Annotated in this window: 90 protein-coding genes, 1 tRNA gene and 4 pseudogenes; 59 read left to right on the top strand and 36 right to left on the bottom strand. The window is 60.2% G+C overall.

Annotated features, from left to right (window positions below; all coding sequences use genetic code 11):
* Nucleotides 1-114: 114 nt before the first annotated feature.
* On the top strand, nt 115-1461 hold the full coding sequence (gene glmM / locus ABIB48_RS09035; protein WP_110105582.1) for a phosphoglucosamine mutase: 1347 nt from the start codon (nt 115-117) through the stop codon (nt 1459-1461).
* Between the two features lie 124 nt (nt 1462-1585).
* Here the strand turns inward: glmM and mscL are convergent, their stop codons facing one another.
* From mscL to coaA, 3 genes are all read right to left on the bottom strand, one after another.
* The gene (gene mscL, locus ABIB48_RS09030) at nt 1586-1993 is read right to left on the bottom strand and encodes a large conductance mechanosensitive channel protein MscL (RefSeq protein ID WP_110105583.1); all 408 of its coding nucleotides are present in this window, start codon (nt 1991-1993) and stop codon (nt 1586-1588) included.
* A 63-nt stretch (nt 1994-2056) separates the two neighbouring features.
* Complete coding sequence (locus ABIB48_RS09025; RefSeq protein ID WP_245932096.1) at nt 2057-3091, bottom strand: M15 family metallopeptidase; 1035 nt, start codon at nt 3089-3091, stop codon at nt 2057-2059.
* Nucleotides 3091-4059, bottom strand: coding sequence for a type I pantothenate kinase (gene coaA, locus ABIB48_RS09020; protein WP_110105584.1), 969 nt, complete (start codon nt 4057-4059; stop codon nt 3091-3093). The genes ABIB48_RS09025 and coaA overlap by 1 nt, the downstream gene beginning before the upstream one ends.
* Before the next feature lie 141 nt (nt 4060-4200).
* On the opposite strand from coaA, the gene glmS reads away from it, so the two are divergent.
* The 6 genes and pseudogenes from glmS to ABIB48_RS08990 all read left to right on the top strand — a co-directional run bounded on the left by glmS (nt 4201) and on the right by ABIB48_RS08990 (nt 12665).
* Nucleotides 4201-6123, top strand: a complete 1923-nt coding sequence (glmS, locus tag ABIB48_RS09015) for a glutamine--fructose-6-phosphate transaminase (isomerizing) (RefSeq protein WP_354212806.1) — start codon at nt 4201-4203, stop codon at nt 6121-6123.
* A gap of 79 nt (nt 6124-6202) precedes the next feature.
* Complete coding sequence (locus tag ABIB48_RS09010; RefSeq protein WP_110105586.1) at nt 6203-6550, top strand: holo-ACP synthase; 348 nt, start codon at nt 6203-6205, stop codon at nt 6548-6550.
* Nucleotide 6551: 1 nt separating this feature from the next.
* A complete protein-coding gene (locus tag ABIB48_RS09005; protein ID WP_354212805.1) occupies nt 6552-8117 on the top strand; it encodes an NAD(P)H-hydrate dehydratase in 1566 nt (521 codons plus the stop codon).
* A gap of 27 nt (nt 8118-8144) precedes the next feature.
* Nucleotides 8145-10266 (top strand): annotated as a pseudogene (glgX, locus tag ABIB48_RS09000) (glycogen debranching protein GlgX).
* Nucleotides 10267-10303: 37 nt separating this feature from the next.
* Nucleotides 10304-11341: an L-glyceraldehyde 3-phosphate reductase gene (gene mgrA, locus ABIB48_RS08995; protein WP_354212804.1), complete on the top strand. Its 1038-nt coding sequence runs from the start codon at nt 10304-10306 to the stop codon at nt 11339-11341.
* 244 nt (nt 11342-11585) lie between these two features.
* Nucleotides 11586-12665, top strand: coding sequence for an inositol-3-phosphate synthase (locus ABIB48_RS08990; RefSeq protein WP_110105589.1), 1080 nt, complete (start codon nt 11586-11588; stop codon nt 12663-12665).
* A 141-nt stretch (nt 12666-12806) separates the two neighbouring features.
* Here ABIB48_RS08990 and ABIB48_RS08985 read toward each other — a convergent pair whose 3' ends face one another.
* The 3 genes from ABIB48_RS08985 to mshA form a co-directional block, all read right to left on the bottom strand.
* Complete coding sequence (locus tag ABIB48_RS08985) at nt 12807-13766, bottom strand: DUF559 domain-containing protein (protein WP_315915459.1); 960 nt, start codon at nt 13764-13766, stop codon at nt 12807-12809.
* Nucleotides 13767-13950: 184 nt separating this feature from the next.
* Complete coding sequence (locus ABIB48_RS08980; protein ID WP_354212803.1) at nt 13951-15681, bottom strand: glycoside hydrolase family 13 protein; 1731 nt, start codon at nt 15679-15681, stop codon at nt 13951-13953.
* Between the two features lie 163 nt (nt 15682-15844).
* Nucleotides 15845-17095 carry a D-inositol-3-phosphate glycosyltransferase gene (gene mshA / locus ABIB48_RS08975; protein WP_110105591.1) on the bottom strand — a complete coding sequence of 417 codons (1251 nt, stop codon included), beginning with the start codon at nt 17093-17095 and terminating at the stop codon, nt 15845-15847.
* Between the two features lie 255 nt (nt 17096-17350).
* Between mshA and ABIB48_RS08970 the strand changes: the two genes are divergently transcribed.
* From ABIB48_RS08970 to tsaD, 6 genes are all read left to right on the top strand, one after another.
* Entirely contained in the window at nt 17351-17878 is a 528-nt protein-coding gene (locus tag ABIB48_RS08970; protein WP_502914119.1) for a DUF427 domain-containing protein, read from the top strand.
* Between the two features lie 95 nt (nt 17879-17973).
* Nucleotides 17974-19224 carry an alanine racemase gene (alr, locus tag ABIB48_RS08965; protein WP_354212801.1) on the top strand — a complete coding sequence of 417 codons (1251 nt, stop codon included), beginning with the start codon at nt 17974-17976 and terminating at the stop codon, nt 19222-19224.
* Nucleotides 19221-19835 (top strand): tRNA (adenosine(37)-N6)-threonylcarbamoyltransferase complex ATPase subunit type 1 TsaE, encoded by a 615-nt coding sequence (gene tsaE, locus ABIB48_RS08960; protein ID WP_315915464.1) that lies wholly within the window; start codon nt 19221-19223, stop codon nt 19833-19835. The genes alr and tsaE overlap by 4 nt, the downstream gene beginning before the upstream one ends.
* An 11-nt stretch (nt 19836-19846) precedes the next feature.
* Entirely contained in the window at nt 19847-20584 is a 738-nt protein-coding gene (gene tsaB / locus ABIB48_RS08955) for a tRNA (adenosine(37)-N6)-threonylcarbamoyltransferase complex dimerization subunit type 1 TsaB (RefSeq protein WP_315915465.1), read from the top strand.
* Nucleotides 20584-21126: a ribosomal protein S18-alanine N-acetyltransferase gene (gene rimI, locus ABIB48_RS08950; protein WP_110105596.1), complete on the top strand. Its 543-nt coding sequence runs from the start codon at nt 20584-20586 to the stop codon at nt 21124-21126. Before tsaB ends, rimI begins: the two co-directional genes overlap by 1 nt.
* Nucleotides 21123-22214 (top strand): tRNA (adenosine(37)-N6)-threonylcarbamoyltransferase complex transferase subunit TsaD, encoded by a 1092-nt coding sequence (tsaD, locus tag ABIB48_RS08945; protein ID WP_354212800.1) that lies wholly within the window; start codon nt 21123-21125, stop codon nt 22212-22214. The genes rimI and tsaD overlap by 4 nt, the downstream gene beginning before the upstream one ends.
* On the opposite strand, the gene ABIB48_RS08940 is transcribed toward tsaD, so the two are convergent.
* The 6 genes from ABIB48_RS08940 to ABIB48_RS08915 all read right to left on the bottom strand — a co-directional run bounded on the left by ABIB48_RS08940 (nt 22211) and on the right by ABIB48_RS08915 (nt 30387).
* Entirely contained in the window at nt 22211-23503 is a 1293-nt protein-coding gene (locus ABIB48_RS08940) for an APC family permease (protein WP_354212799.1), read from the bottom strand. The two genes, tsaD and ABIB48_RS08940, sit on opposite strands and share 4 nt — an antisense overlap.
* 181 nt (nt 23504-23684) lie before the next feature.
* Nucleotides 23685-24752, bottom strand: coding sequence for a sensor histidine kinase (locus ABIB48_RS08935; protein WP_354212798.1), 1068 nt, complete (start codon nt 24750-24752; stop codon nt 23685-23687).
* On the bottom strand, nt 24749-25414 hold the full coding sequence (locus tag ABIB48_RS08930; RefSeq protein WP_245932097.1) for a response regulator transcription factor: 666 nt from the start codon (nt 25412-25414) through the stop codon (nt 24749-24751). Before ABIB48_RS08930 ends, ABIB48_RS08935 begins: the two co-directional genes overlap by 4 nt.
* Before the next feature lie 14 nt (nt 25415-25428).
* Nucleotides 25429-26100, bottom strand: a complete 672-nt coding sequence (locus ABIB48_RS08925; protein ID WP_354212797.1) for a DedA family protein — start codon at nt 26098-26100, stop codon at nt 25429-25431.
* A gap of 94 nt (nt 26101-26194) precedes the next feature.
* A complete protein-coding gene (locus tag ABIB48_RS08920; RefSeq protein ID WP_354212796.1) occupies nt 26195-26953 on the bottom strand; it encodes a phosphatase PAP2 family protein in 759 nt (252 codons plus the stop codon).
* Nucleotides 26954-27243: 290 nt separating this feature from the next.
* Nucleotides 27244-30387, bottom strand: a complete 3144-nt coding sequence (locus ABIB48_RS08915; protein ID WP_354212795.1) for a glycoside hydrolase family 2 TIM barrel-domain containing protein — start codon at nt 30385-30387, stop codon at nt 27244-27246.
* A 174-nt stretch (nt 30388-30561) separates the two neighbouring features.
* Between ABIB48_RS08915 and ABIB48_RS08910 the strand changes: the two genes are divergently transcribed.
* Nucleotides 30562-31227 (top strand): TetR/AcrR family transcriptional regulator, encoded by a 666-nt coding sequence (locus ABIB48_RS08910; protein ID WP_354212794.1) that lies wholly within the window; start codon nt 30562-30564, stop codon nt 31225-31227.
* Between the two features lie 147 nt (nt 31228-31374).
* Here ABIB48_RS08910 and ABIB48_RS08905 read toward each other — a convergent pair whose 3' ends face one another.
* Nucleotides 31375-32517, bottom strand: a complete 1143-nt coding sequence (locus ABIB48_RS08905) for a glutamate--cysteine ligase (RefSeq protein ID WP_110105604.1) — start codon at nt 32515-32517, stop codon at nt 31375-31377.
* A 98-nt stretch (nt 32518-32615) separates the two neighbouring features.
* On the opposite strand from ABIB48_RS08905, the gene ABIB48_RS08900 reads away from it, so the two are divergent.
* Nucleotides 32616-33428: a shikimate 5-dehydrogenase gene (locus ABIB48_RS08900; protein WP_354212793.1), complete on the top strand. Its 813-nt coding sequence runs from the start codon at nt 32616-32618 to the stop codon at nt 33426-33428.
* 89 nt (nt 33429-33517) lie between these two features.
* Here ABIB48_RS08900 and ABIB48_RS08895 read toward each other — a convergent pair whose 3' ends face one another.
* Entirely contained in the window at nt 33518-34738 is a 1221-nt protein-coding gene (locus ABIB48_RS08895; protein ID WP_354212792.1) for a THUMP-like domain-containing protein, read from the bottom strand.
* 298 nt (nt 34739-35036) lie between these two features.
* Between ABIB48_RS08895 and ABIB48_RS08890 the strand changes: the two genes are divergently transcribed.
* The 4 genes from ABIB48_RS08890 to ABIB48_RS08875 all read left to right on the top strand — a co-directional run bounded on the left by ABIB48_RS08890 (nt 35037) and on the right by ABIB48_RS08875 (nt 38928).
* Nucleotides 35037-36017 (top strand): siderophore ABC transporter substrate-binding protein, encoded by a 981-nt coding sequence (locus tag ABIB48_RS08890; protein ID WP_354212791.1) that lies wholly within the window; start codon nt 35037-35039, stop codon nt 36015-36017.
* 100 nt (nt 36018-36117) lie between these two features.
* Nucleotides 36118-37095, top strand: a complete 978-nt coding sequence (locus tag ABIB48_RS08885; protein WP_354212790.1) for an ABC transporter permease — start codon at nt 36118-36120, stop codon at nt 37093-37095.
* Nucleotides 37088-38176: an iron chelate uptake ABC transporter family permease subunit gene (locus ABIB48_RS08880; protein WP_502914118.1), complete on the top strand. Its 1089-nt coding sequence runs from the start codon at nt 37088-37090 to the stop codon at nt 38174-38176. Before ABIB48_RS08885 ends, ABIB48_RS08880 begins: the two co-directional genes overlap by 8 nt.
* Nucleotides 38173-38928, top strand: coding sequence for an iron ABC transporter ATP-binding protein (locus ABIB48_RS08875; RefSeq protein ID WP_354212789.1), 756 nt, complete (start codon nt 38173-38175; stop codon nt 38926-38928). The genes ABIB48_RS08880 and ABIB48_RS08875 overlap by 4 nt, the downstream gene beginning before the upstream one ends.
* A gap of 182 nt (nt 38929-39110) precedes the next feature.
* Here ABIB48_RS08875 and ABIB48_RS08870 read toward each other — a convergent pair whose 3' ends face one another.
* Together ABIB48_RS08870 and ABIB48_RS08865 are read right to left on the bottom strand one after the other, a co-directional pair.
* Nucleotides 39111-39923 carry an ABC transporter permease gene (locus ABIB48_RS08870; RefSeq protein ID WP_110105610.1) on the bottom strand — a complete coding sequence of 271 codons (813 nt, stop codon included), beginning with the start codon at nt 39921-39923 and terminating at the stop codon, nt 39111-39113.
* Nucleotides 39920-40792, bottom strand: a complete 873-nt coding sequence (locus tag ABIB48_RS08865; RefSeq protein ID WP_110105611.1) for an ABC transporter ATP-binding protein — start codon at nt 40790-40792, stop codon at nt 39920-39922. Before ABIB48_RS08865 ends, ABIB48_RS08870 begins: the two co-directional genes overlap by 4 nt.
* Nucleotides 40793-41113: 321 nt before the next feature.
* On the opposite strand from ABIB48_RS08865, the gene groES reads away from it, so the two are divergent.
* Together groES and groL are read left to right on the top strand one after the other, a co-directional pair.
* Nucleotides 41114-41410, top strand: a complete 297-nt coding sequence (gene groES / locus ABIB48_RS08860) for a co-chaperone GroES (protein WP_038464523.1) — start codon at nt 41114-41116, stop codon at nt 41408-41410.
* Between the two features lie 110 nt (nt 41411-41520).
* The gene (groL, locus tag ABIB48_RS08855; RefSeq protein WP_315915484.1) at nt 41521-43128 is read left to right on the top strand and encodes a chaperonin GroEL; all 1608 of its coding nucleotides are present in this window, start codon (nt 41521-41523) and stop codon (nt 43126-43128) included.
* Between the two features lie 70 nt (nt 43129-43198).
* On the opposite strand, the gene ABIB48_RS08850 is transcribed toward groL, so the two are convergent.
* Together ABIB48_RS08850 and ABIB48_RS08845 are read right to left on the bottom strand one after the other, a co-directional pair.
* Complete coding sequence (locus tag ABIB48_RS08850; protein WP_354212788.1) at nt 43199-45115, bottom strand: heavy metal translocating P-type ATPase; 1917 nt, start codon at nt 45113-45115, stop codon at nt 43199-43201.
* Between the two features lie 110 nt (nt 45116-45225).
* Nucleotides 45226-46224, bottom strand: a complete 999-nt coding sequence (locus tag ABIB48_RS08845; protein ID WP_354212787.1) for a DUF389 domain-containing protein — start codon at nt 46222-46224, stop codon at nt 45226-45228.
* Nucleotides 46225-46424: 200 nt separating this feature from the next.
* Here ABIB48_RS08845 and guaB point away from each other — a divergent pair, with 200 nt between their 5' ends.
* Nucleotides 46425-47939, top strand: a complete 1515-nt coding sequence (gene guaB, locus ABIB48_RS08840) for an IMP dehydrogenase (protein WP_110105615.1) — start codon at nt 46425-46427, stop codon at nt 47937-47939.
* A 178-nt stretch (nt 47940-48117) separates the two neighbouring features.
* Here the strand turns inward: guaB and ABIB48_RS08835 are convergent, their stop codons facing one another.
* Nucleotides 48118-48735, bottom strand: a complete 618-nt coding sequence (locus ABIB48_RS08835; RefSeq protein WP_110105616.1) for a hypothetical protein — start codon at nt 48733-48735, stop codon at nt 48118-48120.
* Between the two features lie 177 nt (nt 48736-48912).
* Here ABIB48_RS08835 and ABIB48_RS08830 point away from each other — a divergent pair, with 177 nt between their 5' ends.
* The 8 genes from ABIB48_RS08830 (at nt 48913) to ABIB48_RS08795 (ending at nt 59857) form a co-directional block, all read left to right on the top strand.
* Nucleotides 48913-50016 carry a BtrH N-terminal domain-containing protein gene (locus tag ABIB48_RS08830; RefSeq protein ID WP_354212786.1) on the top strand — a complete coding sequence of 368 codons (1104 nt, stop codon included), beginning with the start codon at nt 48913-48915 and terminating at the stop codon, nt 50014-50016.
* 33 nt (nt 50017-50049) lie between these two features.
* Entirely contained in the window at nt 50050-51177 is a 1128-nt protein-coding gene (locus tag ABIB48_RS08825; protein WP_110105618.1) for a GuaB3 family IMP dehydrogenase-related protein, read from the top strand.
* A gap of 184 nt (nt 51178-51361) precedes the next feature.
* Nucleotides 51362-51853: a PTS sugar transporter subunit IIA gene (locus ABIB48_RS08820; RefSeq protein ID WP_218868038.1), complete on the top strand. Its 492-nt coding sequence runs from the start codon at nt 51362-51364 to the stop codon at nt 51851-51853.
* An 88-nt stretch (nt 51854-51941) separates the two neighbouring features.
* Entirely contained in the window at nt 51942-52811 is an 870-nt protein-coding gene (locus ABIB48_RS08815) for an SURF1 family protein (RefSeq protein WP_354212785.1), read from the top strand.
* 11 nt (nt 52812-52822) lie between these two features.
* Nucleotides 52823-53347 (top strand): DUF3817 domain-containing protein, encoded by a 525-nt coding sequence (locus tag ABIB48_RS08810; protein ID WP_110105677.1) that lies wholly within the window; start codon nt 52823-52825, stop codon nt 53345-53347.
* A gap of 123 nt (nt 53348-53470) precedes the next feature.
* Entirely contained in the window at nt 53471-55060 is a 1590-nt protein-coding gene (guaA, locus tag ABIB48_RS08805) for a glutamine-hydrolyzing GMP synthase (protein WP_110105620.1), read from the top strand.
* Nucleotides 55061-55169: 109 nt separating this feature from the next.
* Complete coding sequence (locus ABIB48_RS08800; protein WP_110105621.1) at nt 55170-59327, top strand: DUF4011 domain-containing protein; 4158 nt, start codon at nt 55170-55172, stop codon at nt 59325-59327.
* Nucleotides 59328-59344: 17 nt separating this feature from the next.
* Nucleotides 59345-59857, top strand: a complete 513-nt coding sequence (locus tag ABIB48_RS08795) for a hypothetical protein (RefSeq protein ID WP_110105622.1) — start codon at nt 59345-59347, stop codon at nt 59855-59857.
* On the opposite strand, the gene ABIB48_RS08790 is transcribed toward ABIB48_RS08795, so the two are convergent.
* On the bottom strand, nt 59854-60744 hold the full coding sequence (locus tag ABIB48_RS08790; protein ID WP_354212784.1) for a CpaB family protein: 891 nt from the start codon (nt 60742-60744) through the stop codon (nt 59854-59856). The genes ABIB48_RS08795 and ABIB48_RS08790 overlap by 4 nt on opposite strands.
* A 104-nt stretch (nt 60745-60848) precedes the next feature.
* On the opposite strand from ABIB48_RS08790, the gene ABIB48_RS08785 reads away from it, so the two are divergent.
* Nucleotides 60849-61118, top strand: a complete 270-nt coding sequence (locus tag ABIB48_RS08785) for a hypothetical protein (RefSeq protein ID WP_354212871.1) — start codon at nt 60849-60851, stop codon at nt 61116-61118.
* A 14-nt stretch (nt 61119-61132) separates the two neighbouring features.
* Here ABIB48_RS08785 and ABIB48_RS08780 read toward each other — a convergent pair.
* Nucleotides 61133-61294, bottom strand: a pseudogene (locus ABIB48_RS08780) (FmdB family zinc ribbon protein); the annotation flags it as partial.
* Nucleotides 61295-61476: 182 nt separating this feature from the next.
* Entirely contained in the window at nt 61477-62169 is a 693-nt protein-coding gene (locus ABIB48_RS08775) for a 5-formyltetrahydrofolate cyclo-ligase (RefSeq protein WP_440148747.1), read from the bottom strand.
* A gap of 81 nt (nt 62170-62250) precedes the next feature.
* Here ABIB48_RS08775 and galU point away from each other — a divergent pair, with 81 nt between their 5' ends.
* The 5 genes from galU (at nt 62251) to ABIB48_RS08750 (ending at nt 65945) form a co-directional block, all read left to right on the top strand.
* Complete coding sequence (gene galU / locus ABIB48_RS08770) at nt 62251-63153, top strand: UTP--glucose-1-phosphate uridylyltransferase GalU (RefSeq protein WP_354212782.1); 903 nt, start codon at nt 62251-62253, stop codon at nt 63151-63153.
* A gap of 4 nt (nt 63154-63157) precedes the next feature.
* Nucleotides 63158-63775, top strand: coding sequence for a GNAT family N-acetyltransferase (locus ABIB48_RS08765; protein ID WP_354212781.1), 618 nt, complete (start codon nt 63158-63160; stop codon nt 63773-63775).
* Between the two features lie 232 nt (nt 63776-64007).
* Entirely contained in the window at nt 64008-64811 is an 804-nt protein-coding gene (locus ABIB48_RS08760) for a hypothetical protein (RefSeq protein ID WP_354212780.1), read from the top strand.
* Between the two features lie 99 nt (nt 64812-64910).
* Nucleotides 64911-65696 carry an SDR family oxidoreductase gene (locus tag ABIB48_RS08755; protein ID WP_354212779.1) on the top strand — a complete coding sequence of 262 codons (786 nt, stop codon included), beginning with the start codon at nt 64911-64913 and terminating at the stop codon, nt 65694-65696.
* Nucleotides 65697-65872: 176 nt separating this feature from the next.
* Nucleotides 65873-65945, top strand: a tRNA-Ala gene (locus ABIB48_RS08750).
* A gap of 167 nt (nt 65946-66112) precedes the next feature.
* Here ABIB48_RS08750 and ABIB48_RS08745 read toward each other — a convergent pair.
* Both ABIB48_RS08745 and ABIB48_RS08740 read right to left on the bottom strand, forming a co-directional pair.
* The gene (locus ABIB48_RS08745; protein WP_354212778.1) at nt 66113-66712 is read right to left on the bottom strand and encodes a dihydrofolate reductase family protein; all 600 of its coding nucleotides are present in this window, start codon (nt 66710-66712) and stop codon (nt 66113-66115) included.
* A 57-nt stretch (nt 66713-66769) separates the two neighbouring features.
* Nucleotides 66770-67597 carry a hypothetical protein gene (locus tag ABIB48_RS08740; RefSeq protein ID WP_354212777.1) on the bottom strand — a complete coding sequence of 276 codons (828 nt, stop codon included), beginning with the start codon at nt 67595-67597 and terminating at the stop codon, nt 66770-66772.
* A gap of 116 nt (nt 67598-67713) precedes the next feature.
* On the opposite strand from ABIB48_RS08740, the gene ABIB48_RS08735 reads away from it, so the two are divergent.
* The 8 genes and pseudogenes from ABIB48_RS08735 to ABIB48_RS08700 all read left to right on the top strand — a co-directional run bounded on the left by ABIB48_RS08735 (nt 67714) and on the right by ABIB48_RS08700 (nt 74641).
* Nucleotides 67714-68184, top strand: a complete 471-nt coding sequence (locus ABIB48_RS08735; RefSeq protein WP_354212776.1) for a hypothetical protein — start codon at nt 67714-67716, stop codon at nt 68182-68184.
* A 56-nt stretch (nt 68185-68240) separates the two neighbouring features.
* On the top strand, nt 68241-68858 hold the full coding sequence (locus ABIB48_RS08730; RefSeq protein ID WP_110105631.1) for a CueP family metal-binding protein: 618 nt from the start codon (nt 68241-68243) through the stop codon (nt 68856-68858).
* 54 nt (nt 68859-68912) lie between these two features.
* Nucleotides 68913-69306, top strand: a pseudogene (locus ABIB48_RS08725) (VOC family protein).
* Nucleotides 69307-69686: 380 nt separating this feature from the next.
* On the top strand, nt 69687-71231 hold the full coding sequence (locus tag ABIB48_RS08720) for a PTS transporter subunit EIIC (protein WP_110105632.1): 1545 nt from the start codon (nt 69687-69689) through the stop codon (nt 71229-71231).
* Nucleotides 71232-71267: 36 nt separating this feature from the next.
* Entirely contained in the window at nt 71268-71741 is a 474-nt protein-coding gene (locus tag ABIB48_RS08715) for a PTS sugar transporter subunit IIA (RefSeq protein WP_110105633.1), read from the top strand.
* A gap of 57 nt (nt 71742-71798) precedes the next feature.
* Nucleotides 71799-72680: a PRD domain-containing protein gene (locus ABIB48_RS08710; RefSeq protein WP_110105634.1), complete on the top strand. Its 882-nt coding sequence runs from the start codon at nt 71799-71801 to the stop codon at nt 72678-72680.
* Nucleotides 72677-74377 (top strand): phosphoenolpyruvate--protein phosphotransferase, encoded by a 1701-nt coding sequence (gene ptsP / locus ABIB48_RS08705; RefSeq protein WP_354212775.1) that lies wholly within the window; start codon nt 72677-72679, stop codon nt 74375-74377. The genes ABIB48_RS08710 and ptsP overlap by 4 nt, the downstream gene beginning before the upstream one ends.
* Nucleotides 74378-74383: 6 nt before the next feature.
* Nucleotides 74384-74641: an HPr family phosphocarrier protein gene (locus ABIB48_RS08700; RefSeq protein ID WP_354212774.1), complete on the top strand. Its 258-nt coding sequence runs from the start codon at nt 74384-74386 to the stop codon at nt 74639-74641.
* A gap of 595 nt (nt 74642-75236) precedes the next feature.
* Here ABIB48_RS08700 and ABIB48_RS08695 read toward each other — a convergent pair.
* On the bottom strand, nt 75237-76010 hold the full coding sequence (locus ABIB48_RS08695; protein ID WP_354212773.1) for an ABC transporter substrate-binding protein: 774 nt from the start codon (nt 76008-76010) through the stop codon (nt 75237-75239).
* Between the two features lie 247 nt (nt 76011-76257).
* On the opposite strand from ABIB48_RS08695, the gene ABIB48_RS08690 reads away from it, so the two are divergent.
* From ABIB48_RS08690 to ABIB48_RS08680, 3 genes are all read left to right on the top strand, one after another.
* On the top strand, nt 76258-79824 hold the full coding sequence (locus ABIB48_RS08690) for a DEAD/DEAH box helicase (RefSeq protein ID WP_354212772.1): 3567 nt from the start codon (nt 76258-76260) through the stop codon (nt 79822-79824).
* A 106-nt stretch (nt 79825-79930) separates the two neighbouring features.
* Entirely contained in the window at nt 79931-81379 is a 1449-nt protein-coding gene (locus ABIB48_RS08685) for a C2 family cysteine protease (RefSeq protein WP_354212771.1), read from the top strand.
* A 113-nt stretch (nt 81380-81492) separates the two neighbouring features.
* A complete protein-coding gene (locus ABIB48_RS08680) occupies nt 81493-81822 on the top strand; it encodes a hypothetical protein (RefSeq protein ID WP_110105640.1) in 330 nt (109 codons plus the stop codon).
* Nucleotides 81823-81905: 83 nt separating this feature from the next.
* Here ABIB48_RS08680 and ABIB48_RS08675 read toward each other — a convergent pair whose 3' ends face one another.
* Both ABIB48_RS08675 and ABIB48_RS08670 read right to left on the bottom strand, forming a co-directional pair.
* On the bottom strand, nt 81906-82892 hold the full coding sequence (locus ABIB48_RS08675) for a diaminopimelate dehydrogenase (protein ID WP_110105641.1): 987 nt from the start codon (nt 82890-82892) through the stop codon (nt 81906-81908).
* 198 nt (nt 82893-83090) lie between these two features.
* Nucleotides 83091-83837 carry a dienelactone hydrolase family protein gene (locus ABIB48_RS08670; protein ID WP_354212770.1) on the bottom strand — a complete coding sequence of 249 codons (747 nt, stop codon included), beginning with the start codon at nt 83835-83837 and terminating at the stop codon, nt 83091-83093.
* A 177-nt stretch (nt 83838-84014) separates the two neighbouring features.
* On the opposite strand from ABIB48_RS08670, the gene ABIB48_RS08665 reads away from it, so the two are divergent.
* Together ABIB48_RS08665 and ABIB48_RS08660 are read left to right on the top strand one after the other, a co-directional pair.
* Nucleotides 84015-85601: an ABC-F family ATP-binding cassette domain-containing protein gene (locus tag ABIB48_RS08665; RefSeq protein WP_354212769.1), complete on the top strand. Its 1587-nt coding sequence runs from the start codon at nt 84015-84017 to the stop codon at nt 85599-85601.
* Between the two features lie 211 nt (nt 85602-85812).
* Nucleotides 85813-86471, top strand: a pseudogene (locus ABIB48_RS08660) (DDE-type integrase/transposase/recombinase); the annotation flags it as partial.
* A 474-nt stretch (nt 86472-86945) separates the two neighbouring features.
* Here the strand turns inward: ABIB48_RS08660 and ABIB48_RS08655 are convergent.
* The 3 genes from ABIB48_RS08655 to ABIB48_RS08645 all read right to left on the bottom strand — a co-directional run bounded on the left by ABIB48_RS08655 (nt 86946) and on the right by ABIB48_RS08645 (nt 90937).
* On the bottom strand, nt 86946-89312 hold the full coding sequence (locus tag ABIB48_RS08655) for an Ig-like domain-containing protein (protein ID WP_354212768.1): 2367 nt from the start codon (nt 89310-89312) through the stop codon (nt 86946-86948).
* A 210-nt stretch (nt 89313-89522) separates the two neighbouring features.
* Nucleotides 89523-90113 (bottom strand): hypothetical protein, encoded by a 591-nt coding sequence (locus ABIB48_RS08650; RefSeq protein WP_354212767.1) that lies wholly within the window; start codon nt 90111-90113, stop codon nt 89523-89525.
* A 398-nt stretch (nt 90114-90511) separates the two neighbouring features.
* Nucleotides 90512-90937: a hypothetical protein gene (locus ABIB48_RS08645; RefSeq protein WP_354212766.1), complete on the bottom strand. Its 426-nt coding sequence runs from the start codon at nt 90935-90937 to the stop codon at nt 90512-90514.
* A gap of 105 nt (nt 90938-91042) precedes the next feature.
* On the opposite strand from ABIB48_RS08645, the gene ABIB48_RS08640 reads away from it, so the two are divergent.
* The 3 genes from ABIB48_RS08640 to ABIB48_RS08630 all read left to right on the top strand — a co-directional run bounded on the left by ABIB48_RS08640 (nt 91043) and on the right by ABIB48_RS08630 (nt 95318).
* Complete coding sequence (locus tag ABIB48_RS08640; RefSeq protein WP_354212765.1) at nt 91043-92992, top strand: penicillin-binding transpeptidase domain-containing protein; 1950 nt, start codon at nt 91043-91045, stop codon at nt 92990-92992.
* Nucleotides 92993-93048: 56 nt separating this feature from the next.
* On the top strand, nt 93049-93327 hold the full coding sequence (locus ABIB48_RS08635; RefSeq protein ID WP_354212764.1) for a DivIVA domain-containing protein: 279 nt from the start codon (nt 93049-93051) through the stop codon (nt 93325-93327).
* A gap of 110 nt (nt 93328-93437) precedes the next feature.
* Nucleotides 93438-95318: a DUF2264 domain-containing protein gene (locus tag ABIB48_RS08630; RefSeq protein WP_354212763.1), complete on the top strand. Its 1881-nt coding sequence runs from the start codon at nt 93438-93440 to the stop codon at nt 95316-95318.
* A gap of 66 nt (nt 95319-95384) precedes the next feature.
* Here the strand turns inward: ABIB48_RS08630 and ABIB48_RS08625 are convergent, their stop codons facing one another.
* The 4 genes from ABIB48_RS08625 to ABIB48_RS08610 all read right to left on the bottom strand — a co-directional run bounded on the left by ABIB48_RS08625 (nt 95385) and on the right by ABIB48_RS08610 (nt 99255).
* Nucleotides 95385-95855: a hemerythrin domain-containing protein gene (locus tag ABIB48_RS08625; RefSeq protein WP_354212762.1), complete on the bottom strand. Its 471-nt coding sequence runs from the start codon at nt 95853-95855 to the stop codon at nt 95385-95387.
* Between the two features lie 106 nt (nt 95856-95961).
* On the bottom strand, nt 95962-97602 hold the full coding sequence (locus ABIB48_RS08620; protein ID WP_354212761.1) for an ABC transporter permease: 1641 nt from the start codon (nt 97600-97602) through the stop codon (nt 95962-95964).
* An 8-nt stretch (nt 97603-97610) separates the two neighbouring features.
* The gene (locus ABIB48_RS08615) at nt 97611-98564 is read right to left on the bottom strand and encodes an ABC transporter ATP-binding protein (protein ID WP_110107271.1); all 954 of its coding nucleotides are present in this window, start codon (nt 98562-98564) and stop codon (nt 97611-97613) included.
* 10 nt (nt 98565-98574) lie between these two features.
* Complete coding sequence (locus ABIB48_RS08610) at nt 98575-99255, bottom strand: TetR/AcrR family transcriptional regulator (protein WP_354212760.1); 681 nt, start codon at nt 99253-99255, stop codon at nt 98575-98577.
* 82 nt (nt 99256-99337) lie between these two features.
* Between ABIB48_RS08610 and ABIB48_RS08605 the strand changes: the two genes are divergently transcribed.
* Together ABIB48_RS08605 and ABIB48_RS08600 are read left to right on the top strand one after the other, a co-directional pair.
* Nucleotides 99338-100048 (top strand): NUDIX hydrolase, encoded by a 711-nt coding sequence (locus tag ABIB48_RS08605; protein ID WP_110107269.1) that lies wholly within the window; start codon nt 99338-99340, stop codon nt 100046-100048.
* A gap of 51 nt (nt 100049-100099) precedes the next feature.
* Nucleotides 100100-100309, top strand: a complete 210-nt coding sequence (locus tag ABIB48_RS08600; protein ID WP_354212759.1) for a PLDc N-terminal domain-containing protein — start codon at nt 100100-100102, stop codon at nt 100307-100309.
* 647 nt (nt 100310-100956) lie between these two features.
* Here ABIB48_RS08600 and ABIB48_RS08595 read toward each other — a convergent pair.
* Nucleotides 100957-101952, bottom strand: coding sequence for a malate dehydrogenase (locus ABIB48_RS08595; protein WP_354212758.1), 996 nt, complete (start codon nt 101950-101952; stop codon nt 100957-100959).
* 135 nt (nt 101953-102087) lie between these two features.
* Between ABIB48_RS08595 and ABIB48_RS08590 the strand changes: the two genes are divergently transcribed.
* Together ABIB48_RS08590 and ABIB48_RS08585 are read left to right on the top strand one after the other, a co-directional pair.
* Nucleotides 102088-102309, top strand: coding sequence for a hypothetical protein (locus tag ABIB48_RS08590; RefSeq protein ID WP_354212757.1), 222 nt, complete (start codon nt 102088-102090; stop codon nt 102307-102309).
* On the top strand, nt 102281-102658 hold the full coding sequence (locus tag ABIB48_RS08585; protein ID WP_354212756.1) for a hypothetical protein: 378 nt from the start codon (nt 102281-102283) through the stop codon (nt 102656-102658). The genes ABIB48_RS08590 and ABIB48_RS08585 overlap by 29 nt, the downstream gene beginning before the upstream one ends.
* Nucleotides 102659-102751: 93 nt before the next feature.
* Here the strand turns inward: ABIB48_RS08585 and ABIB48_RS08580 are convergent, their stop codons facing one another.
* Nucleotides 102752-104890 carry a beta-galactosidase gene (locus ABIB48_RS08580; RefSeq protein ID WP_354212755.1) on the bottom strand — a complete coding sequence of 713 codons (2139 nt, stop codon included), beginning with the start codon at nt 104888-104890 and terminating at the stop codon, nt 102752-102754.
* Nucleotides 104891-105121: 231 nt separating this feature from the next.
* On the opposite strand from ABIB48_RS08580, the gene ABIB48_RS08575 reads away from it, so the two are divergent.
* The 3 genes from ABIB48_RS08575 to ABIB48_RS08565 all read left to right on the top strand — a co-directional run bounded on the left by ABIB48_RS08575 (nt 105122) and on the right by ABIB48_RS08565 (nt 114588).
* On the top strand, nt 105122-106153 hold the full coding sequence (locus ABIB48_RS08575) for a LacI family DNA-binding transcriptional regulator (protein WP_110107263.1): 1032 nt from the start codon (nt 105122-105124) through the stop codon (nt 106151-106153).
* Between the two features lie 215 nt (nt 106154-106368).
* A complete protein-coding gene (locus tag ABIB48_RS08570) occupies nt 106369-109620 on the top strand; it encodes a right-handed parallel beta-helix repeat-containing protein (RefSeq protein ID WP_354212754.1) in 3252 nt (1083 codons plus the stop codon).
* 384 nt (nt 109621-110004) lie between these two features.
* Entirely contained in the window at nt 110005-114588 is a 4584-nt protein-coding gene (locus ABIB48_RS08565; protein ID WP_354212753.1) for an endo-alpha-N-acetylgalactosaminidase family protein, read from the top strand.
* Nucleotides 114589-115343 lie beyond the last annotated feature (755 nt).

Genomic DNA, 115343 nt, shown 5'->3' with positions numbered 1-115343 from the left:
GCGTGCTGGCATGAACCGTTGCCATCGGCATGCCCTTATCCAATGGAACATTGTGAGCGGGCGCATGGGTGGGGTGCGGTGGTTTTCTCAGTTCCATGATTTAGACTGAAGAAGATGTCAAGATTATTTGGAACAGACGGTGTCCGCGGTTTGGCCAATGGCCTACTGACGGCTGAATTGGCCTTATCCCTCGCACAAGCCGCAGCTGTTGTGCTCGGTCATGAGCAGATGAGCGAGGGCAAGCGCCCCCGAGCGGTGCTTGCCCGTGATCCCAGAGCCAGCGGTGAGTTCATTGGTGCTGCCGTGGTGGCTGGGCTGGCAAGTGCCGGCGTGGACGTCTATGACGCAGGTGTACTGCCTACTCCCGCGGCGGCGTTTCTGATTGCCGACCTCGGCGCAGACTTTGGCGTGATGATCTCCGCCTCCCACAACCCGGCGCCAGATAATGGCATTAAGTTCTTTGCGCGGGGTGGCACAAAGCTCGCTGACGATGTTGAAGACGCCATTGAGTCTCAGCTCCAGCACGATGCTGTGCGGCCCATAGGTGTTGACGTGGGGCGTATTCAACGCTTTGCTGATGCCGAGGATCGCTACATTGTGCACTTGCTGGGCACACTGCCAAACCGTTTGGACGGGCTGAAGATTGTCCTTGACTGTGCCCATGGCGCAGCCAGCGGATGCTCCCCCCAGGTCTTCACGGACGCGGGTGCGCAGATTACTGTCATTGGTGCCGAACCTGACGGGCTGAACATCAACGAAGGTGTTGGGTCCACGCACTTGGAACTGCTGCAGGAAACCGTTCTGGCAACTGGTTCTGACTTGGGGATCGCTCATGACGGCGATGCTGATCGTTGCCTGGCAGTGGACCACGAGGGCAACGTCATAGATGGCGACCAGATCATGGCTGTCCTCGCCCTGGCTCAAAAGGCTTCTGGAGAGCTCAAAGATGATGTCCTTGTGGCCACCATTATGAGCAATCTGGGCTTGAAGATTGCCTTGCGTAATGCTGGCATCACGGTCCGTGAAACCGGTGTGGGGGATCGCTACGTGCTCGAAGAGATGCGGCGGGGCAGCTACACCCTCGGCGGCGAGCAGTCCGGGCACGTGATCTTCTCCAAGTACGCCACCACAGGAGACGGGTTGTTGACCGGGCTGCAGCTCGCGGCTCAGGTGGCCAAAACAGGCAAGAGCCTGAAGGAATTGGCTGCTGTCATGACCAAGCTCCCGCAAATCATGATCAACGTCAAGAACGTGGACAAGAACCGGGCTTCCTCCACTCCTGCCATCAATGCCGCGGTGGCCAAAGCCGAAAGCGAACTCGGCGATACCGGGCGCGTCCTGTTACGCCCCTCGGGCACCGAAGCGCTGGTGCGTGTCATGGTTGAAGCCGGAGACATTGAAACGGCAGAACGTATTTGTAACGATTTGGTGAGCGTAGTCAAAGCAGAGCTTTCGCTCTAAGAAGCCTGTTTCTAGGGTGTCTGGGGTGCCTTCAGGGGCAAGGTAAAGCGTCACAGACAAGATAAAGGGCGGCAACCGTGGGGTTGCCGCCCTTTATTGTTGGGGGAATGCTAGCTCGGGTTAATTAGTGCTGCCCGCCGCTGGGCGTGGCCTTGAGAGCATCGCGGATTTCGGTGAGCAGAGCGAGTTGCGGATCAACCTCGGCCTCCGGTTCCTTGATGCCGAGCTTGGCGTTGCGCTTGGCGATGATGTGGTTCATGGGGATAACCACGGCGAAGTAAATAGCCGCGGCAACTAACAAGAAGTTAACCACTGCGGTAAGGAATACTCCGAAGAGGATATCAACGCCGCCAATGGTGACAACGGCGAAACTATCGAAGTTTGGTGACTGGAATATTGCGGCGATAAGCGGCATCAGGATGTTCTTTACGAGGGAGTTTATGACTGCCCCGAAAGCTGCACCGATGACGACAGCGACGGCAAGGTCAACGACATTGCCCTTCATAATGAAATCTCTGAATCCCTTTAGCATGCCCTTAAGCTACCGCATTAGCGGGCATTCTGTATGGATTCGGCGAGAAATATATTTGTAGCGCTATTTGTAGCCGGGTGAGCCGGGAAGCCCAAGATATTCCTCATAGCTTGCGATGCCCCGAACCTTCATGTCTTGGGCAGCTCCAACGCCGAGGTAGCGCAGATGCCATGGTTCAGCCAAGTAGCCAGTCTTCAGTTCCGCGCCGGGGACATAGCGGACCACGAAGCCATGGTCATGAGCGTGCGCGGCAACCCACTGCGCTGCTGGATTTCCAGCGAAACATGAGGTGAAATCACATGCTGACCCTGCAGCGGCGTCGCCTATGTCAATGGCCAACCCGGTTTGGTGCTCCGAGAAGCCGGGGCGGGCCGAGGTGGTATCAGCGGCTGCGGCTCCTTTTTTGGCCACATAGCTGTTGTAGAGGTTGAACTGTGTGTCATAGGAGCGGTAGCTGCTCATCAGGGTCAAGTTCACGCCTTGAGCGGCTGCTGCGGTGAACATCCGTTCTGCAGCAGCGGCGGCCTCCGCCCGGAGTGCGCCGGGCTCTTGTGAGCCTGTGGCTACGGCCGGGGCTCTCAGATCTTTTGGTGCATACTTCAGCGGGCTGAGCTGGTGCGTTTTATTGACGAGCACCAAAGAACTGTTGGGATTGAATATATCCAACAGTTTCTTATCTGATGGAACCTCAGATCCGGTGGCGAACAACTTTTGGATGGGCGAGCCTGATGCTGCGCCTTTGACAAGAGTCTGCGCTGGGGTAGTAGCTGGGGCTATGGGGGACGCGGAGCTTCCTGATGCGGATAGCGGTTTCTGCTTTGCCGATGGAGCAGGATCATGGGTGGGAGTGGCCGAAGCTGTGGGTGAGGAAAGCACCTGTGAGGCGTCGGTGCCCGAACGTGCGGATGCTGGAGCGGCGCCGGAGGGCCCGGCTGAGTCTGTGGAGGCGTCCAGGGCCAGCGCACCGACCAGGACCAGGGTGGCCCCAACCAGGGAGAGGAGCACGCCACCAGGGCGCGGCCAGGACAATTCACGGTGCAGACGCGCACCTAGAGTTTGCCGAGGGTGCCGTGTCTGGTGGAATCCCACAACCGGCACTAGACCTTCCTCAAAAGCATGCGGCGGATGGAGTGATCGGAGTCCTTGGTGAGTACTAACTGGGCGCGGCCGCGTGTGGGCAGCACATTCTGCAGTAGGTTCGGTTCGTTGATGCTCTTCCAGATGCGCGATGCCGTGGCTGTCGCCTCAACATCGGAAAGGGCTGCATAGCGGCGGAAGTAGGAATCAGGATCGGCGAATGCGCCGCTGCGCAGGGAACGGAAACGGTCAATGTACCACTGCTCAATGTGGCTGGTCTTGGCGTCCACATAGATCGAAAAGTCGAAAAAATCGCTTACGGCCAGACCGGAGCGTCCATCGCTGCGGGGGCGGGCAGCGGCGAGCACATTTAGCCCTTCCACAATGAGCACATCAGGGCGCCGGACCACTACTTCTTTGCCGGGGATAATGTCATAGCTGAGGTGGGAGTACATGGGAGCGCGGACTTCCTCGGCGCCGCTCTTGACGGCGCTGACGAATCGCAGCAGTGCCCGGCGGTCATAGGACTCAGGGAAGCCTTTGCGGCCCATGAGCCCGCGGCGTTCCAATTCGGAGTTGGGATAGAGGAAGCCGTCTGTTGTGACAAGTTCCACATTGGGGGTATCCGGCCAGCGGCGCAGCATTTCACGAAGTACCCGTGCCGTGGTGGATTTGCCCACAGCCACGGAACCGGCCACACCAATGACAAAGGGGGTACGGGAGCCGTGTTCACCCAGGAATGTAGTGGTGGCGTTGTGCAAGTGACCTGCAGCGCCCACGTAGAGGTTCAACAGGCGCGAGAGCGGCAAATACACATCGTGGATCTCGCGCAGGTTTAGCTGGTCGCCGAGCCCACGCAGGCGCTGGATGTCGGATTCATCCAGAGGTTGCTCAATCTTGTTGGCAAGACGGGACCACGTCTGGCGGTCCAGTTCCACGAAAGGGGAGGCGCTGACGCTATTGCTCGGCTCGGTTCTCTGCGCTGTCACACCTGCAATTCTGCCTTGTTTGCTGTGAGGTGGGAAACGAGAGTGGTAGAACACTTCTGGGTTGGTGATGGTTTTTCATGACACTTATGCCAGAGGACGTAGAACGTCCTCTAAATTCCGAGGGGTTTATGATTGATTTTCATGTGTGGAATTGTGGGATACGCCGGTACCGCCCCGGCTCAAAGTACTGCAGCATCAGCTGGGCAACGCGCTCTTGAGGTAATTGTGGAGGGACTAAGGCGGCTTGAATACCGGGGTTACGACTCCGCTGGTATTGCGGTGGTTGGCGCTGATGGCATCGCCATGCGCAAGAAGAGCGGAAAACTTGTCAAACTCTTGGAAGAGCTGGCACTGCACCCGCTCCCCGCCGCAACGGCCGGGATCGGGCATACCCGCTGGGCTACACACGGCGGTCCCACCGATGCCAATGCCCATCCCCATGTGGTTGGCGGCGGCAGCTTGGCCGTGGTGCACAACGGGATTATTGAAAACTACTCAGGACTCAAAGCTGACTTACTGGAACGCGGGCACAGTTTCGCTTCCGAGACCGACAGCGAAGTTGCCGCCACCTTGCTGGGCGAAATCTACGCCAGCCTGGGCGCGGATGGCGGCGCCGCGGATGGTCCAGTGGCCGGCGGTGGCAGGCTCGCCTCGGCCATGCGGCTTGTGGGGCAGCAACTCGACGGCGCTTTCACCTTGGTGGCCACGCATGTGGCGGAACCTGGCGTAGTGGTGGCCGCCCGCCGCAACTCTCCTTTGGTAGTGGGGTTGGGTGATGGGGAGAACTTCCTGGGCTCGGACGTTTCGGGATTCATTGACTACACCCGGCGGGCTGTTGAGCTGGGACAAAACCAGGTTGTCAGCATCACCGGCACGTCCGTGGAGATCACTGATTTTTACGGTACCCCGGCGCAGGGCCGTGAATACTTGGTGGACTGGGATTCGGCAGCTGCTGAAAAGGGCGGGTATCCCTCCTTTATGGAGAAGGAAATCAATGACCAGCCCGACGCCGTCGCCCAAACCCTGCTGGGCCGGACCAACGGCGAGGGTGTCCTAACACTCGATGAATTGCGGGTTGACCCGTCAGTTCTCAAGTCCATCAACCGAATCATTGTGCTTGCTTGCGGCACCTCCGCCTATGCCGGACAGGTAGCCCGGTACGCCATTGAGCACTGGTGCAGGATCCCCACCGAGGTGGAGCTCTCTCACGAATTCAGGTACCGGGATCCCATTGTGGATGAACGCACCCTTGTGGTCTCTATTTCCCAATCCGGGGAAACCATGGACACCTTGATGGCTGTTCGCTATGCCAAGGAGCAAGGCGCCGTTACGGTCTCGATCTGTAACACCAATGGTTCCACGATTCCCCGCGAATCAGACGCGGTGCTATACACGCATGCGGGGCCGGAGATTGCCGTGGCCTCCACCAAGGCGTTCCTGGCCCAAATTACGGCCACCTATCTGCTGGGACTTTATTTGGCACAGCTGCGCGGAAACTTGTTCCAAGGCCAAATCAAGGACATTCTGGCCGAACTGGCCAAGACCCCCGCAAAGATAGCGCGCGTTCTGGAGAACGCAGAGCAGGTCAAGGAACTTGCCCGCAGCATGGCCGAGACCCGCACCGTGCTCTTCCTGGGCAGGCACGTGGGCTATCCGGTAGCCATGGAAGGGGCCTTAAAGCTCAAGGAGCTGGCCTACATCCATGCTGAAGGTTTTGCCGCGGGGGAGTTGAAGCACGGGCCCATCGCACTCATTGAAGAAGGCCAGCCCGTCATTGTGGTGGTTCCTTCGCCGCGGGGGCGTGATTCGCTCCACGCCAAAGTGGTCTCCAACATCCAAGAGGTACGGGCGCGCGGCGCCAAGACCATTGTGATCGCCGAAGAAGGCGATGAATCCGTGCGGGAGCACGCAGAGCATGTGTTCTACATTCCCGAGACAAGCACGCTCCTAGCCCCTCTTCTGGCAACGGTACCGCTGCAGATCTTTGCGCTGGAACTGGCCACGGCCAAGGGCTATGACGTGGATCAGCCCCGCAACCTGGCCAAGTCCGTCACCGTGGAATAATGTGACCCGCCGCTCGCCGCGGCCCGCGAGCTGCGGTGAGATTACTGACCGCGGCAGCTACTGGAGATAAGGTGGAGCCATGATTATTGGCATTGGTGTGGATGTTGTTGACATTGAACGATTCGGCCGCCAGCTGGAGCGGACTCCCGGGCTCCGAGAGCGCCTCTTTGTGCCGGCCGAGCGCGGTCTGAACACGCGTTCGCTGGCTGCGCGGTTTGCCGCCAAGGAGTCCGTTGCCAAGGCCTTGGGCGCGCCCGCGGGTATGAACTGGCAGGATTGCTGGATTGGGTTGGATGAGCACGGGCCCACCATCAATGTCAAGGGCACCGTGGCTGCCGTGGCCAAATCCAAGGGCATCAAGCACTGGCACCTTTCCATGAGCCACGACGGCGGGATTTCCACTGCCCTGGTGATTGCCGAAAGCTGACATGCTCAGCGCCCACACAGCCGCCTCCGTCCGCGCCGCCGAGCAGCCGTTTCTAGAGGCAGGGTGCGGAGCTTCGCTGATGCGCCAGGCAGCGCATGGGCTGGCCATGGGCGTGGTGGCAATGCTGCGGGCACGCGGACGCGGTGTTTATGGGGCCCGGGCCGTATTGCTGATTGGCTCGGGTAACAATGGCGGCGACGCCCTCTACGCGGGTGCCTTGCTGGCGGCCCGCGGTGTACGCACGGCGGCGTTGCTCGCCGGTGCGCGGACCCATCCGGAGGCACTAACTGCTTTTCTCGGCGCAGGAGGACGTTGTATTGCGGAAGTGGACGCGGCCCAACCGGCACTGTGGGCCGAAGTCAGTGCGGCCGATGTGGTGGTTGACGGGTTGCTGGGCACCGGTGGGAGAGGTGGGCTCCGTGGTGCAGCAGCCGGGATTGTGGCAAGACTGCAAGAGTTGGAAGGCTCCGCCCGGCCTGCAGTGGTGGCCTGCGATCTGCCCAGCGGCGTGGACGCCACCACAGGGGCCGTTCATGGGCCCGTGCTGCGGGCGGACCTGACCATTACTTTTGGCGCCCACAAGGCCGGGCTGCTAAGTGCCCCGGGTGAACAATTCGCCGGCACCGTAAAGCTCATTGACCTAGGGATCACGGAGGCGCTGGCAGACGCGGCACTGTTCCGGCTAGAGATTTCAGAGCTGGCCGCCATGCTGCCACAGCCCAAGAGTGCCGATCACAAATACACCCGAGGTGTGGCCGGGATTGTGGCCGGATCAAGCCAATATCCCGGGGCCGGATTGCTGGCGGTGGCGGCGGCTTCGGCCTGTGGGCCCGGCATGGTGCGTTATCTGGGACCGGCCGCGGTTGCCGCCGCCGTCCATCTGCGTAATCCCGAAGTGGTATGTTCGGATGCTTCGCCGGGGGAAGCACGGGTGCAGGCCTGGCTGGTGGGGCCAGGGATCAACGGCGATGACGCACAGCGTGAGCGGGCGCTCAGCGCCATCGCCTCGGGGCTGCCCACTGTGGTGGACGCCGGCGCGCTGGCGCTGGTGAACCCCGCGCAGGGAACTGAGAACGCGCACTTGATACTCACCCCGCATGCGGGTGAACTGGCAGAAATCCTGGCCCGGGCCAATCTGGACCTGGACCGCACCCAGATAGAGGCGGAGCCGCTCACTGCGGCACGCCGGGCAGCTGAAGTGTTCGGCGCTGTGGTCTTGTTGAAAGGGCCCACCACGCTCATCGCAGCGCCTGACGGGCTGGTGTTCACTGCGGCCAACGGTTCGGCCCGGCTTGCTACGGCCGGTAGCGGAGACACCCTTGCCGGGATCATCGTGGCACTGCTGGCCATGCTGGTTCAGGCCCCAGCTATTCGAACCTTGGACATTCCTGCCCCAGAAGGCCCGCGCAGTGCGGCGGAGCCCCGTGAACTTGCCCGTATTGCGGCGCTCGCAGCCGCGCTTCACGGCGAGCTGGCAAGCCTGAACCCCACTGCTCCGCTCAATGCCGGAGAGCTGGCGCAGCGAATCCCCTCCGTTTGGGCACAGTTGTGCCATAAAGGCTCTTAGTTGACCCCCGCGTTTGGAAGGAGAACCATGGAAATTTGGCCGGGCCTGGTTCACCCGTTGGGTGCCCATGCGGACGCGGAAGGCACAAACTTTGCCTTGTACAGCGAGGGTGCACAGGCGGTGACACTGTGCTTATTCAACTCGGACGGCACACGGACCACGCTGGAACTGACGGAAACAGACGGGTATGTGTGGCATGGCTACGTGCCCGGCGTAGTCTCCGGCCAGCACTATGGCTACCGTGTTGACGGCCCCTGGGGCCCGGCTAACGGCTTGCGTTTCAACGCCGCCAAACTCCTGTTGGACCCCTACGCCCGGGGGATAGCCGGCGGCATTGATTGGGGTCAAGAAGTCTTCGGCTATCAACTCGGGGAACCGCAAAGACGAAATGATGAGGATTCGGCAGCCCACACGTTATGCAGCGTGGTGGTGGACGATTCTTTTGACTGGAGCTACCCGGACGGCAGCACTGATAGGAGCCCGGGAACCCCGTACCACGAGACGGTCATTTACGAGGCCCACGTCAAGGGACTCACCGCGCTGCACCCCGATGTTCCTGAGCACCAGCGTGGACGTTACGCGGGGGTGGCTCACCCCCTCCGTGGTGGCCCACCTGAAAAGGGTGGGTGTGAGTGCCGTCGAACTCATGCCGGTGCACCAATTTGCGCAGGATGAGCGGCTGCTGGGCCAAGGCTTGCGCAACTATTGGGGCTACAACACGATTGGTTTCTTCGCCCCACACAACGAATACGCCACCAGTGCCGACCCGTGCGAACAAGTGCGCGAGTTCAAGTCCATGGTCAAGGAACTGCACCGCAACGGCCTGGAAGTCATCCTCGATGTTGTGTACAACCACACTGCGGAGGGTAACCATCTGGGCCCCACATTGTCCTTCCGTGGCATTGACAATGATGCTTACTACCGGTTGATGGAAGGGGACAAGGAGCATTACCTGGACTACACGGGCACGGGAAATTCGCTCAATGTCCGCTCTCCCCACTCACTCCAACTCATCATGGATTCGTTGCGGTATTGGGTTACCGAAATGCATGTTGACGGGTTCCGTTTTGACCTTGCCGCCACCTTGGCCCGGGAATTTTATGATGTAGACAAACTCTCCTCATTCTTTGAGATGGTCCAGCAGGATCCTGTCATTTCGCGTGTGAAACTCATTGCTGAGCCGTGGGATCTTGGCCCCGGCGGGTACCAGGTGGGCAACTTCCCGCCACAATGGAGTGAGTGGAACGGCAAATTCCGGGATACGGTCCGGGACTTTTGGCGCGGCGAGCCATCAACTCTGGGCGAGTTTGCTTCCCGGCTGACGGGCTCCTCAGATCTGTATGGACATTCCGGGCGCAGCCCCGTGGCCTCCATCAACTTCGTCACGGCCCATGACGGCTTCACCCTGGCCGATCTGGTCAGCTACAACGACAAACACAACGACGCCAACGGAGAAGAGAACCGTGACGGCGAATCCGATAACCGTTCCTGGAACCACGGGGTGGAGGGCCCCACCAGCGATACCGCCGTGCTGGCGCTCCGGGCACGGACACAGAGGAACTTTCTGACCACGTTGCTGCTCTCCCAAGGCGTGTCCATGATCGCGCACGGCGATGAGCTGGGCCGGACCCAGAACGGGAACAACAACGCCTACGCCCAGGACTCGGCGCTTTCTTGGATCAATTGGGACCAGGCCGATGCCGAGTTGATTGACTTTGTCTCCCGGCTGGCAAGGATACGGCAAGCGCACCCCGTGTTCCGGCGTCGCCGGTTCTTTGATGGGCGCCCTGTGGAACGTGGGGACGACGGCGCACTGCCGGACATTGTGTGGTTGCGCCCCGACGCAGCAGCCATGGCGCCTGCGGATTGGGACAGCGGATTCGGCCACAGCATTGGGGTTTTCCTCAACGGGGGCGGCATCCCGGACTGCGGTGCCCGGGGCCAACCCGTAGTTGATGACTGTTTCTTGATGCTGTTCAACGGCGGTGATGACGCGGTGGAGTTCACCCTCCCGGATCAGGGCTACGCCATGCACTGGATAGTGGAAATCCATACGGATGGGGTGGTGGGGCACCAACTTTCGGCGGGCGCCGTCGTTCTTGTCACCGGTCGCTCGGTGCTGGTACTGCGCGCCCCGGATCGGGACTAGCTGCAGATCACATCCAAGGCGTGGCAAGATTGCTGGTATGACTTATCACGCCGAGGAAAACCGTTATGAATCCATGCCCTACCGCCGAGTTGGGCGCAGTGGGCTGAAATTGCCCGCCATCTCCTTGGGCCTGTGGCACAATTTTGGCGACGACAAGCCGTTCCAGGAGCAGCGCGATATCCTGCGCCGCGCCTTTGACCTGGGTGTCAACCACTTTGACCTGGCCAACAACTATGGTCCGCCGGCGGGCAGTGCCGAGACGAACTTTGGCCGCCACCTGAAGGAGGGTCTGGGCGCGTACCGCGACGAATTGGTCATCTCCACCAAGGCCGGCTATCTCATGTGGCCGGGCCCGTACGGGGAATGGGGCTCACGCAAGTCCCTGCTCTCCAGCCTGGATCAGTCGCTCTCGCGGATGGGCCTTGACTACGTGGACATCTTCTACAGCCACCGCCCCGACCCGGACACCCCCATGGAAGAAACCATGGGCGCCCTTGATTACGCCGTGCGTTCGGGCAAGGCACTGTATGCAGGCATTTCGTCTTACACCCCGGCGCAGACTCTCGAAGCTGCCCGGATCCTGAAGGAAATGGGCACCCCGCTGCTCATTCACCAGCCCTCCTACTCGATGCTGAACCGTTGGACGGAGAACGGCGAGCCGAACCTCTATGAAGCGCTCGAGTCCGTGGGGGCCGGCTCCATTGCCTTCTCGCCTCTGGCCCAGGGCATGTTGACGGATAGATACCTCCTGGGTGTGCCGGCAGATTCACGCGCCGCCAAGGAGCACTTCCTCTCTCACAATGACCTGACGGAAGAAAAAATGGCCAGAGTGCGCGGACTCAATGATATTGCTGCCGGGCGGGATCAGTCGCTGGCGCAGATGGCCATTGCCTGGATTCTGCGCGAACAAAGCAAGGGCAGTTCGGTCACCTCGGCGCTGGTGGGCGCTTCCAGTGTCAAGCAGTTGGAAAACACCGTTGCCGCCGTTAACAACCTTGACTTCACTGACGAGGAGCTGGCAGCGATCGATGAGTTCGCCGTCGAATCTGATATCAACAGGTGGGCGCAGAAGTAGCAAAATCAGCACGCTTTCCTGGCGAAGGCATGCTTGTGTGACAAATCAACGAGACATTGTTGCCCCGAGGGAACAAAATCGGGGCAACAAGTGTTGACTAGTATGGTTAAGGGCGCCGTTGGGGCGCCAGGTCCGGTCGAAACAGCCGTGCGTCGTGTCTTTATGTCAACCGTGAAGACGTGCGTCGACCCCTCACCGCAAGAAGTGACAGCCGGGCCCGTTTGAGTTTTTATGAAGGAGTTCCGTGTCCAATCATCCTATTCGGGTTGCCATCGTAGGCGTCGGCAACTGTGCCGCGTCCTTGGTGCAGGGTGTCCAGTACTACCAGAACGCTGATGCCAGTGTGAAGGTTCCGGGCCTGATGCACGTTGAGTTCGGCCAGTACCACGTCAATGACGTGCATTTCGTGGCAGCATTTGACGTTGACAGCAAAAAAGTCGGTCTGGATCTCTCTGAGGCCATTGGTGCCAGTGAGAACAACACCATCAAGATTGCCGATGTCCCCCACCTGGACGTTCCTGTCCTGCGCGGGACCACTCTTGATGGTCTGGGTAAGTACTACCGCGAAACGATCGTTGAATCTGACGCCGAAGCGGTTGACGTGGTGGCCGAGCTGAAGGCCTCCAAGGTTGACGTTTTGGTTTGCTACTTGCCGGTTGGCTCTGATGCTGCCGCCAAATTTTATGCACAGTGCGCCATTGACGCTGGCGTAGCTTTTGTCAATGCCCTGCCCGTGTTCATTGCAGGTACCAAGGAGTGGGCCGACAAGTTCACTGCAGCCGGTGTGCCGATTGTTGGCGATGACATCAAGTCCCAGATTGGTGCAACCATCACGCACCGTGTCATGGCTAAGCTCTTCGAAGACCGCGGCGTGGTTCTGGACCGCACCTACCAGCTCAACGTTGGCGGCAACATGGACTTCAAGAACATGCTTGAGCGTGAGCGCCTTGAGTCCAAGAAGATCTCCAAGACCCAAGCTGTCACCTCCAACACCTCGGCTGTGCTCAGTGAAGACGACGTCCACATTGGGCCGTCGGACTACGTAGCGTGGCTCGATGACCGCAAGTGGGCTTTTGTCCGTCTCGAAGGCCGCAACTTCGGTGACGCCCCGGTTTCCTTGGAGTACAAGCTTGAAGTGTGGGACTCTCCCAACTCGGCCGGTGTCATCATCGACGCTATCCGTGCAGCCAAGATCGCTCTGGACCGCGGCATTGGCGGACCGATCCTCTCGGCTTCGAGCTACTTCATGAAGTCCCCGCCGGAGCAGTACGCCGACGACATCGCCCACGAAAAGGTAGAAGCCTTCATCCGAGGCGAAATCTAGCCCCACTACCGACGCTATCTCACCTTTGGTGTTTTTTTTCTAGACGCTATCCCACCAATAGTTGGATAAAACAGAACGCTCTCTCATTGTGAGGGGGCGTTCTGTTTTGGGATCAGCTCAGGGTGTCTGTATGCCGCGTAGCTAGGCTTTGCGCTGGCCCGAGGAAAATCCGGATTCGATGGAGGGGTCAGTCCAAGCGGTCCGCAAAGCACGCTTGATAAGGACCGTTGCGGATTCAAACCCATCGGCCACATCCTCCTGTGTGAACACCAGGACTGTCCAACCAGCGTCTCTGAAAGCTCTGTCCCGCCGCCTGTCGCTGTGGCGCTGGACCTCATCAAGGTGATGGGCGCCGTCATACTGTAAGGCAATGCGACGATCACGATAGCCGGCATCGGCAGAGGGTGCGTCATCGCGGTCCCAGAGCTTGATCTGCAGATCGGGTTCGGGCAGTCCGGCGTTGATCATGGCCAACCGCAAAAGTGTTTCAGGGCCGGAATCGGAGCCCACCCGCACCAGCTCGAGTGCATCCCTTGCGCGGACAATTCCTTGCAAGTTTCGGTGCCTATCAAGTATGGCCCGCAAGGATGCAAGGGTGGCGTAGGGCTCCTCACGGTCCTCAAATATGGCTCGGGGAATGCGCACGAGCTGGTCGCCCATGCACACTAAATCCGCTAGCGAGAGCACCCGCGCCATGTCCAGCCAAGTGCGGGCTCGGGTGCTAAGGCGCAGTTCTCCGTCGAGCTCGGTTTCGTCAGGAAATGCCGTCATCTTGTGCGCATGGATGCCCCTGCGCCGAACCCCTGAAGTATGCCGTGGGCGGCTGATGTGCAGGTCGTTGGAGTCGCCAAGCCAGGGCGGCAAGATGAGCTGATGCAACCGTGCCGCCGTCGAATGGGAGATCCACGCGCCTGGCGAGGCTGCGCACAGGGCCCGTGCCGCTTCCTTCAACTCGAAATTCCAGCCAGCTGGACGGTAGATGCCGTAACTGACGCCTTCCACTTCCTTGCCGCGCAGCCGCTGCCGGGGCAGACCTCGGGACTGCGCCTCACCAACAGTGAATGGGCGCTCAGGGATGAGGGGTGCTGGTTGAGGCTCCATGAATATATTGTGGTCTTGAAACGGAACCTGCGTGCAAAGTTATCCACAGGCGCTCTCCCACTTCTGGTTGGCGAGTAAAAGATGCCAAACAGAAGTGGGAGAGCGTCCCGCTAAAACCACCCATTGGTGGGAGAGCGTCCAGGAGAAATGCACCATTGGTGGGATAGCGTCGGTGGGTGGAGGGTTAGGGGGCGAGCCATAGGGTGGTTTCTGCCGGGATTATTCCCGCCGAAATTCCCGCGCCAGTAGCACCTTCATCCGCTACTACCGACTCGCCGGAACTGATCGCAACCCTGGCAGGCTCGACGCCGGGCGGCAACACTGCGGGCACCGAGGCAAAGTTGGTGAGCACCTCCCAGCCGTTGGGCCGGCGGTAGTGCACCACCTCTGACTCGGGTGCGCTGAGCCATTCCAGGATCTCCTCGCACTGCAGCTCGCGCCGCAACTTCAGCGCGGCACGGTACATTTCCAGCGTGGAACCCGGCACACCGTCTTGGACGCTGGCTGCTAGCGCGCCGAACCCGGCCGGCTGTGGCAGCCACGGCGTGCCGCCGAAACCGAAGTTTTCCCCGGTGGGCGTCCACGGCAGCGGCACACGGCAACCGTCGCGACCCTTGACCTGGTGGCCCGTACGGAACCAAGTGGGGTCTTGCAACGAGTCATGCGGCAGGTCTGCCACCTCGAACAGTCCCAGTTCCTCACCCTGATACAGGTAGGCGGAGCCGGGCAGCCCCAGCATGAACAGCGTCGCGGCCCTGGCCCGGCGCAAACCGCGCGCCTGATCAGTAACGGGAGTGACGCCGTCGGCCATCAACCACGATTCCAGATCCGCCAGCGTGCTCTCATCCGGCAGGGCGTAGCGGGAAGCATGGCGGATGACGTCGTGGTTGGAGAACACCCAGGTGGAGGAGGCGCCGGAGGCCGCAGCCTCAACGAGGCACTTCTGCGCAATGGCACGGAATTCAACACCGTCGAAGTGCGCCTGCAGAAGGTCAAAGTTGAACGCCTGGCCCAACTCGGTAGGGCGCGCATACTTCAGGCGACGCTCCGTGAACGGGACCCAGGCCTCGGCCACGGCGGCCTTGGGCGGAGTGTATTCGTTGAGTACTGTGCGCCAGCCTTCGAAGATTTCATGCACGGCGTCGCGGTCAAAGAGCGGATCAGAGCCGTCACTGACAAGGATTTCCAGCTCCGGTTTGGACCGTAACGGCAGTGACATATCCTTCGCCAGCCCGTGCGCCACGTCCACACGGAAGCCGTCCACGCCCCGGTCCGCCCAGAAACGCAAGGTGGTGTGGAAGTCCTCACGCACCTCCGGGTGGTCCCAGTTGAAATCGGGCTGCTCGGTGGCGAACAAGTGCAGGTACCACTGGCCCAGTTGGCCGGCATTGGGGCCGGCGGCCTCCACCACCCGTGTCCAGGCGGGCCCGCCAAAGTGGGAAGGCCAGTCTGACGGCGGCAACTCACCGTTTTCTCCCAACCCGTCAAAGAATTGGTAGCGGGCGCGCTCTGGCGAGCCCGGCGCTGCGGCGAGGGCGGCTTTGAACCATTCGTGATGGTTGGAGGAATGGTTGGGGACCACATCTACTATGACCTTAATATTCGCGGCATGGGCCGCTGAGACCATGGCATCAAAGTCATCCAAGGAGCCGAGCCGGGGATCGACGTTGCGGTAATCATCAACGTCGTAGCCGCCATCGGCCAAGGCGGAGGGATAGAACGGGCTGAGCCAGATCGCGTCAATGCCCAATGCCGAAAGGTAGCCCATACGGGCGGTGACACCGGGCAGATCGCCCATGCCGTCACCGTTGGCATCAGCGAAGCTGCGCGGATAAATTTGGTACACCGCGGCTTGGCGCCACCAGTTGGCATCGGGGCTGAAGGGGGCGGCATCGGGTGAATTGGGAAAAGTCATTATTTGATGGATCCTCTCATGACGGACGGAGATGTCCCAGCGCTGGGAGAAAACGCAGATCAACAGCAACGGTGCCATATCCATGAGGGAGGAGGCAAAGGCTGGTGTGCTCCAAACCCCGAAGCTGCGGGAGGGTTGGGATGAGAGAGGTGTGAGGGGGAAGCTAGCAGCCTGGCGGGGTGAGGTATTGGTACGTTAGTGCTAAATCGTAGCTTTGGATAGTCTGTGCGGCAGTGTTTTCCCAGCCGTACGCCTCGGCGAACACGGAGGCAGCCCGGCCCATGTCCGCCCGCGTACCGGGGAAGTCGTGAAGCGAGGCGATGGCATCGGCCCACAATTTCGGTGATCTGCCCTCAATAAGTAGCCCTGTGCGCCCATCGCTGACGGCTCGGGGCAGCCCGCCCACATTCGTAGCGATGACAGGGGTGCCACAGGCCTGGGCCTCCAACGCAACCAGGCCAAATGACTCGCTGGAGGAGGGGACCGCCACCACGTCCGCGCTGCGGTACCAATCGGCTAACTCGGCCGCCCCGACGGGAGGGTGGATGGCAGCAACACTGGAGAGTCCGGCGTCGTCAATCATGGTGGGAAGATCATACTTATCATGACCGCTGCGAGCACCCAAAAATGAGATCTGCAGTTCAATGTCCGGACGCTCAGCACGCAGGATGGCGGCCGCCTTGACCAGCACGTGCGGGCCCTTCAAACGCTGCATGCGTCCGGCGAAGACTACATGGAAGCGCTCGGGGGCAATCCCCAGTTCTTGGCGGGAACGGTCGCGGAAGGCTGGTTTGAAAACCTTTAAGTCCACGCCGGGGGACACAATGTCAATGCGCTGTTCACAGCCGTCGTAGTGGCGCTCAAGCTCGGCAGCTTCGGCCGTAGTATTGGCGACCAGGCGCGTGGCCGCAGCCACAATGTGCTGCTCACCGTCCTCACGGATGCCCGGTTCGGCGCTCTGGCCCGGGGGGAGGTAATGGTTCTTGACCCGTGCCATGGTGTGCATGGTATGAACCAGCGGCAGGTCCAGACGCTTGGCCACCAGGATCCCGGCCATTCCCGAAACCCAATAATGTGAATGGATGACGTTGGTGGGCTCCCCCGGGAGGGAAGTGACATGATCGGCGACGGCGTCGGCCATCTCTGTGACCAGCTCCGGCAGAGTCTCCTTTGAGACGTTGGCGAACGGGCCGGCCGTGATGTGGTGAACGCTTACGTGCGGGGCCAGCATCACGGTATCCGGCTGTTCGGCCGTGGTGCGCCGAGTGTAAATATCCACGCTCACCCCTGCTGCTGCCAGCTGAAGCGCCAGATGCCGCACGTACACATTCATCCCGCCAGCGTCCCCGCCACCGGGCTGCTCCAGCGGGGAGGTGTGCAGGGATAGCATCGCGACGCGGCGAACCTGATGCATGTACTTCCTTCTGGCGTGTGTGGCGGATGTGGATACTGTACTCATCTTCCCACTGCCTGCGCGCGGTTCCTAGCGCCGTGTGCCGCCCGTGAGCTCCATGGCTGAGAGAACGGCTGAAGGGCTGGTTCAGGGCCACACCTCCGACGCCGGGGAGTCACCGCATGCCCGCACCGCCCCTGCCCACTAAACCCGTGGCAACCAAGACCTCCCTGGCATTCCCAGTAGCATCCCAGCTGAGGATGGCAGCATCGAGGCATGAATGCTGCCCATGGTTTCTCCAATCACGTCCGACGTCCCCAACCGATCAGGCCCACGGCCGGTCAAGAATCGGTGTGGGGCTACCCTCGGCCGCCAAGGGTCGAACCGGTATCGGAGCGTGTTGTTGTGCGTCTTGGTGGTCAGGTGATTGCCGATACCACCGATGCTGTGCGTGTTCTGGAGACGAGCCATCCGCCCGTCTACTACTTGCCGCTGAAGGCGTTCCCGGACGGTGTGCTCCTTCCCGTTGAGGGCACCAGTTTTTGTGAGTTCAAGGGCGAGGCCCACTACTTTGACGTGGTCGCCGGCACAACCCGCGTTCCCCGTGCAGGGTGGACCTACCCGGAGCCTGCCCCGGGCTACGAGGCTCTGTGTACCCGCGTGGCCCTCTACCCCAGCCACATGGATTCCTGCGAGGTAAACGGCGAACAGGTCACCTTCCAAGAAGGAGACTTCTACGGAGGCTGGATCACCCCGCAGATAGTTGGTCCGTTCAAGGGCGGGCCAGGCACCTCCGGCTGGTGAGCTCTTTCTAGAGTTTGCCCCAGACTCACGCGCGTGCGCAGCGGGCCCGGCAGTGTGGCCCAGCGTGTGGGTGCAAGGGGGGCTAAAATGGGTGGGTGAGCTCATCCGTTGTGCCAGTTCCCGCACCGAATCACGGTCTGGAACGGCAAGCCATCATTGACCTGTCCGCGATCGCCAACAATATTCGTCACCTGCGTCAGGCCTGCGCACCGGCCCAATTCATGGCGGTGGTCAAGGCCGACGCCTACGGACACGGCGCCCTCCAAGTGGCCCGCACAGCAGTGGCTGCTGGGGTGCAGTGGCTGGGCACGGCCCACGTTTCAGAGGCGCTGGCACTGCGTGCCGCCGGCTTGACCGTGCCGATTTTGGCTTGGTTGCATACCCCTGACACGGATTTCGCGGCCGCTATTGCACAAAACATTGATCTGGGCTGCTCCGGCTGGGAACTGGAACACATTGTTGGCGCAGCCCGCACGTTGGGGCGGCCCGCACGGATTCACCTAAAGATTGACACGGGTCTGGGCCGTAACGGCAGCACGTTGGCGAACTGGCCGGGATTTGTTGGCGCGGCCATGGCATACCAAGCTGAGGGAGTGCTGCGCGTGGTGGGCGTGTTCAGCCATCTGGCCGTTGCCGATGAACCCGCACGCCCCGAAACGGATCAGCAACTTCAATGCTTTTGCACCGCCATTGCCATTTTGGAAGCTGCTGGTGCGCAGCTTGAGGTGCGCCACATAGCCAATACTGCGGCCACTCTCTCCCGCCCCGACACACACTTCGATCTGGTCAGGGTGGGTCTGGGCGTGTACGGACTCTCCCCGTTCCCGGACCGCACCTCCGCGCAACTGGGGTTGGAACCGGCCATGACGCTGGCCACCCAGATCGCGTCGTGCAAGGACGTCCCTGCCGGGCAAGGAATCTCCTACGGACTGAATTACGTCACGGCGGAGCCCACCACCTTGGGCCTTATTCCACTGGGCTACGCCGATGGCATCCCCCGGATCGCCACAGGTGGGCCGGTCCGGGTCAACGGGGTGACCTACCCCGTGGTGGGGCGTATTGCCATGGACCAAATGGTTATCGATCTGGGTTCGGGCGCTTGGGACCGCTTCGCCGAGGCGTCAGTTCCGGGCTCTTTACTCGGAGCTACTGCCGAGCTTTTTGGCAACGGGAACGGTGGCGGACCTCTGGTTGAGCAGTGGGCGGCAGCAGCCGGGACCATCAACTACGAGCTCATTACCCGTATCAGTCCGCGCGTGCCACGGCGCTATGTGGGCGGGGCGGATGAGACTGCAGCCGGAGAGATCGCTACAGCCAGCATCGCCGAGTCAGGGGCGGGCCTGTGAATGCCTGGGAATTTCTCACCAGCGGGCCCGAACAAACCCAGCTACTGGCCGCACACCTTGCCAAACTGTTAAAGGCCGGTGATTTGATCATCCTCAGCGGCGAACTCGGAGCAGGGAAAACCACGTTTACCCAAGGCCTGGGCCGAAGTCTGGGCGTGCGGGAAGGCATCATTTCACCCACCTTCGTCCTGGTACGCATCCACCCGAACCGGCCCGACGGTCACAACCCCGGCGGTCCGGACTTGGTCCACGTGGACGCGTACCGTCTGGCCACGCCGGGCGAGATCGATGACATTGACTTGGAACGGACCATGGATGACTCTGTGACCGTAGTTGAATGGGGGGTGGATAGGGTGGAGCACCTCGCAGCCAGCCGGCTAGAAATTGAACTCGTGCGTGCAGTGGGCGGGGATACGGCTGCTGCATCCGGAATACCGGAAACGTTGGATGCCGACGACGCCAGCGTGGACCTTGATGCGCTGTTCGCCGGCAGTTTCGATGCCGACGAGGACGACGACGAACCCCGCACCTTGCGCTTGAGCGCCATCGGGCCGCGCTGGGAAGGCATTGACTTCTCCGTGCTCGGCCAGCCCATGACCACAACAGAATAGATGAGAACTACGTGCGAATTCTGACCATTGACACCTCGGCCATTGCCAGCGCCGCCCTCCTCGACTTTGACCCGCAGGACCCGGTCAAGACAGCGGAGTTAGTGGCGAACTTTGCCACGGTTGACACCCGCAGCCAGGCCGAGGAACTGGCGCCCGGGGTGAAGTCCCTGTTCACCGACCCTGTCGGCGAAGGCCCCGCCCTGGACGCGATCATTGTGGGCACGGGGCCTGGCCCCTTCACCGGGCTGCGCTCCGGCATCGCCATGGCCCGCACGCTCAGCTTCACCTGGGGCGTGCCGCTGCACGGGATGATGAGCCTTGACGCGCTGGCTCAGCAAGTTTTTGACACGCCCAAGAAGGACAGCGCCGGACGCGCGCTGGGCCCGTTGGCGATGGGTGATTTTGTCATCGCCACGGATGCCCGGCGCAAGGAAGTGTATTGGGCCAAGTACAGTGCCGGTGCTCATTTGCTGGACGGTCCGCATGTGGGGCCGGCCGCCGATATTTTCGGCGTGCCCGTGTTTGGTGCCGGAGCCGGGCTCTATGAGGAGGTCCTGGTTGGCAACCGCTGCACCGTCCATGCGCCCCTCGCCCACGCCCAGCCCACAGCGCTGGAACTGGGCCGGGCCGCTATCCGCAAGATCACCGCCGCCGGTTCGCTGGAGGGTGCGGGCCTGCTCGATTCCACCCCGCTCTACCTGCGCGAATCCGACGCCAAGGTTCCCGGCCCCCGGAAACGGGCACTGTGATGAGGAAAAATACCGGTTCGGATCCGGACAGTTCCCCGGCCGTTCTGCGGGACATGGTGGCTACGGATATTGACGCCATCACGGCCTTGGACAAGATGCTGTTCGGGGTGGATTCCTGGCCGCGGGAGATGTTTGTGGCGGAACTTTCCCAGCCAGAAACCCGGCGGTACATCATCGCGGAGCTGCCATCCGGGGCCGTGCCTGGGGAAAAAATGCGGGCCGCCGGTTATGCCGGGCTGATGTGTGTGCCGCCCATTGGCGATATCCAAACCATCGGGGTGTTGGCCGAATATGAGGGGCGTGGCATTGCACGGGCCATGCTGGATGAGCTGATTGCTGAGGCCGTTCGCCGTGGTGCAGAGGACATTATGCTGGAGGTCAGCTCCACCAACCCGCGCGCCCAAAAGCTGTACGCCCGCTACGGCTTTGAACACATTCACACGCGGCGCAAGTACTACCGTGACGGCTCGGACGGGCTGATTATGCGCCTGCAACTGGCTTCCGGGCACACCGAAAAAACTACTGAGAAGGACCTGTCATGAACCAGGCCAACCCGCTGATCCTGGGTATTGAATCCTCCTGTGACGAGACCGGCGTGGGCCTGGTGCGTGGCACGGAACTGCTCACCAACACGGTCTCCTCCTCGATGGATGAGCACGTGCGCTTTGGTGGGGTCATCCCGGAGATCGCCTCCCGCGCACATCTGGACGCCTTTGTTCCTACCTTGGCTGCGGCCCTTTCCGATGCCGGGGTCACCCTCGAGGAGGTGGACGCGATCGCCGTCACGACCGGGCCCGGCCTGGCCGGTGCGCTCATGGTGGGCGTCAGTGCGGCGAAGGCACTGGCCCTGGCCACCGGCAAACCGCTGTACGCCATCAACCATCTGGTGGCGCATGTGGGTGTGGGCCTGCTGGATAAATCCATCGCAGCCCAGTACGACGGCGGGGCCTTGCCGGAGAATCTTGGCGCCCTTTTGGTTTCCGGCGGACATACCGAGATCCTGCGGGTGCGCAGCATCGCCTCCGATGTGCAACTGCTCGGTGCCACCATTGATGACGCCGCCGGGGAGGCTTTTGATAAGGTGGCCCGGCTGTTGGGGCTGAGCTACCCGGGCGGGCCAGCCATTGATAAGTTGGCGCGGGAAGGCAACGCGAAAGCGATTCGTTTCCCACGCGGGCTGACCATGCCCAAATACATGGGCACGGCCCAGGCTCCAGGCCCACATCGCTACGACTTCTCCTTCTCTGGCCTCAAGACGGCCGTTGCCCGCTGTGTTGAGGGCTACGAAGCCCGCGGGGAGGAAGTGCCAGTGGCTGACATTGCGGCATCGTTCCAGGAAGCTGTGCTGGATGTCATTACCGCCAAGGCCGTGCTGGCCTGCAGGGAACAGGGCGTCACCACCTTGTTGTTGGGTGGTGGAGTGGCCGCAAATTCGCGGCTGCGCGAACTCGCAGGGCAGCGCTGCTTAGCCGCAGGCATCACCCTACTGGTGCCTTCATTGTCACTGTGTACCGACAACGGGGCCATGGTTGCGGCCCTCGGCGCGCAACTGGTCATGAACGGGGTGGCCCCGAGCGATCTAGCCTTCGCTACCGATTCCTCCTTGCCAGTAACCACCATCAGCCTCTAGCCTCTAGCTGTACGGTGCTGGTGAAGTGTTCGCTGCCGGATCACGCGGTAGAGGGCGCCCACCGCAAACATGGCCAGACCCGCCATCACCGCCTGGACAGGCAGTGTAGCAACCAGCAAAACGCAGGCACCGGCTCCTAGTAACTGCAGGAATCGGGGGTAGCGGCGGTCCGTCCCCGTCTGGGTGAATGCTGCCAGATTTGCCACAAGGTAGTACAGCAGCACGCCAAAGGATGAGAAGGCAATGGCGCCGCGCAGATCAGCCACAGCAATGATCACCACCACGGCTACACCCAAGGCCAGCTCGGCGCGGTGTGGCACCTGAAACTTCGGATGCACTGCTGACAACCAGCGCGGCAAGTCATCCTCGCGCGCCATCGCCATAGTAGTGCGGCCCACACCGGCAATCAGCGCCAGCAGTGCACCCAAGGATGCCAATGCGGCACCCACCTGCACCACGGGGGCCGCCCATCCCCAGCTTCCGGCGGCCACGGCGGCGGCCAGCGGCGCGGAGGTGCCGGCCACGCCGTCGGGCCCCAAAGCTACAAGAAGCGTGATTCCAAGGCAGGCGTAAATTGCGGCAGCGATGGCCAGGGAGATCAGGATGGCACGGGGAATAGTGCGCCGAGGATCCCTGACTTCCTCCCCGAGAGTGGCTATCCGGGCGTATCCGGCAAAGGCGAAGAACAACAGCCCAGCCGATTGCAAAATGCCGTACCAGCCGTGAGCCAGTAGTCCGCTGCCGGCCAGGCCTTCGCTGGGCAGCAGCCCGGCACCGCCCTCACCCAAGCCTGTCCACACCGCCGCCACGGCAATGGCCAAGGCCACCAGCACCGTCACCACAATTATTCGGGCCAGCGCCGCGGTACGGGTGATGCCCCGGTAATTCACCGCCACCAACAGGGCCACGGCGGCCATCGCCACCGGACGCTCCCAGCCCGGCGGAGCGGCGTAGGCGGCAAACGTCATGGCCATGGCTGCACTGCTGGCGGTCTTGCCGATCACGAACCCCCAGCCAGCCAGAAAACCGGGCCACGGACCCAGCAGTTTGCGCCCGTACATGTAGGTGCCGCCAGAGGTGGGATAGGTGGCGGCCAGTTGAGCTGATGAGGTGGCATTGCAATAGGCAACGCCAGCGGCCACTGCGAGTCCAATCAGCAGCCCAGAGCCGGCGGCCTGAGCTGCCGGTGTGAAGGCGGCGAAGACCCCTGCACCCATCATCGAACCCAGCCCAATCACCACTGCGTCCATGGTGCCCAGCCTGCGTGAGAGCCCCGGGGTGCCGCTCATATGCTTGATTCCCTTCGTAGCCCAAATACGTCAACTCTGAAGGCTAGTCCACCTGAATGAACAGCGGATGAACGCTCGGTTGGTTTCTGCTTCCGACGATGGAGCCACGTGGGTGGTTGCTAACCGAGCGTTGTGCTTTTAACCCCCGAATGTAACCGAGCGTTGGGGGTGTGTGGTTGGGTTAGTGGGCGGCCGGGAGCGAGAGTTCAAAAGTGGTTCCCTGCGGGCCCGTTGAGGTGACCTCAATGGAACCACCCGCAGCGCTGGCAATCTCCCGGACCAGCGCCAACCCCAACCCAAAGCTGCGCCGCCCACCTTCTAACGGGGTGCTGCTGTGGGCGAAGCGGTCAAACACCCGTTCCGGTTCGATCCCGGTGATCCCGGTGCCGGTGTCAGAAACGGTGAGCACCACGGTGCGCCCCTGCCAGCTGGTGTCCACGGTGATGGTTCCGCCCTCCGGAGTATGATTCATGGCGTTCTCGACCAGCCCAAGGACAGCCCGGCGCAAACTGTTGGGTGCGATGCGGACCAGGGGAGCGCCGTCGTACCGGGCTTGAATCTGCGGGGCTTGAAGCTGAGGGGCTTGATCCCGTGTGGACGGATTATGGATGGATTGGAGGCGGATGCTCCGGGCAGCGGCCAGATCCTGCAGGCTGGCCACCACCGCCTCCACCTCAGGGACAATATCCAAGGGTTCGCCCTGCTCATCTGCTTCTGCCGTGGCGGCGAGCAGCAGCTCCTGGACCGTGGCTGAGAGCGCGGCCGTATCCTGACGTACCTGCGCCAGCAGCCGGGCCGCGTCGCTGCCCGCATCTACCTTGGCCTCTGCCAGCTGGATGCGGGCGTCGAGAATTGTCAGGGGCGTACGCAACTCGTGGCTGGCATCCTGGACAAAATGGCGCTGCAGTTCCAGGGCGCGGCCCAACGGGCGAATAGCGCTGCGGGCGCTCAACCAGCCAATGGCCCCCGCTGCCACAATCCCGGCAACCCCCGCGACGGCCATGGCCTGAAGCATGTCGTCGGTTTCCACGTAGACCCGCGTGGCAGTGTCGGCGGCATGGAAATCCGGGTGATCGGAAAGATAAAGCATGAACAGTGCCGCGGCAACCATGACGGCCACCACCAAGAGTGCAATGGCGGCGGCAATGCGCAGACCCACCGTCACGGCGGCGCGGCGCAGCTGGGGCGAATCGGCAGCGGAAAGGGCTGATGGTGGGCGCAGACGGTGGCGCCGCACGGAGAGTCTCATGTGCCCTCGCCAATCTGATAACCCAGGCCGTGAACGGTGCGGACCGCGGACTTGGAGACCTTCTTGCGCAGGTAGTGCACGTAGGTGTCGATGACGCTTTGGGAATCGTCGGGATGGAACAGCTCCGCCAACAATTCCTGGCGGGTAAATACCTTATCCGGGTTGCCAGCCAGCAGGGCAAGGAAGTCACTTTCCTTGCCGCTGAGTCCCACCACCTCGCCGTAGCTTGAACGCAAGGAACGGGTAGCGGGATCGAAAAGCCAGTCACCCACGGCCAACTGCCCGGTGGAGGGCGCGAAGCTGCGGGTCACGGCACGCAGCCGCGCCCGGAGCTCACCGGCGTCAAAGGGTTTGCTCATGTAGTCGTTAGCTCCGGCGTCGAGCCCTGCTATTTTCTCCACCGTGCTGCCCCGCGCCGTCAAAATGATGGCCGGGGTGCCCACCCCTTTGCTGCGCAGCGCAGCCACCAGATCAATTCCATCCATACCAGGCAGCCCCCGGTCAACGACCATGGCGTCCCAGTGCCCGGTGAGGGCCAGATGGAGACCTCGCTGCCCGTCGGCGGCGATGTGGACGTGGTACTCCTGGGCTAGCAGTTCGGCGATCAGCGGGCCCAGAACTGGGTCATCTTCCACCAGCAGGAGCCGGGGCAATTCTTCCATGTCCATACTGGATGTTATCCGTTGGTGGGGGTTTCCGGCAGGGCATCCTCCAGGGGCCCTGCTACTTCGGTGCTGGCTACAGCGGTGCCTGCTGCCTTGCGTGCAGCGTGGCGCTTGGCCAGCATGCTGATGGCGGCGGGCAGCACCGAGGCCAGGACTAGGGCAATGGCGATGACGTCAATGTTCCGGGCAATGATCTCGTAGTGGCCAAGCCACGTGCCAAGTAAAGTGATGGAACCGGCCCAGCCCACGGCACCGGCGATGTTCCACAGAGTAAATTTCCGGTAGTTGTAATTCGCCACCCCTGCCACCAGTGGGGCGTAGGTCCGGACCACGGGCACAAAACGGGCCAGAACAATGGCCCAGCCGCCACGTTTGGCAAAGAACTCTTCCGTCTCCACCAGATACTTGCTTTTGAGAATGCGGGCGTCATCCTTGAACCAGCGCCGCCCAAACTTGCGCCCCAGCATGTAGCCCACTTGGTCTCCAGCCACGGCCGCAAGCACCACCACTCCTATCAGAACAGGCAAGGACAAATTGAGCTGCTGATGCAGCAGGCCCGCGGTGAAGAGCAGTGAGTCTCCTGGCAGGAAGGGGAACAGCAGCCCTGATTCAATGAAAACCATCAAGGCTACGACGGCGAGCGTGGCCGGGCCCAACCCAGCCAGCAGTGAGGCCGGATCCATAACGGAGAATAGCCCAGTGGGATGCAGGCCTTGGGGGAGCGCGCCATCAAAAAGAGAAACGGCTAGCGGCAATGACAACAAAATAGTGCCTCGATCAGGAGTTCGGGCGGGTGGAATGCGGGGAAGCCGCTGAATTAACAGTAGACCCGGGAACAAGCCGCGGCAGGAACCGGTTCCAGATCCCTACGAACAGCAGCACGCCGGCGCTCGCAGCAAGGAATGATGCGAGCACATCTGTGGGGTAGTGGACACCCACGTAAATCCGTGACCAAGCCACCACCAAGGGAACAAGAACAGCGCATAGTGCAGCCACACGCGCCCACAGGGTTCGCGACCAAGGGCTTCGCAGCAGGAGGAAAAAGAACGCCCACGCTAGTCCGACTGCCAGCGCTACGTGCCCGCTGGGGAAGCTGTTGGATCCGGTTTCCGGTGCCAAAGGATCAAAAAGCAGGGCGGGGTTTGGCCGTTGCCGTTCAACTATGACCTTGAAAAACTGGCTCGAAAGCCACCCTGAGGCAGCCACACCACCAAAGGCAAGGGCATCGATGGGGGCTCGGCGCACCAGTAACAGGAGCAAACAAACCAGTGCGATTATCAGCACTCCGCCAACCGGCGAAAACGCTATATTCAGGATCATGGCGACGGCGGTGAGGAAGCCCGTGTGGCTGCGGCTCAGCTCCTGATCGATCCCGAACTCTTCCGAGCTAAAACTGGGAGTGGCAACGACGAAGAAGCCCAAGGCGAGTACGGAAACTGAGAGGAACAGCACCCACAATCCCCACAGGCGCGGCTGCGGCAGTATGGCCAGATACGTACGGGGCGTGAGCCAGACACTGACTCGTTCTGGGCTCATCCCGACTGAACGTCCTGTCATGGCAATCTACGGTTCATAGCGGATAGAAGCATACTTCTATTCTTGTCCGTGGGTTCCAAGAATTTACTAAGAACCGGCCCACCACCAAGACGCTCTCCCACCTCCGGGGCGTTAACCACAGACGCTATCGCAGCAATGGCTGGAATTTCGCGAACGATATCGCAATCCCCTGATGAGGAGTGCGATAAGGTTCGGCAAAAGTTGACCGTTGCTGCGATAGCGTCGTGAAATACGGCCCATAGATGGGAGAGCGTCTGGAGGGCGGGCGGCTAGGGCTGCGTGAACTTCAACACCAGGGTCCGCGACTCTGGGCGGAGGGCGAACTCCGGCCACACATCAGGCCCGCAAGCACGCGAACCGAGCCCGTGCTGGGCGGCATCCAAGTACAGATGACTGTGGGTCTGGGCCGGGAGTTCATGCGGGTGGCCGGCAGCAGCAATTTGCTGGGCTGTGTGCCGTGAGAGTGTGAACCCTGGCAGCCGTCCTGCGGAGTCGGGCTCGGCATCAATGCGCAGCCACGGAGTCCCGTTGCGCGAAAGTTCCAGCCAGCGCACGTCGCTGTGATGCCCGGTTTCCTGCGGGCGGGCGTACGGGACGTTGAGCTCTTCCAAGCTGCCGCTGTGCCGGCCCACCACTGTGGCCTGCATGCTGTCAGGGTAGGATTCGCGTGGGCCAGCACCAAACCAGGTGGCGCCGTCCACGTCCGCCGGCAGATCCAACCGGACACCAATGCGTGGCCACACCGTGTCCCAGCCAGCGCTGGGGGTGATATCCAGACGCAGCCACAGCTCATCCCCGCAACGCTGCCAGTTCTCCTCCACGGCCACATTGTTGAAACCGTCGGCGGCCGCATAGCGGGTGCGCACGCGAACCCCGTCTGGCAGGGCAGAGACGTTCTCCACCCGCCGGGTCAACCTGTCCAAACCGGCCTGCAACCACACCGTCTCAGACGATGGCGCCGGCACGCCCCGGCCGCTATTAAGCCACGGATCCTCCGGGCCGTAGATGCCAAAACCTGCACCCTTGTCATTGTCCGTGGGTGCCCTGAAAAGCTCGAGACGGGGACCGGCAACACCCAGGCCTGCCAGCGCAACGAGAGAACCGGACTGGAACGTTGCAGCACCCACAGTGACGGGAACCGCGCCAGCCACGGGGTTGGCGGGGCGGGGCGCGCGCGAGGGGCTCTGGCGTGCTGAAAGATCCAGCTGGGTTGCCGAGAGCGAGTGCCCGGCGGGTGCCCATTCGGTAGCCTCTGCCAGCACCGCCTCCACGGTCAGCCAGCTTTCCCCGTGCGGTGCGGGCGCCGCGGCGGCCAGCGTAAAGGTGGCAGATTCCCCGGCGATCAGCGGGCCGTTGGCGCCGTCCGCAGCCAATTCACCGGAGCCGGCCAGAACGCCGTCGTGCTCCACCCGCCAGCGCAGCACGATATCCGCCGCATCCGCTGTGTGCCGCAGGTTCGCCACCGTCAGCACCGGAACCCCGCCATCCGGGGCCCCGCCGGAAAACACAAGGGAGAGCCGGATGGGGGAGACGATCTGCTTGTATTCGTACAATGCGGGGGTGGGTGTGGAATCGGAGAGGATCATGCCGTCCATGACGAAGTTCCCGTCATGGATCACCTCGCCGAAATCGCCTCCGTAGGCGTAAAACTCAGTGCCAGTGCCAGTTTTGGTTTTGGTGCGGATGCCGTGATCGCGCCACTCCCACACGAAACCACCGTGCAGGCGTGGGTATTTATCCACGAGCGCCTCATACTGGTCCATGGCGCCCGGGCCGTTGCCCATGGCGTGGACGTACTCGCACAGCAGGAATGGCTTGGTGCGTTGCCGGGCCGATTCCACGGCGTTGCAGCCCAGCAGCAGTGCGTTGGAATCGTTGCTGCCAATGGAATCCGTCTCCGGGATGGAGGAGTACATGCGCGAGTACACATCCGTGTAAGCGCCGGTGTAGTCACCTTCGTAGTGGACCGGACGGGAGGCGTCACGGGCGTGCGTCCAGGCCGCCATGGCTGCCAGGTTCGCGCCCGTGCCGGATTCGTTGCCCAGGGACCACATGATGATGGAGGGGTGGTTTTTGTCCCGCTCCACGGTGCGCTCCATCCGGTCCACAAACGCATCACGCCAGGCGGGGACGTCGCTGGGATTTTCCACCCAGTTGTTGGCATGGAAGCCGTGAGTTTCCAGATCACATTCCAGGATCACCCAAAAACCCATCTCGTCCGCCAAATCCAGCAGGCGCGGGTGCGGCGGGTAGTGGCTGGTGCGGATCGCGTTGACGTTGAAACGCTTCATCAGGGCCAGGTCTTCGCGGGCATCGGCTTCATTAAACACGCGGCCGCGGTCAGGGTGAGTCTCGTGGCGGTTCATGCCATGGAACACCACGCGGCGCCCGTTCACCAGGAATTGATCGCCCACAATCTCCACGGTCCGGAACCCCAGTGAGAGCTCAATGCTTTCCGCCGCGCTGGACACCGTTGCCCCATAGAGTGTGGGTACTTCCGCAGACCACGGGTTCACGTTCTCCACGGTGAGAGGCACGACGTCGGAGGGTGACTCCCAGCGCACCTCCAATCCCAGCTCGGGCACCGTGAGCGTTACAGGGTAGGCGTCCGGATCTGCTGTGATCTCTGCCGTGATTGTGCCGGTGCCGGTGCCGGTGCCGGCGGCTGGGATGGCGGCTCCTGTTGTGGAGGACGCTGAGCCGCAGTGCCAGTCAGTGCGCAGCCACACATCGGTGAGCCCGCCAGCGGGACGGGCCTGCAGGCTCACGTCACGGAAGATCCCCGGCATCCACCACTGATCCTGGTCCTCCAAATAGCTGGCGGCGGACCACTGGTGCACGCGGACCACCAGCACGTTGGTGCCGGGGCGCACTGCGGCGGTGACGTCGAACTCCTGGGCGAGCCGGCTGCCCGAGCCCACCCCAATTTCCTGCCCGTTCACCCACACCTTGTACCGCGATTCCACGCCGTCAAAGCGCAAGGAAAGTGCCGCCGTCGTACTTTCACACCAGGCAGCGGGGACCTCGAAGCGCCGGCGGTAGTCTCCGGTGGGGTTGGCGTCGGGGACGTGGGGCGGGTCGATGGGGAAGGGGTATTGGACGTTGGTGTAGATGGGCAGGCCGTATTTGCCCTCGTGGCCAAGCACCCAGTGGGAGGGGACTGCCATGGTGTCCCAGGCGGCGTCGTCATACGATTCGCCGGCCATACCTTCCACGGTTTCGCCACTGGGCAGGGCGGATGCGCCGGGAGTTCCGGGAGCCGCGGCCAGGAGGCGGAAACGCCAGTCCCCGTTCAGGGACAGGGTGGGTGCGTCGCTGTGCAGCCAGGAACGGGCGGGCACGCGCAGCCCGGTGCCGGGGCCCTGATCGGTGATGTAGGAGACGTCGGCCGCGGCCGTGGGGGTGAGGGTCATGAGTTTACTGATCCTTTGCTAAGGCCGCCGTGCCCAAAACGCTGCAGGGCCATCGTGGCAAGGAAATTGATGGGCAGCGGCCGGATGGCGATTGAAGAAAAGCTACCACAAATATTGAGTGCTCACTCGAATTTCGTTGCAGGCGGGTAAAAACGTGCACTAGGCTGACACATCATGACCACAAACCCAGTTGTAAAGTCCGCCAAACGTGGTCCTTATGCCAAGTCGAAACAGCGCAAAGAGAGCATCGTCAAGGCGGCCCATGAGGTTTTTGCCGCACATGGTTACCGGGGCGGATCCCTCCAGGACGTCGCCGACAAAGTGGGTATGAGCCAGACCAGCCTGCTGCATTACTTCCCGGCCAAGAGCGATCTGCTGCTGGCGGTTCTGGACTGGCGGGACCGCATTTCGGGGTCGGGGTCCGGGCAGGGGTCCGTGTCGGTGCCCGGCTCGGGCTCCACAGAAGGGTTCGGTGAGGCGCGTGAGCCCGAAGAGGCACTGGTGGACGCCGTGATTCGCCAGGCCAGTTTCAATGAAACCATCCCCGGCGTCATTGAGCTGTATACGGTCCTGTGCGCAGAGTCCCTCACAGAAAACCACCCGGGGCTTGGCTATTTCACGGAGCGTTACGAGAGGTTGCGCGGGGGCTATGCCCGAAAGTTCTCAGTGCTCGCAGGACAGGGGCGGCTACGGGACGGCGTGGACCCGGCGCGGGCGGCGGCGAATCTTATTGCGCTCTGGGACGGCATCCAGACCCAATGGCTGATGGCGCCCGAAAGCATAGACATGGCGGCCTGCCTGCGCGACTACCTGCAGTTGGTGGTCCTGCCGGAAGGCTAACCTCAAGCCCGGACGCTCTGTCACCTTTGGGGCATTATTCCCGGACACTAGCGCAACAATGGCCCAGTTTTTACGATCGCTATTCCAAATCGCGGTCAGGGCCGGGATAGCGTTCGTGAAAAGGGCACCAGTGGTGGGATAGCGTCCTTAGTTGCGGGCCATCTCTGCGACGAGTTCACGCACCACAGCGCGCAACTCCCCGCCATTGGCAGCCGCAACGCGGCGCTGACGCTGGTAGCTGGCACCACCGGAAATGATTTTTTCAACGCTGGCCAGCTCATCGGCACAACCCAACTTCGCCGCCACCGGCTCCAGCTTGTTCAGCAACTCAACCAGGTTTTCGGTGACAAGCTGTTCTTTGCCTGCAGCGTCCAAAATGATGATGGCGTCCATGCCATACCGGGCGGCTCGCCACTTGTTTTCTTGAATGTGCCACGGCGGCATGGTGGGGATGGTACCGCCGTCGTTCAAGGTATTTGAAAAGTCCTCCACCAGGCACTGGGTCAGGGCCGCCACGGCGCCGATTTCTTCCAGTGTGGACATGCCGTCGCAAATACGCATTTCAATGGTGCCCAGGCCGGCAACGGGGCGGATATCCCAGCGGATTTCATTCATGGCATCGATGACACCGGTGGTGAACATGTCCTGGACGTAGGATTCGTACGCCTCCCAATTGGGGAACTGGAAGGGCAAGCCAGCCGTGGGAAGCTGCTGGAACATCAGCGCGCGCTGCGAGGCGTAGCCGGTGTCTTCTCCGCTCCAATACGGCGAGGATGCGGACAGCGCTTGGAAGTGCGGGAAATAGTTGACCAGCCCATCCAGAACCGGCATGGCCTTGGAAACATGATCCAGGCCCACGTGCACATGTACGCCGTAAATGAGCATTTGACTGCCCCACCACTGTGTCCTGTCAACAAGCTTCGCGTAGCGTTCCTTGTCGGTGACTGCTTGGGTGCGTGGATTACTGAACGGGTGCGTGCCGGAGCTAAGTAACTCCAGCCCCAGCGGGTCCGCTGCTGCGCGCAAGATGTTCAGGTTACGGCGCAAGTCCTCGGTTCCCTCAGCAACTGTGTGGCAAACGCCTGTGACCAACTCAACAGTGTTCTGCAGCATCTCACCCTTGATGTGAGGATGTTCGCCATTGCGCCAGACGTCGGGATCGGCGGCCAAGATGTTGGCAAAGACGTCATCTGCACGGGCTGTTAGTTCGCCGGATGTGGCATCAACCAACGCTATTTCCCATTCCAGGCCCAATGTGGACTGCTCTGACTTGGCGAAATCAATCTTCACTGCGGCGCCCCCTTGGCACTGATGGAGTTCTCATGCAATTCGGCAAGGGTGCCTGCTGCCTTCTGATTGTAGTTCAGGATTTACGCCACAATGGGAACATGCCCATCCTGAACAAAGATATGACCTTGTGCATTTCGCTCGCCGCCACGCCCAGCAACATTGGCACCCGCTTCCACAACTACCTCTACGAGGCTCTGGGGTTGAACTTTATTTACAAGGCGTTCGCCCCCACTGATCTTGCTCAGGCCATTGCTGGCATTCGCGGGCTTGGCATTCGGGGTGCTGCGGTGTCCATGCCGTACAAGGAAGATGTTATTGCGCTCATTGACGTCATGGATGCCTCTGCCGCAGCCATTGATTCTGTTAATACCATCGTGAATTCCGGGGGTGTCCTGACCGCCTACAACACCGACTACCTGGCCATTGCGCGGCTGCTGGAGAGCCGGGCAATCGATCCCGCGAGCACTGTTTTGTTGCAAGGTTCAGGAGGCATGGCTAAGGCTGTAGCTGCTGCCCTGTACGACGCCGGATTTGCTCACGTCAGCATTGTGGCCCGCAACGAAGTCCGTGGCCAAGCACTTGCCGCGCTGTACGGTTTCGCCTGGTTGCCGGAGGTGGGGGACGCCACGGCGGGGATGCTGATCAACGTCACGCCCCTAGGTATGGCGGGTGCGCAGGAGTCGGTGCAATCCTTTGCGGACGCGGCGGTGAGAGCCGCGCAGGTGGTGTTCGACGTCGTCGCGCTTCCCGCCGAAACCCCGCTCATTAGGGCAGCTCGTGCGGCGGGCAAGCAGGTCATGACCGGAGCCGAGGTCATTGCCATCCAAGCGGAAGAGCAGTTCGTGCTGTACACGGGGGTCCGTCCCAGTCCGGAACTGGTCCAGGAAGCCTCGGAGTTTTCCCGCAGCTAATCCTCGCTCTGCGAGAGGGTTGGGCTACAACGCGCCATTTCTGAGGGAGCGTTGGCGAAAAACGGCCCGAATGTAACCGAGCGTTGGTGTTAGGCGGGGAGGTCGTGGGGTTCAACCACCACGGCAACCCTGTCGTCCCCAATCCGGGTCAGCACCAGTGTGGCCTTGTTGGGACCCTTGCCAGAACCTGTCAGCAGTTGGCGGCGCAGTTCCTCGGGAGTGACAGAAACTCCGCGCTTTTTGATATCCAAGACACCGATCCGCTTGGCTTTCACCCAGGCTTTGAGCGCCTTCACATTGAACGGCTTGACCTCAAGAACCTTGTATCGGCGGGCAAACGGGGTGTTGAGCGGTGTATCAGAGGACAGGTAAGCGATGTGTTCATCAAGGAGATGGGCGTCCATGCTCCGTGCCAGATCGGCTACGAGTCCGGCACGGATCACGGCACCATCTGGCTCATATAAGTAAGCGCTAATGGGGCCAATCTCCACGTTCTGGCCCGCGGGATCAAATTTCACGGCGCTTGTCAGTTCCGCGCTGCCGTTCTTGCCAATCACGAGGGCGCTGCGGCAAACACCGGGGCGGGCCAGCTGGTTGAAGTAGAGCCCGGCCTCCACCACGTCGCCATTGAGCGAAATCCATTGAGCCTCGGCCGTGTTGGGAATGGCCTCATGCGGGATACCGGGCCCCATCTTCACACCAACGGCCAGCCCCCGGTCTGCCAGCGACTCCACGAAGGACAAGGGCGGGGAAAAAGCTTCCGGATCAAAAAGTCGGGTAGTACCAGAGGTGCTGGTGGTGCGCCGGGCAGGGTCCAGCCATACGCCTTCCACACCGGCAAGATCGGTATTCTCAGCGCGCCCGCACACCACTGTGGCGTGCGGGAACGGCATGAGGTTGATGGTGGCGCAGGCTGTTGTGACCTCGTCCATTTCCACTGCGGTGACCTTGATGTCCAGGCTTGCCATAGCGAGCGAATCGGCTCCCAAACCGCAGCCCAGATCAGCCACGGAGGTGATGCCCGCAGCCGTAAATCTTTGCGCATGCAGCGCTGCGATGCTCAGCCGGGTGGCCTGCTCCAGGCCAGCCTGGGTGAACAGCATTTGGTGTGCGAACTCGCCAAACTTTGCCTCGGCCTTGGCCCGCAGCCGGGCTTGGGTAAGAGCTGCTGCGACCAACTCGGGGGAGTGCCCGGCCTTGCGCAGTGACTCGTTGAGTTTGAGGGAATCTGACTCGCGGTAAGGGCCCAAGGAGGATAAAAGCTCCCACCCTTCAACGGTGAGCAGGGGGGAGATCGCATCGGGAGCCATGCGTTAAGCCTAACCGCCAGCGCGAACATGGACGTCCTCCGGAATTAAGCCACAACAAACTTGCGTAATTGACTAAGCGTGGACTAACTTCGATGGTGCGGGGATTGGTGAGCGGGGCGAGTTACGCCTCAAGGTGCCACCGCAGATAGCAAATGTCACTGTCCTGAAGGGCATTTTGCTCGATGTGATGGAGATCATAACTTAGGCAAGCCTTAACTAACTTAGGGTAGGCTACGCTAACTTATGAACTCATTCGCTTGCCCGGCTGATCAATGGCCGTAGAATCCCGAAGGAATCCATGCCCTCCCTGAAACTTCGTTTTGTTGCACTCCTTGGCGCCGCAGCCATCAGCCTGACAGCCTGTGGAGCGGAGATCTCGGCTCCCGCGGAAAGCTCCAGCGCCGCAACAACTATCACCGTTGAAGACAACAACGGCACGCACACATTGAGCGCCCCGCCAACCTCTGTGGTGGCCACGGACAACCGCACCTTCCAGACACTTTCGGACTGGGGAATTACGCTCAAGGCAGCCGCCGTGAAGCTGATGCCTTCAACCAATCCCTACAAGGCGGACACGTCGATCGTTGATCTGGGCAACCACCGCGAGCCCAACCTTGAAGCCATTGTGGCCGTTGACCCCGAGATCATCATTAATGGTCAGCGCTTCACGCAGTACCAAGATGACTTCGCAAAACTTGCCCCCAGGGCCACCATCTTGAACTTGGATCCGCGAGACGGCCAGCCTTTCGATACCGAGCTGAAGCGTCAGATCACCGTCTTGGGCGACGTCTTTGCCAAAGCTGATGAAGCCAAGAAGCTCAACGCAGACTTCGACGCAGCCATTGCCCGGGTCAAGAAGGCCTATGATCCCAAGGCCACTGTCATGGGTGTGATCACCTCGGGCGGAAACATCAACTACTCGGCACCTGGAGCCGGCCGCACGCTGGGCCCCTTGTTCGGGCTCCTGGGCCTGACCCCGGCCCTTGAGGTCAAGGACGCCAGCACCGATCACCAAGGTGATGACATCTCCGTCGAGGCCATCGCAAAGTCCAACCCGGACTGGATTCTGGTCATGGACCGTGACGCGGCTGTTGCTGCAGGCGAGGCGGAGTACAAGCCTGCCAGCCAGCTACTGGAAAGCTCCGAAGCACTCAAGAACGTGAGCGCCACGGCGAAGAAAAATATTGTCTACATGCCTGCTGACACGTACACCAACGAAGGCATTCAGACGTACACCACGTTCCTGAACAACTTCGCGGACGCCCTCGAAGGCAAGTAGCCATTATTTTCCGCCAGCCCTGTGGCGGGTCGGGGAGAGAATCCCCCGGCCCGCCACGGGGTTGACGTTTTGGGCCAGAACTGAAGAGGACCCCTGCAGTATGACAACTACCACGCACGCCCCACCTAAGGGCAAACTTTTTGAACCCAAGCTGCTCATCGGCGTCGCCGTAGTGGGGGTGCTGCTGCTGTTCTCCCTCTTTACCGGCGTATATGACATCTTTGGTGCTCAGGACGGTGGGGAGATGTTCGCCATCACCCGCATCCCGCGCACCATTGCACTGGTGCTGGCCGGTGCAGCCATGGCCATGTCCGGTCTTGTTATGCAGTTGCTGACGCAAAACCGGTTTGTGGAACCCACCACCACGGGAACCACCGAGTGGGCGGGGCTGGGTCTGCTGGCCGTCATGATTGCCAACCCTGGCGCCAGCATCCTGGTAAAAATGTGTGGGGCAGTCATTGCCGCGTTCATCGGTACCTTCATCTTTTTTCTTTTCCTGCGCCGCGTCTCGCTCAAAGCCTCCCTGACAGTGCCCATTGTGGGCATCATGCTGGGCGCCGTGGTGGGAGCCATTTCCACCTTCGTGGCACTGCAAACCGACATGCTTCAGAGCCTGGGGATTTGGTTTGCTGGTTCCTTCACCTCCGTGCTCCGGGGACAATACGAGGTGCTGTGGATTGTGGCACTGGTGGGGGTTGCGGTGTTCCTCGTGGCAGACAGGTTTACAGTGGCAGGCCTGGGTGAGGAAGTGGCCACAAATGTGGGCCTGAACTACAACCAGGTCATGCTGCTGGGAACCGGGCTCATTGCCGTCGCCACCGGCATTGTGACCGTGGTTGTGGGCAACCTGCCGTTCCTGGGCCTAATTGTGCCCAACATTGTCTCCATGTTCCGCGGTGATGATTTGCGCGGCAATCTGCCATGGGTGTGTCTGCTGGGTATTGCCATTGTGACGGTATGTGATCTAGTGGGAAGAACCATTATCATGCCCTTTGAAGTACCCGTGTCCTTGATCCTGGGGGTGGTGGGCGCGGTGGTGTTCATCGGGCTCTTGCTGAAGCAGCGCCGTCGTGCCTGAGGCGCCAGTGGTCCGCCGCACCCCGCCGCGTCCGGGTGCTCAGGGCGCAACCCCGCAACAGCACTCAGCCCACAAGCCCACCCGGAATTCGGGGTCACTGCCCACGGCCAGGGTCCGCAAACGCTACTGGATAATCCTGGGCCTGCTGATTTTCCTGGGGGTAGGATTCGGCTTCGGACTGCTGGCCTGGGACAACCCCATGCCGGTGGGGTCGGCAGGTTTTTGGCGCATCGCCGAGCTGCGCGGCACCAGTGTCATTGTCATGATGGTGGTTGCCATTTGCCAGGCCATGGCCACGGTCAGCTTCCAGAGCGCCACCAACAACCGGATCATCACGCCGTCAATCATGGGTTTTGAATCCCTCTACATCGCGGTGCAGACAGGTGCGGTGTTCTTTCTGGGCGCCGCCGGGGTCACCATGGTTCAGGGAGTACCGCAATTTATTGTGCAAATTGTGATCATGGTGGGCCTGTCGATGGCGCTGTACGGCTGGCTGCTGTCCGGCAGATACGGAAATCTGGCGATCATGCTGCTCATCGGCATCATTATTGGCGGCGGGCTGGGCTCCATCTCGGCCTTCATGCAACGGCTGCTGACCCCCAGCGAATTCGATATCCTCACCGCACGCCTGTTCGGCTCTGTCGCCAACGCCGATATCAGCTACCTGCCTATTGCCATTCCGTTGTGCGTAGTGGCCGGTATCATGCTGCTGCGCAACGCCAAACGGCTGAACGTGATCGCCATGGGCAAAGACACCGCCACCAACTTGGGCCTGAACCACCGCTTTGAGGTCATGCGAGTGCTGTTGCTGACCTCGATCCTGATGGCCACCTCCACAGCCCTCGTGGGGCCCATGACCTTCCTCGGATTCCTGGTTGCCACGCTGGCCTACCAACTCGCCGACACCCATGATCACCGCTACGTTTTCCCGATGGCCGTGCTCATTGGCTTCGTGGTCCTCTCGGGTTCCTACTTCGTCATGAAGAACGTGTTCTACGCCCAGGGTGTTGTCTCCATCATTATTGAAGCCGTGGGTGGCACCGTCTTCTTGTTCTTCATTCTCAGAAAGGGCCGACTGTGATCACACTGTCCGCGGTCAAGAAAAATTACAGCAGTGACGTTGCCATCGGGCCCGTGGACCTGCAAATCCCATCCGGGGGAGTCACCGCCTTGGTAGGGCCCAACGGCGCGGGCAAGTCCACCCTGCTGACCATGATTGGGCGGCTGCTCGGGATGGATTCCGGGGCCATTGAGATTGCCGGATATGACGTCTCGCGTACTTCCTCGAAGGATCTGGCCAAGATCGTTTCGATCCTGCGCCAGGAAAACCACTTCGTCACCCGGCTCACCGTGCGTCAGCTGGTGGGTTTTGGCCGCTTTCCGCATTCCAAGGGCCGGCTCACAGTGGTCGATGAGGAGGCAATCAGCCGATCCATCGACTTCCTGGACCTAGGCGAACTGGAAAACCGTTACCTGGACCAGCTCTCCGGCGGGCAGCGGCAGCGGGCCTACGTGGCCATGGTGCTGGCCCAGGACACCGACTATGTGCTCCTTGATGAACCGCTCAACAACCTGGATATGAAGCATTCGGCGCAGATGATGCAAATGCTCCACCGTGCCGCGCAGGAACTGGGCCGAACCATTGTGGTGGTGCTCCATGACATTAATTTTGCCGGACACTACGCTGACCACATCTGTGCCGTGAAGGACGGTGTGGTGACGGAGTTTGGCACACCGGACGTGATCATGACCGATGAGGTCCTGAGTCGCGTCTTTGACACCCCGGTGCAGGTCATCGAGGGCCCCCGCGGGCCGCTCGCCGTCTACTACTAAGAGCACGACGGCGATCCCCTCCCGCCTGCCGTCCCTCCCACCCAACGCTCTCCCAGCAATGGTGCGTTTTTCGGGGACGCTATCCCACCGAGTGGGGATAGCGTTCCCATTTTTCTCGCCATTACTGGGATAGCGTGCTTCGGGCATGCCACAGAATGTAACCGAGCGTCCAGAGGTGCGGGTTAGCTGTCCTTGCGGATCCAGCGGAACGTGACGCGGCACAGGAGCAAACCAAACACCAGCCATATTCCCATGACTAGTGCCACGAGACCCAGATCCCAGCTCCCGGAGGGCTCCATCACCTCGAAGGACTCTGGCAGGAACACGCTGCGCATCCCTTGAGCCATCCACTTCAGCGGAAAGATGCTAGCAAAGTCTTGCAACCAGCCGGGTAACTGCGCGAAGTTCAAGTAGACCCCGGAGATGAACTGCAGCAGCAGCACAATCGGGATGACCACGGCGGTGGCGCTCTTGCCTGTCCGCGGAAGTGCCGAGAGGGCGATGCCTAAAACGCAGCTAGTAATCACGCCGAACAGAAACACCCAGGCGAAGGTCAGCCACTTCTCTGGTGCAGTGGGAAGCTCCACGTTGAACGCGAAACGGGCCACAAGCAGCAACAGTGTGACCTGCAGGACCGAGCTGATCAGAACCATGCCGATCTTGCCCAGAAAATAGGAGAACACGGGCAGGGGAGTGCCGCCTAAGCGTTTAAGTGTGCCGTCCCCCTTCTCGCCAGCAATGTCCACGCCCAGGTTCTGCACGCCACTGAGCAGCATGCCCGCAGCCACCATCCCCGGCACATAAAAAGCCGCAAAACTGATGCCGCCGGAGCCATCAGGGGCCGCACCAAGATTCCCGCTAGTACTGAACGCCACAGCAAAAACCGAGAGCATCAGGATCGGGAACAGGAACGTGAAAAACACCGAATCGCCCTGCCGAAAGTACAACTTGAGCTCATAAAGGATGCGGGAGGTGCCCAACTCTAAGGTCCTCATACGGCGCCTTCCTCTGCATTGATGAGCGAGTGTTTACCCACCAGGTGCAAATAGATGTCTTCCAGGGACGGGCGGCTAATTTCCAGTGAGTCAACTTCGCCGCTGGCCTCAGCGTAGAGCCGGGCAGCCAGCGCTGCGGGCTCGGCTGTTCGTTGTGAATGTTCGACGCCGTCCTGCCGCCACCGCACTAGCGGAACCCGTGCGTCGGCTCCGCCAATCTCGTTGATGGGGCCTATATCCACCAGCTTGCCGCCGAGAATGATCCCGGCACGGTCGGCTAGAGTTGCCGCCTCATCCAAATAGTGTGTTGTTAACAAAATGGTGGTCCCCTCGGCCTTGAGCTGGTTGATCAGAGCCCAAAATTGGCGCCTGGCCTCAGGATCAAACCCGGTGGTGGGTTCATCCAAGAATAAAAGTTTGGGGCGCCCGATGATGCCCAACGCAACATCCACACGCCTGCGTTGCCCGCCGGAGAGCTTGCTGATCCGGGTTTTGGCCTTTTCCGTCAGGCCCACCGCTTCAATGACCTCGGATACCTTGCGTGGGTTGGGGTAGTAGTTGGCAAAGTGGGTCAGTTGCTCCAGCACCGTGACATTGCCGCTTTCCCCGCTGGACTGCAGCACTATCCCCAATTGTGCTTTCCAATCCAGGCCCCCATGCTGCGGATCAACACCCAGTACTGAAACGTCACCGCTGGTCCTATCACGGTAGCCTTCAAGGATTTCAATGGTGGTGCTTTTGCCGGCACCGTTGGGGCCCAGCAGCGCGAAAGTTTCACCCTCATGAATGTCGAAGCTGATCCCATCTACCGCGGTAAAAGCGCCATAGGATTTCAACAGATCACGAACGTGCACGGGAGCTAGACTCATTTGCTTATCCTCCCACCGCGGCCGAAGTCTGAATAGATTTTTCAACTTATGTCTCTGAAGGTGACTGCCCCGGTGCGCCGTGAGCGTAACCGGGCCCGCCGGCGTCGTACTTTTGTAGGAAATTCTGGCACTCGCCTTGACCGAGTGCTAATCAATTCCCTAGAGTCAGAGTTAGCACTCTCACCCTGAGGGTGCTAACGCGCCTATCTTTCTGGCCATGGGAACATCACCGGCACCGCGACGACGGTTGGGTTCCACCCAAACATGGGCAGAAAGTGTTGCAGCCATCCAAAGAATTTACGTGTGAAGGAGAGGTCCTAAGTGTCGGTCTCTATTAAGCCTCTTGAGGATCGTATTGTTGTTCGCCAGCTCGAAGCAGAGCTGACTACCGCATCGGGTCTGGTTATCCCGGACACTGCCAAGGAAAAGCCCCAGGAGGGCGAAGTTGTGGCAGTGGGCCCCGGCCGCGTTGATGACAACGGCAACCGTGTCCCGATCGATGTTGCCGTTGGCGACGTTGTTATCTACTCCAAGTACGGTGGAACCGAAGTGAAGACCGGTGGCGAAGAGCTGCTCGTTCTTTCGGCCCGCGACGTACTGGCCATCGTCGTTAAGTAACGGCTTTTGCTCCAGTAACCACTTTGTGAAGCCCCGTGCCCGGATAGGTGATCGAGCCTGTCTAGATCAATCGCCGGACGCGGGGTCTTTGCGTGAAAGGAACACACCGCATGGCTAAGCAGCTTGCATTTAATGACGACGCACGGAAGGCCCTTGAGGCCGGTATTGACAAGCTCGCGGACACCGTCAAGGTGACCCTCGGCCCGCGCGGTCGCAACGTTGTACTCGATAAGAAGTGGGGTGCCCCCACCATCACCAACGACGGCGTGACCATCGCCCGCGAGGTGGAGCTGGAAGACCCGTACGAGAACCTCGGCGCACAGCTGGCCAAGGAAGTTGCCACGAAGACCAACGATGTTGCCGGCGACGGCACCACCACGGCCACCGTTTTGGCGCAGGCACTGGTCAAGGAAGGCCTGCGCAACGTAGCCGCAGGCGCAGCTCCCGGCGAGCTCAAGCGCGGCATCCAGGTTTCCGTTGAAGCCATTGCCGCACGCCTGTTGGAGAACGCACGCCCGGTTGCCGGAGGCCAGGTGGCAGAAGTTGCTGCCATCTCCGCCCAGAGCCAGGAAATCGGCGACTTGCTCGCCGAAGCGTTCGAGAAGGTTGGCAAAGATGGCGTCATCACCATCGAAGAGTCCTCCACCACCTCCACCGAACTGGTCCTCACCGAGGGCATGCAGTTCGACAAGGGCTACCTGTCCCCGTACTTCGTCACTGACGCAGAACGCCAGGAAGCAGTCATGGAAGACGCACTGGTTTTGATCAACCAGGGCAAGATCTCCAACCTGCAGGAATTTTTGCCGCTGCTGGAAAAGGCACTTGCCGCGAACAAGCCGCTGTTCATCATTGCTGAAGACGTTGACGGCGAGGCACTGTCCACACTGATCGTGAACCGCTTGCGCGGCACGTTGAACGTTGTTGCCGTCAAGGCACCGGGCTTCGGCGACCGCCGCAAGGCCATGCTGCAGGACATTGCGATCCTGACCGGTGCACAGGTTGTCTCCGCGGAGATCGGCCTGTCCCTGGACCAGGTTGGGCTTGAAGTGCTGGGTACGGCTCGCCGCATCACCATCACCAAGGACAACACCACCATTGTTGACGGCGCCGGCACGGCCGACGAGGTCGCAGCACGGGTTGCCCAGCTGCGCGCTGAACTGGCGCGAACCGACTCCGATTGGGACAAGGAAAAGCTGCAGGAACGCCTGGCCAAGTTGGCTGGCGGCATCGGCGTGATCAAGGTTGGCGCAGCCACCGAGGTTGAGCTCAAGGAAAAGAAGCACCGCATTGAGGACGCCGTGTCCGCAACGCGTGCTGCTTTGGAAGAAGGCATTGTGGCTGGTGGCGGTTCCGCACTGGTCCAGGCCGGTAGGGCACTTGATGAAGATGCTGCTGTTCTCGCCTTGAGCGGCGACGCCGCAACCGCCATTGATCTGGTGCGCAAGGCTATTGCCCAGCCGCTGCGCTGGATCGCCCAGAACGCAGGCCATGACGGCTATGTTGTGGTGCACAAGGTTGGCGAGCTCGAAGACGGTTTCGGCTTCAACGCTGCCACCGGCGTCTACGGCAACCTGATTGAAGACGGCGTCATTGACCCCGTCAAGGTCACTCGTTCGGCTCTGCGCAACGCAGCGTCCATCGCATCCTTGGTGCTCACCACCGAGGTCCTCGTGACGGACAAGCCTGCTGAAGACGAAGAAGCAGGGCACAAGCACTAACGTTTTTCACCAATGATCCCGACCCCGCTTTTTGATACCGATACCCCGGTGTCCGAAAGCGGGGTCGGGATCATTTTTCGTTGTTCCGGCTGCGGCCCGGGCTCAGAGCGCGCAGGGCGTTCAGGATCGTGGCTAGATCGATCACTTCTTGAGCCAGCGCACCGGCCACGGCAGGAATCAGCCCCCACGCGGCCAGAAACATTAGGCCCACGCTGAGGATGATGCCAATCCAGATACTTTCGACGGCGATCCGCACCGTCCGCTGCCCAATCTGTACCGCCTGGGCCACCTTGGCCAGGTCATCGACCATGATGACAACATCGGCAGACTCGCTGGCCGCGGTGGAGCCCTTGGCACCCATGGCAATGCCGACGTCGGCCGAGGCCAGGACGGGGGCGTCATTGATCCCATCGCCCACCATCAACACCTGCCGGTGCTCCAGCGCATTGACCAGGCGAACTTTGTCAGCCGGCAGCAGCCCCGCATGGATCTCAGTGATGCCAGCCTCGGCCGCAATAAACCTTGCCGTGGCCTCGGCGTCCCCGGTGAGCATGACCGTGTCCGCCACCCCCAGCTCTTGCAGCGCTGCCAACGTGGCCGGCGCTTCCGGCCGAAGCGGATCACGCATGATCAAGGTCCCGGCAAAGCGGCCGTCAATTCCCACATAGACGGCCAACTGCCCGCCCGTCAGCAATGCCTCCTGCACACCACTGACCTGGCTGGCGACAAAGGCGCGTTTACCCACCAAAATGTGGCGTCCACCAAAAGTGGCGCTGACCCCGTTGGTTGCATGTTCGACGGCGGACTCGGTGCTGTGGAGCGTCAATCCCCGGGACTGCGCCTCGGCCACGATGGCTGCGGCCAGCACATGGGAGGAGTATTGCTCGGCGGAGGCGGTGAGTGCCAGCAACTCGTCGGGAGCTGTTGCGACGGTGCGGATTTCTTCGAGGCTGGGATCACCGCTTGTCAGCGTTCCCGTCTTATCGAATGCGGCTGTCTTGACGCGGGAGAGTTGCTCCAGTGTGCCGCCGCTCTTGACGATGATCCCGGATTTTGCGGCCCGGCTCATACCACCCAAAAAGGCCACAGGTGCGGCAATCAGCAATGGGCAGGGGGTGGCCACCACCAGCACTTCGGCAAAGCGGACCGGGTCACCACTAAGAAACCATGCCAGCCCTGCCATGGCCAATGAAAACGCCGTGAACGGCACGGCATACCTGTCTGCGAGCCGCACCACGGGTGCCTTGCTTTCGGCCGCGTCACGCACCAAGGCAATGATGCGGCTGAACTGGGAATCTTCCTCACGGGCGCTCACCCTGATGCGGACAGCGGCCGGTCCATTGAGGGCGCCACTGAGTACGGAATCACCCACCACATGTTCCACGGGCAGGCTTTCGCCCCGCAGCGCGGATTCGTCAAACACGGCAGGGCCAGAGAGCAGCACACCATCCACCGGAACCACCTCTGCCGGGCGGACCAGCAACGAATCACCAATCTCAACATCAGCCAGTGGAACATCAGAGGTTGTTCCATCAGGGTTTTCCCGATGCGCAATACGTGGCGCACGGTCAAGCAGCGAGCGCAGCTCCCTGTTGGCGCGTCCGGTGGCATAATCCTCAAGGGCGGCGCCGCCGGTCAGCATCAAGATGATGATCAACGACGCGATGTACTCGCCAACGGCCACCGTGGCAAAGATCGCCGTGACCGCAAGAATGTCAATGCCCCAATGGCCGCGCAAGATGTCCTTGACCATGCCAATGCCCTGATACAAGGCGATAGCGACGGCGTACAGGCTCGCCGTCCACCGTGCGGCATCGTGTTGACCGGCCAGCAGCACAAACGCCACCACGATGCCCACCAGCACCGTCAGCCACACCAGTGGATAGCGCCGCAACACAGTGATCACACCCCGTTGGCGTTCCTGCGCACTATTGAGGTCCGGGCCCTCGGAGCGATTGGTCACGAATCCTGCAGATGCTTCCTTCATGTCACCACTGTGCCTCAGTCTCGCCGCCAATCCCAGTATTGGTACATGACCGGCAGCCCCGACGCCCCGGCAGCCCCGACGCCCCTGACGGACCCGACGGACCCGGGTCATCAGCGGCGGAAGGGGTTCTGCGCGCCCACACCACGGGCGGCTGCCGCGGCGTGGGCAGCAGAGTACCGTGTTGGTGCCGGGCGTCTGCGCCGGACTACCCGGTAGATAAACAGCACGGCGGCCGCAGAGACCACAATGCCCGTGACGTTCAGGAGCAGTTGCAGCACGGACCCGGCCGCCCGCCCCTGCTCGCCCAATACCAGCGCAACGGCAACGTACCCGGCCGCTGGAACGGTTGTGACGGAAATGAAAACACCTACCAGTGCTGCAGACTTCCTGCCAATGAGGGAAAGCATGCCAGCAGCCCCGGCCAGCACTGCCACGATGAACGAATACGGGCCGGGGTGGTAAATGAACTCGGTGGCGCTATTTTTGCTGAGCACCACAGCGGGGTCAAATAACCCCAACTGCACCGAGACGATCGTGGCTAGCGCCGTCAAAGCCATGGCAATGGGGAAACCGATCACCAAGGCCACGGACGCCCGCCGGGCAAGCTGCCACCGCCGATCCACCAACGCTAGGGCCAACCCTGCCAGCGGGCCAAACTCCGGACCCACCACCATGGCCCCGACAATGGCGATGGTGGAATCGGTCACGATCCCGATCCCTGCCAGCTGGACGGCGATGACCAGAAACACCAGGTAGCTCCAGGTCAGCTTTGAGTCGGCATTGGTGTCCTTTTCCACCTCGTCCCAGATGATGGCATCAGCGCCATCCCCCGCAACGGCTTGGTCGGCTTGGTCCAGACGCTCGGAAATGACAAGCTCCGGCGCGGTGATACTGAGCGAACCCTGGTGGGAAATATCCAGTCCATGTAACTTTTCCAGCAGCTCTTCGACGGATTCCCGCACCGCCTGGAGCACAATGACGTCACCTTCTGGAATCAAGGAGGCGCCTTCTGTCCGCGAGATTTCCGAGACGCCCGGGTGATTACGGGCAATCTCCACCACGGAATCGGCAGTCCCGGCCGGGACAACAATGCGGATCTGCAACGCCATGGAGGTCCTTTCCGGTGCCAGCTCGTGCGCTTGATTCTATGGGATGATGTGCGCCCCGGTGTGATCCACCCCTCGAGAATAGGGTCAGGGACGCTTTCGTTTTAGACTGTAAGCAACGCACAGACCAGCTTCGTAATCACGGGACCGGTCATCGGATGCACCCCCCTGCAAATGGTTCTACCCCCCGCCAAGGAGCCTTCGTGTCCCAGTCTGAAATTCATGACCCTTTCGCCTTTGTTGGCCTGACCTATGACGATGTGCTGCTCCTCCCCGGGCACACCAACGTCATCCCCTCAGAAGCTGACACAAGCTCGCGCGTATCAAAGCGCATCACGGTGCAGACGCCGCTGCTCTCCGCCGCCATGGACACTGTCACAGAGTCACGTATGGCTATTGCCATGGCCCGGCAGGGTGGTCTTGGTGTGGTTCACCGCAACCTGTCAATCCAGCGCCAGGCCGAAGAAGTTGACCTGGTCAAGCGCAGCGAGTCCGGCATGATCACCAACCCGGTGACCATTGGTGCCGAGGCCACTCTCGCCGAGTTGGATGAACTTTGCGCCCGTTTCCGTGTCTCCGGCCTGCCCGTGGTTGACGCCGATAGCCGCCTGATTGGTATCGTCACCAACCGCGACACTGTTTTCATCCCCGAAAACGAGTACTCGCAGCGCCTGGTTCGCGATGTCATGACCCACATGCCACTGATCACCGGCAAGGTTGGCATCAGCCGCGAAGAAGCCTCGCAGCTGCTGGGTAAGAACAAGATTGAAAAATTGCCGCTCGTTGATGACGCAGGAGTTCTCCGCGGCTTGATCACCGTCAAAGACTTCTCCAAGGCCGAGCAGTACCCGCTGGCCACCAAGGATGAGAGCGGACGCCTGCGCGTGGGCGCAGCCATCGGCTTCTTCGGTGACGGCTATGAACGCGCCATGACGCTCGTTGAGGCAGGGGTTGATGCGTTGTTCGTTGACACCGCCAACGGTCACAGCCAAGGCGTGCTGGAAATGATCGCCCGCCTGAAGAGCGAAAAAGCCGCAGCCCACGTTGACGTCATTGGCGGCCAGGCAGCAACGCGTGAAGGCGCCCAAGCCCTGATTGACGCCGGCGCTGACGGCATCAAGGTTGGTGTGGGTCCGGGTTCCATCTGCACCACCCGCGTAGTTGCCGGTGTAGGAGTTCCCCAGATCACCGCTATTTACGAATCCGCCAAGGCGGCCATCCCGGCCGGCGTGCCGTTGATTGCCGACGGCGGACTGCAGTACTCCGGTGACATCGGCAAGGCCCTCGTGGCCGGCGCCGACACCGTCATGCTCGGCTCCTTGCTGGCTGGCACGGAAGAGTCCCCGGGCGAGACAGTGTTTGTCAATGGCAAGCAGTTCAAGGCCTACCGCGGTATGGGCTCGCTCGGTGCCATGCAATCGCGCGGCAAGAACACCTCCTACTCTAAGGACCGCTACTTCCAAGCTGATGTCACGGGAGATGAAAAGCTCATCCCGGAAGGCATCGAAGGCCGTGTGGCATACCGTGGCCCCCTCTCCTCGGTGGCTTACCAGCTGGTGGGCGGACTGCGCCAGACCATGTTCTACGTTGGTTCCCCTACCATTGCCGAGCTCAAGGCGCGCGGCAAGTTTGTGCGCATCACCTCCGCAGGTCTGAAGGAATCCCACCCGCATGACATCACCATGACGGTTGAGGCCCCGAACTACCTCAATAAGTAGCACTTCCTTAAGCACGACGGCGGCCCCGCACCTTGGCAATTCAAGGTGCGGGGCCGCCGTGGTGATCTCATTGATCCGTGAGCAAAGGTCGCTTAGAAGCCCTCGAAACGACTCAAAACGACCTTTTCTCACGGATGGATTTATGCAACCTGACGAACTGGGACGTTGAGGGCCGGGCTTAGGCCTGCAGGGCGGCCTTAAAACGGGTCAGGGCCTCGGTAGCGTCATAGCTTTCTTCCACGAATTCGGATTCTGTGCCTGAACGCAACACCCATTCCCCTGATTCCACGGCTGTTAGCTGAGCGACCACTGGCTCGCGCTCTACCTGCAGGCGGCGCACCACGGCGGTGGCGGGCAGGCCTTCGGCGGCACCGGAGAGGTATTCCTGGCTCAGGTGCAGGGCCAGTTCAAGCATGGCGGGGCCGGACTCAATAGGCTGGATCTCATGCACGCCGTAGGGGCTGATGCTCAGCAGAACCGCCCCAACATTAGAGCCCACGGCGAAGAGGACATGATCGCTCGTGGGTGTGGTCAAGGTGATTTCCAGCCACTCCTGGGCTTGGGAAAGTACTGTACCCACCACGGCGCACCTATCCACGGGAACAATCTTTTCGCCCTGGGGTGAGGCGAGCCCGCGCACCATCAGTGTGGTCAGCCCGGCGTTGTGCAACAGCGCGTTATCGCCGTGCTGGTCCAGACGCAGCAGGCCCAGGGTGACGGCTGCTGATTCCGTGGGTGTCATTGACAAAAGTGTCAAGAGCTCATGGTCAGTCATCCGCAGTTCAGTCTCAGTCATGCCCTAAGCCTAACCAAAGTAGGAGCCCACTGTCGGCACACGGGAGTGGGGGAGCGTTCACAGGGCTACAACCAGGGCCCGCCGGCTGCAGCAACAATGAACAGTGCCAAGCATAGGCGCGCTGCTTTCGTTAGGGTGCCGGGGGGCGGGCCCGCTTATCCCCGCTAGAATCAACGCATGCTTTGTGCCTATGAGAACACCACCGACTACTCGCACTGGGACTCCGGGCTGTGGACCCGTGTTCTGGCCGCCTCCGGTGTGTCCAACCCACTCTCCGGAGCTGCGTTCACCGAGGCTATGCTCGCAGGTCTGGCAGGTGGCATTGGCTTCATGATCTTCACCTTTGAATACAAAGACATCACCACGGCCTCGGCCGTGACCCGTTTCCATCCCGGCCCCTACACGGAGAACCTGTTGCGCCGCAGTGGTGCCTCAGTGAATATTCAGCAAACAGGCAGCGCATCCCTGGCCCAAGGCCGGCTGGACGCAGCGCTGGAAACCGGGGTGCCCGTCGTGGTGCGTGTTGTCCGGGGCAAGCTGCCGTGGGCGGATGAGGATCCGCTGGCCGATCTGGATTCCGTGGATGTGGCTGTGGTGGGCCGTGACGGCGCTGACTACTTGATGGACGACGACGGCGGCGGCAGGCTTGAGCGGATCAGTACCGCGGCGCTGGCAGCTGCGCGCAGCTCCCGGAAAGCGGATAAGCATTGGCAGGCCCACGTTGTCACGGGAAGCCGCGCCTTGGCCGAGGAGATGGTGGGCGAGGTACTGACCACCAGCGTGGTGCGGGCGGCCATGGCGCAGACGGCCCAGGAACTGCTCTCACTGCAGGCCCCGCCCGGGGTGCCGCCTGGGTACGCCAAAAATTTTGGCATTCTGGGCATGTCCACGTGGGCACAACGGCTCAGCGATTCCTCCTCGAAGCATGGCTGGATGCGGATCTTTGGCGGCCCGCAGCGTTCCATGGTGGGCATGGGAATGCTCCATGGGCTCTTGGCCGGACGCCGTGTCAGCGGTCCCGGCGCCCTCCGGCCGTTGTATGCCCAATTCTTGCGCGAGGTGGCGGCTATCGGGGAGGCGGTGTCCGGCGTCGAACGGGGCAGTCTGCTTGAAGCAGCTGCCCAATATGACTCTTTGGGTGCGCATTGGGACGCTCTGATTGATGTGGTCGGGGCACCGGGGGAGCCGGACTTTGCTGCGATGGCAGCGCAGGTGGAAGCAATTGCCGTACTGGAAAACGCTGCGGCAGAGGCCCTGAAGACGGCTGCGGGCGTCATTTAATGCCTGTAGCGCCGCCTGCGCTAGGCTAGGGGCGTGACTTATGAGATTGAGATTGGCCGTGGAAAGCGTGGGCGCCGCGCATATTCGTTGGATGAGATTTCGATTGTGCCGGCAAGGCGCACTCGCGATCCCCAGGATGTTTCGGTGAAGTGGCAGATAGATGCCTACCAGTTCGAGGTGCCCGTGATTGGCGCACCCATGGACTCCGTCATGTCCCCAGAGACTGCCATTGCACTTGGCAAGCTGGGCGGACTGGGTGTGCTGGACTTAGAAGGCCTCTGGACCCGCTACGAGGATCCGCAGCCGGTGCTCAATGAGATCGCCGCGCTGGAGGGTTCGGTGGTCAACCCCGAGACCACCCTGCGCCTGCAGCAAATCTACAACGCACCGATCCAGGCCGAACTCATCACCGCCCGGTTGGCTCAGATTCGCGCAGCCGGTGTGACAGTGGCCGGGTCCCTGACCCCGCAGCGCACACAAGAGTTTTACAAGACAGTGGTTGCCGCAGGCGTTGACATCTTCGTGATCCGTGGCACCACCGTCTCGGCAGAGCACGTCTCCAAAACCACGGAGCCGCTGAACCTCAAGCAGTTCATCTACGAACTCGACGTCCCGGTTATTGTGGGCGGCGCAGCAGGCTACACCTCCGCACTGCACCTCATGCGCACTGGCGCAGCGGGCGTCCTGGTCGGTTTTGGCGGCGGCGCCTCCACCACCACCAGCCGCGCCTTGGGCATCCGCTCACCCATGGCCAGCGCCATCTCTGACGTCGCAGCAGCACGCCGCGACTACATGGATGAGTCCGGCGGACGCTACGTGCATGTCATTGCCGACGGCGGCATGGGCTCCAGCGGCGACATCGTCAAGGCCATTGCCATGGGCGCCGACGCTGTCATGCTCGGTGCTGCTTTGTCCCGCGCCTCCGAGGCACCCGGTCAGGGCTGGCACTGGGGTGCGGAGGCACACCACCATGAACTGCCGCGTGGACACCGTGTGAAGATGGATACCGTGGGGACGTTGGAGGAAGTGCTGTACGGCCCGGCCCACCGCGCTGATGGGTCAGCCAACCTGATCGGTGCACTGCGCCGGTCCATGGCCACCACCGGTTACTCCGATTTGAAGGAATTCCAGCGCATTGATGTGATCGTCAACCCGGCGTAATTTTTCATCCCGCCGTCACAACCCTGACGGCAGCAAGGAGCCCCGGCCCATGAGTGGCCGGGGCTCCTTGGCACTTAACGCTCAGCGGTGCCTTGCGCTCAGCTCGGCTCAACGACCTAGAGCAGACCGTGGCAGTTAGACTGAGGATACGACTTTTGCTGCTGCACACCCTGGAAAGGCACTCATGATATCGGGCTCGCTGGAACGTTATGAGACGGAACTGACCAACCCTGGGTTGGTTATTTTGGAAATGGTGGCGGAGAGCAAAGAAGACGCCGCAGCACAATTGGGAGCAAAGCTCTTTGCCCAGGGACGCATCTCCGATCTGTCCGGATTCTTGCGCGATGTCAACGCCCGGGAGCACCAAATGGCCACAGGTCTGCCCGGAGGTATTGGGTTGCCCCACGCAAGAAGCGAATTTGTTCAGCAAATTTCCATCGCCGTAGGCGTCACCAAGTTTGATCACAGCCTGGATTTTGGTGCCGTTGACGGCCCCGCCACTGTGATCTTGCTGATAGCCACACCCGCCAGTTCCTTCTCCGCACACTTGGAAGTACTCGCCACCTTGGCCAGATCCCTGTTCAAGGAAAACTTCCGGGAGTCCCTGCGCCGCGCCCATGACAAAGAGGTCATCGCAGAACTGATCAACTCCACCTTGGTGTTCTTCGACCACTAACCCCGCCCATGTGTGGGCCCGGCCACGCTTTCTTTGTAAATGCCGGCCGCATTCGCTGTTCTACATGGATACGAAGTACCGTTGATATGTGTTGAAAACTGCTGTAAAGCCCAAATGGATAGCCGCACTGGTGTTTGCGCTGGCCGTTGCCGCCGTTCTTGTACTTCTGAGCCAGTGGCAATTTTCCCGTTCCATGCAAAAAGACGTTGCCCCACCCTCGGTCACTGAAAAAGTGCAGCCGCTGAGCGAGACCATGGTTCCTGGCAAGCTCATGACAGGCAATATTGAGGGACAGCTCGTCACAGCTACCGGTCATTTCGCTGCCGACAAACAAGTCTTGGTTCCTTCACGGCTTGAAAATGAGCAGCAGGGCTACTGGGTTGTCACGGCCTTTGTGGTTGATGATGCACCCCGGGTAGAAGGTGTTGCTGCCACTCGTGAAGTAGTCATTCCGGTGGCCCGCGGCTGGATCGCAGAACCCGGTGACGCAGCGAAAGCCCCCGCCGGCACTCTCCAGCTGAGCGGGCGCCTACTGAACTCAGAAGGCCCGGTAGTTTCGCGCAACCTCCCCGAGGGGCAAGTGGGCGCATTGTCCACGGCAGAGCTGACAAATCTCTGGGATGTCAGCAGCTATGCCGCCTTCATTGTCTCGCAGCAGGAAATCGTTGACGGACAGGATGTTGGCGCATCGTCCACAACAGGGACGCTCCTACCCATCACCGTCACGGCTGCCGATCAGAATGACAAGGTTAATTGGCTGAACATTTTCTATGCCATTGAATGGGTGGTGTTCGCCGGATTCGCACTATTCATGTGGTGGCGGTTGGTAGCGGATGACTACCGCCGTGAACAGGATGAACTCTTTGACATAGACCAGGGGAACGACGACGACGACACTGACGTTGAACCTGATGAACACCGAGCAGTACTTGAAGAACAGAATGAGGAGCGCCGGTAGTGACCGACCCTATGAACAAAGAAGCAACACCCACAGCCCCTTCCGCTAAGGATCCGAGCGGGCCGCCCGCAGTGAAGGCGGCGCCCAAGCGTCGTTTTGGTGGTACTCCCGCCCAGATTCTCTCGGCACTGAAGTTCTACAAGTATCTTGCCTACGCAACAGGTGTTATGTTGCTACTTCTGGTGGTGGAGCTGATTATCCGTTACGCCTTCTCCAGCGTTCTGGTGGCTGGCGGAACTGATACAGCGGGAGCCGCGCACGGCTTCGGCCTGGTCAATATTGACGGAGGAGTCATGCCTATCACCGGCGGCGTCAACCTCTCCACCACGGTGTTGATTGTGCACGGTTGGATGTACGTCATCTACCTCATTGCTGATTTCCGTCTATGGACGCTCATGCGTTGGCCGTTCAGCAGGTTGGTACTGATTGCACTGGGCGGTGTGGTGCCGTTCCTATCCTTCTTTGTTGAAGCAAAAGTGCACAAAGAAGTTGTGGCCGAAGTTGCCGCAAACCCCAAGGCTGGCAAGCGGTACTAAGGCAGCCGCCAGCCGCACCAAAGCCCTCCCGCACTCGCGAGAGGGCTTTGGTTGGATGAGGCGCTCATCACTCCGCGGGAGGGTAAGGAGCGCGAGCCTGCCTCAGTAGGTTAAGATTGTTGCGTGACTACTCCCGCTAAGGCCCAGACTTCCCAGAAGCCCGTCCTGGTTGTGGACTACGGTGCCCAGTACGCCCAGTTGATTGCGCGCCGTGTGCGTGAGGCCAATGTGTACTCGGAAATCGTGCCGCATACCTATACAACTGCGCAGTTGCTGGCTAAAAACCCGGCTGCCATCATCCTCTCCGGTGGACCATCAAGTGTCTACGCGGAAGGCGCACCCTCCGTAGGTGCAGACCTGTTTGAAGCCGGAATTCCTGTTTTGGGTATTTGCTACGGCTTCCAGGCCATGGCTGCCGCCCTTGGCGGTACCGTGGCTGAAACAGGAGCGCGCGAATACGGTTCCACTGAAGTGAATTTGGTGGGCGAAGACCGCTCCATTCTCAGCGCCACCGGCGCTTCCCAGACCACATGGATGAGCCACGGTGACTCTGTTCAGCAGGCTCCCGAAGGCTTCGATGTACTGGCAACTTCCGCCGGCGCTCCCGTTGCTGCTTTCGCCAATGAGGAAAAGTGCCTCTTCGGTGTGCAGTGGCACCCCGAGGTCAAGCACTCAGAGTTTGGCCAGACGGTGTTGGAGAACTTCTTGTTCAACGGCGCCAAGCTGGAAAAGAACTGGACTGCCACCAGCATTCTGGATGAGCAGGTGGCGCTGATCCGCAAGCAGATCGGCAGCGCCAAGGTTCTGTGTGGACTCTCCGGCGGCGTTGATTCAGCCGTTGCAGCAGCCCTGGTTCAGCGCGCCGTGGGAGACCAGCTCACCTGCGTATTCGTCAACCACGGCCTGTTGCGCCAAGGCGAGGCCGAGCAGGTTGAACTCGACTTCGTGGCATCCACCGGTGCCAAGCTGTACGTTGCCAACGAGCAGGACCGCTTCCTGAACGCCCTTGCCGGTGTTTCAGATCCGGAAACCAAGCGCAAGATCATTGGCCGTGAATTCATTCGCGCCTTCGAAGAAGCCGAACGGGCCATCATGGCTGAGGCCGCTTTGGACGGCGAAGAGATTAAGTTTCTCGTCCAGGGCACCCTGTACCCGGACGTCGTCGAATCCGGCGGCGGCGAAGGCGCAGCAAACATCAAGAGCCATCACAATGTTGGCGGACTGCCCGAGGACCTCCGTTTTGAGCTCGTGGAACCGTTGCGGGCCCTCTTCAAGGACGAAGTCCGTGCTGTCGGTGCCGAGCTTGGCCTGCCCGCCGAGATTGTTGGCCGCCAGCCGTTCCCCGGTCCAGGCCTGGGAATCCGCATTGTCGGTGAAATCACCGGCGAACGCCTAGAACTGCTCCGCAAGGCAGATGCCATTGCCCGTGCTGAGCTGACCGCAGCCGGTCTGGACAACGAGGTATGGCAGATGCCTGTTGTGCTTCTTGCCGATGTACGCAGTGTTGGTGTCATGGGCGATGGCCGCACCTACGGACACCCGATCGTGCTGCGCCCGGTGTCCTCAGAAGATGCCATGACCGCCGATTGGTCACGCCTGCCGTACGACCTGCTGGCAAAGATCTCCAACCGAATCACCAATGAGGTGGAAGGTGTTAACCGTGTGGTTCTGGACGTCACGTCCAAGCCGCCGGGAACCATTGAGTGGGAGTAATCCGGTAGGCAACGCTGGAGAGCGCCAAAACCCGATATTTCGGGCCTAATTTGGCGTTCTCCAGTGTGCCGATCAGGCAAAAAGGGCTGGGCGCGATAGCCTGAATCACATGTCAGTATGGTCAAGACCGTTCCGCTCAAGTGCAGAGAAGAAGGCACCCGTGTCCGAAGTTGCAGGGCCCAAGGAGAGCTCCTTGGAGTTCCAAGCCTGGCTTGCGGGATTGGACTCATACTCCGGTTCCGACACCGCATTGGCGTTTGCAATGACCGCACACGGCAGCATCTCTCTTACACACGCCCACCCATCGGGTCTGGCCCAGCTGCTGGCTGGCCGCAAGACCCGGCTATCTACCTTGATCCGGGAACCGGAACACTACGGCGCTGCAAAGAAGGCTGCCGCCGCGCTGCGGGCAAAGATTTTTGAACTGAGCACTGACCGCGGAATCGACGTCGGTTATCTCGGTGCCGGGATGGCCCGTTGGCCTGCCCAAACCAGTAACGAAGACAATGTTTGCGCGCCTGTCCTGTTGGCCGCCGTGGCACTAACCGTCCGCCCAGGACAGGACGACTACGAGCTCCAACTCATGGAGCAGGCACAAATTAACCCTGCCCTGGTCAAATACCTGGGCCAGCACACCACCATTCATATGGACGCGCTGGCGCTGGGCCGGCTGGCCTACAGCACCGCACGCTTTGATCCGGCCCCCGTTCTGGACCGTGTCCGGTCATTGCTGGCACCCATTCCACACGCCACGGTGGATCATGAGCTGGTGGTATCCACGTTCGCCTTCCTCACTGATAACCTCAGTGACGCTGCATTGCTCGAGGGCACCGAACTTGTTGAGCTGGTACAGCGCCATAGCAGTGATGATGTCCTGCCTGTTGAGCTAGAACCCGACTTTTCACGCTTCGTCTCTCTGGATGATCGCCAGCCCGAGGATGAGATCCTGGTACTGGACGCCGATCCTCAGCAGCAGTACGTACTGGACATGATCCGCGCCGGCGAATCCGTGCTGGTGTCCACCCCGCCCGGTACGGGTCAAACCCAGACGGCCATCAACGCCATCGCCCAGCTCGTCCACGACGGCAAATCCGTCCTGGTAGTGGGTGAACGGCGCGGCACGCTCAATGAGCTGGCCCAGATTCTCAGCGAACACGATCTCGATTCGTTGTTGCTCCAACTCAGCGCCCAAAGCGGGCCGCAACAAATCAAATCGCAGCTGATCCGTGCCATCACACGCAACGAAAAAGCTGTGGAACCTACTGTGGGCAGCTTGCACGAAACCTTGGTTGATCACCGCCACCAGCTGGTGGATCATGTGGCGAGCCTGCACAACGTGCGTGAACGGTGGGGTTGTTCGCCCTACCAGGCCATGCAATCACTGGCCGAGCTGACCTCCATTCACCCGGCCCCCTCCACCACGGTGCGGCTTAAACGCAGCGTGTTGGATAGTATCCGCGACCGCAAGGATCTCAGCTCCAGGCTGCGCCGCGCCGCCGAGCTGGGTGCCTTCAGTCAGGTGGCTGTCAGCAGCGCCTGGCATGGTGCCCGCATGGTCACCCGCAAGGAAACCGAAGGTGCCTTCGCGTTGGCGGAGCAACTACATACCCAGGTGCCAGAGTTTTCCAAGAAGATGCGCGAAGTGGCCGAATTTGGTCAGATCCGTCAGGGTAGTACTTTTGCCGAGTGGGGACGCCAGCTGAACATGCTGGTAGCCATCCGGGAAAGCCTTGATAAGTTCAGCGCCGATATTTTTGACTGGTCAACGGATGAGATGATTGCCGCGACCGCAACCACCGCATGGCGCAGGGAACACGGTATTGATATGCCTGCCCTGCAGCGGGCGCGGTTCCGCCGCAATGCCAAGGACTTGGTACGACCTGGCGTGCACATTGCAGACCTCCACGCCTCGCTGGTCCTTGTTAATGAACAAAGGGCCCTGTGGGCTGAAGCCGCCACGAGCAAGCGCCACCCCACCGTGCCTTCCGGCCTGGCGGAGCTGAGCCGCAGCTTCATTGCCCTGCGTGAAAAGCTGCTCAAGCTAGGTGCCGTTCTGGAACGCACTGTGGATGGCGGGGATCTGCTGAATTTCAACGCCAGAGAATTGGTTGGCCGGCTTGAGGCGCTGGTCGGTTCGCAGGAAACTCTGGAAACTCTGCCCGAGCGCACGCTGCTGCTTGAAGGCATGCGGGAACAAGGTCTGGGCGAGTTGCTTGAGGACCTTGCCCAGAGGGAGGTGCCCGCCTCACAAACCAGTTCTGAACTGGAGCTGGCGTGGTGGCAGTCTGCGCTGGAAGCCATGATCAGTGGTGATGAGTACCTTGCCATGTCCGACGGCGAGAACCTCCGCCGCTTGGAAGCTGAGTTCCGCTTGGCAGACCAGGCACATGTTGCTTCCGGACCCGGGCGTATCCGTTGGGGCTTGGCGCAGCAGTGGAAAGAGATTTTGGCTGGCCGCAACCGTCAAGGTGAGATGCTTCGCAACGTCCTCAAGGATGGGCGGGTCTCGCTGGCTGCCCTAAGTGCTCAAGCCCCGGACCTGCTCCGCAACCTGGCTCCCGTATTTGTGCTCAGTCCACTGGTGGTACCGGCAGCCATCCCTGCCGGCTACCGCTTCGACACGGTTCTCATTCTCGACGCCGAATCAACGTCGTTGCAGTCAGCGCTTCCCTCACTGGCACGCGCCAGCCAAGTGGTGGCCTTCGGTGACGAGCAAACTGCTTGCCCGAAGAGTTTTACGGTGGCGGTGAGCGCTCCTGATCAACGTGAGGTTGAGCAGCATCCCCTTGAAAGCATCTTTGGGGCGCTATCGAGAATTTTGCCGCGCCACAGGCTGACGGTTTCCTACCGAGCAGTTGATGAAGAGTTGATTCGCCAGCTCAGCAGTGGTTTCTACGATTCACAGCTTGAACGTCTGCCCGACGGGCGGACCGTCACCGGGCTCGAACGTGCCATCACGGTGGATTATCTGCCCGATGGCAAGGGCCTGCCCGGCAGCGACAGTGGCGGCGTGGAATCAGTTGTGGCTGAGGTGAACCGCGTGGTTGATCTGGTCTTTGAACATGCACGTGTGCGCCCCCGGGAATCGTTGGCCATCATCACCGCCAGTGAACGTCACGCGGTACGGGTGGCTCAGGCAATTCGACTGCAGATGGCAAACCATCCTCTCCTGAGCGAGTTCTTTGCCTCGGGACCGGAGTCCTTCCGTGTGGTCACTGTGGACAGGGCCGCTGGTTTGGTCAGGGACAGGGTCATTTTCTCGCTCGGTTATGGCCGTACCCCGCATGGTCGGGCCCTGCACGGCTTTGGCTCGTTGTCAGAACCGGACGGTCGCGCAAAATTTGCGTTGGCCATGACACGGGCTCGTTCGCACATCCACATTGTCACGTGCTTTAGGCCTGAAGACCTTGATGGAAGCCGTCTAAGCTTTGGTGCTGTTGATTTCTTTGAACTGCTGGATCGCGAAATGGCCGGTAACTCCTTACTCGGCAACCCTGCGAGCCGGGCAGTGGATAGCGAGAAGGAAACCGGGGAAGATCCTCTCGTGGCGGATCTGGCCGACAGGCTCCGGGCCCGGGGCGCCCGTGTTTGGCACCATTATGACGGTGCCTTGGACATGGCGGCTGCACCGGATAACTTGGCGCTGTTGGGCCGCGCCGACCACGAAATCCCCGTGCCCGTTGCTGTGGAATCCGATGGTACGGCCAAGTACCAGAAGATGAGTGTGCGTGAACGCAGCAGGCTCCGCCCGCAGATGCTCGAACGCCTGGGCTGGCGCTATGTGCCGCTGTGGACCATCGAAGTCTTTACCGACCCCTCGAGCTGCGCTGACCAGATAGCCCAATACCTCGGCATGGGATCCGGTGCAGGTGAAGCTGATCTGGCATCCCTCATGGGTACCACCTTGGACACCTCCATGACTGCGGTGATTGATTCGCCGCGTTCACGCCGCCGTCAAGGATCAGATGGTGAGCAGAGTGGCGAAACCTTAGAAGCAGCGCAGGAACAACCTGCCGTTGCCAGCACACCGAAAGAAACTGAAGAAGGAGAACGGCTCGTGGGTGAGCAAGCGGAGACTACTAGGGACGAAAACTTGGTATCCGCACCAGACGGGGCAACAGAAAATACTCCTGCACAGACAGCACCTGAATCAGAGCTGTTGCCCAAAATTGCGCCGCACGATGCCGACCACACCTGGGGCGATGACACCTCAGACCGTGGACATGACGCCTGGCTGCGAGAGAACAAACCCCCTCACTGGGGATAAAGAATGTTAGGACCACTATGGCCACGCCGCCAAAAATCCCCGGCCTGAATGCCTTTCGCCAGGACAAGCCCGGAACCCGCAGGCCCGTAACACCACGATTAGTTACAGCGGCTGCCAGGCTCCTCTGGCTTGCCGCGATCATGCAGATTGTTGCAAGCGTTTTTGCCCTGATACATGCTGCCTCACCTGATAGACGTGCAGCTCTGGAAGAGCAGATTGCTGCGATGGCCGGCAAGACGCCCAGCATCGAAGCCTACCAAAACATGGGTGTGCTCACAGTGGTCCTGGCGGGGCTGGTGACAGCCGGTGCTTATGTATTTTTCAGCTTTTACCTGACCCGTGGCAGAACCTGGGCACGCTCTGCTAGTGGGGTCCTCGTAGCGCTGACACTCATACAGCTGGTGGGCGTCAGCTACCCGGAAGGGTTTACTACCTTGGCCCAGGTGGTTTTGGGTGGCGTGGCAGTATCCCTGTGCTATTTGCCTGAATCCAGTAGGTTCTTCGCCCAGGTGAAAGCGTCCCGCTCCTAGCCGCGCCCTTTGCTAGGCTCTTTGATGGGCATTTTGAGCACTGGCGTGGGGGCGTCTTGTGGAACGATGATCAAAAATACCTTGCCGTAGCCGCTGGCGCCCGCAAGTTGCAGAGCCTGGTCAGCGGAAGCCGCCACAACTACCAAGCCCTCAACGTTCTGGGTAGCCAGAAGCGTGTTTGCCGGGGCCGAATCTGGTATCCAAAGAACAGGGACAGCCGCGGCTAGTACCTCGTTGCGCACGGGTCCGTCCAATGCTTCGGAGCGGCTGAGCACCACCGTCACTAATTGGCCCTGGCTCAACAAGGCAAGCGTTGAGGGATCGCTGACCCGCAAGGGGACAGCTGCCGTCCCCGGAGGTGAGCCTATGAGGAGTTCATTGCCCAGCAGCGAGGCATCTGTCAGGACTTCGCCCCGCCGTACAGGGCCAGAGAGTTGGCGGCCCTGCCACACACTCTGGCGCGAATCCTGAGTTAGAGTCTGCGCCGGATACTGCGCTGGAGCTTGTGGCCGTTCCTGTGGCAGCCCTGTGGTCTTACTGGGGCTCGGGGGCCCGGCCAGGTCCGGCGAAAACGCCCCGTCTGGCACCATGGCGTGTGCCACGGCTGCCGGCACCACATCGGCGCGACCAAGAGTGTGTCCCGCAGGTAGATCCCGCGATGCCAGAAGAACCTGGTCAGTTGCTGCTGCGGAGGGGGTCAGTAGTTGCACGCTCAACGCAGCAGCCAAGCATAAAAGTAGTGCTGCCAGTAGCCGTTTGCGGCGCTTGGCAACCCGCAGCAGCCTCGCAAAAGCAGTGGGCCGTGAGGAGTGATTCGCCCAGCTATTCCACTGCCACGAAGGGCCTGGGAAGGACTGTGCTTTTGAGGGAGACCGGGCTGTCTTCATGAGTCCACGGTAGGGATTCCCAGGGCACTAAAAAAGGTGCGCTAACGGGATTGTGGAGAACTCAACCGCGGTTGCACGTGTGAGGGAAGTAGCAGTTCTAGTACTTGGGGCAGAGAATTTTTTGGCAGGATTCTAGCCTGGGTTTCACCCGCAGTGAGGTTAGCCCGGGTTCAACCAGTGCGCGGATTGGCAAGGAGTCTCAGCTGGTCGAGCTGCCAGAGCTGGCAGCAACAGGAGTCTTGGACGGGCTACTGGGAGCGCTTGCCGAGCCTGAGGAAGCAGATTCTGAGCCAGCTGAGCCGGCACTGGATCCGGTTGTTGCAGAAGCGGCGGCAGGCACGGAACTTGAGGTGCTGCGGGAATCAGTACGGTAGAAACCTGATCCCTTGAAAACCACGCCCACAGAGTTGAACTTTTTGCGCAGCGTGCCGCGGCATTCGGGGCAGACACTCAGGGAGTCCTCGGAAAAGGTCTGCTGGATGTCAAAAGCGTGGCCGCAATCTTTGCAGGCGTAAGCGTACGTGGGCACTGAAGTTCCTCCTGGATGCATGCTTAAGGACCTTGTAATTGACAGCGATTCGGCTGGCAATCCACGGTCCCTAACACTAATTCTATCACCGGCAGTCACAATGCCTTGTGGGGAGCGTTGCCTGTGGGAAACATTAGAGGAGGGCGTCATTGCTGTACCTCGTGGTTGGGCCTAACTAGCTGACTCGGGCAGTAGCTGCGGGCTTAGAGAATTGCTGCTCGGCCAAGGGGAATCCAGGCTGAGGGAGTCAACGCATAGTTGACGGGCATATCGAGGCTGTTGTGTGGGAGATCTCCGGCGGGCAGGAATTCATTGTCATAGATCACTGCAGCCAGCGGGACTCCGGGGGAACGGGCCAGTAACCTGTCGTAGTAGCCGCCGCCTTGGCCCAGACGTGCACCTGTTGCATCTACCGCCAACGCCGGAACAATGATTGCCAGGACCTGCGCCCCGGCACCTGCCGAAGCTGGCGCCCCAGAAGGTGCCGCCGAAGAAGGCGCCACCGAAGAGTCGCCTGCGAGTTCCTCGTAGGAGGCGCGGGGGCCGCACGGCTCCATAACGGGGGCGAGGGTGCTCCTGACGAGTTCGGACTGGGGGTCCCACCGGACCCAACTGAGCTGAAAATCGGGTTCGCACACTGGTACATGAACCTTGTAGCCTGCCGCAGTGCAAGCCCGCAGAAGCTCCGCAGTGGGGGGCTCGTGAGCTGTTGATATATAGGCAAGAACAATCATGCCGGGATGGCTGCCGTTCAAGGCGGCGAGCCATTCCAGAGTCACTCTTGCCAGGTGGGCGCCGTCTGAACCCACCGTTTCGGGGCCTACGGCGGAATTGGTGCCCGCTCGGCGTCGTGCTCTAAGGCGGGCGCGCAAGGAAACTTTGCTCGGGAGGGCCACTGCGCTCCAATCAGTGCGGGGGAAATGATGTCCAGATTACAATAGCGGGGGAATTCTGCGGAGTTCGGTTACTCTTGGGGCATGACTTCTGCACAGCATGTACGTAAAGCGGTAATTCCAGCAGCTGGTTTGGGGACCCGATTCCTGCCCGCGACCAAGGCCATGCCTAAGGAAATGTTGCCTGTTGTTGACAAGCCTGCCATTCAATACGTGGTTCAGGAAGCTGTCAACGCCGGACTGACCGATGTTTTGATGATTACAGGGCGCAACAAGCGCGCCTTGGAAGACCACTTTGACCGGGTTCCGGTCACCGAGCAACTGCTGGAGGAAAAGGGCGATCGCGAACGTCTCGCGGCGGTCCAGCATGCCACCGACCTCGGCGAAATTCACTATGTCCGCCAGGGTGACCCCAAGGGTCTGGGGCACGCAGTGTTGCGCGCCAAGACTCACGTGGGCAATGAGCCGTTTGCGGTTCTGCTCGGTGATGACTTGATCGATGAGCGCGATGAACTGCTGACCACCATGATCGAAGTTCAGGAACGTACCGGCGGCTCTGTGGTGGCGTTGATTGAAGTTCCTGCGGAGAAGATTTCTTCCTATGGCTGTGCCGATATGACAGTGATCGATGGTGAGAAGTATGTTCGGGTCAACCATCTGGTGGAGAAGCCCTCTAGAGAGGAAGCCCCGTCCAACCTGGCCGTCATTGGCCGCTATGTGCTGCACCCGGCAGTATTTGAAGTCCTTGAACACACGGCACCCGGACGCGGCAATGAAATTCAGCTGACCGACGCACTCCAAACCCTGGCAACTATGGAGGGCGAAGGCGGCGGGGTCTACGGTGTGGTGTTCCGCGGCCGCCGCTACGACACGGGAGATAAGCTGAGCTACTTGAAGGCTGTTGTGACGCTGGCCTGCGAAAGCGATGATCTGGGCGAGGATCTACGCGAATGGTTGGGCGAATTCACCGCCGAACTCAAGGCATAACTGCGTGTGGGGGCAGGCCATCTGGCCGGTGACTTTGGAATGCGGCGATTTGATCCTGCGCCCCATCAAGATTCGTGATCAACGTGAGTGGACACGGGTACGCACACGCAACGCTGCGTGGCTGGAATCTTGGGAAGCAAGCAGCCCCGCAGGGCCGGACCAGCTTCCCACCTATGCGGGAATGGTCCGCGTCCTGAACCAACAGGCGCGGCAGGGATCCGCGCTGCCATTTATCATCACGGAGCGGCAGCCAGGCACGCCGAAACCAGCAATTGTTGGGCAATTGACCGTTTCCTCCATTGTGTGGGGATCTGCACTGTCAGCCACCTTGGGCTATTGGGTGGATCAGGGCCGGGCAGGCCGGGGCATTGCGCCGACAGCTGTTGCCATGGCCACCGACCACTGCTTTAAGGTGATGGGGCTGCACCGGATGGAAATCAACATTCGTCCGGAGAACGCCGCGAGTTTGCGTGTTGTGGAGAAATTGGGCTTCAGAGATGAAGGTTTGCGTCCCCGCTACCTGCACATCAATGGCAAATGGGCGGATCATCGGAGCTTTGCGTTGACGGACGAGGAAGTTCCCGAGGGAATTCTTGCCCGATGGATGGCCCAGTTCCCCTGAGCTGGCCTGAGTCAGCCTGAGTTGGCCTAGCGTGCAAAGTGCGCAAGTATGAAATATGGCCTCTCTTGTGAAGCCGGGGCGTTCACATAATGTAAGAAATGTCAGTTTTTCTGCCTTGGCGAGCGACACACCGGCAGTAATGCTGGGAGCGTTCTGTTTCCCCTTTAGGGTTGAAATGTGGCCGGGCACGCACAACTGGTCCACACCAATCCAGCAGTTGCAGGAGACGTCAATGGAAAGCATTACTTCCGACGCCCACACCCACGTGGAGCCGGAACCTTCAACCGCCGTGCCCTCGGCAGCTGGGAATCCCCTGCAGATCCGCTGGGGCCGAACACTTTTTGCCTGTCTTGGCCTGGTGGCTCTTGTGACGGCAGGCATTTCTGGGGCGTTGACAGTTTTTTCCCTCGGCTCTTCCGTATTTGCCTGGACGTCACTGGCCGTTTTTGCTGGCGTGATCGTAACCCTGCGTTCTCTTGCTGTGAGGGATCAGAATGCCCGTAGGAATGCCCGGAATGCGGCCCGGGCCATAGCTTCGGCGGAGTTCGAGGAGACCGCTTCGCCGGTCCCGGAACCCCGAGAAACAACTCTTTTTGATGGTGCCGAAGGTGCGCCGCCTGCTCCGGCGCAAAAGCCGCTTACTGCTGAAGAATTGCGGGCCGCAGCGATGCGCGTGGCAGCCAAGGGCAGCGCCGATGCCAAGCTGGCGCACACGCAGACATTGGCGGAAGGGGAGCTGGAAACGGAGACCTGGGAGCCCGTTGAAGTTCCTGTGCCTGGCTATGTCAGCGCTGCCCGGGCCTTGAGCCTGGAGAAGCCGCTAAATCTTCCGGAAGCGCCAAAGTCTGCCGGAACCTCCATCAAGGCCGATCAAGCCGGAGTGGGCACGGCTACCGGGCGCGAGGGTGTTGCGGTAGTTCCGGATGTTCCGCTCAACGAGGATGAGGTTGGCGCAAAGGCCGCCCCTGCACCGGGTGAACGCAGTCAGTACGCCTTGAACAACCTAGATGACGTGCTTCAGCGCAGACGCGCTTAACACTGAACCTAGTTAAAGCAGAACAGCCGAATCCTTTGGATTTGGCTGTTCTGCTTTAACGCTGTTCTGTTTTAACCCCGGGGGCGTACTGTGAGCAGCATGGTGAATTTGGCTGTGGCAGGAGGAACCGGGCTCGCCGGCCGGGCGGTGGTGGCCGAGGCCATTGTTGCCGGGCACAAGGTACGTTCCCTGAGTAGACACATACCCCCGGCTGATCAGCAGGTGGCGGGGGCGGACTATGTTCGCGCGGACTTTCGCTCAGGTGTTGGAGTGGCAGAAGCCTTGGACGGGGTGGAGGTCCTCATTGAAACCATGGACGCCTGCTCCGGGGCGGCGTTGAAGGCGCTGCCTGGGATGTCGGTTGCGGTTCTCGACTCTGCCGCTCGGGCAGGGATACGGCGTTGCGTGCTGCTGACGATTATCAACGCGCGTGAATGTGCCATGAGTTATTATCAGGTGCAGGCGGCGCGGGCCCTCAGCTACGAAAAATCAGAGATGCCCACAACAGTGGTTGAGGCTACCCAATTCCATAACTTGGTGGCAGGGATTTTCTCGGCGGCTTCCAGAATGGGAATCATCCCTGCTTTCAGGGGAGTCTGTTTCCAAGCAATTTCGACGGCGGACGTGGCGGCTGTTTTGGTGGCGGAAGCAGGGCGTGGCGGCCAGGAAAAAGTGAGTGTCCGTGCAGGGGGACCAGATGTCCAAACTATGCATGAGATGGCCCAAATCTGGAAAAGCGTCACCGGCAGCAAAGCAGTTATCTCACAGTTACCGCTGCCGGGTTCCTTCGGCGCGTTCCTGCGGGCAGGGCGAAACTTGATCCCTGACGATGTTGCTGGGGCCGTGGAGTTCCGTGAATGGTTGGCTGGCCACGCGGCCGGCTGAATCTGGCAGGCCTGCGGCGAAGACTTTGGAGCCTGGCTCTTAGGTTCGTTCCGCGCTGTGTCCACAATGCGCAAATCCCTGCGATTCTCATGCGGGCTAATGGCGATTTTGTCTCCAGCAACATTATGGGTTTATTCTGGAAAATGACGGGATCCGCGTGCTTGTGGATCTTGCCAGGGGCTATGGCGCAGTTGGTAGCGCGCTTCGTTCGCATCGAAGAGGTCAGGAGTTCGAATCTCCTTAGCTCCACCCATAGAGAAGCCATCTGACTAGGCTAAACGCCAGTCAGAGGGGCTTTTTCATGCCGCAAATAGGGGAGCAAAAAATGCGGCGCACCGCAAACGTACCGCAAAGACTCCCGTGCGCGACGCAGAGAAGCGCCCAACCCACTCGAGTATGCAGTGGGCGCGGCGCTGTTATATTCTTCGGCGGAGCCACGGAGGCGGCGACTTGGCGGAGGTCAATGCCGCACGGCCACGGCCCAGCAGGATGGGGGTGATGCCTAGGTGGAGCCGATCAATCAGGCCGGCCTTGAGGAAATCGCCTACAACGCTAGCCCCACCGCCAATCCGCACGTCCTTTCCTCCTGCCGCGCCTTGTGCCATAGCCAAGGCCTCGGCGGGCGTGGCTGAAATGAAGGTGAAGGTGGTTCCTCCCAGCATTTCCAGCGATGGCCGCTGCGAGTGCGTGAGTATAAACACCGGTGCCCTGAACGGTGGCTCCTCACCCCACCAGCCTTGCCACTTGGGATCGTCCGGGAAGTTGTGCAAGCCAAACATTCCGGCGCCCATGATCTCAGCGCCAATCCCCTCGAAATAAGCCTCTGCATAACGGTCGTCGACGCCGGTTGTGCCGCCGCCGCTCTCATCGTGCAGCACCCGCTGGCGGAACGTCCGGGTCGCCGTGTACGCCTGGACAAGCCGGCCCCAGTCAACGCCAAAGGGATTTTTCAGGGTTTGGTCGGTGGTGGTGGCGTATCCATCCAAGGAAATATTCAAATCTGCGCGAACAGTCATCACTTCTCCTGACAACTTCTCCTGACAAAAACTAGGGTGCTTCCATCTGAAATCACTCTATGAGGGCGCGGGACTAAGCCAAGCGGGAGGGTCAACTCGCTCTCGGCCCAGCTTTCTGGCGTCGATTACCAGCATGAGCGCCGCGGCAGCCGTTGATGCGGCCACAACAGTCTCGGTCCACCGCGCAGTGTCATGTGATTGGCCCGCAAACACAGGCGCAATCAGATACGTGGCGATGAGATAGCCAACCATACTTGAACCAATCAGGAACAGGGCGGCGGCTGAAGCAGCTGGCGCACGGCGCAACCACCGTACTGCCAAAATAATCAGCCCTAAGCCAGGCAGCCACGCCAAGTCGAGCCATTGATACAGCGGGGAAGCAATGCCTGCCATACCGGAGAGGAGAGCATGAGTTCCCATGAAGGTGAAAATTCCAGCCACCACAAGGACTACCATCACCTCCGCTGCGACGAGCGTGGCGGCGAAGACTGCGGCAATCACTTTGCCGGCCCTGTTGGGCGCCGTCGCGGCACTTCCGCCCGCTGCCGCGTTCCTTTGTGGTAGGACTCCCAGCAGTAGGACTCCTAGTGTCATGACGAGAATACCGACGGCCTGAATGAGGAGGCCCACCCCTAAAAGCTGGGCTGCCGTACCAATGGCTACCCAGTCGTACCAGGGGAAATAGTAGTCATAGACGTGGTCCTCAACTGAGAGGTCATCGGACCCCAAGGAGCCGCTAAAAATAACCCAGCGCTGGAGTGAGGCGGCGCATTGCAGTGCGGCAGAGCAGAAAAATATCCCCGCTGCTACGAGCAGGCAAATGTTCGAAGCCTTGCGCAAGCGAACCTTCCGCTCTGCCAGGGGGGAGGTGCCGTTATCCAGCATGTGCTCACCATAGCACCGGCCATAGTGACTTGACTCACAGCTGGTGTGCACCGCCCGTCAACCCCTCCGCCGGTGCGCTTTAGTCCTGTGCTTGGTGGCTCAGTAGACTTGCTTCTATGGAGGCCCTTGCATTGACCCGACGCGAGACGTGGTCAGTGGCCGGTTCCCTTCTTCTGCGTGGCAGCCTCATTGCCCTGATGCTGATCCTCGGGCTGCTGGCCATGCACGGCGTCCACAGGAGCGCCCCCGCCGCATTTCACGCCACACCTTTTCACGCCACACCTTTTCACGGCACGACGGCGGACTCCTCCAGCATGCACGGGGCGGGCCCTGCCGTGATGAGTGCAGCCGCTGACACCGGAGTTTTCATTGCCCCGGATGCCATGTGTGCCAATTGTCCATCCGGGGCGCTTTCGATGACCGTCAGTTGCGTTGCCGCCGTGGTTCTTGCTTTCCTGTTGCTCCTGCCCGGAATCCTGACCGGCCGCCTCCGGCAAGCGCCGCGCGCCGGACCACCTCCGCACGTGCATGGCCTTCCCCGGCCCAGTACCCCTTCTCTGAATTTCCTTTGCATCAATCGATGCTGAGGGGTAGAGCTCTTGCGCCCTACTGACACCTCTTCATTGATCAACAAGGAACACTCATGAATCAGAAAATTACCCGCCGTGCCTCCCTTTCCGGAGCTATCGCCATGGCTGCAGCTTCAATGCTGTTGTTGGCAGGATGTTCCACCCCGGCACCCACACCTTCGGCTGTCAGCGCCCCACCGAGCGCTGCCACAGAACTCATTGCTGAGCTCGGCTTTGACGGCAAGAGCGCCAAGGACGTCATCACCGAACTGGACACCCTGCCTGTGGCTGAGCGTTCCAGCGAGCTGATGGCGTCAATCCGGCCAGAAGCATTGACGCTGCGTGATGCCGCAAATCGTGAAGCTACCCTGCCCATGCCAGCCAACGAATTCTACGTTTCCGTGGCCCCGTATGTGAGCCAAACGCACGAATGTCATTTCCATAGCCTCACCACCTGTCTGGGCGAGTTGGCGAACCAGGAGGTGGAAGTCACCGTCACGAATGATGCCACCGGTGAGGTCCTCATCAAGGAAGCGCTGCACACCTATGACAACGGCTTTTTGGGGTTGTGGCTGCCGCGAGGAATCGACGCTACCTTGACCTTGAACCAGGGCGGCAAGAGCGCCACGCAGGTGCTGTCCACTAAAAACGCTGACGACCCCACCTGCGTCACCACCACGCAACTGAGCTAATAAAGAGATTCCTGGCCCTGTTCACGCACCCAACCGTGGGCATAACATCCTTCCATGGACTGGAAACTGGAACTTGTGTTTGCGCCGGCCTCTGACGTGGATAGGGCCAAGTATTTTTTATGTGAATAAGGTGAACTTCAACGCTGACTATGACGAGCGCCCCGGATGCGGATTTCGTTTTGTTCAGCTGACCCCACCTGGCTTGGCGTGTTCCATCTGCCTAGGGGAGGGGCTCACCAATGCTGCTCCGTGCTTCGCACCAAAGCTGCAAATGGTGGTGGCAAATATTGAAGCTGCTCATGCCCAGTTCGCCGCCACCGGTGTGGGCGCCACCGGTGTGGACGTCACCGGTGTGGACGTCCACACCTGGGGCAGCTTTGTTTACTTCGCCGATCCCGACGGCAACAAGTGGGCCGTGCAATCCATGGCCAGCCGGTCCAACGGCTGACCCTAACCCGCGTTATGGCGCAGAAGTGCCCTCTGCACGCCCGGGCAGGGAATCTCTGGAAGACTGCGGCTGTGATCCGGGCCTATAAGTTTCTTTCACTGCGCTCACATCATGTAGCATTACCAAGCCGTTACTTTTAACGGTTGTCATCGGGATTGTAACTTTCGGCAATAACCTGGGACGCCACGCCTCATACATCCATATGTAAGGGGCGATCCGTCTGTCTTTGCCCGAGGAATCATCCGTGACTTCGCCCTGTGAGGGCGCCGCCATTGCCGCCCGCCCCGCAACATGTGCGTCCTTTTTGGAAAAATTCGGTTCTCCTCGGCTCAGATGCTGGCTTCGACGACGTCGTCAAGCCTAGAGCGAAGGGAATTGTAGTGTTCAAGCAACTTTCAAAGATCGGCAAGGCATTTATGCTGCCGGTCGCCATTCTTCCGGCAGCTGGTCTGCTGCTGGGTATTGGCGGGGCACTGTCCAACCCCACCACGGTGGCCGCGTACCCGTTCCTGGACAACAACGTTCTGCAGGGCATTTTCGGTGTGATGTCTGCGGCCGGTGCCACCGTCTTTGACAACCTGGCGATCCTGCTCGCCGTTGGCCTGTGTATTGGTCTGGCCAAGCGAGACAAGGGCACCGCAGCCCTTGCCGGCGTGGTTGGGTACCTGGTCATGGTGGCCACCATCAAGTCACTGTTGGATATCTTTACCCCTGACGCCCCAGCCATTGACACCGGTGTTGTTGGCGCCTTGGTGGTGGGTGGCGCGGCAGTTGTTCTGCATAACCGCTTCCATAACATTCAGCTTCCGGCCGTGCTTGGCTTCTTTGGCGGTTCTCGCTTTGTCCCTATTGTGACGGCCTTTGCCGCCATCTTTGTAGGGGCCCTGTTCTTCCTTATCTGGCCGCCAGTCCAAATGGCACTGGTCAGCGCCGGCACCGGAATTGCCGGGATGGGCGCCTTTGGCACCTTCTTGTACGGCACACTGCTGCGCCTGAGCGGTGCCGCCGGACTGCACCACATGATCTACCCCATGTTCTGGTACACACCCCTGGGCGGCACTGAGCTTGTCAATGGTGTTCAGGTGGTTGGTGCACAGAAGATCTTCTTCGCCCAGCTCGCTGACCCTAACCATGTTGGCTTGTTCACCGAAGGGACCCGCTTCTTCGCAGGCCGCTTTGCCACCATGATGTTTGGCCTGCCCGGCGCCTGCCTTGCCATGTGGCACTGCATCCCCAAGGGCCGCCGCGCCAAGTACATGGGCTTGTTCGCCTCCGTTGCCTTGACCTCCTTTGTCACCGGCATCACCGAACCCATTGAATTCATGTTCTTGTTTGTGGCCCCGGTCCTGTACGTGGTCCACGCCATCTTTGACGGGCTCTCGTTCCTGATTGCGGACCTGCTCAACATCAGCATCGGTAACACCTTCTCCGGTGGCCTGATCGACTTCCTGCTCTTTGGCGTCTTCCAAGGCAATGACCGCACCAACTGGATCCTGCTCATCCCCGTGGGCGTGGTGTGGTTCTTCCTCTACTACTTCACGTTCAAATTCATGATCAAGAAGTTCAAGTTCGGCACACCCGGCCACCTGGAAGACACCCTCGGGAACGACGACGACGCCACGGCGGATGAAAAAGAGCTGGTTCCTGCCATGGCCGGTGGAATGGCAGCAGGTACTCCCATTCAGCAGGAAGCTGCACAGATCCTGATTGCTTTGGGTGGGGCCGAGAACTTAGAAGAGGTTGATGCCTGCATCACCCGCCTGCGTGTTTCCGTCAAGGACCCCGCCCAGGTGGACAAGGAGAAGCTGCGCAAACTTGGCGCAACGGGCGTCTTTGAAGTCAGCGGCGGCGTACAAGCCGTGTACGGCGGGAAAGCCATCCTTTACAAGAACGCAATTAATGAGAGTCTTGGCCTTGACGACTAATATCCTGGCCTCCCAACCATGCAAGGAGTCATTCACATGCTGAAAATGTTCAAGAAAAAGGGCGAGCAGATTTTCTCCCCTGCAGAGGGTACCGTGATGGCGCTTGCCGACGTTCCCGATCCAGTATTTGCCAGCGGCGCCGTTGGTGCGGGATTCGCCGTCGAACCGTCCGAAGGTTCCTTCCGCAGCCCTGTAGACGGCGAGTTGATCTTGGTGGCCAAAACGCTCCACGCCTTTGCCGTGCGCACAGATGCCGGCGCCGAAATTTTGGTCCACATTGGCATGGATACCGTGAAGCTCAAGGGCCAAGGATTCACCGGGCACCGAGTCAAGGGTGATCGTGTCCAGAAGGGTGATCTGATCATCAGCTGCGATCTGGCACAGATGAGCGCATTGGTTCCCTCCATGGTCACCCCTGTCCTGCTGACCAACGGCACGGCCTTTGCCATTGCGGAGACTGAAATCGGTGCGGACAACAGCGCTCCGGTGCTCACGGTTCGGAAAAAGTAGCATGTTGCCCCGCACGGGAACTGGCTGCGAGTTGAAGATGGCCGGAATCGCAGCATCATGGAACTGAAGCCGGGTGAATCCGCCACTATCAAGAGGGTTTACAACAACAACGTGTTGCTGGCCGGGCTCCCTGATGGCAGCGAGATGGTGCTGGTGGGCAAGGGCATTGGGTTCAACCACCGCCAGGGGGAAACTGTAGATGTTGAAGCGGCTGATCAACGATTTGTGCCCGACGGCAGCTTCGCCGCCAGCCATGGCGCTGGTGTTCTCGGAGACGCGCCGCTGGAACAAATTGAAGTGGCGCGGGAAATCATGGCGATGGTCCAGGCAGAGCTGAGGCTTGAGCCCCGGCTGTCATTGCTGGTGCCCATCCTCGATCACATGGGTTTCGCTGTGCAGCGCGCCCGTGAAGGGATCAAAGTTGACTTCCCGCTCCGCTGGGAAGTGGCACAGCTTTACCCGGCAGAGGGCAATCTTGGCCGGCGGGTTGTTGCCCTGATCAAGGAGCAGCTCGGTGTCCAACTCCAAGATGAAGAGTGGGTGGCGTTCGCCCTCCACTTCGTCAACCAGCAGTGGTCCACGTCCGACTTTTCCAAGACAGTTTCCATGACCGAGACCATCGCCAAGGTTTTCACCCTGCTATCCGTGCGGTGGCAGAGCAACATTGATGAAAACGCACACAGTGCCGCTCGCTTTGTCACCCACCTGCGTTTCCTCTTTGCCCGCTCGGCCAAAGCCACCACCTCAGCCGTACTAGGGGTGGATGTTTTTGAGTCTGTGCGTCAGGCCTACCCGGAAGCCGCTGAAGCAGCGCTTGAGGTGGCCGAGCTCATTGGAGAGGCCCTGAACCGGCACCTCGGAGCGGACGAAGTTTCTTATCTGGCACTGCACACGAGCCGGCTCTACGTCGAAATGCTTAAAACGGAGAATTCACCATGATTGACAACGCTAGCGCCATCACCGGAACCGGTGTTGTGTCAGGGCTCGCCTACGCTCCGGCACTGTGGGTGAATCCGGAACCCGAGCTGGCCTCCGGGTATGAAGCCTTACTCGTGGAGGACGTCCGGGATGCCGAGGCAGAGCGGTGGAAAGCTGCTGCCGAGATGGTGGCGGCACGTTTGTTCCAGCGGGCAGCCACGGTTTCTGGAGCGGCTGCCGAAGTCCTCAGCGCCACCGCAGCGCTGGCTGGTGACCGCGGTCTGCAGCGAGCCACGCTGAAGATGATCGCTGCCGGTTCCACGGCGGAGGCTGCCACCGTCGCCGCGGTAGGCGCGTTCATCGTCAAGTTTGAGAAGTTGGGCGGGCTCATGGCGGAGCGGGTTGCTGATCTAGGTGATATCCGCAACCGCGTGGTCTCTGAACTGCTGGGCCTGCCAGAACCTGGAGTTCCCACTCCGGCGAGCCCCATCATCCTCTTGGCAGATGATCTTGCCCCGGCGGATACGGCAACACTTGACCCTGCCCTGATCCGGGGCATTGCCACCAGATTAGGCGGGCCCACCAGCCACACCGCCATCATTGCCCGGCAGCTGGGCATCCCCTGCATTGTTGCTGCCGCAAACCTGGCAGATATTGTGGACGGTTCGGTGGTGCTCCTTGATGGTTTCGCAGGGACAGTGGAACGGGGGACCGTGCCGGCCGAGTCGGAGAGCAAGGTTTTGGCCGATGCCGAACGCCGGCTCGCCATCCAGTCCTGGCGAGGTCCGGGGCGGACCAAGGATGGAACAGCAATCGAAATACTGGCTAATGTTCAAGATGGTGCCGGTGCACGCATCGCGGCCGGATATCCCGCCCAAGGCGTGGGGCTATTCCGCACTGAACTGTGTTTCCTCTCCGCCCAAAGTGAACCGTCGGTGACCGAACAGGCCAGTATTTACGGCGAAGTGCTGGCTGCCTTCCCGGGACAGAAAGTTGTTTTCCGCACGCTCGACGCCGGATCGGATAAGCCGGTGCCCTTTGTCTCGCACCCGGATGAAGAAAATCCTGCCTTGGGTGTGCGTGGCATCCGGCTCGGCAACGTGGAGCCCGGAATCATAGAGCGCCAACTTGACGCTCTAGCGCTGGCCGCCGAGCAGCAAGGTATTGCCGGCGCCAAAGTCATGGCACCCATGGTTGCCACCCTCGATGAGGCGCGGAACTTTGCTACAGCATGCCGGGCACGCAAGCTCTCGCCCGGGATCATGGTGGAGGTGCCCTCCGTGGCGCTGCTGGCAGATGCCTTCATGGCAGAGGTGGACTTCTTCTCCATTGGCACCAACGATCTGACGCAGTACACCATGGCGGCGGACCGGATGGCACCCTCCCTGGCAGCACTGACAGATCCTTGGCAGCCAGCCGTGCTGGCGCTGATCAGCTTGAGCGCCGCCGCCGGAATCCGCAGCCAAAAGCCTGTGGGCGTGTGCGGGGAGGCGGCGGCCGACCCACTGCTCGCCTGCATCCTGATCGGCCTGGGTGTGAGCAGCCTGTCCATGGCCCCGGCCGCACTTGCCGGTGTAGGCATCCAGCTGGGCGAGGTAACACTGTCCCAGTGCAAAGAAGCTGCAGAAGCCGTCCTGCGCACCACCACCACTGAGCAGGCCAGGGCAACGGCCCGCGAGATGCTTTCATCAACCATCCATAGCAATTCCAAGGAGTAAGAAATTATGGCCAAGCAAACAGTCACCGTTGGATCATCCGTGGGTCTGCACGCCCGCCCCGCAGCCGTCATCGCGACGGCGGCAGGTGCCTACAATGAGGAGATCCTGCTCAGCATTGACGGCGAAGATCCGGTGGAAGCCACCTCCGCGCTGATGATCATGACACTCGGCGCCGATTTCGGTATGTCCGTGGATGTTGAGTCGGAAAATGCTGACGCGGTTGCGGAGATTGCAGCCCTGATTGCCAAAGATCTGGATTCCTAAAACCGTTCACCACTACACCCCCGGTCTGCAGACCGGGGGTGTAATGGGTTCTGCGCAGGAAGTGATCTGACGGGGCGCAGCTTTGAGCCAAACCAGAAATGGGGAGTCCCTCAGGCGCTACCGCTCGTTACGGAATATGTGGTGGAGTACGCAACAAAGCAGCCTTATCATTGCTTCTGGAAGCTATGGCAAAGTGCAGATAAGGCAGGGATCTATATGATCTGGCTTGGGAGGGCTAGTTATGGAACCAACTCCATGCCACGCGCAGACGCATTAGACGCTCGCAACTCCGCTCTCCGCCAGAGGTAGGGGGTCGCGGTGTTAGCTGTACTTCCGGCGATCGTTGAACTGCCGTGTAATCCTCAGTTTCTTGATGGATGAAGAGAACGTCATCTTTGAATACAATGGCGGCCCACCGACTGCGCTGAGGTCTTCGCAGAGATGAACTAGCACCTAGATCTCACACCGGGTAGAGCTCACCCTGGTTTATCCCGGAGATTGCCAAGTTTTGGTACCCGGCACTGGGCCACGCCCGCCACAAACCCCATCGCCGGGCCCGCAGATCAGCTCGGTACCGGAGGTCGGGGCACCATTTTTATGGGCTTCCGGTTCCGCGCTCGCCACAAAATCCGCATCGGCCACCAAGTCCGTGCCCGCCACCAAGTCTGGACCCACTACAAAAGGCCACATCCCTGAAGGTGGCTGCCCTCCATGTGCCGCGAACTTCGGATCCACTGTGATACTCCTTGCCGGCCGCGCAGGCGGCCATCTCCTTGGGCGCCACACCAAATGTTGTGCCCAAACGTGTCTTCGGAGACGGGCGCCTCATGGATTGCATTGGCGCCCAGGACCGCCTTGACCGCGGTGAGGTTGCCTTGGCCACGTCCTGCATGGACTGATGGCCCGAGCGGAAGGTGTACTTGTTGGCGCCGGTGACCGCGTCAGTGGCTGCGGGTCCGGAAATGTAGAGGCCCTTGTTCTGCTCGGCCTGCCCAACAAGTTTCAACGCAATGCCGGAGGAAGCGGTCCCGGCGAGGATCTTGTAATCCTTGCCGATGAGTTCCTTGGCAACAGTGACAGCCTTGTCGGGATCCCCGCCGTCGTCGTGGTAGGCGATGTTCAAGGCGGTCTCGCCTACCTTGTTGCTCCACTTGGTGGCGTAGTCCAGACCAGCCTGCAGGCCCTCGTAGTTGGCGTCACCGTGGACGGACAAGGGTCCTGTCTTGGAGTGCACAACGCCGATGTTTACCGCTGCAGGGCTGTCGCTGCTTTGCGTCTCGGTGCCCGGAGTTGTGCTCGGTGCACAGGTGGTAAGGGTCAGACCGGCGGTTAGCACCGCAGCGGTGAGGAACTTCTTCGTTGCCTTCACTTAAGTGGCCTTTCGTTGCGGGTAGGCCCGCCGATGGAACTTTTCCCGGATGCAGATGGGACTGGAATAAGTCCGTAACCTCAAAGGTGATTCAGGTTACGTAAAAGACAGTATGCGGCGCATCACATCCGGTCACTTGGCGCCCTGCCACGGGCCCTGCCCCGGGCCCTGCCACGGTGCCCAGCGAAGTGGTCAAGGTAGCCGGCCCGGCCCAAAAGCGTCAGGGGAACTGACTATTGTGGAGGTTATGGATCTTTCCCTTATCCCCTATGTGGAGTATGCGGCCCTCAGGGACCTTGTTGGACCGGCGGCAGTGCACCGCGGGCTTGACTACTCCAGCAATGGCTATGTTCACAACATTGCGTGGGTTGAAGAACGGCTCCAATTACAGTGCCGAGTCAGCGGAAGCCGGGGAGAGACCTACACCACTAGTGCTTCCTTTGCGGATGAGCCCAAGGGTGCGGTCCTCACCGGAGGCGCGTGCAGCTGCCCGGTGGGCTGGAATTGTAAGCACGTGGCGGCCTTGGTGTTTTCCAGCAACTTCATGCTGGAAGAAACCGATCCTGCGGGGCTACCCAGCACGGCAATCGCTCCCGCCGCCAAGCGGATCGCCACGAAGAAGCCTGCCACCGAGCAGACCGGCAAGGTCCAAGCGCTCATGCCCAAAACAAAGAAGCCGGTTCCCGTCCAGCCAGCGCCCTGGGAACAAAAGCTTGAAGCGATTCTCCACCCACCAGTGGTGGCTGCGCCCTCGTATTGGGGCCGGATGCAGGCCGTGGGTGCTGGGGAAACCACAAGTCCTCTGGCGCTGCAATTTGAGTTGCTCGAAGAACCGGTGGATCCCTACGCAGCCCGGAGCTCGTCGCGGAAGAAGTCAAGAACCAGCCGCGTCAAAACTGAGCAGAAGCCGCGTGTACGGCTCGGGGTGCGCCCCGTCATGCGCAACGAGGCAAACAAGTGGGTTGTGGGCAAGCTCGCCTGGGACTCCATGCACCAGTTTTATTACATGGGTGGCTTGAATCCGGAGCACAAGAAGTGGTTGCAGGTTTTTGACTCCCTCTTTAAAACCACCAGAACCGGTTATAGCACTGGCAAGTGGATGTGTCTGGATGACTACAATTCGCCCCTGTTCTGGAACTTGCTGGCCCAGGCCCGTGAAATTGGTCTGGACTTTCTCACGTCGCGAAAGTCCACCACCGTCACGTGGGCCGCGGAGGTTGACGTGAGCACGGAGGTCATCTCCACGGATGACGGCGGTATCCGCCTGGCCGCCCATGCAAACATCAACGGAACCGTGCTTGACACGGCCATGATGGGCACCCTCGGAACACCCGTTCATGGCATCTTCTGGTGGACCGGCGGAAACGAAAAAACCGCACTCACCCAGCGTGATATCCATTTCGCGCCGGTCAAAGGAGCCGTGGGGGAAGCGCTGAAGTTGCTGATCGAGGGTAGGTCCCCGGTGGACATCCCCGCAGCCGCCCGGGAGCACTTCCTCACCAACTACTACCCGCAGCTGCGCCACAGCATGGACCTGCGTTCTCATGACGGCAGCACTGGACTGCCGGAAATTCGGGACCCGGAACTTGTCCTGACAGCCGTTCATATTCCGCCGGTTCCGGCCACCAAACCGGACCGGAGGCGCAAGGGCGCCACCCAGCCTGCCAGTCAGTCCGCCAAAGCAACCGGACCCGCTGTGGAGTTGCACTGGCACTGGGAATACGTTGTTGGCCAAGCGACCACCAGATACCCCATGGTTCACGACGGCACCGGTCAACGTGATGATGCGTTCGAGACCCGGCTGCTCCAGAATGTGGTGGAGGCGCTCGTCGATTTCCCCGCAGCCACCAGGGAATCCTTTCCACACCCACCCAGCATGCATCCGGGCAGCAACGAGCCGGTGCATCTGAAGGATGTTGCCGCGGCCAGATTCAGCACCGAGGCGCTGCCAGCCCTGGCCGGCCTCGAGCAGGTACGCGTGGACACTACCGGTTCGGCGCCGGACTATAAGGAGCTGACGGGGACCCCGCAGATTGGCATTAGCACCCGGGCAACGGGCGACGGCGACTGGTTTGATTTGGGTGTCACCGTCGCCTTGGGCGGGGCGGATATTCCGTTCGGCGAGTTGTTCTTGGCGCTGGCTTCGGAGGAAGAGCACCTGATGCTGCCCAGTGGGCACTATTTTTCACTGGACCAGCCCGAATTTGAGCAGCTGCGCCGGCTGATCGAGGAAGCCCGGAGCCTGCAAGAACCCGGGGAGTCCTTAAAGATCAGCCGCTACCAGGGCGGACTGTGGGAAGAACTTAAGGAACTGGCCACCACGGCTGAGCAGGCGCAGGCGTGGGAGAAGTCCGTGTCCGGGCTGCTTGAACTGCAGGAGGTTGGCGCAGTTCCGGTCCCGGCAACACTTCATGCCTCACTGCGCCCCTACCAGCAGGAAGGATTCAACTGGCTGGCGTTCCTGCATGAACATGGCTTGGGCGGGGTTTTGGCCGATGACATGGGGCTGGGTAAAACACTGCAGACCCTGGCTCTGATCACCCATGCCAAGGCAACGGCGCCCCACAGGAACTCGCTGCCGTTCCTCGTTGTTGCACCTACCTCGGTAGTGTCCAATTGGGAGGCCGAAGTCCGCCGTTTCGCGCCCAGCCTGACCACTACGGCCGTCACCGATACCCTGCGCAAGAGCGGCAGCGATGCCGCAGCATTGGTGAGCGGGGCCGACGTCGTGATTACCTCCTATGCACTCTTCCGCCTGGACAACCAGGCGTACGCGAGCCAAGCGTGGGCGGGGCTGATCCTTGATGAGGCCCAGTTTGCGAAGAACCACCTCACCAAGGCAAACCAGTTGGCGCGCACTTTCCCTGCCCCTTTCAAGCTGGCGATTACCGGCACGCCCATGGAAAACAACCTAATGGAGCTGTGGTCACTTTTCGCCATCACCGCCCCGGGGCTGTTCCCCTCGCCCACCCATTTTGCCGACTACTACCGCAAACCGGTGGAGAAGGACGGGGACGCGCAGCGGCTTGCGCAATTGCGGCGCCGCATCCGGCCACTGATCATGCGGCGCACCAAGGACGCCGTTGCCAAAGAGTTGCCGGCCAAGCAGGAACAGGTTCTGGAACTGGAACTCGCGCCCCGGCACCGGGTCATTTACCAGCGCCATCTGCAGCTTGAACGTCAAAAAGTCATGGGCCTGCTGGGGGACATGGACAAGAACCGCTTCGCGATTTTTAAATCTCTGACCACGTTGCGGATGCTCAGCCTGGATGCCTCGTTGGTGGATCCGAAGTATGCCAGCGCCCCGTCCAGCAAGCTCGATGTGTTGTTTGAACAACTTGAGGACGTGGTGGCTGAGGGGCACCGGGCACTGATTTTTAGCCAATTCACCTCATTTTTGGGCAAGGCCAGGGAGCGTTTGGATGCGGCGGGGATTGAGTACGCCTATCTGGATGGGAAAACCCGCAAGCGAGGTGAGGTGATCGAGGGGTTCAAGTCCGGGACGGCGCCGGTGTTTTTGATCAGCCTGAAATCGGGCGGCTTTGGTCTAAACCTGACGGAAGCGGACTATTGCTTCCTGCTGGATCCTTGGTGGAACCCGGCCACCGAGAACCAGGCCGTGGACCGCACCCACAGGATCGGGCAGACAAAAAACGTCATGGTGTACCGTCTGGTCGCCAAGGACACCATCGAGGAGAAGGTCATGGCGTTGAAGGAAAAGAAGGCGAAATTGTTCACTTCCGTCATGGATGATGAGGCCATGTTCTCCTCCGCCATCACCTCCGAGGACGTGCGGGGACTCTTTGACGCGTAGCGGCCGAGGACAGGAAGGCCACCATGGGGAGCTCTCTCCATGGCAGGACTAGATCGAGGGATGTAGCCTCAGAAGCAAGATAGGTCAGTCTAAAGTCAGCGAGGCAGTGGTGGCGCAATTCCTTGGTTCCGACGTAGGCGAGCTACGTGGTTTTGCTAAAGACATCTCTTCTGCGTCAGATGATCTGGACCTGGTGAGCAAAAAGCTCACACAATTGATTGTGCAAAATCGTGGCTGGCAAGGCCCTGATGCCCAGCGGTTCACCAGCCAATGGCACGGTAGGCACCGTCCCACGCTGGCAAAAGTGGTTCAAGGACTTCTCACCACGAGCAGGGAACTGCGGGTGCAGGCGGATGAACAAGAACGCACCAGCCTGGCTGCAGACATTACGTCTCAAGGTGGCGCAACGTCCCCGGATCACTCAAGTTCGCGGTATCCGGACAGGGGCAGTGCCGATCTCAGCGAGCAGGCGTTGGCGGACTTGAAGGTATTGGTGGATAAGGCGGCGGATACCGATAATATTTTCCGAGGTAACGATGCAGACATTGAAAAGCTGCGCAAGGCACTCGATGAACTGACCCCCGCAGAACTGGATCAGTTGCTTGCGAGCCTCTCTGACCAGGACCTTAACGCCCTGGGCCAGGCGCTTGCCAAGGACGGCAAGGGTATCTTCAACTGGGAAGGAACAACTCCGTTTGAACGTCAAATGCTGCTGGAGAAGATCCTGTCCAAAGCGTCACCAGAACAAGTTGCCCGGATTAAGGAACAAATCCCGTGGGTCCAGCCAAACGCTGTTGCTCAAGGTGATGCTGCACGCCCAGGCGGTGCTAACAGCGATGATTCAAATGAGTGGATGAATCCCTCCGGGCCCGTAGTGGGCACTCATCCGGGCAAGGATGATATCAGCCAAGGCGGTTATGGCGACTGTGTTGTTATGGCCGGACTTGGGACAATAGTGGATAGGGACCCAAACTGGGTCCGGGATCATGTGGTGGACAACGGCAACGGCACTGTTTCAGTCCAGCTGTATGACAAGAACGGCAATCCCCAATGGGTGAGCGTTACCAATGATCTTCCAGCCGCGGACGGCGGAGCGCAGAAGGGGGCCCAGCCAGGGGTCAACGGGAATTGGCCCGCGTACGTTGAGAAGGCCTTGGTGCAGGTCTATGGCGAAGATGACAGCAATGATGGCACCAACAGCCACGGAGTCAAGGACAAGATTTACGGGCCGGGCGAATACCGGGCTATTGAAGGAAACTACGGCAAGGATGCACTGTCGTATCTAAGTGGAGATGATGTTTCCACCATCACTTCATCCCAACAGTTGTGGTCTGCTGTGGAGAATGGGCAGCCTGCAATTGTGACAACCAAGTCCGAGTTACCCGACGGCGCTCCCGACGGATACGTTGCCAGCCATGCCTTCTTTGTTGACGGAATGGATGCGGAGGGCAACATTATTTTGCAGAATCCCTGGGGCCCAGACAGGCCGAAGGCGCACATGAGCCCCCAACAATTTGAGGAAATGTTCGGTAATGCAAGTATTGTGGCGCCATGATGGTTCAACACCGGCGTTTTCTGGCCACGGCAGTACTGGCTGCATGCCTGAGCTTAGTGGCATGCTCCACGGGTTCTACGGCTGATCCAACAATAAAGGTAAAGGAATCTTCCATGACAGCAAGCAATGACGGCTGCACCGGTGAAGGACACTACACGCTCGCAACGTCCGCAGTGGGTCCGGTGCCAGCGCTTCCCGCGTCCACCCTTGGAGCCGGCTACACTCCAAAGATTGGCCTGGTTGGCACCAAAGTGAACGCGAAGGTGCCCACCGTCAGCCTCATGGTGTGGGCCAATGAACCCAAGCCCTCAACGGATGAAACTTTCAAGGATCTGGCACTCGGGGACGAACTGACGTTTCGCGGATACACCCTGAAAATTACCTCTATCTGCCCCGGCAATACCCAATTTGATCTACTCACTCAGGCCGAACCGACAGACTAATGAAAGGGGCGACGGCGGTTGCCGCACCTTTTACGTCCAAGGTGCGGCAACCGCCGCCGTACTTCAGTAATACAGGCTGCTGCTTAGAGCAGTTCGGCGCGTAGCTCGGCGGCGGACTTGGGGGAGAGCAGACCGGGTGCCACATCGAAGACCGTCTTGGCGCCGAACTGGCCGGCCTGGCTCATGCGGTGCACGGCGCGGGCGTAAGCAACCAACACGCTGGAGGTGAACTCCGGGTTGCTTTCCAAGGCGAGGGAGTACTCAATGACCTGGGCGTGCTCATCCGTAGTGTTGCCGCTGCGAATTACAAAACCGCCGTGCGGCATGGCTGCGTGGTCACGGGCCAGCTCATCAGCGGTGATGAAGTTGACAGTGGTATCGTACTGGTCAAAGTAGTGTTCCATGCCCACGATCTCAGCGCGCACGGCATCCTCGGAGGCGCCATTTGCCAACACCACAAAGCATTCGCGGGTGTGCTTCTGGCGCGTGGTCAAAACCGGGCGTGAGCCGCTACGGACCTCTTCAATGGCGGCCTCAGACGGGATGGTGTACTGGACGCCGCCGGAAACGCCAGCCACACGGCGGATGGCGTCCGAATGTCCCTGACTCAGGCCGCGACCCCAGAAGGTGTACGTTTCTCCGTCGGGCAGCAACGCCTCGCCGTAGACGCGGTTGATGGAGAACATGCCCGGATCCCAGCCTGCGGAGATCAGCGCGGTCTTCTTGTTCGCCAAGGCGGGGGCGTCCACCGCGGCGAAGTGCTCAGGGATGCGCGCGTGCGTGTCAAAGCTGTCCACCGTGTTGAACAGGGCAGCCAGTTCCGGGCCCTGCTGAGGGAGGTCAGACTTGGAGCCGCCACACAGGATCAATACGTCAACGTGGTCCCCGTGCCCGCCTAAGTCGTCCATGGAAAACACGGGAGCACCGGCATTCAACGGCACCAGATCTGAGGGGTTGCGGCGTGTGTAGATGCCCACCAATTCCATGTCAGCGTTCTTGGCAATGGCTGCCTCAACCCCGCGACCTAGGTTTCCGTAACCGGCAATTCCAATACGAATCGGCGCACTCATGAGTTCTCCATCCAGTCCTCGGGCCGCTCTTCGTTGACGGCCTCATCCACTGGCATTAACGGTACCGCCTACCGCCTTGCCAACGCACAGTGGAACCGGCAGGCGGACAGGGAAGCCAAGTGCCGGCGTCGTGCCGGGGCCGGCCTAGTGCTTGGGGAAAGTGGCGTGCCGGGGGATAACGGCGTGCCGGCCGGGAAATCAAACCTCGTTGAGCTGCTGTTCTAAGAACCCCAACGTCTTCTCCCACGCAATCCGAGCTGCTTCGGGGCGGTACATGGAGGTGTTGGAGTCGTTGAAGAATGCATGACCGGCACCGGGGAATACGGTGGGGCGGAAGTCAACCCCCGCTACCGCCATGGCTGCGGTGAGCTCCGGGAGAGCGCCCATCAAGCCGGTATCTTCCTCACCGTAGAAGGCAAGTATTGGGCAGGTGATGCTGTAAAGCTCGTCACCAGCGAACGAGGCATGGCCGTAGAAGGGCACTGCCGCAGCCAGCCGCGGCTCTTGCATGGCCAAGGCAAATACGTAGCTGCCGCCAAAGCAAAAACCGACGGCCGCCGTCCGGTCTGCACCCTCAGGTGTTGCCTCTAAGTAGTCAAAAACAGCGGCAACCCCCGCCGTGATGGCCGCGGCCTTTTCTGGTGAGTTCAAGGGCGCCATGGCGGCCCGGATCTTCGGCTGCACCTCATCTTGGGCACTATGATCCTTGCGGCGTTCGCCCAGCTCCGCCAGCAGCACCGCATTCAAGCCTGCCAACCCCATCAGATCCGGTGCCACAGCCAGGTAGCCTTCCGCCGCGAACCGATCGGCGACCTCGCGGATGTGCGGGACCAAGCCCCAAATCTCGTGGATGACCACCACGGCACCCCGGGCGGGGCCTGATGGTTCAGCCCGGTACCCCTGAAAATCCTGTCCTGCTGCAGAAAAATCAATCATTGTGCCCATAGGTCAACACTGGCACGCTCGGGCGCAGCTTTCCAGAGGTCTGGGGAACTTTCGCACACCCACAATGTTGCCTATGCGCACGCGGGCGGCACACCGGCCACCAGACCCACCCCACCTGGCGGTAAACTTGGTGTGGGTGTTTTCCCTGCCCCGCCTCACCACCAAAGGACCACACCCATGAGCTTGATCCGCCTCAACGACGTTTCCGTGCGCTTTGACAAGGTTGCGGTGCTGCGCGAAGCGTTCTTCAAGCTCGAGGCAGGGGACCGGGTGGGACTGATTGGGCGCAACGGTTCCGGCAAGTCCACGCTCCTGAAGCTCGTCATGGACCAGGTGGAGCCCGATTCCGGCACAGTCGCCGTGGAACTGGGCACCAAGATTGGCTATTTTTCGCAATTCTCTGAGCTCAACGGTTCTTCCACCATCCTGGAGGTACTCGAGGAAGTCTTCGCGCACGTTAAAGAGGTCGAGGCGCAGCTGGCCGAGATTGATGGTGCGCTCGCCGTCGATCAGTCCGAGACGGAGATGGACCGGCTCATCCACCGCCAGTCCGAACTTTTTGCCGACATGGACCGGCTGGATGGCTGGGATTACCAGCGTTCCATTGACAAAGTTCTGACCACGCTCGGCTTCAACGAGGCCCACCGCGTGTGCGCCATTGATGAACTCTCCGGCGGCTGGCGTAACCGTGCAGCGCTGGCCAAGATCCTGCTCGAGGCACCCGATGTGCTGCTGCTCGATGAGCCCACCAACTACCTTGACGTGGCCGGCGTGGAATGGCTGGAGGGCTGGTTTAAGAACTTCCAAGGCGCGGCCATCATCGTCTCACATGATAGGAAATTCCTGGACTCCGTGGTCACGCGCATCATCGAGGTGGAGAACTTCCATCTGCACGAATACCCCGGCAGCTTCAGTGAATATGTGGTGGCCAAACAGTTCCGGCTCAAGACCCTGGAGAGCCAGTTCATGCACGAATCTGAACTGCTCGCGTTCGAAGCCGAGGGGATTTCTGACCGCCGCGAGGCCTCCAAGGCGGCGTCTAAAGGTCTCGATTCCAAGCTGTCCAAGATTAAGAAGTCACGTGCGCCGCGTCCCGTGGACAAGATCATCACCGAGATTTACGGCGGCCTGCATGTCAAGGATGTGCTGTGCCGGGTGGAGTCGCTGAGCAAGTCCTATGGCGAGCGGACGCTGTTCAGTGACCTCAGTTTTGAGATTCGCCGCGGCAACCGGATTGTGGTGCTCGGCGCTAATGGTTCGGGCAAGTCCACGCTGCTGCGCGCCCTGACGGGGGAGGAAGAGGCCGACGCAGGTTATGTCACCTGGGCGAAGGGTGGCGGGCTGGTCTCCTACAACCAGGTTCTGGCGGATCTGGACCCGGAGGACACCGTCACGCACGCGGTCAACGCGATGCCTGACAGCCTTGCCCTGACAGCAACAAAGAAGTCCGTCAACCGTTTCCTGGCCATGTTCCAGTTCTCGGAAGCTGATTTGAAGCAGCGGATCGGAGCGCTCTCGGGTGGTCAGCGCGCCCGCGTTGCCATGGCCCAGTGCCTGCTCTCCGGCGCCTCGGTATTGGTGCTCGATGAGCCCACAAACCACCTGGACATGTCCAGCACTCAGGTCATGGAGCGGGCCCTCTTGCACTTCCCGGGCGCCGTTTTGGTGGTCAGTCACGACCGCTTCTTCACTGACAAGATCGCCAACCGCCGCCTCGTTTTCAACCCGGACGCGCCCGGGCAGATTGACGTACGCATGGGCTAGCCGCCTGGTTTTCGTTGGTCGGGTTTGCAGGCTTCAGTTTTCTGGGGGCCTGTGGTTCGGTGCCTGTGGTTCGGCGGACGGGGGTGGGTTCCCGTTCGGTGAATCGAGTATTTGTTTGGGTCCTACTACGCCTTGATTATGGTAGGACTGAAAAGGGGGTGTGAGTATTTGGGAGCCGTCCCCGGGGACCGGGTCTGCACAGCCACACAGGATGTTTGCATCAAGATCACGTTGTTCCTATACCCAGGACTTCAAGGATGAGCTTTGCCGCGAAGTCCTCAGTACCTCCAAGCCTGTGGTGGAGGTTGCCAAGTACTGCGGGGTCGGCACCGAGACACCGCAGCTACCGGTGCCGAGAGAGCCAGGCTGAAGGGCCTCGTGCGTGAAAATCAGGAGTTGGGGTAAGAGAATTTATTTTTGAAAAAAAGCCAGCGCTTGACTATCGCGAGGGAGCAGCGGTACTGAGCAAGTATGAATATATTGAATCCCAAGGAAACGAGCCCACCGAGATCAATGCTGAAGCCGCTGCGTTGATCCCGGATTGAGTCAATCGCCACTTCACTGCCGCTGAGCCAGGGCTCAAATTCATTGGAGATCGCGTCTACATTCACGCGTGGCAGGGATTCATTTATCTGGCCACCGTTATCTGCTGCTATTCCAAGCGTGTCGTCGGCTGGGCCATCGCTGATCATATACGGGCTGAGCTCGTCGAGACCGCGTTGCGCAACGCTGAAGTAACGACCCTAATCACTCCTATCGTAACTTGGCACTCTGATCGCGGCAGGGGTCTCTACCTCCGCCTCATTCCGAACCTTTGTCAAGGGCTTGGGCATGCGTTCTTCCAGATGCCGCACCGAGGTTTGCTGGGATTGTGAGAAACTCAGAGCATCGGATTTAGTCGTGGTTTGACCCGTGTTGGGATTGACCGCCACGTAAATCGTGGCCTTTCCTTGAATTGATCTGTCGACCGCGGCTAAGCCTGGCGCAGGGTTCCGCCTGCTAAGTTATGTCCCAATAGGGGCCTAGCCTTAAGTGCTATTTGCTCGCGTGTACCGTCACGGTCCTGACTGGCTTTCCTTTCACGGAACCACCTGATGGCACCTTGAGTCAAGGGTCGATCTTATGACTAGCACCGTTTTGAAGCGCCCGAGAAAGACCCGAGAAGCCTTCCACGGTGAAGGAGTGGCCCTAGGCGTTGACACGCGTAAGGACGTTCATATTGGGGCGGTAGGGTGCCAAGCATGCTAGTTGGTAATCCACTAGTCACTACGTGGTGAGTGCAAGGGTTGCTTCGTTCTCAAGGGCCTTGGGAGTCGTGATGGATTTCAGCCACGGGTTGTGTCACTAGAAGTCCCGGTCTAGTGGGGGCGTCTCCGTCACTGGGGTTGTGGATGAAGCAGAACCATTAGTGTTTCTGACAGTTGAGAGAGGACTCCACACCATGTTTGCAGAGGTTGTGTTCGTGCGCAGACTGCTGGAACCACTGGCTACACTGCCCACCGTGACGCTAATGACGGTGCGGGGAATCCCATTGATAGTTACCGTTGAAGCAGTCATGGTTGCGTTCAAATAAACAGTCCTGAAGCTCTTGGCGAAGTTACCCTTGGTATTGACCGAGCCCAAGTTCACGGAGCTGTTGGACCGCTGGATGTCTACGGTGTCCCCACTGTTTCCTAGCCCCAGCAGGTTCCCGTCTCGTAGACGAATGGTCACAGGGATGGGCGCTCCGTTCCAGCCTGGAGACACGGTGGTGAGATTCACCAGTTGGCTATAGCTGAAATTCAAGGTGTCGCCATTGTCGATTCGTCCAGCGATTCCGGGGCCATTGGTGGTTTGAATGTCCGATGCACGCAATGGGCTATTATCCACCCGTCGATTGGCAATGGTGCTGGAGATGGTTTCTTTACCGGTGGCATCTAGCAGGATGGCGCGGATGTCGAACAGTCCATCGGTCACTGTTGCGGTGTTCCAAGGGCAGGAGAAAGGTGCAGCGTTTACGCTGCATCGCGTGGTCCAGGTTGTGGTCCCTGCTGGGGCTGTTTGGATACGAACATTGGTGATGCCAGCGGTGGAGTTAGCAAAAGCACGAAGAGTGACTGAGCCCGTAAGGTACGCTCCAGGATCTTCTACTGAAACTGTGGCCACGGTGTTATCAACCGTGCGGTAAGAAGTAGCAGAAGAGAACGAGGTGTTTCCTGCTTCGTCGGTGGCAACAGCACGGAAGCTGTAGGTGCCGTAAGCCATGGTGGTGGTATCGAAGCGACAAGAGTATGGTTCTTCCTCGAGGTTGCACATTGTGACCCATGTCGAGGTACCAGAGCGCAGATACTGTACTTGTACTTGAGCCACTCCGGAGGCCGCATCCGAGGCAGTTGCTTCGAATGTGGTGGTGCCGCGGATCATGACTCCTGGATCTTTCAAAGAAACCAAGGGCGCAGTATTGTCCACCAGCACATCTGTAACGATGTTGGAATATGTCGTGCTAGTTCCGGAGACGGCTACGGCACGGAGGTCGTAGTCCTTATCAGCGATCGATGTGGTATTCCACGCACAGTCATAGGGCGTTATGAGTTTCTGACAGATCGGTTTCCAGTTATTGGTATCAGCGAGGGTGTATTCAACTCGTACCGTGTAGGGGATGGTTCCAGGGCTACTGAGTGTTGTGCTGAGGTTGATAGTGCCGCGGGCAGTTTCGCCGGGATCAGTTAGGACCACAGTAAAGGAGTTAGCCACCGTGGTACGGATCGGTTCGCTTGTGGTGCTGAGGCCGACTTTATCTGTCGCTGTGGCGCGCAGCAGGTAGGCGCCATCAGGCAGAGTCGTGGTGTTCCACGCGCAAGCGTAGGGAGTGGATTCAGACGTGCACAGGTTGACCCATGTGCCGGTAGATGCCAGTGCATACTGGATAACCACTTTACGGATACCACTGCCAGCATCCGCCGCTGTTGCACTCAGCAGCACAGTGTCCCTGACCGTGGTCCCAGGGCTTGCTAAAGTCACCGTGGGAGGGACCCAGTCGGTCGCTGCGCTGAAAGTATTAGCAACGTTGGTAGAAGTGGCCGTGAATGCGGCCGAGGAGAAAGCGCTGGCGCCCATCACCGTCATAGCAACCAGAGTTGCAACAATTCCAAAAGCTGTACTGATCCTCTGAACCGGCGAGGCAACAGTCTCATCCGGCCAACCCGTAGCCTGTTGGATTTGTTCGGTCTCTGCAAGCCCCGAGGCGTTATCATCGCCGCCATCGATTGGGTCATCTCCATCGTCGATGCCGTTGCCGCCACCATTGCCGCAGTCATCCTGCGGGGAAGTATCCTCTCCGTGATCCTCTACGGAGCGGCGGCTGGTGACTCCGAGAACCGCTGCTGCCACGGCTGCCAGAGTCAACAGGGACCATAATGCAAGGGGAGAGAGGTCGCCGCTCGCTAGCCACAGCCCTGGTAGCCCAACCCATGGGATGAGCAAACGCGCCTGACCGTTGATCTGCTCCCGCGTGATCGGGGTGCTATCAACGTCAACGTTGGCATCGCCGGCTGTCACAAACGTGCCATCCGTGTTTTCCCCCACGATGCGGTGCAGGCGGGTTTTCTCAACTCCGCTAGGCTCGGCCTCCGCAGGGCTGCGGTATTCCACCACCCCACCCATGGGAACAGGACTGTCAGCATCCAATGGGGCCGCTAAGACTACGTCACCGCGCGAGATGTGCGGTTCCATAGAACCGCTCTGCACCACAGTGCCGTGCCAGCCGAAGAGGACGGGCAGGACCGCAAAAAAGGCAAGGCAGAGCATTACGCCTAGATACAATCGCGAGGTTAAGGCGGCGAGAAAACGCAACCAACCATCAGCAGCAAAAAGCTCTGCCACCCAGGAAGGACCCGGCACAGAGCCGGTCCTGTCCCGGGTCACTATTTATGAGCTATCAGGTTACGGGATGACCGGAGAATCGTTTGACTGGAGTTCCCAGACGAGGTCGATGCTCACCACTGCTCCCTGCATGGCGTTGACTTCATCTTGGCTCATTCCGGTGGTGTCGAAACGCCAAGTCCCGCGGTAGCTTTGGGTTTCGCCCGGTGTTCCTGAGGTGTCCCACTCTGCACCGCCGGTGGCGAAGTCACGGTTGACGGTGGCCAACTGAGACAACGGAAGCTCCGGAACATCGTTGGCGGTCGGTGTGAATCCGGTGCAGTCATTGAATGAGCCGCCGGTGCCCTGTTCCAAGTCGAAGAAGATCTTGGCTTCTAGACCCTTGGAAGTGACTAGATTCTGTGTGTAGGCGCGAACTGTGCCTGGAACGGTGGAGTTGGAGGTGACCACGATGCACTTTTGGCCGGTCTGGCCAGGAACAATCTTCTCTACCGTGAATGCTGCGGCACCTAGGTCGTCATCGGTGAGGGTGACGTTGCCGGCGCTCCAAGAGTTTCCCGCATTGCGGGTGGAGGCCGTGAAAGCGGCCTGAGAGCCTTGCCAGACCATACCGCCAGCGATCAAAATCGCGATGGGAGCGGCAGCATACATGCTGATTCTACGTGTACGTGATGAGGGAGTGCGCATTTTCTGAGACCTTGCAGTTGGACCGAATGAGTGACATGTTTCATGCCCGGTCTGCCCGTCTAACATTGTTAAGATGTTGACGCCCCCAAGCACTGACTAACTCACCATAGATGATGATGTGGCACTTAATCCAGTGTGTGTATTAAAGTCCACAGGTTACGTCTCGAACAGCTCTTCGTAGAGTATGCCAGGGCTCAGAGATCTGCGGTTCGGTGGCAAGAACAGCGCTGATGGTGGGGTGGGGGACGGGGCTTGAGGGCTGGCTTGTGAATACGCCTCAGATCCGACGCCAAGCCCGCGCTGCGCCCGATAATGATCGTTCTGCTGACATTGCGTGGTGAAGTTGACCATGCTGCACTGCCCTACCGTAATTGTCGGCGCATCATTACAGCGATGAGTGAGCTGGTAGCTCCACCGACCCCCAGAGCGAGGGGGAGTAGGTAAATGAGGCCTTCGAGTCCGCCACTGTTGAAGTCTGAGGCTGCGTAACGCGCGATGACGATCGTAGCCACGATTATCTGCACTCCGGTTGCACCGCCCAGTGCAAGGGCTCCCCAGCGTACTGACTTCCAAGCGGCGACCGTGATAGGCAGGACGGCCAGCATCGCAGTCCAGCCGATTGGAGACCAGAACTCGACATCTGCGGGTGCGCCGTCGGACTGTAGCGGGCCGATCTCACCGGCTGACGCGCCTAAGGCTGCCCATCCTGCTGCAATGGAGATGGCCACCGCAACAACGGTTGCCGTCCTAGCAAGAACGCCCGGGCCTCTGAGAGACGATGTGATCATGTCGCCGACACTACACGAGCAGATAGAACAGACGAAGAACCTTGCTGCTCCAGAATGCGGTGAGGGGGAGCGGTAAGCTCAAACACAATCTACGTCAGGGAACCCATGTTTCGTCGCATTAAAATCTTACTGATTGCCTTTGTCCTCATCGTCGGCGGGAGTGCTTGTTCGGCACCTGATGACGGCACCTCCACTGCCGAAGCACTGGCCAAAGCACTGGCATCTCATACGGTAGGGGACTTGAGTTTCGACAAGCCAGCAACGGACGTACAGAAAGTGCTAACGGAGCTTGCCAAGAGTATCGATCCAGTATGGCCAACGGTGGCTGTAAGCGGAGTTGAACTCTCCGAAGACACCGCCCGGGTATCGCTGAATTACACCTGGACGCTGCCGGACACTACGAAACCCTGGACTTACTCAACCGGTGCAGACATGAAGCGGGACGGGAAAAGTTGGATCATCACCTGGTCCCCGGAAATGGTGGAGCCTAAGCTTGAGGCTGGTGAGCGGTTCAAGCTCAGCACCACCAATGGGCAGCGTGCAGATATTCTCTCCGCCGGCGGGGAAGCCATCGTGAAGGACCGGCCGGTGCACATTGTGGGCATCAACAAGGATGGCCTGAGCGGGGCAGAAGCTGAGGCTTCTGCCAAGGCACTGGCCGGGGTACTCGAGATTGATGCAGCGGTCTATGTGGCGAAGGTCAAGGCCTACGGTCCGGTTGCCTTCGTGGACGCTATCACCCTCCGTGAGGAGGCCTTCAATGCACTGGATCAGAACAAACTTAAGGCAGTCCCAGGCATTCTCGTGGTTCGCGATACCATGCCGCTGGCACCAACACGCACCTTCGCCTCGGCACTTCTTGGCTCAGTTCATGAGGCTACTGCCGAAGATATTGAGAAGTCTGCTGGCAAGGTGATCCCCGGACAGATAGTGGGATCTGGCGGCCTGCAAGCTGCCTTCGACGCTCAGCTATCCGGAACCCCTGGCATTACGCTCAGTGCCGTTCCCGCCGCTTCCGCAACTGCAGCCGAAGGTACGGCCACCGCTGGGGCAACTGACGGCCCCGGGGCCTTGCCAGCCGATCCCAACGCACCACCAAAAATCCTCTTCGCTGTTGACCCGGTGGACGGCAAGGATCTGAAAACAACGCTGGTTCCAGCGATGCAAAGCGCGGCAGAACAGGCACTGGAGAGTGTGAAAACCCCTAGCTCGATCGTTATCATGCGGCCATCCACGGGTGCCATCCTCGCCTCGGCTAATGGCCCCGATAGCAACGGCTACAACACGGCGTTCTTGGGCCAGTACGCGCCAGGTTCAACGTTTAAAATGGCAAGCTCATTGGGATTGATTCGCATGGGTATGGGGCCTGAATCCATTGTGAGCTGCACCCCGGAGTTTACGGCCGACGGCAAGAAGTTCTTCAATGCACCCGGCTACGCGCCAGATGCGCTCGGCCAGGTCTCGCTGACCACCGCCATTGCGCACTCCTGCAACACAGCCTTTGTTTCGCAGTTTGAAAAGCTCTCGCAAGGAAAGCTGGCTGATGCGGCTGGGGCCTTGGGCATCGGCATGGAGAATGATCTGGGTCTTGATGCCTTTATGGGTGTTGTGCCGCGCGATTCCAAGGGTACCGAACATGCAGCCTCACTCATTGGACAGGGCAAGGTGCAGGTATCGCCGCTAGCCATGGCCACCATGATGTCATCCATGGTCAAGGGCACTGTGGTGACCCCGGTATTGATAGACGGCCATGACGGCAAAAGTAAGTCTGCTGAGGGCGCGGTCTTGACCGCTAAAGAGGCAGGGGAACTGCGCATCCTGATGAGGGCAGTAGTTACTGAAGGCTATTTGTCTACTCTGGCGGATCTTCCAGGAGCTGAAGCGATCGGAAAAACAGGAACTGCTGAATTTGGGACGGAAAATCCGCCACGTACCCACTCATGGGTCATCGCCGCCCAGGGAGATATTGCCGTGGCAGTCTTTGTGGAAGATGGTGATCTGGGTGCCATCACCGGCGGCCCGCTGGCCAAAGCCGCTTTGTTGGCAGCAAAATAGCGTTATTGCACAGCGCACAACCACTACAGGCACACAACCACTACATAAGGAGAAACTTGCGCAGCTCAGATATACCCGAAGTCAAATTTCAACCCACACGCTTCCGCGAGGGCTATAACGTGCTTGAGGTGGATGCATTCTTAGACGTTGCGGAGAATGCACTGCGTGAGTGGGAGGCAGGACGTGCGGGACAGTTGCTGTCCGACGACGTGATCAAGCAGAGGTTTTCGGCGACGAGATTTCGTGACGGATATGACCAGGATCAGGTGGATGACTTCCTGAACAAGGTCATGTTTGCTCTTAGGGGGTACGAAAAAAATACCACTAAGTACTGATCCATGCTGGACGCCACCGTGCGGGAAAGCCCTTTCCCTTAGACTGGTGGCAGCCTTCGGGTGCAGGCCCGGAGCGCCAACCTCCACGATACGCAGCAAGGTGACAGAGAATGATTGACATGCCACAGGCCCGCTGGGATTTGAGCCCCATAACCGGCTACACGCGTGAGCATTGGCTGGATGCTGCTGATGCTCAACTTCAAGCGGTACGGCCCTTCGCCTCAGCACAGCACGCGTTTTTCAATCTGCCAGGGACCGCCAGCATGTCCGGCGAGATCTCAGATGGCTTGGAGGGATTCTCTCGCACCTTTATTCTCGCGGCCTTCCGGGTTGCTGGCGAAGACGGAGCAGATCCGCACGGTCACCTCGGTTTCTACCGCATGGGCCTGATTGCCGGCACCGATCCGGACTCCCCTGAAGCGTGGCCGCGCATCAACGTGACACGGCAGGCGCTGGTGGAGGCCGCATCTGTGGTGCTCGGGCTGCACCTGACACGCGGCTGGCTCTGGGACAGGCTTTCAGAAGAGGAACAGGACCATGTTCTTAGCTGGCTGGGCGGCTCGGTAGGTGTTGAGATTCCGGACAACAACTGGGTCATGTTCAAGGTCATGGTGCAGGAGTTTATTGCCTCCACAGGACGGGACTTTCAGGAACAAGACATCACCGCCGGATTGGCCCGCATAGAGGATTGGTATGTGGGTGAGGGCTGGTATAGCGACGGTAATGGCCAGCGTTTCGATTACTACGCGGGGTGGGCCATGCACCTGTACCCCTGCCTGTGGACGCTCATGGCGGCCTCTCGCGTGCCTGAACTTGCAGCGCAAAAGGCGGGCCTCTACAAGGAACGCCTAGGCCGCTACCTGCAGGACTTCTCCTATTTCTTCGGTTCCAACGGAGCGCCCCTCTTTCAAGGGCGCTCACTGATGTACCGTTTTGGCGCCACCGCCCCGCTCTGGCTGGGTGAACTCATGGGTGTCAGCGCACTGGCGCCCGGAGCCACACGGCGGATTGGCAGCGGCGCCTTGCACTACTTCAACGAGGGTGGGGCCTTCGGGGAGAACAACGTGCTCAGCTGTGGCTGGTTTGGTACGTTCGCTCCCATGACACAAATTTATTCCGGCCCGGCCTCTCCCTCTTGGACCTCAAAGGGTTTCTTGGGCCTATTGCTTGATGCCGGGCACCCTGTGTGGACTGCCACCGAAATCTCCGCCCCCGTAGAGCGAGCAGATTCCGTGCGCACCCTCTCCGCTCCCGGGTTCCTGCTCTCCAGCACGGCCGCCGACGGCGTGGTCCGGCTGGCCAACCACGGCAGTGACAACTTTCCCGGCATCGTCGCCGGCGATGACCCGCATTACTCCCGGCTGGCCTACTCCACCCACTCCGCCCCGGAATATTGCCCGCCACTGGATAACCACATTGCCATCATGGACGTGCTGCTGGCTCCATCGCGCCGCACTGCCATCCACCGCCGTGAAAGTACGACGCCGGATACCCTGACCAGCGCGCATTCTCCAGTGTGGGGCAACGAGTCTCTGGAGACGGAATCGCCCTGGCAAATTACCTCCGCAACTGCCATGCGCGGGCCCTGGGAACTGCGTGTTCATGTAGTTGAATCAGCGGCACCACAATCGGCGCACCTTCGGGAAGGCGGCTACTCGGCACCAGCAGATAGTCATCTCCGCAGCTATTTGCTGCCAGTGACGGGTTACGCGGTTTCCGGTATTAAGAACATGGAAGGCAGCAACCCCATGGCGGAGCGGACAAGTGTTCCGTGGTTGTCGGGTGAGCACTCGGGAACACGCTCCGTGCATGCCTCACTGGCAGTACTCACGGGTGATCCCGCCGTCGTGAAACTACTCAAGGCCATGGCCCCGGACGGATCCACCCTGAAACCGGAAATCCGGGAGCAGCACGGTGTGCTCACACTGAGCGTTACGGCTCCGGATGGTGAACGCCTCAGTGCAGGCTTTCACCTGGAAGCGCGGGAGTAGGAGCACTGGGGCAGGGGACGGTGCCCTGTGAGGGATGATCAGCGCAGCTAAGGGGCGGGCGCCAGCTCAAGCTGAGCTGCAGACCCAGCCCTCCGGCATGGTTCCTTGTATAAGGAATTTACGCAGTTCAGCGCTTGCTACGGCACCGAGAATGTCATCCGCCTGCGTGTAGATGATGGGTTCCTCCTTGGCGTTGTGATCGCTCAGCAGGGCTAACAAGGTGGCACAGCTATGGCGCAACACCTCGGTTTCTGAGGTCTGTGCCAACATGCCGGTGACGGCGTCCAGCTGCCTCCAAAGCATGCCGTGCTCACGCAGCATGACAAAGATGGGGCCCATCAGGCCGGCTGCTTTCAAGTCAGGAAAGAGGAATACTTCTTCCAAGTAGATGTGCCGCCGCAGGCTCTCCAACGCCGTGACTAGCCGTGAGGGATCCACGCGGACGCCGCTGTCCAGCTCATCCAGGAAGGACTCAATTCCGCCGTCAATCTCGCGGTGCTCGCGTTCCAGGGCCTGGCCCAATGTTAATGCCGCCACAATTCCTCCGTTACGAAGCCGAGAAGCTAGCTTGGTGTTCCTTCAGGCTACTCCGGCGTCAGGCAGCTGTGCCATCACGCAGTTACCAAGTCAGGCGGAAACCAGATCACTCAGAAGCCAGATCACGGCGGCGGAATTGCCAGACGCCCAGAATTGCCAGAGCCACCGCCAGAACTGAGAGGACCAGCAGTGGTAGCAGCATGAAGTTTTCGGCGGGTAGCCGTGGAACTGCGCCAAAGGGAGTGGCCGCAATGGCAGCCTCGGACAAGGAGAACAGAGCGCCAAACATGGATACCAGCACAGAGATCCCATACACAGCCCACGTCAGGCTCACACTGAAACGGGGCAGGAATCCATTGAGGAAAAGCAGCACGCCCATCATCAACAACACGGCCGGCCAGTAGGCGAGAGATGCGCCCGCCATCGCGCTGCCGGTGGCAGCACCATTGGAGGATGCGCCCGCCAAGTAACCGCCAATCAGCAACATCAGGCCAGAGCCGGCTGCGGCCACAAGAACGTGGGCACCCAGCCACGTGTAGCGCGAAAGCGCCCCAGCGAGCTGTGCCTCTAAGCGCCCTGCTTCTTCTTCACTGCGAGCAGTGGAGAGGCTTTGCACGGCAAAGGCGCCAGCAAGGAGGCCGTTGAACAGCGCAAAGATGCCAAGGACGCCGTCGAGCATGCTCGATGAGCTGCCCACAAAGGATTTGGCGAGGGCATTTGAGGGATCCAGTGCGTTCGTCATGGCTTGGGCAACACCTCCGAAGAATGCTCCGGCAACAACGGCGCCCACCAGCCAGCCCAGCAGGCTACCGCGTTGCAGGCGCAGCGCCAGGCCTACGGGTTCACGCAGAAAGGCTGACGCGCGGGCTGGGCCACGGCGTTCCGGCAGCAGGCCCATACCAAGATCTCTGTTCGTTTCAATGCGCAAGGCCATGACGCAACCGCCAACAGCAAGAGCCAGCAGGGCCAGCAGTGGCCACCAGGTGTCTTGCCCGAAGGGGCGCATGTTTTGCGCCCATCCAATGGGGGAGAACCAACTCAAAGCAGCTGGGTCAACACCGTTGGATTGCAGATCAGCACCCGCGCGGATGAAGTAGAACAGTGCAATGAGCCCCACACCCAGTGAGTTAGTGCCCCGGCTGGTGGAGCTGAGCTGGCCACAGACGGCAGCCAACCCCACAAAGGCCAGCCCGGTGCCGGCAATGGAAGCCCCCATGAGGAGTGAACCAGCCGTGGGCAACCGCACGGACAGGCACAGCAAGGAGATGAGAAGGCCGCTGACAATACTCAGAGCACCCGCCACCACATAGTTGGCGGCGCTGTAGGCATGGCGGCCCATGACCGAGGACTTTAACAATTCGCTGCGCCCGGTCTCTTCATCGGCCCGGCCGTTGCGGGTGACCAGGAAAACGGAGGCGAAACTCAGTGCTACGGCCAAGGTCATCCAGATCTTGATGACCAGAATGCCGCCTAGTGATCCGGCCGCATAGGGCAGTCCTGTCATGGCCGCCACGGCAGGGGTGTTGGCCACTTGGGCATACGCATCGCGGGCAGCCTGGGTAGGGAAGGCCTGCTGCTGGGAATCGTAGACCACGGGGATCATGACAGCTAGGACGGCAGCCCACAGTGCCAGCTGCAGCCAGTTACGGCGCAGGATGAACCGGACAGAGAGCAGAAATCCTGTCATGGTGCCTGAGCCCGTCAACGAGCGGGCCCTGCCGCGAGGAGGCTGTACTGCCCCAACCATGGCGGAACTCATTGTGCACCCGCAATCTGGCTCGTGGACCCTGGTGCCGTAGCGTCCACGGCCCCGAGCCCCGTGCCTGCGTAATGGCGCAGGAACAGATTCTCCAACGAGGGAGGACTTGAAAGAAGAGAGCGGGGAGCGTAGGCCGAGAGTGCCAGCAGCACCGCGCCCAACTCGGCCTCGCCCACGGTGAACGTGGCGTTGGCGCCGTCAAGCACTAGATCGTTAATCCCGGCCACGGACGCAAGAATTGCGGCGTCCCGGTCCAGGACCACTGAAACGGTTGTCCGGTGGAGGTGGCGCAGCGCGTCCAATCGCCCGGACTCAACCGTCCTGCCGTCTCTGATGATCGTGACGGTATCGCACAGCTTCTCCACCTCGGCAAAGATGTGGCTAGAGAGGAGCACGCTGCGCCCCTCGGCCTTAACCTCACGAATACAAGAGGTGAACACCTGCTCCATGAGCGGATCAAGACCGGAGGTGGGCTCATCCAGAATCAACAGCTCGGCGTTGGATGCCAGCCCGGCAACCAGGGCAACTTTTTGCCGATTTCCTTTGGAATAACTGCGGGCCTTCTTGGTGGGGTCAAGTTCAAAGCGCTCCAGCAGGGAATCACGTAGGGCATTGTCCACGCCACCGCGCAAGCGGGAGAGAATATCGATGGCCTGCCCGCCTGTGAGGTTCGGCCACAGGCTCACATCCCCGGGCACGTAAGCGATGCGCCGGTGAAGGTCCACAGCATCACGCCACGGATCGCCGCCCAACAAAGTTGCGCTGCCGCCGTCGGACTTTAAAAGTCCCAGCAGGATGCGGATGGTGGTTGACTTCCCCGAGCCGTTTGGGCCCAGGAAACCGGCAACTGTGCCTTGCTCCACCTGCAGGTCCAGGCCTGCCAGCGCGGTAGTGCGACCAAATTTCTTGTGGAGGCCACTGACCTCAATGGCCACAGTATTTACAGCCATGATTCGTTCCTTACGGTGATGCGGTCTCTTCCGCGAAGCCCGCGGGTGGGTGGGGGAGCGGATGTGCCTCACGATAGATAAGGTACTGCTCCAGGTACTCCCGGTTGGTGAACAGGCCATCTGAATAGAGTTCGAGCGTGGGCAGCATGATGTCGGCGTAAAACTGTTCCATCACCCCTTGAAAGTCATCCAGCGCGGCGTCAGGGTGAATGGAGAACTGAACCATGAGCGAGCCAATGGATTGATAGGTCAGGAACCGGACGCGAGCCTCCTCATCGAGGCTGGGGATGACCAGCCCCCTCTTGACCGCGTTGCGAGTCAAGACAAGTGCCTCAGCAATCATTTGTTCAATGAAGTCGCGACCTGCTGCGCTGCCGTCTCTGACGCTGCGCAGGATGTACAGGAGGAGTATGCCAGCCTCCCTAGACGAGGGGAGCTGGGCGAAAAGCTGGGCGGGAGCGGTGTCCATGCTTTCGGTTTTGAGACTCCGGTACCTGTTGAGGACAGTGGCATCGCATTCTGCGCGCAATTGCTCCTTGGAGCCGAAATGATGGCGCACCAGTCCGGCGCTGACACCTGCCCGTGCGGCGATGGCACGCAGGGATTCAGCAAAACCCCGTGCGGCGAAGCATTCAATTGCGGCATCCCGCAACCGTGCCCGAGCTGTCAGATCTGCATGAGCTGTACTCATGAATAGCAGACTACTCGCATGTATAGTCCGCGGCAATGGGTATATCCGGCGCAGTCCAAACTGGGAGAGATAGGCTGTCTCCATGGAGACAGACGCGCGACTTGCACCGTTGGAAGATGCCTGCACCGTGGTCATTGTTCGTGACGGTGAACTGGGCCTTGAGACCCTGATGCTGGAACGGCCAGCGAGCAGCAGTTCCTTTGGTGGGGCCTGGGTTTTCCCTGGCGGGAAAGTGGATCCGGAAGACCGTGTGGACCGAACGGGTGCGGCCTTGGACGAGCTGACAGCAGCCCGCGTGGCCGGCCTACGTGAATTGGCCGAGGAGACTGGGCAGGCACTGCGCCCAGATGAGCTTATCTGGCTCTCGCAGTGGACGCCCATGCAGGCGCTTCCGCGCCGTTTCCGGACCTGGTTCATGCTGGCTCCTGCCACTGCTGCGCAAATTGTGCTCAACCCTGCCGAGCATCAGCGCCATGCGTGGCTGACCCCGGGGCAGGCCTTGGCCCGCCACGCCCGGGGCGAGATGAAGCTGGTACCCCCAACCTGGGTCACCTTGCACAACCTCGACGGCGCAACCTCCGTCCAGCAGGCCCTCGCCGATGCGCGGGAACATACGGCATTGTCCTATAACACCCATTGGCTCATGCCACCGGATGGAAGCCGCCCGTCAGGCGTTCTTTGGGCGGGCGACGAAGCCTACCCAGGGTTCCGGGATGGTGCAGGTGTTGGCGCAGGTGCCAGGCACAGGCTCACCATAACTGGCCTGCCCTGGGTCTTTGAACACAGTAACTAGCTGCATAAGCGGCTGGCACAACCAAGGGAAGAAAAGGAAGCGTGTGAAGGCATGAAGAAAAAATGGAGTGATGTGAGCAGGGGACGCCAGATCGTCATCGTCCTAGCAGGAATTGTGCAGCTGGCCTTACAAGCTGCTGCCTTGCGTGACATCGCCAAAAGAACCCCGGCGGAACTCAATGGCCCCAAGGCGGGGTGGGTGGCGGCGTCGTTCATTAACTTTGCCGGACCCATCGCCTACTTTGCCAAGGGCCGCAAATAGCGGCAGAACGCTAAGCTCACGTCCCAGTTTCAGGGCTGTGGGCCAAGCCGACTTCGAGGCGCTAAGAATAGTTGGGGAAAGGTTCGTATACTAAGCGTTCCGGCTGTAGAAAGTGGGACGAGCATGAACCTCCAAAACTCTGGCAGGATGCTGGGTATCCCCCTGCGCCCGTGGGCAGGCATGTCGCCCGCCCGCCTGGCCCTGCAGGGATTGATTCACACGGCAATTGGTATTTTTGCACTGTACTGGTCGCTACGGATTGCCGGGGGCAAACTCAGCGATGACACGGAGCTGGCCACTATCGCAGGAACGCTGCGCATGCTGGCCATTCCGGCAGCCATCTTCTTTGTGGTGTTCACGCTGTACGGCCTGCTCCGGCTCGCCGTGGGTATCCTGGACTTTGTGCCGCGGCACGATGTTCAGGGCCTTGTTGTGGCCACAGGGTCCCGGCAATTCGGTGACATGCTGCCCCGCATTGTGCAAAACCCGATCTGGAACCGGAGCCGGAATGGCTACTCGGGGCACGACAACCGCCGGATCCGGCACGAACTGGTGCTGGAAACCGCCACTGGAACAAAAACCTTTACAGTCAATCCCGGCAGTGTAACGGCCCGGATGGGGCGGGGGCCTGGCTGGGGCGGCGCGGATCAGAGCAGGCCGAGCTGGGCTACAGCGTCCCGTTCGGACAGCAACTCCGCAACGGAGGCGTCGATCCGAGTGCGGGAGAAGTCGCTGATTTCCAAACCCTGCACAATCGAGTATTCACCGTTATGTGTGGTGACGGGGAACGAACTAATGATGCCCTCTGGCACACCGTAGGAGCCGTCGGAAGGGACAGCCATACTGGTCCAATCACCGTCCGGAGTACCCTGCACCCACAACCTCATATGTTCGACGGCGGCATTGGCGGCTGACGCTGCCGAGGAACCACCGCGCACCGAGATGATCTCGGCACCGCGCTTGGCCACGCGCGGGATGAATTCATCCGCAATCCAAGATTCCGCCACGAGGGATGTCGCAGAGACGCCATTGACGGTGGCGTGGGTGATATCAGGGTACTGGCTGGCCGAGTGGTTGCCCCAGATGGCCAGCTTCCGGATGGCCGCCACGGGTTGGTCCATTTTTGCGGCCAACTGGGCCACGGCGCGGTCATGGTCCAGCCGGGTCATGGCCGTAAAACGCGAATCAGGGATGTCGGGTGCATGCGCAGAAGCAATGAGTGCGTTGGTATTTGCCGGGTTTCCCACCACAACCACCTTCACATCCTCGGCGGCGCCAGCGTTCAGGGCCTTGCCTTGGACTGAGAAAATCCCGCCATTGGCAGAGAGTAGGTCTGCCCGTTCCATGCCCGGCCCCCGCGGGCGGGCCCCGACAAGCATGGCGATGTTGACGCCGTCGAACGCCTTGGCGGGATCGTCAAAGACCTCCATGCCCGCCACAAGCGGGAAGGCGCAATCCATGAGTTCCAACGCTGTGCCTTCGGCAGCCTGAGTTGCCTGTGGGATCTCCAACAGATTCAGCTTGATGGGAACATTGGGCCCCAACATGGCTCCGGAGGCAAGGCGAAAGAGCAGTGCATAACCGATTTGGCCGGCAGCACCGGTGACAGTGACAGTAACAGGGGTGGAAGCATGTGCACTCATGGGGCCAGTCTAGCCATGCCAGTGCCCGCTGGGGCAGGAACGGAACAGAAACGTAACAGGGGAGTAGCTATCCTCGCCGCTAGACGTGGCCAATGGCTGCCCAGAGGCAGTACAAGCATTGCTACAGTGGGATAGATGACGCTGGAGACGCCGCAACAGGATACGGCCATGAAGCGCACCTTCGGGGACCATGCACGGGCATTGCCCGCCTTGTTGGCAAAAGCTCCAGCATGGGTGGTGCTCCTTGTCGGTGTCCTGTGTGTCTGGCTGGGGTATGAGTTGGCCACGAAGCCGCTCTCGTCGCTGGGCGCCCTGACCTTCTACGTGGATGCCAGCTTCCTCCGACGCCTATCCTGAGGTCCGGTTCAATGACTACATCACGCCGGTGGCCAGGACATTTGTGCGTAAAATCTCCAGCCGTTGCCTCTCTGAACCCGGTGTCTTGGTTTTGCTGATCAGTGCCATCGCGATCGACAAAGGCAAGACCATCTTCGCCAAGGACCCCACAACCGGGCCCATGGGGGATCGGTTTCGGGAAAACACCCCTGTCATGAACATCCCGTTCCCGCTCTTTATTGCACAGGGCGAGGCTGACACGCTGGTGATTCCGTCCGTCCAGGACGCCTATGTGGCCGGCCGCTGCGCCCTTGGGCAGAAACGGATCACCGGCTCAGCCCCAACCAACAATTGCGCCGCTCTGCCGTAGGGGATCATCAGCGTAGAAATGCAAGAGGGCAGTTCCGGCCGTATTGACCGGAGCTGCCCTCTTGTACTGTTGGCGCTGGTGTGCTGCGAAAAGTCAGAGTTGCAGCACCACGGCGTTGCGTGGCCCCACGCTGACATCGGCACCGCTGAGCACGGTCCCGCGGCGGGGACCCTCAGGGGTGGGCTGACCGCCGTCGTACAAGACGGTGCCGCTGATTCCCGGCACCAGGGCGGGCGTGTCCGCATGGTTGAGCAGGAACAGTACCTGCCCGCGCAGCACCGCTTCAATGCCGGGAACCGGCGCAGCCAGCACCGGACGGATGGGATGTGCACTGCCGGCGCTCTCACGCACGACGGCGGAAATCACCTCCGCACGTCCCCTGGCATCCGGGTTGCTCGCCACATACCAGGCGGTGCCCGTCCCATGCTGGCGCCGGGTAATGGCGGGCCAGCCGGAGGTGTCCAGACCTGCGAAGGTGGAGAGCACGCAGGCCCCTGCCCCCTCGATCACCTCGAGGTTCTCAACCCAGCCAATGGCGTTTCCGGTGATTCCGTCTACCCCAGTGGGAAGCAGAGCTACGCTGCGTTCCGTTGCGGGCGTTCGGATGAGGGAGGTGATGGGCTCATAGATAGGGTCCAGTGCGGGGCCATCCAGTGGGCCGTTGACTTCAATCTCTGTGGTGTGGGGAACCACGCCAAGGGGGGTGAAGTCCAGTACGCGGACACCGAGCAACGGCGCCAGCGGGCCCAAGTAGCCGCCCAATTGGGCAGGCCCCTCCGCATTCAGGGCCCCAGTCAGGCAGCTGACAATAACCTGGGCCCCGTTGGCTGCCGCTCGGGCCAAGGCGGCCGCGAATGCGTCACTGACGGCAAAGAGGGACGGGACAATGATGAGCTGGTACTTGCCCAGGTCATGGTCCGGGTGGACAAAGTCGGTAGCAATGCCCATTTCAAACAAGCTGGCATGCCAGCTCTTGGCTATGGTCAACGGCTCTGTATCAACAGGGCCAATGGAGTTGCGTTGCGCCCACGCACTTTCCCAATCCCACACAATGGCTGCCTGAGCTTGGACTCTGGACCCGGCAACTACACCAATGTCTTTTAGTGCGGAGCCCAGCTCAACCACCTCATGCCACGTGCGGCTGGCCTTGCCGGCGTGCGGGACCATCCCGGAATGGAATGTTTCTGCCCCCGAGGCGGACTGACGCCACTGGAACTGGCAGATCCCGTCAGCGCCCCGGGCCACTGCCTGCAGCGACCATAGCTTGTACTGGCCGGGACGCTTGACGGCGTTGCGGGGGCGCCACTGGACAGCGGAGGTGGTTTGTTCCAACTGAATGAACGGCTTGCCGCCGCCGAGCGAACGCATCAGATCGGATTCAAAGGCAAATTCACGTCCGGCTCGTGGATCCGAGGGGTCGGGGTAGGAATCGTTGGAGATGATGTCAATTTCGGTACCCCACTTCCAGCCGTCGACCCAGGCAAAGGCGCCCATGAAGTTCGTTGTCAGTGGCACATCCGGTGTGAGCTCATTCAAGACCTCCTTTTCTGCCGTGTAACAGGCCAAGAGGGCGTCGGAACAGAAACGGTTCCAGTCCGTCATCATGGTCGGGTTGGGCAGGGTAGGCATGGCGCGTGGGGCGCTCACTTGCGCCCAATCCGAATACCGCTGGGACCAAAAAGTTGTGCCCCATACCCGGTTCAGTTCCGCCAGCGTGCCGTACCGAGCCTGCAGCCATTCCCTGAAAGCCGTGGCTGATTCTTCATCGAAGCTCTCATGCACGTGGCAGCCGTACTCATTGTTCACATGCCACATCTTCAAGGCCGGATGCTTGGCATAGCGTTCGGCGATGGCACGCACCATGATCAGGGACTCCCTGCGGAACGTGGCGCTTGAGGGATTGAATTGCTGCCGGGAACCATAGCTGAGCCGCACGCCGTCGCGCGTTACCGGCAACGTGTCCGGGTGCAGATGTCCCAGCCATGGCGGCGGGGAAGCCGTGGCAGTGGCCAGGTCCACAGCGATGCCGGCGTCGTGGAGTTTGTCCATGACGGTATCCAGCCAGCCGAAGTCAAATACTCCCGGCGTAGGCTGCAGCACCGCCCACGAGAAAATTCCCACGGATACTAAATTGACCCCAGCTTCGTGCATGAGTTCAATATCGCGGTCCACCGTTTCAGCGGTCCACTGCTCGGGGTTGTAGTCGCCCCCGTAGGCGATTGCGGGAATCATCCCTGGGTACCTCCACTGGTCAGATATGAGTATGGGCTTATGTGCACGCTCACACACCGTTGAGATCACTATAGGAGAGTTGCTTGAATGCGCAAAAGAAACGGTGCGGTGTGTAGTGCTGACCGCCTCCGTGCTGAGCCCTTTTTGCCAAGGCGCAAGCTGGCGCCAACGGAGATCCGCAAGCGTGGCATAGCATAAGAAGGAATCCAGCCATAAGGAAATAATTCGATCATGAGCAATGAGCGGCCTGACGCCGGGCGCGCCCGGCGGGTTACCATCTTCGACGTCGCTGCCGCCTCGGGAGTGTCGCGGGGCACCATCTCCCGGTACCTCAACGGCAGCGGTTATGTCTCTGAGGGTGCGCGACTGGCCATCAAGGATGCTGTTGAAGAGGTTGGCTACGTTCCCAATACGGCGGCGCGGTCACTGGCAACTCGGCAAACCAAGAATATTGCCTTCGTGGTCCATGAATCTCACAATATGTTTTATAACGACCCCAACCTCGGCGGCATGCTTACCGCCGCCAACAGGGTTCTCTCCGAGGCGGATTTCCAGCTGGTTATCTTGATTTTGGACACGGAGCAGACCCTGAGTCGAATAGCCGGACATCTCCGCGGAGGCTATGTTGACGGCGCAATCTTGGTCTCTGTCCGGGCGGAAGATCCGCTCTTGCGTATTGTTCAGGAGTTGGGCCTGCCCGCCGCAATGGCCGGCAGGCCAGCCGGGGCGAGCAGCATTCCCTGGGTGGACGTGGACAATGTCGAAGCAGCCAGGGGCATTTGTGCGCGATTGGTGGGTACCGGGCGCAAACGCATTGCCATGATTGAAGGTCCGGAGGCCATGCGTGCTGCCAGGGAGCGACTTGCGGGGTTTACCTCAGCCTTAGGTGCGGATTTCGATGCGAACCTTGTGATTCCCACCCCGGATTGGGGTCATGAGGCGGGTTTTGCGGCCATGCGGGAACTTCTGCGTAGGGATCCTGACATTGACGGCGTCTTTGCCGCTTGTGATGCCCTCGCGATTGGGGCCATGGATGCTCTGAGGGAAGCTGGAAAGTCCGTTCCGTGTGACGTTGGCGTGGTTGGTTTCGATGACAGTCTCTGGGCCAAACGCGCCTTTCCTGGATTGTCCACTGTGCGGCAGCCCGTTGAGGAAATGGGTGCAATCATGGCCTCCCTCGTGTTGCGCCAGCTCAAGGGCGAGGACCTTAGACATGCCCATGAAATTGTCCCCACTAGCATTGTGTGGCGAGACTCCGCCTGAGCTGTTGCGGCATATCGGCTGAACGTGCCGCAGTGGCAGATCAAAGCATCAATGATCCGCGCCATGAACGGAGCGGATCCTTTCCCGCAGAACTGTTATCCGTAACAATCCCCCCAAGTGCCCCTATTGTGATAGCTTTCACACGATTATGTGTGCACGTTCACATCTCTGTGATGCGCTGGCGTGCGAGAGCCCAACCTCGATAGGGAAAATTGATGAAAAGACCTGCATTGCTGGCTATGTTCAGCGCTGTGCTGGTAGCGGGCGGGCTGGCAGTTGCTGGCCCCGTTGCCGCCGCCCCCACCCCCACGGACAGCCCCGCCATGAGCGGAGTCGGTGCTGTTGCAGCGCCGGCCGCCGCAATGGCCGCCACCGCCATTGGAAATCTGCACTTTCTTGACTGCGGCGCCGCCAATAACGGCGACGGAACCATTTCTAGCCCGTGGAACGCGTTGACAAGCGTCAATGCCACCGTCTTTTCTGCCGGGGACCAGATCCTGCTCAAGCGTGGAAGCTCGTGCCAAGGCACCCTGCGTCCGCAGGGATCCGGCGAACCTGGAGCCCCTATTGTCCTTGACGCCTATGGCACAGGGACGGCCAAACCCATCATTAACGGTGCCGGCATTGACGCCACGGTTCAGCTTTCCAACCAGCAGTACTGGGAAATTCGCAACCTAGAAATTACCAACATCGATGCTGATAGCTCGGCGCGCTATAAAAATGAGCGCCGTGGGCTGGTGGTCAAGGTTCAGGACATTGGCCAAGCCAACTACTACCGGATCGAAAACCTGAACATCCATGACGTCTACGGCGAAGGCAAGAAGGACCTCAAGGGCTCCGGTGGAATCCAGTTCGAGGTTTATGCCTCGGACACCGTTGCCGAGCGCGTCCCTACCTGGTTCAACGATGTAGTGATCGCCAACAACACCGTTGAAAACGTCAACCGCAGCGGCATTAACATGTCCACTCGGTGGAAGTGCCGTGCCGAGGTTGGCTGGGACGGCTGCCCCGTAGCGGATCGGCCGAACCTGCCGTGGACTCCCTCAACAGGGTTGGTCATTCGCGGCAACACCGTGAAGAACGTTGGTGGCGACGGCATTGTCGTCCAGATGAACAAGAACGCCCTCGTGGAGTACAACACCGTCTCAGACACGGCAAACATCCCCAACGGCTCCAACGCCGGCGTGTGGGCGTGGAATGCCGATGGCACCACGTTCCAGTACAACGAGGTTTTTGAGACCAAGAAGCTCCCCGGAAACAATGACGGCAATGCCTTCGATGTTGACTACGGCACCAATGACACGCTGTTCCAGTACAACTACAGCCATGACAATGAGGGCGGCATGATGCTCTTCTGTGGCTGCGGCGGACTGTCCACCCAGGCTACTTTCCGCTATAACGTCTCGGAAAACGATCATGACCGCGTCAACTTTGTTGCCGGCGGAACTGAGAACCAGTTTTACAACAACACCATCATTTTGCCTAACACGCCGAATCACCTGCTGAACAATATTGGTGGCACCCCCATCTCAATGCTGATGGCCAACAACCTGTTTGTGGCGTCGGCTACGGTACGTGACCAATCCAGCGCAGCGCCCAACGCGAAGACCATCCAGTGGCGCAACAATGCCTTCTCCGGCCCCGGCGGTGCCTGGCCCGCTGACCCAGCAGCCGTCACCATCGCAGACAAGCTGGCACTTGCTGCGGGTACTGGCCTGGAACGGTTCAAGATCCAGGACTCTAGGATTGCTGCCAAGGGCCTGCCCATTGCTCCTGTTGGAACAGTGGATTTCTTTGGTAACTCCGTGCCGTCCAGCTGCGCCCCTGACATTGGTGCGTTCCAGTTCACGGCAGTCGATGAGCGTAGCTGTGACGTTGATGGCGAGACCATTGCAACCGGTGCAGCACTGACCAAGGTGCCTGTTCGCACGAACACCACTTACAAGGTCTCCGGCACACTTGCTGCCGGTGCAACGCTTTCAGTTACCAACCCCAAGGGCTTCAAAACCCCGGCTGGCAGCAACGGTGATGTCATTTTCTCCACCGCTTTGGACGCGACAACCGTTGCCATCAACTGTGATGGCACGGCGGGCTGCTCTGATGTGAGCATGGTTGCAGTTGATAACAGGATTGTGGATGGTTCGTTTGAGGCGCTGTCCAACACCCCTTGGGGTGCATGGAACACTTCCCGGGATGAGGCCAAGGCAGTTTCCGGCAACTTTGCTTTGAAGATCACGGGCGCAGGCTCTTCCGAGCAGTTCCCAGTGGTTCTGCAGCCCAACACCGACTACCTGTTCAGCGGGTGGGTCGCCTCGGCTGACGGCTCGGAGGTGCGCTTGGGCCTGAAGAACTTTACTGGAAATCAGGATGCCAACAACCCCGATCAGTACCAGAAGTTCGCCTCTGTTACAACGCCGGAGATGAAATACACAACCATTGCTTTCAACTCCGGTAACACCAAGGCAGTGACCGTTTACTGCTACAAGCCAGGTGGCTCCGGCGCAGGTTTCTGTGATGATTTCACCATGACCACGGCCGTTCAGGCCCCCGTAGCCTCGTTGAACCCTGATGACACCACTGTCACGCAGGGGAACAGCGCATACTTCTTCAGCAGTTTTGTTGGCGCTCCCAGCACCTCGGTGTTGTGGCAGTCTAATGCTGGCGGAGCGTGGACTGATATTGCCGCCACCCAGGGCACTGCACTGACCGTTCCGGCTGTGTCCGCGGAGATGGATGGTACCCAGTACCGTGCGATGATCAACGGACCAGCCGGTCAGGTGTTCTCAACGCCGGCAACCTTGAACGTTGCTGCTGTGCTGGGGGCACCCGTTGTCACGGTACAACCAGAAGATGTGAGTGCCACGGCTGGCAAAACCGCAGAGTTCACGGCTGTGGCCACCGCAAACCCGGCCGCAACTATCCAGTGGGAAATCTCCTCTGACGGAGAAGTTTGGACAGCGATTGCCGGTGCCACGAAGGCAACGCTCACCATGGATTCGGTAGAGATGAGCCACGATGGTTCTGCATTCCGTGCCGTCTTTAGCAACGGCTTGGGAACTGCCATCAGTGAATCTGCCGAGCTGACGGTTCAAGCCGCTCCGACGACGGATCCGACCACGGATCCCACCACGGATCCGACCACGGGTCCCACCACGGATCCGACCACGGATCCCACCACGGGGCCGACCACGGGTCCCACCACGGGTCCCACCACGGATCCGACCACGGATCCGACCACGGGGCCGACGATGGATCCGACCACGGATCCGACCACGGATCCCACCACGGGGCCGACGGTGCCAGCTACCGTGCCGGCACCCACAGCTCCCGCAGGAGCGGGCACTGGTGATGATTCACTGGCCAACACTGGTGCCTCCTCGGCAACCGTGATGTTGTCCGCCGGTGTATTGCTGCTCCTGGTGGGTGGCGTCACCGTCATGAGTCGCCGCCGCAAGCAAGCGCACTAAGGTAAAGCGCCACTGCCTGATCGCGTTGCAGTGTTGAATGTAGTCAACGCCAGTCAAGGAACCGTTGCCCTCCTGCCACAAGCAGTAAGGCAACGGTTCCTTCTCTGCTTCTGGGGATAGCCCTTGGCTGGCCAGAGCAGAGTGGAGTGTTGAGTCTGCGTAACATTGGGCCGAGACATTGAATGTAATGCCGGTCACTCCATAGAGTGTTATCCATAACAACTAGAGTGCAGGGATCACTGGGTGGCTCAGCGGTATTTTCGCTGACTACGGAGCGGGAACTGTCCCAAAAAGGGTGGATTAATGGCTCAGAACAATGAACGGCACAGAAGAAATTCTGCGCAAAAACACAGGTCGGGTTATTGGCGCGGTACACTCGCAACAATGACAGCGCTGGCCATCATGTCCTCGACTGCCGTGGGCCTTGCCACTACGGCATCGGCTGCTCCGGGGGATGCCACCACGCTCTCACTGAGTAATGGCCAAGGTCTGAACGTTGCCGTGGGCGATGCCTTTCCTCAGGTGGTTTCCTACACTCTTGATGGAAAAGTCATTGGTGGACAGAGTAAGCCGCTAACAACCTTCTTGGTTAATGGCCAGTCTAAAACGGCCACCACCACTGTGAGCGTCACTGGAGCTACCGCCACCTACGTCTCCACCATTGCAGATCCGGCGCTTGTCATCACCTCGACCATTACTGTTACGGCAGCCAACACGGTTGAATTCAAGGTCATAAAGGTCATGGGCGCTGGCGAAGCTACGCTAAATACTCTGTCCATTCCAGGCCACTCCCTCCTCTCAGTCAGCTCCACCGAGTCCGGCGCCACCTTGGCCCGGACGGAGAACACGGACGACACCACCACCAACAAGGACAAAATCCTGTCCGTCACCGCAGGCAGTCCGTTAGATGCCGCCGCGGTTGGAACACCCTACGGTTTTGTCAACACCTCCGATCTGGCCGCAGGCATCATCACTAACGCCACGGAAGATTCAGGCAACAACGAGTGGAACAAGCGCCTGTTATCGGAGATTCAGAACGGCGCGGCAGGGGCAAAGGTAGCCTCACTCTCACCTGGCACCTTCACCTACCACCCCGTCGGCGCCACGGACCCCCGCGTGTCCACCTTTGATTTGCCGCAGGCCACTGTAGTTCTTGCCGGTGATGTGAATGCTTCCGGTTCTGTGGACTGGCAGGATGCAGCCATTGCCTTCCGCAAGAACTCTGAAAAGCCCTTGGGCTCGGATAAAATTCCTGACAGGGTAGTCTCCCGCATCCCCTTTAACTTCGGTAGTGCAGCCACCAACCCCTTCCTGAAGACCTTGGATAACGTCAAACGTTTCTCCATGGCTACTGACAACCTCGGGCAGTGGATTTTGGAAAAGGGATACCAAAGTGAGGGCCACGATGCAGCTCACCCCGACTACGGTAATGACATCAATACCCGAGCCGGTGGCGCAGGAGACTTCAACACCCTGGTCAATGAGGGCTCAAACTATAATGCCGAGTTTGGTGTTCACGTCAACGCCACAGAGGCCTACGCGCAGGCACAGTATTTCAACGAAGAGCTCATTGGCACCCGTCGCGGAGGCTGGGATTGGCTCAACAGCGCGTACCTCATCGACATGCCTCATGACCTCGGATCGGGCAACGTCCTTGACCGCTTTCAGGAGCTGAAGGACACCGTTCCCGGAGTCAAGAGTCTCTACATAGACGCCTACCTGGAAAGCGGGGCGATGGCCGATGGTTTAGCCAATAACCTGCAGAAGATGGGCTATGAAATCACTACCGAGTATGCCTCGCGTTTTGAAAACAACTCCATTTGGTCCCACTGGGCCAATGACAAAAACTATGGTGGAAATCAGGGCATCAGCTCACAGATGATCCGCTTCATCGCCAACTCAGACCGCGACTTGTGGAACATTGATCCGCTGCTCGGTGGCCAGGTAGTCAAGGACTATGAAGGCTGGTCAGGCCAGAAGGACTTTAACGCCACCTATTCCAAGGTATGGAGTGATAACCTTCCCACCAAGTTCCTCCAGCACTACGAACTCACACAGTGGAATGCTGGTACCTCGGCCAAGCTGGAAGACGCTGACGGGCACAAGGTAGCCATTGACATGGTGGGCGGTGTCCGCAAGGTCACCCTCGACGGAAAGCTTGTCATTGACGGCAACAAATACCTGATCCCGTGGCAAGATGTAGCGGATCCGGACACCGTCTCAAATCCCAATAAGGCCACCAAGCTCTACCACTACAACGCTGCGGGAGGAACTGCCACGTTCGATCTCCCCGCCACTTTTGCTGGCAACACCAACCTTGAACTGTTCAAGCTCACGGACAACGGCCGGGTCAAAGTCTCCGACGTTGCCGCAGCTGCTGGTAAGGTCACGCTGACCGCAGAAGCAGGCACCGCTTACGTACTGGTTCCGGCTGGCGGCAAGGCTCCCCAGCCTGCAGCTAACTACGGTGCAGATTCAGGACTCGTTGACCCCGGTTTCAATACCGGAAACCTGAGCGCCTGGGGTGCCACAGGTGGCGCACAGGCCCAGCGCACAGCGATCGGTGACAATGTAGCGGTGCTGGGGGACTCGGCGTCGTCCATTTCCCAGACCGTGACCGGACTGACTGCGGGCAAAAAGTACACAGTCAGCGCCAACATTGAGATTGAGCAGGGCAAACGCCGTGCAACAACGCTGAAGGCAACCGGTTCAGGGCTATCCGCGGAGAACTCCTTCGCGATCACCCCGGCACAGAACCGCATGGCCTCTGATTCCAAGAGCGAAACGTACTCACAGCGGGCCCCGCTGACCTTCACCGCCCCGGCCAACGGTACGGTGAAGATTGAGGTTTCTGCCGCAGCAGGTGCCGCCAAGGTAACCATCGACGACGTCCGCGTCATGACCGATGCACCGTTGAACACGCTCATGACCAAGCCGCTGGCTGTTGTCCCCACTACGTTGCCGGCCATCGGCGGCAATGTGGTCTTCACTGAGGATTTCGAAGGCAATCAGCCCGGTTGGGGCCCGTTCTTCAAGGGCAACAACGGCGGGCTCTCAGATCCGCAGACGAGCATCAGCCAGCTCCATGCACCGTTCACTCAGAAGGCATGGAAGGGTACAGGCCAGGTTGATGACGTCATCACCGAAAAGGGCGGCACTCACTCACTCAAGGCTCACAACGAGCGTGCAGGCCTGATTTACCGTTCGGCTCCTGTAACTTTGCCGTTCGCGTTTGGGCATGAATACGAGATCACCTTTGACTACCAGTCCAACGGTGCCTCGCAATGGCAGTGGGTGACGGGCGCAGATGAGATGACCGGATCCGCTGTTATCTCAAAGGAAATCAATAAAGTTACGCTTACTCCTGCCCTTGCGACGACGAGTTTCTCCAGCAAGTTCGTAGCTGGCTGCGACTCCGCATGGGTTGGACTGCGCCGCATTGGCAGCGGATCAACAGACATGGTGATGGACAACATGGTGGTAAGGGACCTTGGCCCCGCCGCCAACCAGCCCGGTTGCGCCACTATTAAGGTTGGCGCGTTGCCAGCACTTAGCCCCCAGGTACCTGCCGAGATTGTTACGACCTTCACTAATACTGAAGCAACTGCTGCCACCAACGTTGAATTGAGCCTGGGTACGCCTCCGGCCGGGTGGACGTTCTTGGTCAAGAACCAGAACGGAAATCTCTTTGATTCGGTAGCTGCGGGTGCAAGCGTATCCACCACCTGGGTTGTCGTTCCGGCCGCTAACGCTGGCGGTACCTCAACGCCTGTGACGGCAGCTGCCGTGTACTTCAACGAGAACATCACCAAGCATGTCTCCGAGCAGATCTCCCTTCCGGTGCAGTCAACCGGCATGGTTCCGCTGAACCAGCTCAAGGTGACCACGGACTCCCAGCAGGCGGCAACAGGCGCCGAAGGCCCCGTCAGTAATGTCCTTGACGGAAATGTTTCCACCATCTGGCACTCCAAGTACGACACTGCTAGCAGTCCGTACCCGCACTCGGTGGTGTTTGACCTTTCCGAGGACTACACCCTGACAGGCGTTGGGTTCCAAGGCCGCCAGGATGGTGGAGACAATGGTCGCATCAAGGACTACAAGCTCTATGTATCTAACGACGGCGTCACCTGGGGCACCGCTGTTGCCTCGGGAAGCCTGACTACCGGTGTGCAAATGCAGCTTCTGCCCATCCCGGCAGGAAACACTGCACGCTACGTCAAGTTTGAGGGCCTCAACGCCCACAACGGTTTGGGCTTTGCCGCAGCCGCAGAAATGCGTGTCTACGGAACCAATGGTGAGGAGCCTGTCATCACTCCGCCGGTTGGTTTTGAACCTGGCGAACGTGAAGTAGATGTCAGTGAAGCGGCTGCATTGCGCCCAGCCCTTGGAGAAGGCACCGGGGCTTTGCACCCGGGCAGCGCCTTCACCGTGACTGTACCGGACCTCAAACCGGGCAGTGATGTCACGTTCACACTGGAATCGGGCAGCGCTGCTGCATTGAGTCTTGCTCCCGGCGACTCTGAGCAGGCCACGGCCGATGCCGACGGCAATGCTGTGCTGCAGACTCGTATTCCAGCTGAGAGTGCTCTGGGTGACTACACCTTACGAGTCAACGGAACCAACCCGGCCGGTCAAGCCGCTACGGGATCACTGGATATCACGGTTGTAGCAGCAGAAGTCACCGAGCCGCCCACAACGGAACCGACTAAGCCGCCCACAACGGAACCGACTAAGCCGGGAACGACTGAGCCGACTAAGCCGGGAACGACTGAGTCGACTAAGCCGGGAACGACTGCCACCGCGGCGTCGACCGCCACTGCAACGTCGACAGCCACCGATTCAGGTGACGATCTGGCGAGCACGGGTAGTAACGCTGCCGTCCTGGCTTCCTTCGCGGCACTTCTGCTCCTGGTTGGCGGGTTGGTTGTGGGACTGCGCCAGCGTGGCCGTGGACGCAGGATAGGGTAGGCCCATAGGCTAAGCCGCAAAACTCAGAAGGGCCCTGCATCACCGTATATATACAGTGGCGCAGGGCCCTTCTGCGTTGGTCGCAACAAGGATTTTGGTGAGAGACCTACCAACCGCGATAGACAGTTCTTGGGTGTGGGGTAGGCGCTCGTGGCCCATCTCAATATCCTGTGACTAACCGGCATCGGTGACGATCAAGACTTCCATGCCGGCACATCTTTGGTGCCGGCGGCGTGGACTGTCACGCTGCATTCAGGGGCGGTGCTTGGGGTCCCTGCAATGGCGGGCTGGAGCACTTCCACGGTGACAGTAAGTTGGCTTGACCACGTTTGGGGAGAATCAGGAACCAGTTGTTATGGCCTGGTCTATTTTTAGTTGAAGTACGTCAGGATAGATCTCAGGGTAGTTCCTGACTGTGCTCTGGTTGGACCGACGTCTCGCCGGTTGCCCACACCCGGGGCCCCGCAAGCAGCGTGAGGCAGACCCTGTGTCCACTACTTGCGGAGAACCCCAAATCTTGGTCAGTAGGGTCGCGGTGTCCACGAATGCGGACACCTGCGGCGCAGCCCAACCGGGGGAGTAATCACTGCACAAGTTCAGCGGCATGAGCCACTTGATGTGGGCGGTGCGGAGGTAGTTGTTAAGTTCGGAGGCCTGTCGAGAGCTTGTTGCTTTTTCCTTTGGTGGGGCGGGGATCGTTGTTGTGGGGTACGCGGCGGGCAGAGCTGGTTTTGTAGTTGCTCAGTCGAAGGGCT

Origin of the sequence: Arthrobacter sp. UYCu511 (assembly GCF_040547105.1) — a bacterium.
GTDB lineage: Bacteria > Actinomycetota > Actinomycetes > Actinomycetales > Micrococcaceae > Specibacter > Specibacter psychrochitiniphilus.
The sequence above is the reverse complement of the archived record's forward strand: the minus strand, read 5'-3'. Positions and strand labels throughout refer to the sequence as shown.

Excerpts from the sequence above, each read along its gene's own strand:
- ABIB48_RS08650 (WP_354212767.1), bottom strand. The coding sequence starts at position 90,113 with ATGTATGCTGCCGCTCCCATCGCGATTTTGATCGCTGGCGGTATGGTC.
- ABIB48_RS08790 (WP_354212784.1), bottom strand. The coding sequence starts at position 60,744 with ATGAAGACAGCCCGGTCTCCCTCAAAAGCACAGTCCTTCCCAGGCCCT.
- ABIB48_RS08755 (WP_354212779.1), top strand. The coding sequence starts at position 64,911 with ATGGTGAATTTGGCTGTGGCAGGAGGAACCGGGCTCGCCGGCCGGGCG.
- ABIB48_RS08605 (WP_110107269.1), top strand. The coding sequence starts at position 99,338 with ATGGAGACAGACGCGCGACTTGCACCGTTGGAAGATGCCTGCACCGTG.
- ABIB48_RS08665 (WP_354212769.1), top strand. The coding sequence starts at position 84,015 with ATGAGCTTGATCCGCCTCAACGACGTTTCCGTGCGCTTTGACAAGGTT.
- ABIB48_RS08925 (WP_354212797.1), bottom strand. The coding sequence starts at position 26,100 with ATGGATCCGGCCTCACTGCTGGCTGGGTTGGGCCCGGCCACGCTCGCC.
- rimI (WP_110105596.1), top strand. The coding sequence starts at position 20,584 with ATGAGGAAAAATACCGGTTCGGATCCGGACAGTTCCCCGGCCGTTCTG.
- ABIB48_RS08565 (WP_354212753.1), top strand. The coding sequence starts at position 110,005 with ATGACAGCGCTGGCCATCATGTCCTCGACTGCCGTGGGCCTTGCCACT.
- ABIB48_RS08690 (WP_354212772.1), top strand. The coding sequence starts at position 76,258 with ATGGATCTTTCCCTTATCCCCTATGTGGAGTATGCGGCCCTCAGGGAC.
- ABIB48_RS08715 (WP_110105633.1), top strand. The coding sequence starts at position 71,268 with ATGCTGAAAATGTTCAAGAAAAAGGGCGAGCAGATTTTCTCCCCTGCA.
- ABIB48_RS08745 (WP_354212778.1), bottom strand. The coding sequence starts at position 66,712 with ATGACTGTTCGCGCAGATTTGAATATTTCCTTGGATGGATACGCCACC.
- glmM (WP_110105582.1), top strand. The coding sequence starts at position 115 with ATGTCAAGATTATTTGGAACAGACGGTGTCCGCGGTTTGGCCAATGGC.
- ABIB48_RS09010 (WP_110105586.1), top strand. The coding sequence starts at position 6,203 with ATGATTATTGGCATTGGTGTGGATGTTGTTGACATTGAACGATTCGGC.
- ABIB48_RS08970 (WP_502914119.1), top strand. The coding sequence starts at position 17,351 with ATGAATGCTGCCCATGGTTTCTCCAATCACGTCCGACGTCCCCAACCG.
- ABIB48_RS08920 (WP_354212796.1), bottom strand. The coding sequence starts at position 26,953 with ATGAGCCCAGAACGAGTCAGTGTCTGGCTCACGCCCCGTACGTATCTG.
- ABIB48_RS08630 (WP_354212763.1), top strand. The coding sequence starts at position 93,438 with ATGATTGACATGCCACAGGCCCGCTGGGATTTGAGCCCCATAACCGGC.
- ABIB48_RS08985 (WP_315915459.1), bottom strand. The coding sequence starts at position 13,766 with ATGGAGCCTCAACCAGCACCCCTCATCCCTGAGCGCCCATTCACTGTT.
- ABIB48_RS08735 (WP_354212776.1), top strand. The coding sequence starts at position 67,714 with ATGGAGGCCCTTGCATTGACCCGACGCGAGACGTGGTCAGTGGCCGGT.
- ABIB48_RS08850 (WP_354212788.1), bottom strand. The coding sequence starts at position 45,115 with ATGAAGGAAGCATCTGCAGGATTCGTGACCAATCGCTCCGAGGGCCCG.
- tsaD (WP_354212800.1), top strand. The coding sequence starts at position 21,123 with ATGAACCAGGCCAACCCGCTGATCCTGGGTATTGAATCCTCCTGTGAC.
- ABIB48_RS08640 (WP_354212765.1), top strand. The coding sequence starts at position 91,043 with ATGTTTCGTCGCATTAAAATCTTACTGATTGCCTTTGTCCTCATCGTC.
- ABIB48_RS08675 (WP_110105641.1), bottom strand. The coding sequence starts at position 82,892 with ATGAGTGCGCCGATTCGTATTGGAATTGCCGGTTACGGAAACCTAGGT.
- ABIB48_RS08570 (WP_354212754.1), top strand. The coding sequence starts at position 106,369 with ATGAAAAGACCTGCATTGCTGGCTATGTTCAGCGCTGTGCTGGTAGCG.
- ABIB48_RS08595 (WP_354212758.1), bottom strand. The coding sequence starts at position 101,952 with ATGAGTGCACATGCTTCCACCCCTGTTACTGTCACTGTCACCGGTGCT.
- ABIB48_RS08845 (WP_354212787.1), bottom strand. The coding sequence starts at position 46,224 with ATGGCGTTGCAGATCCGCATTGTTGTCCCGGCCGGGACTGCCGATTCC.
- ABIB48_RS08865 (WP_110105611.1), bottom strand. The coding sequence starts at position 40,792 with ATGAGTCTAGCTCCCGTGCACGTTCGTGATCTGTTGAAATCCTATGGC.
- ABIB48_RS08870 (WP_110105610.1), bottom strand. The coding sequence starts at position 39,923 with ATGAGGACCTTAGAGTTGGGCACCTCCCGCATCCTTTATGAGCTCAAG.
- ABIB48_RS08645 (WP_354212766.1), bottom strand. The coding sequence starts at position 90,937 with ATGATCACATCGTCTCTCAGAGGCCCGGGCGTTCTTGCTAGGACGGCA.
- ABIB48_RS08795 (WP_110105622.1), top strand. The coding sequence starts at position 59,345 with ATGGCCACGCCGCCAAAAATCCCCGGCCTGAATGCCTTTCGCCAGGAC.
- ABIB48_RS08835 (WP_110105616.1), bottom strand. The coding sequence starts at position 48,735 with ATGACTGAGACTGAACTGCGGATGACTGACCATGAGCTCTTGACACTT.
- ABIB48_RS08655 (WP_354212768.1), bottom strand. The coding sequence starts at position 89,312 with ATGGAACCGCACATCTCGCGCGGTGACGTAGTCTTAGCGGCCCCATTG.
- ABIB48_RS08890 (WP_354212791.1), top strand. The coding sequence starts at position 35,037 with ATGCCCTCCCTGAAACTTCGTTTTGTTGCACTCCTTGGCGCCGCAGCC.
- ABIB48_RS08610 (WP_354212760.1), bottom strand. The coding sequence starts at position 99,255 with ATGAGTACAGCTCATGCAGATCTGACAGCTCGGGCACGGTTGCGGGAT.
- ABIB48_RS08615 (WP_110107271.1), bottom strand. The coding sequence starts at position 98,564 with ATGGCTGTAAATACTGTGGCCATTGAGGTCAGTGGCCTCCACAAGAAA.
- ABIB48_RS08700 (WP_354212774.1), top strand. The coding sequence starts at position 74,384 with ATGGCCAAGCAAACAGTCACCGTTGGATCATCCGTGGGTCTGCACGCC.
- ABIB48_RS08670 (WP_354212770.1), bottom strand. The coding sequence starts at position 83,837 with ATGGGCACAATGATTGATTTTTCTGCAGCAGGACAGGATTTTCAGGGG.
- ABIB48_RS08740 (WP_354212777.1), bottom strand. The coding sequence starts at position 67,597 with ATGCTGGATAACGGCACCTCCCCCCTGGCAGAGCGGAAGGTTCGCTTG.
- mgrA (WP_354212804.1), top strand. The coding sequence starts at position 10,304 with ATGACTTATCACGCCGAGGAAAACCGTTATGAATCCATGCCCTACCGC.
- ABIB48_RS08830 (WP_354212786.1), top strand. The coding sequence starts at position 48,913 with ATGCTTTGTGCCTATGAGAACACCACCGACTACTCGCACTGGGACTCC.
- ABIB48_RS08585 (WP_354212756.1), top strand. The coding sequence starts at position 102,281 with ATGCCAGCTTCCTCCGACGCCTATCCTGAGGTCCGGTTCAATGACTAC.
- mscL (WP_110105583.1), bottom strand. The coding sequence starts at position 1,993 with ATGCTAAAGGGATTCAGAGATTTCATTATGAAGGGCAATGTCGTTGAC.
- ABIB48_RS08935 (WP_354212798.1), bottom strand. The coding sequence starts at position 24,752 with ATGAGACTCTCCGTGCGGCGCCACCGTCTGCGCCCACCATCAGCCCTT.
- ABIB48_RS08590 (WP_354212757.1), top strand. The coding sequence starts at position 102,088 with ATGACGCTGGAGACGCCGCAACAGGATACGGCCATGAAGCGCACCTTC.
- ABIB48_RS08930 (WP_245932097.1), bottom strand. The coding sequence starts at position 25,414 with ATGGAAGAATTGCCCCGGCTCCTGCTGGTGGAAGATGACCCAGTTCTG.
- ABIB48_RS08680 (WP_110105640.1), top strand. The coding sequence starts at position 81,493 with ATGACAGCAAGCAATGACGGCTGCACCGGTGAAGGACACTACACGCTC.
- ABIB48_RS08885 (WP_354212790.1), top strand. The coding sequence starts at position 36,118 with ATGACAACTACCACGCACGCCCCACCTAAGGGCAAACTTTTTGAACCC.
- ABIB48_RS08980 (WP_354212803.1), bottom strand. The coding sequence starts at position 15,681 with ATGACTTTTCCCAATTCACCCGATGCCGCCCCCTTCAGCCCCGATGCC.
- ptsP (WP_354212775.1), top strand. The coding sequence starts at position 72,677 with ATGATTGACAACGCTAGCGCCATCACCGGAACCGGTGTTGTGTCAGGG.
- ABIB48_RS08940 (WP_354212799.1), bottom strand. The coding sequence starts at position 23,503 with ATGAGCGGCACCCCGGGGCTCTCACGCAGGCTGGGCACCATGGACGCA.
- galU (WP_354212782.1), top strand. The coding sequence starts at position 62,251 with ATGACTTCTGCACAGCATGTACGTAAAGCGGTAATTCCAGCAGCTGGT.
- ABIB48_RS09005 (WP_354212805.1), top strand. The coding sequence starts at position 6,552 with ATGCTCAGCGCCCACACAGCCGCCTCCGTCCGCGCCGCCGAGCAGCCG.
- mshA (WP_110105591.1), bottom strand. The coding sequence starts at position 17,095 with ATGCATCAGGTTCGCCGCGTCGCGATGCTATCCCTGCACACCTCCCCG.
- ABIB48_RS08820 (WP_218868038.1), top strand. The coding sequence starts at position 51,362 with ATGATATCGGGCTCGCTGGAACGTTATGAGACGGAACTGACCAACCCT.
- ABIB48_RS08620 (WP_354212761.1), bottom strand. The coding sequence starts at position 97,602 with ATGGTTGGGGCAGTACAGCCTCCTCGCGGCAGGGCCCGCTCGTTGACG.
- ABIB48_RS08915 (WP_354212795.1), bottom strand. The coding sequence starts at position 30,387 with ATGACCCTCACCCCCACGGCCGCGGCCGACGTCTCCTACATCACCGAT.
- ABIB48_RS08900 (WP_354212793.1), top strand. The coding sequence starts at position 32,616 with ATGCCCATCCTGAACAAAGATATGACCTTGTGCATTTCGCTCGCCGCC.
- ABIB48_RS08575 (WP_110107263.1), top strand. The coding sequence starts at position 105,122 with ATGAGCAATGAGCGGCCTGACGCCGGGCGCGCCCGGCGGGTTACCATC.
- ABIB48_RS08730 (WP_110105631.1), top strand. The coding sequence starts at position 68,241 with ATGAATCAGAAAATTACCCGCCGTGCCTCCCTTTCCGGAGCTATCGCC.
- ABIB48_RS08760 (WP_354212780.1), top strand. The coding sequence starts at position 64,008 with ATGGAAAGCATTACTTCCGACGCCCACACCCACGTGGAGCCGGAACCT.
- ABIB48_RS08600 (WP_354212759.1), top strand. The coding sequence starts at position 100,100 with ATGAAGAAAAAATGGAGTGATGTGAGCAGGGGACGCCAGATCGTCATC.
- ABIB48_RS08910 (WP_354212794.1), top strand. The coding sequence starts at position 30,562 with ATGACCACAAACCCAGTTGTAAAGTCCGCCAAACGTGGTCCTTATGCC.
- ABIB48_RS08810 (WP_110105677.1), top strand. The coding sequence starts at position 52,823 with ATGAACAAAGAAGCAACACCCACAGCCCCTTCCGCTAAGGATCCGAGC.
- ABIB48_RS08710 (WP_110105634.1), top strand. The coding sequence starts at position 71,799 with ATGGAACTGAAGCCGGGTGAATCCGCCACTATCAAGAGGGTTTACAAC.
- ABIB48_RS08895 (WP_354212792.1), bottom strand. The coding sequence starts at position 34,738 with ATGGCTCCCGATGCGATCTCCCCCCTGCTCACCGTTGAAGGGTGGGAG.
- glmS (WP_354212806.1), top strand. The coding sequence starts at position 4,201 with ATGTGTGGAATTGTGGGATACGCCGGTACCGCCCCGGCTCAAAGTACT.
- groL (WP_315915484.1), top strand. The coding sequence starts at position 41,521 with ATGGCTAAGCAGCTTGCATTTAATGACGACGCACGGAAGGCCCTTGAG.
- ABIB48_RS08800 (WP_110105621.1), top strand. The coding sequence starts at position 55,170 with ATGTCAGTATGGTCAAGACCGTTCCGCTCAAGTGCAGAGAAGAAGGCA.
- ABIB48_RS08580 (WP_354212755.1), bottom strand. The coding sequence starts at position 104,890 with ATGATTCCCGCAATCGCCTACGGGGGCGACTACAACCCCGAGCAGTGG.